112 protein-coding genes, 2 tRNA genes and 1 riboswitch (2 of these 115 only partly in view) are annotated in these 111,735 nt (G+C 56.5%); of the genes, 58 read left to right on the plus strand and 56 right to left on the minus strand.

What is annotated here, in order from left to right:
• The 6 genes from ACR0LN_RS00725 to ribD all read left to right on the plus strand — a co-directional run.
• Window positions 1–24, plus strand: partial view of a thiol-disulfide oxidoreductase DCC family protein gene (locus ACR0LN_RS00725; protein WP_480426993.1) — the 3' portion only. It extends 438 nt beyond the left edge of the window; only the last 24 of its 462 coding nucleotides appear in the window; the start codon falls outside the window, past its left edge; the stop codon is at window positions 22–24.
• Complete coding sequence (locus ACR0LN_RS00730; protein ID WP_480426995.1) at window positions 25–567, plus strand: DUF4166 domain-containing protein; 543 nt, start codon at window positions 25–27, stop codon at window positions 565–567.
• An 86-nt stretch (window positions 568–653) separates the two neighbouring features.
• Window positions 654–1,043, plus strand: a complete 390-nt coding sequence (locus tag ACR0LN_RS00735; RefSeq protein WP_480426997.1) for a hypothetical protein — start codon at window positions 654–656, stop codon at window positions 1,041–1,043.
• 15 nt (window positions 1,044–1,058) lie between these two features.
• Window positions 1,059–1,472: a secondary thiamine-phosphate synthase enzyme YjbQ gene (locus tag ACR0LN_RS00740; protein WP_480426998.1), complete on the plus strand. Its 414-nt coding sequence runs from the start codon at window positions 1,059–1,061 to the stop codon at window positions 1,470–1,472.
• 121 nt (window positions 1,473–1,593) lie between these two features.
• Window positions 1,594–2,064 (plus strand): transcriptional regulator NrdR, encoded by a 471-nt coding sequence (nrdR, locus tag ACR0LN_RS00745; protein WP_170792101.1) that lies wholly within the window; start codon window positions 1,594–1,596, stop codon window positions 2,062–2,064.
• Window positions 2,061–3,161 carry a bifunctional diaminohydroxyphosphoribosylaminopyrimidine deaminase/5-amino-6-(5-phosphoribosylamino)uracil reductase RibD gene (gene ribD, locus ACR0LN_RS00750; RefSeq protein ID WP_480426999.1) on the plus strand — a complete coding sequence of 367 codons (1,101 nt, stop codon included), beginning with the start codon at window positions 2,061–2,063 and terminating at the stop codon, window positions 3,159–3,161. The genes nrdR and ribD overlap by 4 nt, the downstream gene beginning before the upstream one ends.
• Here the strand turns inward: ribD and ACR0LN_RS00755 are convergent.
• The 3 genes from ACR0LN_RS00755 to ACR0LN_RS00765 all read right to left on the minus strand — a co-directional run bounded on the left by ACR0LN_RS00755 (window position 3,158) and on the right by ACR0LN_RS00765 (window position 7,676).
• The gene (locus ACR0LN_RS00755) at window positions 3,158–5,155 is read right to left on the minus strand and encodes a capsular polysaccharide biosynthesis protein (protein ID WP_480427001.1); all 1,998 of its coding nucleotides are present in this window, start codon (window positions 5,153–5,155) and stop codon (window positions 3,158–3,160) included. The genes ribD and ACR0LN_RS00755 overlap by 4 nt on opposite strands.
• Complete coding sequence (locus ACR0LN_RS00760) at window positions 5,155–6,285, minus strand: polysaccharide biosynthesis/export family protein (RefSeq protein ID WP_480427004.1); 1,131 nt, start codon at window positions 6,283–6,285, stop codon at window positions 5,155–5,157. The genes ACR0LN_RS00755 and ACR0LN_RS00760 overlap by 1 nt, the downstream gene beginning before the upstream one ends.
• A 92-nt stretch (window positions 6,286–6,377) precedes the next feature.
• Window positions 6,378–7,676 (minus strand): capsule biosynthesis protein, encoded by a 1,299-nt coding sequence (locus tag ACR0LN_RS00765; protein WP_480427006.1) that lies wholly within the window; start codon window positions 7,674–7,676, stop codon window positions 6,378–6,380.
• Between the two features lie 138 nt (window positions 7,677–7,814).
• On the opposite strand from ACR0LN_RS00765, the gene ACR0LN_RS00770 reads away from it, so the two are divergent.
• Window positions 7,815–8,417, plus strand: coding sequence for a riboflavin synthase (locus ACR0LN_RS00770; protein ID WP_480427007.1), 603 nt, complete (start codon window positions 7,815–7,817; stop codon window positions 8,415–8,417).
• Here the strand turns inward: ACR0LN_RS00770 and ACR0LN_RS00775 are convergent.
• Complete coding sequence (locus ACR0LN_RS00775; protein ID WP_480427009.1) at window positions 8,372–9,484, minus strand: phosphatase PAP2 family protein; 1,113 nt, start codon at window positions 9,482–9,484, stop codon at window positions 8,372–8,374. The genes ACR0LN_RS00770 and ACR0LN_RS00775 overlap by 46 nt on opposite strands.
• Window positions 9,485–9,750: 266 nt before the next feature.
• Between ACR0LN_RS00775 and ribB the strand changes: the two genes are divergently transcribed.
• The 5 genes from ribB (at window position 9,751) to ACR0LN_RS00800 (ending at window position 13,791) form a co-directional block, all read left to right on the plus strand.
• Complete coding sequence (gene ribB / locus ACR0LN_RS00780) at window positions 9,751–10,872, plus strand: 3,4-dihydroxy-2-butanone-4-phosphate synthase (RefSeq protein ID WP_480427010.1); 1,122 nt, start codon at window positions 9,751–9,753, stop codon at window positions 10,870–10,872.
• A 2-nt stretch (window positions 10,873–10,874) separates the two neighbouring features.
• On the plus strand, window positions 10,875–11,426 hold the full coding sequence (locus ACR0LN_RS00785) for a 6,7-dimethyl-8-ribityllumazine synthase (RefSeq protein ID WP_480427011.1): 552 nt from the start codon (window positions 10,875–10,877) through the stop codon (window positions 11,424–11,426).
• Window positions 11,423–11,905, plus strand: coding sequence for a transcription antitermination factor NusB (nusB, locus tag ACR0LN_RS00790; protein WP_480427014.1), 483 nt, complete (start codon window positions 11,423–11,425; stop codon window positions 11,903–11,905). Before ACR0LN_RS00785 ends, nusB begins: the two co-directional genes overlap by 4 nt.
• 59 nt (window positions 11,906–11,964) lie before the next feature.
• Window positions 11,965–12,261, plus strand: coding sequence for a hypothetical protein (locus tag ACR0LN_RS00795; protein ID WP_480427017.1), 297 nt, complete (start codon window positions 11,965–11,967; stop codon window positions 12,259–12,261).
• 144 nt (window positions 12,262–12,405) lie between these two features.
• Window positions 12,406–13,791 (plus strand): PIG-L family deacetylase, encoded by a 1,386-nt coding sequence (locus ACR0LN_RS00800; protein WP_480427018.1) that lies wholly within the window; start codon window positions 12,406–12,408, stop codon window positions 13,789–13,791.
• Between the two features lie 207 nt (window positions 13,792–13,998).
• Here the strand turns inward: ACR0LN_RS00800 and ACR0LN_RS00805 are convergent, their stop codons facing one another.
• On the minus strand, window positions 13,999–14,424 hold the full coding sequence (locus tag ACR0LN_RS00805; protein WP_480427020.1) for an SRPBCC family protein: 426 nt from the start codon (window positions 14,422–14,424) through the stop codon (window positions 13,999–14,001).
• Complete coding sequence (locus tag ACR0LN_RS00810; protein ID WP_480427023.1) at window positions 14,421–14,741, minus strand: ArsR/SmtB family transcription factor; 321 nt, start codon at window positions 14,739–14,741, stop codon at window positions 14,421–14,423. Before ACR0LN_RS00810 ends, ACR0LN_RS00805 begins: the two co-directional genes overlap by 4 nt.
• Before the next feature lie 114 nt (window positions 14,742–14,855).
• Between ACR0LN_RS00810 and ACR0LN_RS00815 the strand changes: the two genes are divergently transcribed.
• Window positions 14,856–15,287 carry an MmcB family DNA repair protein gene (locus ACR0LN_RS00815; protein WP_480427678.1) on the plus strand — a complete coding sequence of 144 codons (432 nt, stop codon included), beginning with the start codon at window positions 14,856–14,858 and terminating at the stop codon, window positions 15,285–15,287.
• Window positions 15,288–15,291: 4 nt separating this feature from the next.
• On the opposite strand, the gene ACR0LN_RS00820 is transcribed toward ACR0LN_RS00815, so the two are convergent.
• Window positions 15,292–15,480, minus strand: a complete 189-nt coding sequence (locus ACR0LN_RS00820; RefSeq protein ID WP_170381572.1) for a DUF6324 family protein — start codon at window positions 15,478–15,480, stop codon at window positions 15,292–15,294.
• A 77-nt stretch (window positions 15,481–15,557) separates the two neighbouring features.
• On the opposite strand from ACR0LN_RS00820, the gene ACR0LN_RS00825 reads away from it, so the two are divergent.
• The gene (locus ACR0LN_RS00825; RefSeq protein WP_480427026.1) at window positions 15,558–16,040 is read left to right on the plus strand and encodes a GNAT family N-acetyltransferase; all 483 of its coding nucleotides are present in this window, start codon (window positions 15,558–15,560) and stop codon (window positions 16,038–16,040) included.
• Window positions 16,041–16,087: 47 nt separating this feature from the next.
• Window positions 16,088–16,164, plus strand: a tRNA-His gene (locus ACR0LN_RS00830).
• 106 nt (window positions 16,165–16,270) lie between these two features.
• On the opposite strand, the gene ACR0LN_RS00835 is transcribed toward ACR0LN_RS00830, so the two are convergent.
• The 10 genes from ACR0LN_RS00835 to secG all read right to left on the minus strand — a co-directional run bounded on the left by ACR0LN_RS00835 (window position 16,271) and on the right by secG (window position 24,520).
• Window positions 16,271–17,077, minus strand: a complete 807-nt coding sequence (locus ACR0LN_RS00835; RefSeq protein WP_480427029.1) for an ABC transporter permease — start codon at window positions 17,075–17,077, stop codon at window positions 16,271–16,273.
• The gene (locus ACR0LN_RS00840) at window positions 17,074–17,961 is read right to left on the minus strand and encodes an ABC transporter permease (RefSeq protein WP_480427031.1); all 888 of its coding nucleotides are present in this window, start codon (window positions 17,959–17,961) and stop codon (window positions 17,074–17,076) included. The genes ACR0LN_RS00835 and ACR0LN_RS00840 overlap by 4 nt, the downstream gene beginning before the upstream one ends.
• Window positions 17,962–18,039: 78 nt before the next feature.
• Window positions 18,040–18,789: a transporter substrate-binding domain-containing protein gene (locus ACR0LN_RS00845; protein WP_480427033.1), complete on the minus strand. Its 750-nt coding sequence runs from the start codon at window positions 18,787–18,789 to the stop codon at window positions 18,040–18,042.
• 38 nt (window positions 18,790–18,827) lie between these two features.
• Entirely contained in the window at window positions 18,828–19,604 is a 777-nt protein-coding gene (locus ACR0LN_RS00850; protein WP_480427036.1) for an ABC transporter ATP-binding protein, read from the minus strand.
• Window positions 19,605–19,749: 145 nt separating this feature from the next.
• Entirely contained in the window at window positions 19,750–20,481 is a 732-nt protein-coding gene (locus ACR0LN_RS00855; protein ID WP_480427038.1) for a phosphate/phosphite/phosphonate ABC transporter substrate-binding protein, read from the minus strand.
• Entirely contained in the window at window positions 20,478–20,915 is a 438-nt protein-coding gene (locus tag ACR0LN_RS00860) for a tellurite resistance TerB family protein (protein ID WP_480427040.1), read from the minus strand. The genes ACR0LN_RS00855 and ACR0LN_RS00860 overlap by 4 nt, the downstream gene beginning before the upstream one ends.
• A gap of 20 nt (window positions 20,916–20,935) precedes the next feature.
• A complete protein-coding gene (locus ACR0LN_RS00865) occupies window positions 20,936–21,385 on the minus strand; it encodes a tellurite resistance TerB family protein (protein ID WP_480427042.1) in 450 nt (149 codons plus the stop codon).
• Window positions 21,386–21,475: 90 nt separating this feature from the next.
• Window positions 21,476–22,249 carry an isocitrate lyase/PEP mutase family protein gene (locus tag ACR0LN_RS00870; RefSeq protein ID WP_480427043.1) on the minus strand — a complete coding sequence of 258 codons (774 nt, stop codon included), beginning with the start codon at window positions 22,247–22,249 and terminating at the stop codon, window positions 21,476–21,478.
• A 101-nt stretch (window positions 22,250–22,350) separates the two neighbouring features.
• Window positions 22,351–23,994, minus strand: a complete 1,644-nt coding sequence (locus ACR0LN_RS00875; protein WP_480427046.1) for a CTP synthase — start codon at window positions 23,992–23,994, stop codon at window positions 22,351–22,353.
• Between the two features lie 160 nt (window positions 23,995–24,154).
• On the minus strand, window positions 24,155–24,520 hold the full coding sequence (secG, locus tag ACR0LN_RS00880) for a preprotein translocase subunit SecG (RefSeq protein ID WP_480427048.1): 366 nt from the start codon (window positions 24,518–24,520) through the stop codon (window positions 24,155–24,157).
• A 151-nt stretch (window positions 24,521–24,671) separates the two neighbouring features.
• Between secG and nthA the strand changes: the two genes are divergently transcribed.
• The 5 genes from nthA (at window position 24,672) to ACR0LN_RS00905 (ending at window position 28,045) form a co-directional block, all read left to right on the plus strand.
• Window positions 24,672–25,286 carry a nitrile hydratase subunit alpha gene (gene nthA / locus ACR0LN_RS00885; protein WP_480427049.1) on the plus strand — a complete coding sequence of 205 codons (615 nt, stop codon included), beginning with the start codon at window positions 24,672–24,674 and terminating at the stop codon, window positions 25,284–25,286.
• Window positions 25,283–25,960: a nitrile hydratase subunit beta gene (gene nthB / locus ACR0LN_RS00890; protein ID WP_480427051.1), complete on the plus strand. Its 678-nt coding sequence runs from the start codon at window positions 25,283–25,285 to the stop codon at window positions 25,958–25,960. The genes nthA and nthB overlap by 4 nt, the downstream gene beginning before the upstream one ends.
• The gene (locus ACR0LN_RS00895) at window positions 25,957–26,295 is read left to right on the plus strand and encodes a nitrile hydratase accessory protein (protein ID WP_480427053.1); all 339 of its coding nucleotides are present in this window, start codon (window positions 25,957–25,959) and stop codon (window positions 26,293–26,295) included. The genes nthB and ACR0LN_RS00895 overlap by 4 nt, the downstream gene beginning before the upstream one ends.
• Before the next feature lie 212 nt (window positions 26,296–26,507).
• On the plus strand, window positions 26,508–27,803 hold the full coding sequence (locus ACR0LN_RS00900) for an adenylosuccinate synthase (protein ID WP_480427055.1): 1,296 nt from the start codon (window positions 26,508–26,510) through the stop codon (window positions 27,801–27,803).
• Window positions 27,803–28,045 (plus strand): DUF2842 domain-containing protein, encoded by a 243-nt coding sequence (locus ACR0LN_RS00905; protein WP_480427056.1) that lies wholly within the window; start codon window positions 27,803–27,805, stop codon window positions 28,043–28,045. Before ACR0LN_RS00900 ends, ACR0LN_RS00905 begins: the two co-directional genes overlap by 1 nt.
• A gap of 15 nt (window positions 28,046–28,060) precedes the next feature.
• Here the strand turns inward: ACR0LN_RS00905 and ACR0LN_RS00910 are convergent, their stop codons facing one another.
• The gene (locus ACR0LN_RS00910) at window positions 28,061–28,621 is read right to left on the minus strand and encodes an N-acetyltransferase family protein (protein ID WP_480427058.1); all 561 of its coding nucleotides are present in this window, start codon (window positions 28,619–28,621) and stop codon (window positions 28,061–28,063) included.
• A 185-nt stretch (window positions 28,622–28,806) separates the two neighbouring features.
• Window positions 28,807–30,399, minus strand: a complete 1,593-nt coding sequence (locus tag ACR0LN_RS00915; protein ID WP_480427060.1) for a hypothetical protein — start codon at window positions 30,397–30,399, stop codon at window positions 28,807–28,809.
• 123 nt (window positions 30,400–30,522) lie between these two features.
• On the opposite strand from ACR0LN_RS00915, the gene ACR0LN_RS00920 reads away from it, so the two are divergent.
• Window positions 30,523–31,230, plus strand: coding sequence for a thiamine diphosphokinase (locus tag ACR0LN_RS00920; RefSeq protein ID WP_480427062.1), 708 nt, complete (start codon window positions 30,523–30,525; stop codon window positions 31,228–31,230).
• 41 nt (window positions 31,231–31,271) lie between these two features.
• On the opposite strand, the gene ACR0LN_RS00925 is transcribed toward ACR0LN_RS00920, so the two are convergent.
• Genes ACR0LN_RS00925 through ACR0LN_RS00935 form a run of 3 tightly spaced genes read right to left on the minus strand, consistent with a single transcriptional unit; the run spans window position 31,272 to window position 33,786 of the window.
• A complete protein-coding gene (locus tag ACR0LN_RS00925) occupies window positions 31,272–31,688 on the minus strand; it encodes a GFA family protein (RefSeq protein WP_480427064.1) in 417 nt (138 codons plus the stop codon).
• A 21-nt stretch (window positions 31,689–31,709) separates the two neighbouring features.
• Window positions 31,710–33,083 (minus strand): L-serine ammonia-lyase, encoded by a 1,374-nt coding sequence (locus ACR0LN_RS00930; protein WP_480427066.1) that lies wholly within the window; start codon window positions 33,081–33,083, stop codon window positions 31,710–31,712.
• A 1-nt stretch (window position 33,084) separates the two neighbouring features.
• Window positions 33,085–33,786, minus strand: a complete 702-nt coding sequence (locus ACR0LN_RS00935; protein ID WP_480427067.1) for a glutathione S-transferase family protein — start codon at window positions 33,784–33,786, stop codon at window positions 33,085–33,087.
• A gap of 167 nt (window positions 33,787–33,953) precedes the next feature.
• On the opposite strand from ACR0LN_RS00935, the gene rpiA reads away from it, so the two are divergent.
• The 6 genes from rpiA (at window position 33,954) to ACR0LN_RS00965 (ending at window position 40,186) form a co-directional block, all read left to right on the plus strand.
• A complete protein-coding gene (gene rpiA / locus ACR0LN_RS00940) occupies window positions 33,954–34,739 on the plus strand; it encodes a ribose-5-phosphate isomerase RpiA (protein WP_480427069.1) in 786 nt (261 codons plus the stop codon).
• A 179-nt stretch (window positions 34,740–34,918) separates the two neighbouring features.
• Complete coding sequence (gor, locus tag ACR0LN_RS00945) at window positions 34,919–36,277, plus strand: glutathione-disulfide reductase (protein ID WP_480427072.1); 1,359 nt, start codon at window positions 34,919–34,921, stop codon at window positions 36,275–36,277.
• 72 nt (window positions 36,278–36,349) lie between these two features.
• Complete coding sequence (hflK, locus tag ACR0LN_RS00950; RefSeq protein ID WP_480427074.1) at window positions 36,350–37,492, plus strand: FtsH protease activity modulator HflK; 1,143 nt, start codon at window positions 36,350–36,352, stop codon at window positions 37,490–37,492.
• Window positions 37,492–38,370, plus strand: a complete 879-nt coding sequence (gene hflC / locus ACR0LN_RS00955) for a protease modulator HflC (RefSeq protein ID WP_480427075.1) — start codon at window positions 37,492–37,494, stop codon at window positions 38,368–38,370. The genes hflK and hflC overlap by 1 nt, the downstream gene beginning before the upstream one ends.
• A complete protein-coding gene (locus ACR0LN_RS00960; RefSeq protein WP_480427077.1) occupies window positions 38,370–38,564 on the plus strand; it encodes a DUF2065 domain-containing protein in 195 nt (64 codons plus the stop codon). Before hflC ends, ACR0LN_RS00960 begins: the two co-directional genes overlap by 1 nt.
• A gap of 185 nt (window positions 38,565–38,749) precedes the next feature.
• Entirely contained in the window at window positions 38,750–40,186 is a 1,437-nt protein-coding gene (locus ACR0LN_RS00965; protein WP_480427679.1) for a DegQ family serine endoprotease, read from the plus strand.
• A gap of 211 nt (window positions 40,187–40,397) precedes the next feature.
• On the opposite strand, the gene ACR0LN_RS00970 is transcribed toward ACR0LN_RS00965, so the two are convergent.
• The 5 genes from ACR0LN_RS00970 to ACR0LN_RS00990 all read right to left on the minus strand — a co-directional run bounded on the left by ACR0LN_RS00970 (window position 40,398) and on the right by ACR0LN_RS00990 (window position 44,692).
• Window positions 40,398–41,066 (minus strand): Crp/Fnr family transcriptional regulator, encoded by a 669-nt coding sequence (locus tag ACR0LN_RS00970; RefSeq protein WP_480427078.1) that lies wholly within the window; start codon window positions 41,064–41,066, stop codon window positions 40,398–40,400.
• Window positions 41,067–41,218: 152 nt separating this feature from the next.
• Window positions 41,219–41,824 (minus strand): inner membrane-spanning protein YciB, encoded by a 606-nt coding sequence (locus ACR0LN_RS00975; protein WP_480427080.1) that lies wholly within the window; start codon window positions 41,822–41,824, stop codon window positions 41,219–41,221.
• Window positions 41,825–41,840: 16 nt separating this feature from the next.
• Entirely contained in the window at window positions 41,841–42,743 is a 903-nt protein-coding gene (locus ACR0LN_RS00980) for an EamA family transporter (RefSeq protein WP_480427082.1), read from the minus strand.
• Between the two features lie 88 nt (window positions 42,744–42,831).
• Complete coding sequence (ftsY, locus tag ACR0LN_RS00985) at window positions 42,832–43,995, minus strand: signal recognition particle-docking protein FtsY (protein ID WP_480427084.1); 1,164 nt, start codon at window positions 43,993–43,995, stop codon at window positions 42,832–42,834.
• Between the two features lie 58 nt (window positions 43,996–44,053).
• Entirely contained in the window at window positions 44,054–44,692 is a 639-nt protein-coding gene (locus ACR0LN_RS00990; RefSeq protein ID WP_480427085.1) for a lysoplasmalogenase family protein, read from the minus strand.
• A 126-nt stretch (window positions 44,693–44,818) separates the two neighbouring features.
• On the opposite strand from ACR0LN_RS00990, the gene ACR0LN_RS00995 reads away from it, so the two are divergent.
• Window positions 44,819–45,214: a hypothetical protein gene (locus ACR0LN_RS00995; RefSeq protein WP_480427086.1), complete on the plus strand. Its 396-nt coding sequence runs from the start codon at window positions 44,819–44,821 to the stop codon at window positions 45,212–45,214.
• 7 nt (window positions 45,215–45,221) lie between these two features.
• Here the strand turns inward: ACR0LN_RS00995 and xseA are convergent, their stop codons facing one another.
• Window positions 45,222–46,715, minus strand: coding sequence for an exodeoxyribonuclease VII large subunit (xseA, locus tag ACR0LN_RS01000; protein WP_480427088.1), 1,494 nt, complete (start codon window positions 46,713–46,715; stop codon window positions 45,222–45,224).
• A 75-nt stretch (window positions 46,716–46,790) separates the two neighbouring features.
• On the opposite strand from xseA, the gene purD reads away from it, so the two are divergent.
• Complete coding sequence (purD, locus tag ACR0LN_RS01005) at window positions 46,791–48,053, plus strand: phosphoribosylamine--glycine ligase (RefSeq protein ID WP_480427090.1); 1,263 nt, start codon at window positions 46,791–46,793, stop codon at window positions 48,051–48,053.
• 91 nt (window positions 48,054–48,144) lie between these two features.
• On the opposite strand, the gene ACR0LN_RS01010 is transcribed toward purD, so the two are convergent.
• Together ACR0LN_RS01010 and ACR0LN_RS01015 are read right to left on the minus strand one after the other, a co-directional pair.
• A complete protein-coding gene (locus tag ACR0LN_RS01010) occupies window positions 48,145–48,939 on the minus strand; it encodes an FG-GAP repeat domain-containing protein (RefSeq protein ID WP_480427092.1) in 795 nt (264 codons plus the stop codon).
• On the minus strand, window positions 48,939–49,262 hold the full coding sequence (locus tag ACR0LN_RS01015; protein ID WP_480427094.1) for a 2Fe-2S iron-sulfur cluster-binding protein: 324 nt from the start codon (window positions 49,260–49,262) through the stop codon (window positions 48,939–48,941). Before ACR0LN_RS01015 ends, ACR0LN_RS01010 begins: the two co-directional genes overlap by 1 nt.
• Before the next feature lie 127 nt (window positions 49,263–49,389).
• Between ACR0LN_RS01015 and ACR0LN_RS01020 the strand changes: the two genes are divergently transcribed.
• On the plus strand, window positions 49,390–49,761 hold the full coding sequence (locus tag ACR0LN_RS01020; RefSeq protein WP_480427095.1) for an OB-fold nucleic acid binding domain-containing protein: 372 nt from the start codon (window positions 49,390–49,392) through the stop codon (window positions 49,759–49,761).
• 327 nt (window positions 49,762–50,088) lie between these two features.
• Here ACR0LN_RS01020 and ACR0LN_RS01025 read toward each other — a convergent pair whose 3' ends face one another.
• Complete coding sequence (locus tag ACR0LN_RS01025; RefSeq protein ID WP_480427097.1) at window positions 50,089–50,598, minus strand: TetR/AcrR family transcriptional regulator; 510 nt, start codon at window positions 50,596–50,598, stop codon at window positions 50,089–50,091.
• A gap of 187 nt (window positions 50,599–50,785) precedes the next feature.
• Here ACR0LN_RS01025 and gntH point away from each other — a divergent pair, with 187 nt between their 5' ends.
• The 3 genes from gntH to ACR0LN_RS01040 are packed head-to-tail and all read left to right on the plus strand — an operon-like array spanning window position 50,786 to window position 55,076.
• The gene (gene gntH / locus ACR0LN_RS01030; RefSeq protein ID WP_480427099.1) at window positions 50,786–51,979 is read left to right on the plus strand and encodes a guanitoxin biosynthesis MBL fold metallo-hydrolase GntH; all 1,194 of its coding nucleotides are present in this window, start codon (window positions 50,786–50,788) and stop codon (window positions 51,977–51,979) included.
• Between the two features lie 9 nt (window positions 51,980–51,988).
• Window positions 51,989–53,800, plus strand: a complete 1,812-nt coding sequence (locus ACR0LN_RS01035; RefSeq protein ID WP_480427101.1) for a hypothetical protein — start codon at window positions 51,989–51,991, stop codon at window positions 53,798–53,800.
• Window positions 53,793–55,076 carry a HupE/UreJ family protein gene (locus ACR0LN_RS01040; protein ID WP_480427102.1) on the plus strand — a complete coding sequence of 428 codons (1,284 nt, stop codon included), beginning with the start codon at window positions 53,793–53,795 and terminating at the stop codon, window positions 55,074–55,076. Before ACR0LN_RS01035 ends, ACR0LN_RS01040 begins: the two co-directional genes overlap by 8 nt.
• Before the next feature lie 321 nt (window positions 55,077–55,397).
• Here the strand turns inward: ACR0LN_RS01040 and ACR0LN_RS01045 are convergent, their stop codons facing one another.
• From ACR0LN_RS01045 to ACR0LN_RS01055, 3 genes are all read right to left on the minus strand, one after another.
• A complete protein-coding gene (locus ACR0LN_RS01045) occupies window positions 55,398–56,501 on the minus strand; it encodes a mandelate racemase/muconate lactonizing enzyme family protein (RefSeq protein WP_480427104.1) in 1,104 nt (367 codons plus the stop codon).
• 307 nt (window positions 56,502–56,808) lie between these two features.
• On the minus strand, window positions 56,809–57,498 hold the full coding sequence (locus tag ACR0LN_RS01050) for a glutathione S-transferase N-terminal domain-containing protein (RefSeq protein ID WP_480427106.1): 690 nt from the start codon (window positions 57,496–57,498) through the stop codon (window positions 56,809–56,811).
• 23 nt (window positions 57,499–57,521) lie between these two features.
• On the minus strand, window positions 57,522–58,457 hold the full coding sequence (locus ACR0LN_RS01055; RefSeq protein WP_480427108.1) for an alpha/beta fold hydrolase: 936 nt from the start codon (window positions 58,455–58,457) through the stop codon (window positions 57,522–57,524).
• Window positions 58,458–58,590: 133 nt separating this feature from the next.
• Window positions 58,591–58,668, plus strand: a riboswitch (SAM riboswitch).
• Between the two features lie 65 nt (window positions 58,669–58,733).
• Here ACR0LN_RS01055 and metZ point away from each other — a divergent pair.
• The 5 genes from metZ to ACR0LN_RS01080 all read left to right on the plus strand — a co-directional run bounded on the left by metZ (window position 58,734) and on the right by ACR0LN_RS01080 (window position 65,337).
• Complete coding sequence (gene metZ / locus ACR0LN_RS01060) at window positions 58,734–59,924, plus strand: O-succinylhomoserine sulfhydrylase (RefSeq protein WP_480427109.1); 1,191 nt, start codon at window positions 58,734–58,736, stop codon at window positions 59,922–59,924.
• A 168-nt stretch (window positions 59,925–60,092) separates the two neighbouring features.
• Complete coding sequence (gene folE2 / locus ACR0LN_RS01065; protein ID WP_480427112.1) at window positions 60,093–61,196, plus strand: GTP cyclohydrolase FolE2; 1,104 nt, start codon at window positions 60,093–60,095, stop codon at window positions 61,194–61,196.
• A 276-nt stretch (window positions 61,197–61,472) separates the two neighbouring features.
• Entirely contained in the window at window positions 61,473–62,264 is a 792-nt protein-coding gene (locus tag ACR0LN_RS01070; protein WP_480427114.1) for a hypothetical protein, read from the plus strand.
• 50 nt (window positions 62,265–62,314) lie between these two features.
• Window positions 62,315–63,763, plus strand: a complete 1,449-nt coding sequence (locus tag ACR0LN_RS01075; protein ID WP_480427116.1) for a TrkH family potassium uptake protein — start codon at window positions 62,315–62,317, stop codon at window positions 63,761–63,763.
• Window positions 63,763–65,337 (plus strand): thiamine pyrophosphate-binding protein, encoded by a 1,575-nt coding sequence (locus ACR0LN_RS01080; protein ID WP_480427118.1) that lies wholly within the window; start codon window positions 63,763–63,765, stop codon window positions 65,335–65,337. The genes ACR0LN_RS01075 and ACR0LN_RS01080 overlap by 1 nt, the downstream gene beginning before the upstream one ends.
• A gap of 52 nt (window positions 65,338–65,389) precedes the next feature.
• Here ACR0LN_RS01080 and ACR0LN_RS01085 read toward each other — a convergent pair whose 3' ends face one another.
• The gene (locus ACR0LN_RS01085; protein ID WP_480427119.1) at window positions 65,390–67,129 is read right to left on the minus strand and encodes a serine protease; all 1,740 of its coding nucleotides are present in this window, start codon (window positions 67,127–67,129) and stop codon (window positions 65,390–65,392) included.
• A 205-nt stretch (window positions 67,130–67,334) separates the two neighbouring features.
• On the opposite strand from ACR0LN_RS01085, the gene ACR0LN_RS01090 reads away from it, so the two are divergent.
• Window positions 67,335–68,264 carry a glycine--tRNA ligase subunit alpha gene (locus tag ACR0LN_RS01090; RefSeq protein ID WP_480427121.1) on the plus strand — a complete coding sequence of 310 codons (930 nt, stop codon included), beginning with the start codon at window positions 67,335–67,337 and terminating at the stop codon, window positions 68,262–68,264.
• Window positions 68,265–68,272: 8 nt separating this feature from the next.
• Here ACR0LN_RS01090 and ACR0LN_RS01095 read toward each other — a convergent pair whose 3' ends face one another.
• Entirely contained in the window at window positions 68,273–68,905 is a 633-nt protein-coding gene (locus tag ACR0LN_RS01095; protein WP_480427123.1) for a MarC family protein, read from the minus strand.
• Window positions 68,906–68,996: 91 nt separating this feature from the next.
• Between ACR0LN_RS01095 and ACR0LN_RS01100 the strand changes: the two genes are divergently transcribed.
• From ACR0LN_RS01100 to glmM, 9 genes are all read left to right on the plus strand, one after another.
• Window positions 68,997–69,518 carry a DUF6446 family protein gene (locus ACR0LN_RS01100; RefSeq protein ID WP_480427125.1) on the plus strand — a complete coding sequence of 174 codons (522 nt, stop codon included), beginning with the start codon at window positions 68,997–68,999 and terminating at the stop codon, window positions 69,516–69,518.
• A 7-nt stretch (window positions 69,519–69,525) separates the two neighbouring features.
• Window positions 69,526–70,740, plus strand: coding sequence for a sodium/glutamate symporter (gene gltS / locus ACR0LN_RS01105; RefSeq protein ID WP_480427127.1), 1,215 nt, complete (start codon window positions 69,526–69,528; stop codon window positions 70,738–70,740).
• Window positions 70,741–70,749: 9 nt separating this feature from the next.
• Complete coding sequence (gene glyS, locus ACR0LN_RS01110) at window positions 70,750–72,978, plus strand: glycine--tRNA ligase subunit beta (protein ID WP_480427128.1); 2,229 nt, start codon at window positions 70,750–70,752, stop codon at window positions 72,976–72,978.
• Between the two features lie 43 nt (window positions 72,979–73,021).
• Complete coding sequence (locus tag ACR0LN_RS01115) at window positions 73,022–75,583, plus strand: putative PEP-binding protein (protein WP_480427129.1); 2,562 nt, start codon at window positions 73,022–73,024, stop codon at window positions 75,581–75,583.
• Between the two features lie 186 nt (window positions 75,584–75,769).
• Window positions 75,770–76,411: a cell wall hydrolase gene (locus ACR0LN_RS01120; RefSeq protein WP_480427130.1), complete on the plus strand. Its 642-nt coding sequence runs from the start codon at window positions 75,770–75,772 to the stop codon at window positions 76,409–76,411.
• 73 nt (window positions 76,412–76,484) lie between these two features.
• On the plus strand, window positions 76,485–77,858 hold the full coding sequence (locus ACR0LN_RS01125) for a multicopper oxidase family protein (RefSeq protein WP_480427132.1): 1,374 nt from the start codon (window positions 76,485–76,487) through the stop codon (window positions 77,856–77,858).
• 101 nt (window positions 77,859–77,959) lie between these two features.
• Window positions 77,960–78,880 (plus strand): dihydroneopterin aldolase, encoded by a 921-nt coding sequence (locus tag ACR0LN_RS01130; protein ID WP_480427133.1) that lies wholly within the window; start codon window positions 77,960–77,962, stop codon window positions 78,878–78,880.
• Window positions 78,877–79,875, plus strand: a complete 999-nt coding sequence (gene folP / locus ACR0LN_RS01135) for a dihydropteroate synthase (RefSeq protein ID WP_480427136.1) — start codon at window positions 78,877–78,879, stop codon at window positions 79,873–79,875. Before ACR0LN_RS01130 ends, folP begins: the two co-directional genes overlap by 4 nt.
• A 35-nt stretch (window positions 79,876–79,910) precedes the next feature.
• The gene (gene glmM / locus ACR0LN_RS01140; RefSeq protein WP_480427138.1) at window positions 79,911–81,254 is read left to right on the plus strand and encodes a phosphoglucosamine mutase; all 1,344 of its coding nucleotides are present in this window, start codon (window positions 79,911–79,913) and stop codon (window positions 81,252–81,254) included.
• Here the strand turns inward: glmM and ACR0LN_RS01145 are convergent.
• Together ACR0LN_RS01145 and ilvC are read right to left on the minus strand one after the other, a co-directional pair.
• The gene (locus ACR0LN_RS01145; protein ID WP_480427140.1) at window positions 81,251–82,153 is read right to left on the minus strand and encodes a DMT family transporter; all 903 of its coding nucleotides are present in this window, start codon (window positions 82,151–82,153) and stop codon (window positions 81,251–81,253) included. The genes glmM and ACR0LN_RS01145 overlap by 4 nt on opposite strands.
• 129 nt (window positions 82,154–82,282) lie before the next feature.
• Window positions 82,283–83,305 (minus strand): ketol-acid reductoisomerase, encoded by a 1,023-nt coding sequence (gene ilvC / locus ACR0LN_RS01150; protein ID WP_480427142.1) that lies wholly within the window; start codon window positions 83,303–83,305, stop codon window positions 82,283–82,285.
• Window positions 83,306–83,436: 131 nt separating this feature from the next.
• On the opposite strand from ilvC, the gene ACR0LN_RS01155 reads away from it, so the two are divergent.
• Both ACR0LN_RS01155 and ACR0LN_RS01160 read left to right on the plus strand, forming a co-directional pair.
• Window positions 83,437–83,892, plus strand: coding sequence for an Lrp/AsnC family transcriptional regulator (locus ACR0LN_RS01155; RefSeq protein ID WP_480427143.1), 456 nt, complete (start codon window positions 83,437–83,439; stop codon window positions 83,890–83,892).
• Window positions 83,889–84,347 carry an Lrp/AsnC family transcriptional regulator gene (locus tag ACR0LN_RS01160; RefSeq protein ID WP_480427144.1) on the plus strand — a complete coding sequence of 153 codons (459 nt, stop codon included), beginning with the start codon at window positions 83,889–83,891 and terminating at the stop codon, window positions 84,345–84,347. Before ACR0LN_RS01155 ends, ACR0LN_RS01160 begins: the two co-directional genes overlap by 4 nt.
• Window positions 84,348–84,353: 6 nt before the next feature.
• Here ACR0LN_RS01160 and ACR0LN_RS01165 read toward each other — a convergent pair whose 3' ends face one another.
• Window positions 84,354–85,055: a GntR family transcriptional regulator gene (locus ACR0LN_RS01165; RefSeq protein ID WP_480427146.1), complete on the minus strand. Its 702-nt coding sequence runs from the start codon at window positions 85,053–85,055 to the stop codon at window positions 84,354–84,356.
• A 232-nt stretch (window positions 85,056–85,287) separates the two neighbouring features.
• On the opposite strand from ACR0LN_RS01165, the gene ACR0LN_RS01170 reads away from it, so the two are divergent.
• Window positions 85,288–86,415 (plus strand): aminotransferase class V-fold PLP-dependent enzyme, encoded by a 1,128-nt coding sequence (locus ACR0LN_RS01170; protein WP_480427148.1) that lies wholly within the window; start codon window positions 85,288–85,290, stop codon window positions 86,413–86,415.
• Window positions 86,416–86,425: 10 nt separating this feature from the next.
• Here the strand turns inward: ACR0LN_RS01170 and ACR0LN_RS01175 are convergent, their stop codons facing one another.
• From ACR0LN_RS01175 to ACR0LN_RS01185, 3 genes are all read right to left on the minus strand, one after another.
• On the minus strand, window positions 86,426–87,622 hold the full coding sequence (locus ACR0LN_RS01175) for a UbiH/UbiF family hydroxylase (protein WP_480427150.1): 1,197 nt from the start codon (window positions 87,620–87,622) through the stop codon (window positions 86,426–86,428).
• A gap of 76 nt (window positions 87,623–87,698) precedes the next feature.
• Complete coding sequence (locus tag ACR0LN_RS01180; RefSeq protein ID WP_480427151.1) at window positions 87,699–87,947, minus strand: hypothetical protein; 249 nt, start codon at window positions 87,945–87,947, stop codon at window positions 87,699–87,701.
• Between the two features lie 86 nt (window positions 87,948–88,033).
• Entirely contained in the window at window positions 88,034–88,678 is a 645-nt protein-coding gene (locus tag ACR0LN_RS01185; RefSeq protein ID WP_480427154.1) for a pyrimidine 5'-nucleotidase, read from the minus strand.
• Window positions 88,679–88,778: 100 nt separating this feature from the next.
• On the opposite strand from ACR0LN_RS01185, the gene ACR0LN_RS01190 reads away from it, so the two are divergent.
• Window positions 88,779–89,426 (plus strand): GntR family transcriptional regulator, encoded by a 648-nt coding sequence (locus ACR0LN_RS01190; protein WP_480427156.1) that lies wholly within the window; start codon window positions 88,779–88,781, stop codon window positions 89,424–89,426.
• On the opposite strand, the gene ACR0LN_RS01195 is transcribed toward ACR0LN_RS01190, so the two are convergent.
• Together ACR0LN_RS01195 and carA are read right to left on the minus strand one after the other, a co-directional pair.
• The gene (locus ACR0LN_RS01195; protein ID WP_480427159.1) at window positions 89,427–91,304 is read right to left on the minus strand and encodes a glycosyltransferase; all 1,878 of its coding nucleotides are present in this window, start codon (window positions 91,302–91,304) and stop codon (window positions 89,427–89,429) included.
• A gap of 83 nt (window positions 91,305–91,387) precedes the next feature.
• Entirely contained in the window at window positions 91,388–92,554 is a 1,167-nt protein-coding gene (carA, locus tag ACR0LN_RS01200) for a glutamine-hydrolyzing carbamoyl-phosphate synthase small subunit (protein ID WP_480427161.1), read from the minus strand.
• Between the two features lie 184 nt (window positions 92,555–92,738).
• Here carA and ACR0LN_RS01205 point away from each other — a divergent pair, with 184 nt between their 5' ends.
• Window positions 92,739–93,218 (plus strand): GatB/YqeY domain-containing protein, encoded by a 480-nt coding sequence (locus ACR0LN_RS01205; protein WP_480427163.1) that lies wholly within the window; start codon window positions 92,739–92,741, stop codon window positions 93,216–93,218.
• Between the two features lie 25 nt (window positions 93,219–93,243).
• Here ACR0LN_RS01205 and ACR0LN_RS01210 read toward each other — a convergent pair whose 3' ends face one another.
• The 3 genes from ACR0LN_RS01210 to ctaD all read right to left on the minus strand — a co-directional run bounded on the left by ACR0LN_RS01210 (window position 93,244) and on the right by ctaD (window position 96,178).
• Window positions 93,244–93,735, minus strand: a complete 492-nt coding sequence (locus ACR0LN_RS01210; RefSeq protein ID WP_480427164.1) for a DUF2244 domain-containing protein — start codon at window positions 93,733–93,735, stop codon at window positions 93,244–93,246.
• Window positions 93,736–93,779: 44 nt separating this feature from the next.
• Window positions 93,780–94,379, minus strand: a complete 600-nt coding sequence (locus tag ACR0LN_RS01215; protein ID WP_480427167.1) for a DsbA family protein — start codon at window positions 94,377–94,379, stop codon at window positions 93,780–93,782.
• Between the two features lie 140 nt (window positions 94,380–94,519).
• Entirely contained in the window at window positions 94,520–96,178 is a 1,659-nt protein-coding gene (gene ctaD / locus ACR0LN_RS01220; protein WP_480427169.1) for a cytochrome c oxidase subunit I, read from the minus strand.
• A 305-nt stretch (window positions 96,179–96,483) separates the two neighbouring features.
• Between ctaD and ACR0LN_RS01225 the strand changes: the two genes are divergently transcribed.
• Entirely contained in the window at window positions 96,484–96,903 is a 420-nt protein-coding gene (locus ACR0LN_RS01225; protein ID WP_480427171.1) for an HIT family protein, read from the plus strand.
• A gap of 520 nt (window positions 96,904–97,423) precedes the next feature.
• Here ACR0LN_RS01225 and lipB read toward each other — a convergent pair.
• Both lipB and ACR0LN_RS01235 read right to left on the minus strand, forming a co-directional pair.
• Window positions 97,424–98,080: a lipoyl(octanoyl) transferase LipB gene (gene lipB, locus ACR0LN_RS01230; protein ID WP_480427173.1), complete on the minus strand. Its 657-nt coding sequence runs from the start codon at window positions 98,078–98,080 to the stop codon at window positions 97,424–97,426.
• A 39-nt stretch (window positions 98,081–98,119) separates the two neighbouring features.
• The gene (locus tag ACR0LN_RS01235) at window positions 98,120–98,779 is read right to left on the minus strand and encodes a DsbA family oxidoreductase (RefSeq protein WP_480427174.1); all 660 of its coding nucleotides are present in this window, start codon (window positions 98,777–98,779) and stop codon (window positions 98,120–98,122) included.
• Window positions 98,780–98,919: 140 nt separating this feature from the next.
• On the opposite strand from ACR0LN_RS01235, the gene ACR0LN_RS01240 reads away from it, so the two are divergent.
• From ACR0LN_RS01240 to ACR0LN_RS01250, 3 genes are all read left to right on the plus strand, one after another.
• Window positions 98,920–99,006: transfer RNA gene (locus tag ACR0LN_RS01240), tRNA-Leu, on the plus strand.
• A 324-nt stretch (window positions 99,007–99,330) separates the two neighbouring features.
• On the plus strand, window positions 99,331–100,989 hold the full coding sequence (locus ACR0LN_RS01245; RefSeq protein ID WP_480427176.1) for an RNA-directed DNA polymerase: 1,659 nt from the start codon (window positions 99,331–99,333) through the stop codon (window positions 100,987–100,989).
• Window positions 100,982–102,529 carry a DNA polymerase gene (locus tag ACR0LN_RS01250; protein WP_480427178.1) on the plus strand — a complete coding sequence of 516 codons (1,548 nt, stop codon included), beginning with the start codon at window positions 100,982–100,984 and terminating at the stop codon, window positions 102,527–102,529. Before ACR0LN_RS01245 ends, ACR0LN_RS01250 begins: the two co-directional genes overlap by 8 nt.
• Before the next feature lie 282 nt (window positions 102,530–102,811).
• Here ACR0LN_RS01250 and ACR0LN_RS01255 read toward each other — a convergent pair whose 3' ends face one another.
• The 6 genes from ACR0LN_RS01255 to ACR0LN_RS01280 form a co-directional block, all read right to left on the minus strand.
• Window positions 102,812–103,045 (minus strand): hypothetical protein, encoded by a 234-nt coding sequence (locus ACR0LN_RS01255; protein WP_480427180.1) that lies wholly within the window; start codon window positions 103,043–103,045, stop codon window positions 102,812–102,814.
• Window positions 103,038–103,424 (minus strand): hypothetical protein, encoded by a 387-nt coding sequence (locus ACR0LN_RS01260; protein ID WP_480427181.1) that lies wholly within the window; start codon window positions 103,422–103,424, stop codon window positions 103,038–103,040. Before ACR0LN_RS01260 ends, ACR0LN_RS01255 begins: the two co-directional genes overlap by 8 nt.
• A 297-nt stretch (window positions 103,425–103,721) precedes the next feature.
• Window positions 103,722–104,249, minus strand: a complete 528-nt coding sequence (locus ACR0LN_RS01265) for a hypothetical protein (protein WP_480427183.1) — start codon at window positions 104,247–104,249, stop codon at window positions 103,722–103,724.
• A gap of 446 nt (window positions 104,250–104,695) precedes the next feature.
• Window positions 104,696–105,013, minus strand: coding sequence for a hypothetical protein (locus ACR0LN_RS01270; RefSeq protein ID WP_480427185.1), 318 nt, complete (start codon window positions 105,011–105,013; stop codon window positions 104,696–104,698).
• A gap of 100 nt (window positions 105,014–105,113) precedes the next feature.
• Window positions 105,114–105,317: a helix-turn-helix transcriptional regulator gene (locus tag ACR0LN_RS01275; protein ID WP_480427186.1), complete on the minus strand. Its 204-nt coding sequence runs from the start codon at window positions 105,315–105,317 to the stop codon at window positions 105,114–105,116.
• A gap of 286 nt (window positions 105,318–105,603) precedes the next feature.
• Window positions 105,604–106,293, minus strand: a complete 690-nt coding sequence (locus ACR0LN_RS01280) for a winged helix-turn-helix transcriptional regulator (RefSeq protein ID WP_480427188.1) — start codon at window positions 106,291–106,293, stop codon at window positions 105,604–105,606.
• Between the two features lie 176 nt (window positions 106,294–106,469).
• Between ACR0LN_RS01280 and ACR0LN_RS01285 the strand changes: the two genes are divergently transcribed.
• Window positions 106,470–107,552, plus strand: coding sequence for a Zn-dependent alcohol dehydrogenase (locus tag ACR0LN_RS01285; protein ID WP_480427189.1), 1,083 nt, complete (start codon window positions 106,470–106,472; stop codon window positions 107,550–107,552).
• Window positions 107,553–107,791: 239 nt separating this feature from the next.
• On the opposite strand, the gene ACR0LN_RS01290 is transcribed toward ACR0LN_RS01285, so the two are convergent.
• A protein-coding gene (locus ACR0LN_RS01290) for a RecQ family ATP-dependent DNA helicase (RefSeq protein ID WP_480427191.1) crosses the window boundary here: on the minus strand, window positions 107,792–111,735 show its 3' portion. It continues 1,201 nt past the right edge of the window; only the last 3,944 of its 5,145 coding nucleotides appear in the window; the start codon falls outside the window, past its right edge; the stop codon is at window positions 107,792–107,794.

Raw genomic sequence — 111,735 nt, forward strand, 5'->3', positions numbered from 1 at the left:
AGATTTTTACCCGAGGGGTATTGAGTGCACCGCGACCCCTTTCTTCGCGCTTTGCCAGCAGATGCAGACGTGCCGCCTGCCGTGCGTCAGTTACACAGCCTACCCGGGCATTTCGCCGGGCAATGTAACATAGTCAGGGGGCAGGGGTGGCTGACCGCGCTTGCATTGCGGCTCGGAGGATTTCCACCAGCAGCCGACGACATCCCTGTGCAGATCAGGATAAACCGGTCCGGCGACGTGTGGTATTGGGTGCGAGACTTCCAAGGCCATTCCACCCGATCTCAGTTGACGTTTGATCACAGCACTGACTGTGTTCGTGAGAAAATGGGCGTATTGACCCTTTGGTTAGCGCCGGAAATCAACGCGGGGCGTCTCTTGATCCACATTCGGCGGCTGAGCATATTGGGAATTCATTGCCCTGCTGTTTTGCTGCCACGCTCGTCAACGGTAGAATGGCAGGGAGAAACAGGACATTTTTGCTTTGACGTGTCGGCTGAAATGCCGGGGCTTGGAACATTGATCCGGTATCGCGGTTGGCTTGCACCTGTTCACATCCTGGCTGAATAGATCGTGAACTGTCATTGCGGGATTTCAATTTAAACTAGTTCCATGCTTACCTCGAAACAGGAAAGAGTAAGATTATGAAAAAGGTTATGACTTACGCATTTTTTGCAGCCCTGATGCTGACCACTTCAGCTTCAGCAACATTCGCTCGGTTGGGCTACCAGACGGTCGCGCTGAGCAATACGGTCTTTGAGGTTATCCCTCGCGGGCGCACCGATGTTGATGGGTATTGGTGTGCCGCATCTGACTTTGCCCGCAGAACACTTGGTGCCAGTTGGCAACAGCGAATCTACGTAAAGCGCGGCTATGGCCCTAGCGAGGCAACAGGTCGCAGAACGGCGGTTCAGTTCTCTCTGACGCCGCCGGACGGCGTTCCGCAGCAAAGCAGCGGTATCATCACGACCGGATTTCAACCCGGTTTCAGCATGTCTGTATCCGCCGCCAATGGCCGCTGCAGTATTCGACCTTTCATCAACTAAGGTACCAACTTACGGATGCAGACCGACTTCATAATTTCGACGCAGGGTCCGGGGCTTTACGAATTTACCTCGGACCTGCGGCACTGGCTGAATTCGGTCGGCGATGACGGGTTGCTGACTCTGTTTGTGCGGCATACGTCGTGTTCGCTGTTGATTCAGGAAAACGCTGATCCAGAAGTGCAAACGGATTTGCGCGCCTTTTTTGACCGGATGGTGCCCCCTTCGGATCATCCGTCTATGACCTACATACGGCATACCTATGAAGGCCCGGACGATATGCCCGCACATATCAAAGCCGCTCTTTTGCCTGTCTCGCTTTCGATTCCGGTGTCCTCGGGGCGCCCGGTTCTGGGGACGTGGCAGGGCGTTTATTTGTTTGAGCACCGCACCGCACCGCATCGACGAAAGGTGGCGGCTCATTTTATGTGACCCCTTTATATTGGGGTGAAAAATTCCGACTACCCAAATCCTAGCGGCTGCCCTATAGTTGTGGATAAGTAAGCCGAAGCGCTTACAAATAGAGGCCGAACAAGGGACGAGGAGACGGCGGATGCGCTGCCCGTTTTGCGGAAATATCGACACTCAGGTGAAAGATTCACGCCCGGCAGAGGATCACGTCGCGATCCGCAGGCGCCGGTTTTGTCCCGCTTGCGGGGGGCGGTTTACCACATATGAACGCGTGCAGCTTCGTGATCTGGTGGTGATCAAAACCAATGGAAAACGCGAAGATTTTGATCGGGACAAGCTGGAACGGTCGATCCGTATTTCGATGCAGAAACGCCCGATTGAACCGGACCGTATTGACCAAATGATTTCGGGCATCGTGCGTCGTCTGGAAAGCATGGGCGAAACCGATATCCCGTCCAACAAGATCGGTGAGATTGTCATGGAAGCTCTGGCGCGGATCGACACCGTGGCCTATGTTCGTTTTGCGAGCGTGTATAAGAATTTCCAGGCGGCCGATGATTTCGAGGAGTTTGTCCACGAACTGCGCCCGCCGCAGCCATCGACAGACGAGTGAGCGAAACAGATAAGCGATATATGGCGTTGGCTTTGTCTTTAGGTCAGCGCGGGCAGGGGACGTGTTGGCCCAACCCAGCAGTAGGTTGTGTGGTCGTACGTGATGGTCGAATCGTGGGTCGCGGCTGGACACAGCCCGGCGGTCGTCCGCATGGTGAAACGCAGGCGCTCGCGCAGGCCGGCGAGGCCGCGCGAGGGGCAACGGCATATGTCTCTCTGGAACCCTGCTCGCATCACGGTCGGACACCGCCCTGCGCCGAAGCGCTGATTAATGCGGGTGTGGCGCGGGTTGTCTCGGCGATTGAAGACAGCGATCCACGTGTGGCCGGGCAGGGCTTTGCCATGCTGCGAGAGGCCGGGGTGGAGGTCACCACAGGCGTCTTGGCCCAACAAGCTGCGCGCGATCACGCTGGATTCTTTCTGAAAACGGAACAGGGGCGGCCGTTTGTAACGCTCAAGCTGGCCAGCAGTTTCGATGGACGAATTGCCACGTCCAGTGGCCACAGCCAGTGGATCACCGGGCCAAAGGCGAGGCGCGCAGTGCATGCGATGCGTGCTCGCCATGATGCTGTGATGGTTGGGGCCGGGACGGCGCGAGCCGATGATCCGTCGCTGACGGTCCGCGATTTGGGAATTGAAGCGCAGCCGGTCCGAGTCGTCGTCTCGCGCCATTTGGACATCCCTCTAATGGGGCAACTGGCGCGTACAGCGTCCGAAGTCCCGGTTTGGATGTGCCACGGTCCGTCCCCGGATGCCGAGCGCGCCCGCGCCTGGGAGGGGTTGGGCGCGCGTCTGATCCCCTGTGCATTGCGCGATCATAACATAGACGCCAGCGATCTGTTGCAACAGCTGGGGCAGGCGGGGTTGACACGTGTTTTCTGTGAAGGCGGTTCAGCGCTTGCGGCATCGCTGTTGGCAGAAGACCTAGTGGATGAACTGGTCGGTTTCAGCGCGGGTCTGACAATAGGCGCCGAGGGTTTACCCGCGATTGGGGCGCTCGGATTGGAAAGTTTGGACGCGGCCCCTCGGTTCGAGTTGATGGAAGCACGGAACATAGGACCGGACGTATTGCACCGTTGGGCTCGGGCCTTGCGCTAGCGTCGCCACAGATGGGCATGGGTGGCAAACGCGCCTTGCAGTTTGGACAATATCCGCAATGACAGGTCGCCTGCGTGATCATCCCCGTCAGCTAGGCGTTGCAACGCAACCTCGACAGGGCAGGGCTGGCCGGTGACCGGATCAAGGTAACGAGGGTAGTCGATCAGTGCCGCATGTACCAACCCCAACAATGACGGCCGTGCTCCGCGACGTGCGGGTACTGTTCCCAGGTCCGTCGTCAAACCCCATCCGGCGTAGAAAGGTGCTCCGAAGGTTGTCACACTGACCCCACGCAACAGCGCCTCGAACCCCAGCAGAGATGTCATTGTCCAGACTTCCTGTACCTGTGACAGCAATGCGGCCGGATTGGTGTCGTAAGCGATCACGTCGGCAAGCCCTTCGTCGTCAATGGCCCCTTCACGCAGCCCGGCCTCGACATCCGGGTGGGGCTTGTAGATCAGGATCGCATCTGGGTTAGCCTCACGCGTGGCGCGCAGCAGATCGTTGTTTGTGCGCACTTTGGATGTGCCCAGCAGGATCGACGCGTCGTCTTCGACCTGACCGGGGATCAAAATGCGGTGCCCCTCAGGCAGAGGCGGCGCGTCTCCTCCAGTGTTGTATTTGCTGAGCTGGCCCGTGATGATCTGCGTTACCAGTCGCTCAGCCCGCAGTTCCTGATCCGGGCGCAGGGTCTCACGTTTGGTGATCAGCTCTTCCAGCCGACTTGGATGCGTCGGGTCGTAGTAGATGCCCAGATCGTCCGTCGCCAGAGAAAGCGGTGGCACAAGGCGAGCGCCAAGCCCTCGGGACCGTAGAAAACCGTCCTCGATCCTGACTACTTCCTCCGCTCCGCGGGATTGACTGGCCCAAACCATGTGAGGTCTGTCGGAGGGCTCCAAGGGACCATCGGTGAACCGGACCTTCTTTTCGCGCCCGAATATCTGTTGAATGTGTTTGCGTTTCCACAAACGCATGCCTGACGCGGTCCAGCCCTTGCGGTCCTGCCGCCAAGCGCGTGCGTGGGCTTCAAGTGTGTCGAGGACGGTTTCCAGTTCGCACAATTGATCCTGATAGGGATCATACCATGTGGGATAGAGGATCATTGCCGCCGCGAACAACTGGGCGCGGGTCAGGTTTCGCTGGCGGCGTGGAATGTACTCTTCATCTTGTGTCAGCCCCCAACCCGCATAAAAGGGCTGACCGAAGACTCGGGGCTTATGTCCAGCCATGATAGCCTCAAACCCCATATGCGAGGACAAGGTATAAACGCCGACCGCGCCTTCCAACAAGGTCCATGGGCTGATTGGTGCGGTTAACAATGAGACCCGGTCGGTCTCGTCCTGTTCCGAGAAATACCCGCCGCGAAGCCCCTTAGCGGTTTCCGGGTGTACCTTGATCAGAACACGGGCACCGGGGTTTTCCTCTTGCGCCATGACCAGCATCTCGCGGAACCGGCCGTCATCCCCCCCGTTCGCGCGGACCGAGGCGTCATCCCGCGCCTGATCGACCACCAGTACATAACCGGGATCCGGCGGCTGCAATGTCGGGTCGATGGCAGAATACTTGCTGAGGTGCAGTTCGCGCATCCTTTCCGCCGCGTGGCGGGCCCGGTCAAGCAATGCGGTATCGTCCAGCGGATGCGTCGCCAACAGGGTTTCAAGGTCTGATGGCTGCGTTGGATCGAAATGAACCCCGGATCGGTCAAGCAATAGGCCCATTGGAGGTTCCCCCAAGCGCCCCGGGTGCAAAGAACGTAGAAATGCGTCTTCGACTTTAATCACCGGAGCGTTGTGTCGGGCGGCGATTGTCAGGCCGCGAAGTGCGGTTGGGCTGTTACCCCAAACACCAACGTGGTCGCCGTCCCCCGGCAGGCCAAGACGGATGTCATAACCGGACAGGTAAAGAATACGCCTGATACGCCTCTGCGTCAGGAAGCCGCCGTTATAGACAAGCAGCCGGGTGCGCTGTGTCCCGGCTGTCGGCTCACCCTGCATCAGCCGCCCGTCAGCGTGGCAACGTTAGCTACCGGCGTCAAACCACCCGCGATCAGCGAAATCGACTTACTCCACTGTGCATATGGCGCTTCGGTCACGTAGATTGTGTCATCGTCACGGATCACGAAATCGCGGGCAATAAAAAGACCATTGGGGGCAGTAAGGTTGAGCAGGTAGATCATGCGCTGATCCCCTTGCAGGTCAGAACGCCTCATCACGCTACGGGCAACGTCCTGTCTTTCCTTGCGCAGGACGAAGATTCCGGTCGGGTCTGACGACAGTGACTGCAAACCGCCCACCTGTGCCAGCGCCTCAAGCGCAGACAGGTCTTGCGTATCAAAGGCCACACGCGATTGACCTGTCGCCCCAAGTGCGATGTAGGACCGGCTATCCGCTTCGACGAGGATACGATCCCCGCCGCGCAATGCGACATCCAGTTTTGGGTTTTGAAACAGATCATCGTACCAGACCGTCCCCCGTTGATCGCCGCGGATCAGTGTCACCATTGCAATGTCAGAACCGACAGCAACGCCACCGGCCTGCGACAGCATTCCCAGCAAGGTTCTGCTGGGTCTCTCGATGGGGTAGACGCCCGGCGCACCGATCTCTCCGGACAATGAAACGGTCGAGCCATCCCCAGAAGTTCGACGCACTTCGACCTGAGGGTCAGGTGTTTGTTCTTGCAGTTTATCGGTAATCAGTTGGCGCAATTGCTCGGGCGTGTTGCCAGCGGCCCGAATGCGACCTGCATAGGGAACAAAAATAAAGCCTTCACTGTCGACCTGCATCTGCTCAAGCGGGGTGGAGCCGCTCAGTTCGCCGGACAGCAGGCCGTCATCCACGTTTTCCCAGATTGTCAGGCCAAGAACGTCGCCGGGGCGAACTGTATCTGCGGCCAGATTTGGGGCTGTCAGGAAGGACGAAGAAAAACCGTATTGCGGAATAACCGACGTTGCTTTCGTAACGCGATCGTCAACTTCGACAACGAATGCGTTGCCGCCTTGTGCGGTCGATCCCGACAGAATTTCACTCTTGTTCGGGCCAGCCTTGGGCAATTGACATGCGGCCAGCAGGCCCATTGCTGTCACAAGACAAATCCCCCGGATCCATCGGATTGGAAAGCGCTTCACTGCCGGTTATCCTCAGTCGTGTTTGTTTAGTTTTTTTGTTTGGCGCAGGGTACCCAATTCGCGGGATAACATCTAGCGCCAACCTATCCGTTTTATTCAACTATCCTTAACTGTGGCGTTCGCGCCTCTTTGTAGCACAGAACGGCTTGATAGGGATCTCCAGCGCTCAACATCTTATCTGTCACGCCGCGCAGTAACTGTCGGCGGCTTCGGCGAGAGTAGAACCCTCCGGGTATCTGGCTCGTTTTCAACAGAAACTCGCGGTAGCTTTGATAGGCATCCTGATCCGGCGGCATCGGCATCGAAAAGAACGAAGGCAATGGCTGTCGCGAGACAAACTCTGGCTTGTCATAGACAGATCTGCCGAAGATTCTCAGTGGAATGCCGCGCCACAATACCTGTTGCCCGGCGGTGGAATTGATTGTGACGGCCGAACTCGCTTCGTCCAGCAATCTGGCCAGCTTGCCCCCCGGGACGTAGTGAACCCTGGCAGCAATACCATGGTCCCGCGCAATCTGGCGCACGCGACGTCGTAGGGGTTCGCGGTGGTTTTCCAACGGATGCTCTTTTACCACCAGTCGGTGATGCGATGGCGCACCCTTGGCGAATCCTTCAATCACGTCCTTCAGAAAGTCACACATACTGGAGTAGTTAGAATGGGACTGCACCGAGCTGTCGTGTCCAAGTTGCAGCAAAGCCAAATGATAAGGATGGCCCCCCCACCGCACGCGTGCCGTGGCCCAATGGCGTTGGAGTCTGTGAAACGGCATGAATGCTAGCCGTTTGAAATAAAGCCGAAATTCCTTTGATACTGGCAATTCGCGGTGGGGTCGAAAGTTTCGATAGCGCTGGTTCAGAAACATTACGAACCAATGGTAGAGCGCCCCGTAGAAGATGTGCTGTCGCATATCACCCCAATGCGACGGCGGGAGTGGGGTTTGTGTCACAGAATGATCCAGCGCATGCTGCATCTGATCTACGCCCAAAGACATCAGACGCGAGTTTCCGTTCGAACCAAGCCTTTCGTATGTAACCCACCAAGGGCGCAGATAGCCTTCCTCGAATACATGGACGGTGATGTCGATGGCTTTTGCCAATTCAACGGCGCTGGCGTGGATCGGGCGCGTGTCGCCGTACAGCACGATATCGGTGATGCCCCGGCTGTTGATCAGGTCCGACAATGTTTCTGGCCACTGATCAAGAGTGCCTTGGAACGGGATGTAGGAGGATTTGTCGAACCAAAACGCCTGATCGCCTGCGTTGAAGCCAACGCGCCAGACTTCAGCCCCCGAAGCCCGCAGCATACGTCCAAGCCCGTTGAAGAACGGGCCATGAGGTCCCTGCAGAAACAGGAATACACGACGATTCAGGTCTTTTGCGCCCGGTGACATCATTTCTGCTCTTGCCCCTAGTTCCGGATTTTATGCCCGTTTGGTCCTATATCGGCAAGGTGGGGCTTGCCCGACAGGCCTCTTGGGCTTACCTCGGCTTGGAAATCTGGATCAAGATATGGACTAAGGGTTAGCGAAATGTTTACAGGGATCGTTACCGATATCGGCACAGTCATCGAGCTGGATCAGCAGGGCGATCTGCGGGCCCGGATCAAAACAAATTACGACACGGCGGGCATCGATATCGGTGCCTCGATCGCAAGTGACGGCGTCTGCTTGACCGTGATCGCGCTGGGAGATGACTGGTACGATGTGCAGATTAGCGCCGAGACGGTATCAAAAACCAATCTGGATAGTTGGCAGGTGGGCAAGCGCGTCAATCTTGAACGTGCGTTGAAGGTGGGGGATGAGTTGGGCGGGCACATCGTCTCGGGTCACGTCGACGGCGTGGCCGAGGTGGTCGCCCTTCAGGACGAAGGAGACAGCACCCGTGTTACTCTGCGCGCCACCAAGGATTTGGCTCGCTTTATCGCGCCGAAAGGTTCAGTTGCGCTGAACGGAACCTCACTGACCGTCAATGATGTGGACGGGTGCGAATTTGGAATCAATTTCATCCCACACACCAAAGAGGTGACAACTTGGGGCGATGTTTCCATGGGCGATCAGGTGAACCTTGAGATCGACACACTTGCCCGTTACGTGGCCAGACTTGCAGATTGGAACCGCACGGAACCCAAATAGAAAGCTCTGGTCAGCACACGAGCGAGATACCAGCAGACCAACGCGACGATAGCGCCAAAGTAGCCATCAACCGCATAGTGCCATGCAAGATGAACGGAACCGATTTGGATTACCACGGCGAAAGCGGTGAATGCCCACCCGACCCAGCGCGAGAACCGGAACGCGTAGAGCGCCATAAGAACACTGCTTGCGACATGCATGCTGGGCATCGCGGAAATGCCACGGACAACTCCCTCGCTATGAAAATTGTTCAGGAGTAATTCGTGTACATTGAGGGCCCAGACGGGGCTGACCTCGTCAAGCATTTCTAGGTTGCGCAATTGCGCTACATATTGGTCGCCAAATCCGAACGCCTCGAAATATACTGGGCCAACTGAGGAAAACAGCGTTGCCAGAATATTGCCGCCTATGATGAATGTCAGAGCGAACGACACCAGATAGATCATGCCTCTTTCCGGGTCGCGTTTGTCATACGCTGCGACAAACGCCAGCACGTAGAGCAGTATAAACCATAAATGATATGCTAAGTTAATTGCGGTCGTCACAAAGGGGTACCCGAATACGGGCCACAGAAGGGTCCAAACGTCGAACCCGCCGTGTAGCGTTCTGTCCAGTTCGGCGAATAATGGATCCCACGAAAATGGTACAAAAACAGAGATCAAGTTCTTGAGGCAGGTAAATGTATTAGCAAGTATAGCAACAGCGAGAAAACACACTGTACCGTCAACAATCCTTATGTTTTTTGACAGAAAACTTTGGGTGTCGGCGATCATCCAGGAGATCGGCTTTTTGGGTTTTGCGCGAAACATGGCATAAAGTAATCGCCATCCAAGAAAAAAGGCGGCGAACACTACGGTGTATTTGAAGATCATCAGCAGAATTGCGGCCAGACTTCCCAACAACATCGACCAATATGGAATGCCGTTGAGCGCACTGAAAGCCGCACCAGCGAACATGTGCAGCAGAACGATAGAAAGAAACAGGCGATTACGCCAAAGCGCCGACCCAAGCGTGTGGCCGGCGGCGTTGAGACCAGCAAAAAAAGTCCCGTAGATTGAGTTTGCCATTCCCTGAAATCCGATTGACTAAATTCCCAGTAAAACTCCTGCCATATTTTGGCGTGCGGTTGACGGTATCTGGGCTTTTTTGTGGCCGATTGGCATCCAATGGTTGCGGATTGGCGTCATTGGCTTCGATTCGAGGCTAATTACAACGGGTCTCAGATGTCTGTGGGCGGTGTGTTTGGCAACGCGTTACAGTCGTTTGCGGTCTGGCATTTGCGATCCGGTTGGTCTATCCACCCCCTCAAACTTGCTCTGCGAAAGGCTGTTTCATGAGCTTTGAAACCCCCGGACCCGTCGAGGCCCAATTGCGCGACGCGATCAGCCCGATCGAGGATATTATCGAAGAGGCCCGCAAGGGCAGGATGTATATTCTTGTCGACCATGAAGATCGCGAGAACGAAGGTGATCTTGTGATTGCGGCCGAGTTCGCCGACGCAGAGGCGATCAACTTCATGGCGACCCATGGGCGCGGGCTGATCTGCCTGCCGATGACTGCAGAACGTGTGGATGCGTTGGGGCTGCCGATGATGGCTGTAAATAATTCTTCGCGCCACGAGACTGCGTTTACTGTTTCGATAGAGGCACGCGAAGGTGTCAGCACGGGCATTTCCGCCGCTGACCGGGCGCTGACGGTGGCGACGGCCATCAACGAACAGAACACGATGGCGCATATCGCAACCCCCGGCCATATCTTCCCCCTGCGCGCCAAGCGAGGCGGGGTGCTGGTGCGTGCGGGCCATACCGAGGCTGCCGTGGATATATCGCGTCTGGCGGGGCTGAACCCTTCGGGTGTGATCTGTGAGATCATGAAGCCCGATGGTTCAATGGCACGCCTGCCGGATCTGGTGGAATTCGCCAAAGAACATGGCCTGAAAATCGGCACGATCAGCGACCTGATCACCTATCGTTCGCGCAATGACAACTTGGTGGTCGAGACATCGCGCGAAACGGTCACCTCGGAATATGGTGGCGAGTGGGAAATGCGGCTGTTTACCGACCAGACCCACGGCATTGAGCATGTGGTTATGGTCAAGGGCGATGTTACAACGCCCGAGCCGGTATTGACGCGCACTCACGCGTTGCACAGCGCGTCGGATGTACTTGGTCTAGGGCCCAAATCGGCGCTGGAACTGCCTCGCGCTATGGAAAAGATCGCGACCGAGGGGCGCGGGGTCGTCTGTCTGTTCCGCGAACCCCGCAACGCGCTTTACGCGGCCGAGGACGAAGGTCCGCGCACCATCAAGCAAACCGGCCTGGGAGCGCAGATTCTGTCCAAGATGGGGATACATGAACTGATCCTGCTGACGGATTCACCGGAAACAAAGTATCTGGGGCTCGACGCTTTTGGCCTGTCCATCGTCGGCACCCGCTCGATTTTCAAGGAAGACTGATCGTGGCTGAGCAAGATAAACATGGCGCGCTGACTACGCCGACCTTCGACAAGCCTGTGAAACTGCTGCTTGTGGTGGCGCCCTTCTACCGTGCCATCGCCGACAATCTCGTTGCGGGTGCCAAGGCCGAGATCGAAGCCGTAGGTGGTACATGCGAGGTGGTCGAAGTCCCCGGCGCGTTGGAGATTCCCACTGCTATCGCCATGGCTGACCGCCAGTGCAATTTCGACGGTTACGTCGCGCTGGGCTGCGTCATTCGTGGCGAGACGACGCATTACGAAACGGTCTGCAACGACTCAAGCCGTGCCATCCAGTTGATGGGCCTTCAGGGTCTTCTCATCGGCAATGGCATCCTGACAGTTGAGAATGACGATCAGGCCGAGGTGCGCGCGAACCCTGAAAAGATGAATAAAGGCGGCGGCGCAGCCGCAGCGGCCTTGCATCTGATCGCACTCAGCCGTAAGTGGGGCGCTTCGAAAAAGGGCGTCGGTTTCAAGCCACCGTCCGAGTCCATCCTTGTGGCGGGCGACAGCAACGGATCCACGACAACATGACCCAGACAGACGCGCCAAAACCGGCCAACCAGAAACGCCTGATGAAATCCGCCGCGCGGCTCTATGCCGTGCAGGCGCTGTTCCAGATGGAGCAGTCGGGCCAGACGACCGAGCAGGTTGTGAACGAGTTTCTGGATCACCGTTTTGGCGCCGTCTATGAGGGCGAGGAAATGCTGGACGGCGATATCCGCCTGTTCCGCAAACTGGTCGAGGATGCCGTGAATTACCAGGCCCCCATCGATCAGATGACCGATCGAGCGCTGGTGGCCAAATGGCCTATCGCACGTATCGATCCGACACTACGCGCCACGTTCCGTGCCGCTGGGGCGGAACTGACCCAAAGCGACACGCCTCCCAAGGTGGTTATCACCGAATTCGTAGACGTGGCCCGCGCCTTTTTCCCGGAAGGGAAAGAGCCAAAATTCGTCAACGCCGTGTTGGATCACATGGCGCGCGAGGCCCAACCCGAGGCGTTCTGACGCCTTTACCGCCGCGGGTCATGTGCTAGACTTCCCACCATAGCGCAAGGAGGCCCACGATGCCGAAACTGATCCGTCTGTACATTACACAGGTTGTTTGGGGATTTGTTATCTCGGCGATTTTTGTCGGGGTTTTGCTGGCGTTGAATGTTGCCAATCTACGTAACTTGATAACCGGATCTGATATTGGCCTGATCGCGCTATTCATGATCTGGTTCATGAATGGCATCGTCTTCGCCGGCGTTCAATTCGCCTATGCGATCATGAGCATGGCTGAAAGACCCAAGGGTCCACGCCGTGGAACTCCTGTAGCCGTCAGTTTCAAGCCTGCGACGGTAGAAGTCAAAGAAACTTGAAAACACACAGAAAACGTGACGTGAAAATGGCTAAGTCGCCATGAAACCCTGATCTTTTTTGGACTATCTACCCCTTGAATATCCGAGTACCTTGCCATCTGATGCCGGTCAAACAGAACGACTGGCACGAAAAGAGCAGGACCCGTGAACACTCCAACCTATGAAGAGGTCATCGCGTCTCAGGACTTCCGGAAAGATCTTGAAGACCTGAACCGGGCCATTGCCGATAGCCTGACCCAGGCTGATGAACCTGTCGCCATCAACGGAAATGTTTGCTACGGCCATATGCAGCAGGATTTCCATTTAGGTGATCTGGTGCCTGGGATGGAGCCTAAGCGGCGCGCTTTGGTTCAGATGGCGCAAGCGAGTAAGTGTTTCGTTGAAGTGGGCGTCGCCGGCGGGCATGCCGTGTTGCTGGCCCTGCATTCCAACCCTTCCCTGACTTTTATCGGGATTGATCTTGGGCAGCGGTTGCGTCCCTCTTGGCCGCCTGTGGATATTTATGTGCCGACCGTTTTTACGTGGTTTCAAAACAGGTTTCCCGAACGCGTTAAACTATACATGTCAGATGCCATCGACGGGTTGCGGCAAGCAGCGACAGAGCGCCCCTTCGGTCCTATTGATCTGTTGCATCTGGATGCAATGAAGAACAGCAGAATTGCTGAGTTAGAGGCCGTCTGGCCGGGTCTGGCCGACCGATGCTATCTCCTGCAGGGCGACAACAAGAATGGTCACGTGAAGGCCAGCTCAGAGAAACTAATCGCAGAAGGCCGCGCGCGTCGGGTTACCTCTTCGCGGCTTAATGCCATTCAAAGCGGCAACTATGATGTGTTGGAGACGGGGCCGGGTGTTGCAGCGGGCAGGGTCAGCCTTGCAAGTCTCAAGGATGACCGCATTCTGCTCTGCGTGTGTCATCAAGACGATGAAACTCTGTTTTGTGGGTCCACCCTGTCTCACCTGAAAGATCGTGCGGACATAACGATAGCCTGTTTCTTCCGTCCAGCCTCAAACCGTCGAGATACCGATACGCGTGAGGCGGCGATGCAGCGCGTTTGTGATGCGCTTGGCGCGCGCAGGGTTCAATTCCCTTTTGCGGTCGAGCGGGATCACCGGAGGTTGCGGCGTTTCATCCAATTGCCGTCTGCGCCTGAGGATCATCCACCAGAAATACTGCGTCCGCTGAACCGTCACCCATTGTTCGGACTGCTCAGCGGTTCGGCTTTTGCGCTTATGGAGCAGATAAAGCCGGCGACTGTCATTACGCATAATCATGTGGGGGAGTATGGGCATGTCGAACATGTTCTGTTGCATCATGCGGTGGCACAAGCGGCTCAGCGTTATGGGGAGGCGCGGGTATTAAATTTCGGCGTCGGAATGCAGGATTCTGACCTGATAGTGCGGTCTTTACCCGAACAGAAGAATCCGCTGTTCGACGAATACATGCCGCAGTGGAACGGCCGCAGGATGTATGACTTCGCGCTGTCCGACGAGACTTTTGCCCTACAGGATCTCTCCGAGATCGAAGGGTAGGGAAAAATGTGGCGGGACCACCAGTCAACCGTGCGGTGTGATTCCCGAGGACCTGTATGTACAGGTGGGCGCCAGGTAATCAGGCCAGGACCTGAACAGAGCCAGCCCCCTCGGAATTGCTTAAGGCCACCAGAATGCTACCAGTCACAAGAAGGGCAGAACCCGCCACGCGCCTAAGTAGGGGTTGCGGCGGGTTTGCACAAGGGGTCAGGCGTCGACAGTTTCGTGCAGGGCGGTGCGCATTTTGCCGAAATGCTCGTCCCAGCCCTTGTCCAGCGCCAGAATAAGGCCGAAGGCTTCGGCATCCTGCGGTAGGCCCTCATGTTGAAGCTCCAGCCTGGTGCCGCCGGGAACTGGGCTGAGCGTCCATTTGACCACGCTGACGGCGTCACCCATGGGTTTGACTGTGAACGTATACTCCAGGTACTCCGGCGGCCGGGCAACGCGTACCTCGCCCCAGATCAGCAGATCGCCACTGGTGGTGCCGAACATCTCAAGCTTTTGTCCGGCGGCCAAAGGGCGCTCAGGTTTGTGGAACCATTCGGCCAGTCGGTCGGGCTCGGTCAAGTACGCCCATACGGTTTCTGGCTCGGCCCGTAGAAAGATTGTTTTTTGCAAAACGGCATTCGTCATCTGTCTTTCCTTTCAATGGCTTCTTTGAGATTGTTCAGGCGGTCATCCCAGAATTGGTCGAAGTGGCTGAGCCAGTCGAGAACAGGGGCCATCCCTTTGGGTTCCAATCTGTTGACGCGCTCCCTCCCGCGGGCCTCGACGGTGATCAAGCCGCCATCCGACAGCACGGTCAGGTGTTTTTTGACAGCCGCGCGGGTCATGTCGAACCGCTCGGTCAGTTGGGCAATGGTCATGTCCTGTGTTGAAAGCATTTGCACAATGTCGCGCCGGGTTGGATCGGCCAGCGCGCGAAATGCGTTTTGTGTTCGGTGCTGCATTTGGTTCACCATAAAAGATACCATTCGGTATTACATAAATGCAGTACCAAATGGTATCATGTCAAGTTAAAGGCTGCACTTGATTTTTGTTCGCTAATTGTTCACATTTTTCAAATGACACTTGATTTGCAACCTGGACAAAAATTAGCGCGTGGCGTTGCCCGGCATTTGTCGGCACATGGCTTTGTTTCGGTTGAGGAATTTGTTCCAGCTCGCGGTTTGCGCGTTGACGTCATGGGGCTGGGTCCCAAGGGTGAACTTTGGGTCATTGAATGCAAATCCAGTCGGGCCGATTATCAATCGGATTCCAAATGGCAGGGCTATCTGGAATGGTGCGACCGATTCTTCTGGGCCGTGGATATCGACTTTCCCACCGAATTGTTGCCGCAAGAATCCGGGCTGATTATAGCAGACGCCTATGACGCCGAGATCGTACGCATGGCACCGGAAGATAAGCTTGCCCCGGCACGCCGCAAGAAGATGATCCAGAAGTTCGCAACTGACGCGGCGCGCAGATTGCAGGCGCTGCGCGACCCAAGAATTTGAGTGCTCAGCGTTTGACGGCGCGGGCGGCCTGAGCGGCGGCGCGGATTTCGTCCGCGATTTCCTCGGCTTCTTCCGGGTCGAAGTCCATAGGGATTTCGATGCCGTCGGCCTCGATGAACAGCCGTATCATGCCTTGATCGGTGGGACCGATCTGCAGGTTCGCCTGAATGTCGCGTTCGGTGTTGATACCCATGTTCGCCTCCGGGACTGAGCGTTTGTGCTAGCGCGCAAAGGGTTGAGAATCAAGCCGCCTTTGCGGTTTGGTGTGGTATGGAAAGTATTCAGATCAGACCCTTTCAAGCTTCAGATACTGCCTGGTTAGTTGAGCAGCATGGCAAATTCTATGCGCGTGACGAAGGGTTTGATGGCTCTTTTGGCGACCTGGTTCAGCAGATTCTCGAGAATTTTGTCGCCGAGCACGATCCGGCGCGCGAAAGGGGCTGGATCGCCGAACGCGAAGGCGAGAGGCTGGGCAGCATCTTCTGTGTCGAACTGGATAACCGAACCGCAAAGCTGAGGCTCTTTCTGCTTGTGCCAGAGGTACGAGGGCAGGGATTGGGTCAGCGCATGCTTGACACCTGCATGGGCTTCGCACGCAGCGTAGGTTTTACGGAAATGCGGCTCTGGACACATGAAAGCCATCGTGCGGCTTGCGCGCTTTATCGGCGCAATGGATGGGAATTGTTGGACAGCAAACCAGTGCATTCCTTTGGGGTCGATCTTGTCGAACAAAGCTGGAAAATTCGGCTTTAATCCTCTTGCATTCCCCCGGCGCGTTCGGTACATCGCCCCTCACGAGTGCCGCCTTAGCTCAGTTGGTTAGAGCGCTGGATTGTGGATCCAGAGGTCCCCTGTTCAAGCCAGGGAGGCGGTACCACTTCTTCCGAAAACAGAAGTTAAAAAAAAGCGCCCCGTGGCGCTCTTTGTGTGTTTTTGGGATTGAAAGGTTTGCAGGGGCAAAACGGTCGCTGGCGCGCCTATAGTTAGCGCGCCAGGTTCAGTTTCAGTTTCATTTTGCTCCGCTTGGCTGCGGGCAAGTGCCGGTTCAGCCGCTTGTTCACCAGACCAAACACCCAAATGACGACCAGCGTCAGCAGAATGAAGTAGAAGGCCAAAATCGGGTAGGGGATGAACGGGTTGAACGTTTTGTCCGCAAAATAGCTGGCGTAATACAGCGCGTCTCCGCGTTGCTGCCAGGCCGGGAAGGCCGAGAAAAATACTAAAGTTGTGGATTGGAACACAAAGATTGCTTCGTTCGTGTAGGCGGGCCAAGCCAGTCGCAACATGGTTGGCCAGATGATGCGACGGAACCGGGACCTACCGGTCATGCCATAGGCATCTGCAGCCTCAATATCCCCCTTGGGGATTGAACGAAGCGCGCCGTAGAAAATCTCGCCCGAATAGGCGGACGTGTTCAGGAAAAGCACGATTAGGGCACCCAACCAGGCCGAGGTAAAGGCGTCAAACATCGGGTAGGGCTTCTTCAGCGACAGGAAGAAGAAATAGGCAAAGAAGAACTGGATGAACAGTGGCGAGCCGCGGAACAAGAAGATGAACCACTCGGATGGTTTACGCAGCCATTTGTTCGATGAGGCTTTGCCAACCGCCAGAGCCGTGGCGAGAAAGAAGCCAGTTACCATCGCCATGATCCCGAAATAGATATTCCAGATCATTCCCGAGCCGATCAGGGTGAAATGTTCACACAGGGTGAAATCAGTTTTGGGTAGCAGACGTTCCCCGAAGCCGATTGAACGGAGGGCATAATCCTGAATGGTCTGGAGGCAGCTCATGCCGTGGTCTCCTTGCGCAGAAGCTCTCCGCCGGATGTGGCCTGACCGTGGGACAGTCGGCGCATCAATTTTTCAAGCCCAATTTCCGAGACTCGGGTCATACCGAGATAGAAAATCAACAGGCCGAGGAAGTACCACATACGCCAGTCTCCATGGGGATACTGCGTAAATTTCGACGTTTTTGTGCCGCCCAATTCACGGGCCCAATAGACGATGTCCTCGACCCCAAGCAGGAACAGTAGGGGTGTGGCCTTGATCAGCACCATCCACAGGTTGGACAATCCGGGCAGCGCGTAGACCCACATTTGAGGCACGAGGATGCGCCAGAAGGTTTGGCGGCGAGTCATACCGTAGGCTTCGGCGGTTTCCAGTTGCGCATGCGGCACTGCGCGCATGCCGCCGAACAGGACGTTGGCGGCGAAGGCGCCGAACACAATGGAAAATGTGATGACCGCAAGAAAGAAACCGTAGGTTTCATGCACCCATTCAGGGGCAGTACCCAGAGGCAGTTTGGCGGCTTGGCAGACGAGGAAGTCGTTGCCCTGACGGATTGGATCGGTCCAGTCCGGGCAGAGGATCTTGTGGCGGATCCACTCGAACCCCTGATCCAGTGCAATGACGAAGAAGAGAAAGAAGGCGATGTCGGGCACGCCGCGCACAATCGCTATGTAAGCCTTGCCCAGCAAACTGAGCGGTGGAAAATGTGACCGCGCAGCCATGGCACCTGCAAAACCAAAGCTAAGCGCGACCGGGGCGGTCACAGCCAGCAAGGCCAGAACTTTAATAAAGGACAGATAGAACGACCAATGGACGCCATTGGTCAGGTAGCACGAGAACCAGCGGAACGTGCCCAGCGTGTCAGGATCAGTGCAATAGGAGAACATATGGCGTCTTTCGAACGTCTGTTCCGGCAAGGCCGGAATGGGTCCGGCGCTGAGGCGCCGGACCGGGGTAGATCAAAATTAGTTGGTAACGACGGAACCGTCAGCACCGTACGTGGCGGTGTCTTCACCAAACCACTTGATCAGCATTTCGTTCAGTGTGCCGTCGGCTTTCATCGACGTTATTGCTTCGTCGAACTTGCCGCGAAGTTCTCCGTCGCTTTCACGCAGGCCCATGCCGACACCGCCACCCAGCGGAACCGGGTCGCCGATAAATACCAGCTCACCACTCGATTCCTCGACTAACGGGACCAGATAGTCCCGGTCTGCCAGAACAGCATCGGCTTCGCCGTTGCGCACGGCCGCGATGGTTTCTTCAGGGGTTGCAAATTCGACCAGGGTTGCGCCGGATTCGGCGACGTGGCCCGCCTGAATGGTTGCAGTTTGAGCCGCAACAACACCACCCGTAACATCTGCCGCGTCAGAGGTCGCGACATAGGCCGAAGCCGTTGGTGGGTAGTAGTCCTGAGTAAAGTCGATGACCTCATCACGCTCATCGGTAATCGACATGCCTGCAATGATGGTGTCGTAGTTGCCCGAGACCAGATTCGGAATAATCGAATCCCAATCGTTCTTGACCCATTCGCATTCCAGGCCAGCGCGCTTGCACAGTTCGTCGCCGACGTCACGTTCGAAGCCGTCGATTTCACCCGCGTCATTGATGAAGTTGTACGGAGGGTAGGCACCCTCGGTGCCCATTCGGACGGTGTCCGCGATGGACATGCCAGCGCCAAGCGCCAGAGCTGCAGTGGTCAGAATCAGTTTTTTCATTGGATACTCCCCAGTTTGTTTTCTGTCCTGAAGTCAATTTAAGCCGCCTTGGTGGCGGAGAGAAAGCCCCGAAGTCGTTCGGACTCGGGGGACGTGAAGATATCTTCCGGCAGACCCTCTTCTTCGATAAGACCCTGGTGCAGGAATACGACATGGCTTGAGATATCGGCGGCCATTTTCATGTCGTGCGTCACAATGATCATGGTGCGACCTTCGGCGGCCAGATCCTTGATCACCTTGATAACCTCTTGTTCCAGTTCCGGGTCCAGCGCCGAGGTGGGTTCATCGAACAGCAGCGCCTCGGGCTCCATGCACAGGCCACGGGCGATGGCGGCACGCTGTTGCTGCCCACCCGAAAGCTGCGCAGGGTAGACGTCGCACTTGTCGCCGATGCCGACCTTTTCCAAATACCTGCGCGCGCTGTCCTCGACCTCTTTCGGGTCGCGGCCCAGCACGGTCACCGGGGCCTCCATCACATTTTGCAAGATGGTCATATGCGCCCACAGGTTGAATTGCTGAAAAACCATGGACAGGTTGGTGCGGATGCGCATGACCTGTTTCGGATCGGCAGGGCGACGGTGATGCATGTCACCTGACCAACGCACGGGTTCGCCCTTGAACAGAATCTCGCCCTGCCGGCTGTCTTCCAGCAGGTTGCAGCAACGCAGAAGGGTGGATTTGCCTGACCCGGACGACCCGATCAGCGAAACGACATCTCCGCGTCTGGCCGTGATGTCGACCCCTTTCAGCACTTCAAGATGGCCGAAACTTTTGTGGAGGTTCTTGATTTCGATGACGGGAGAGGAATCTGTCACGGGGGGCCCATGTGTTGTGTTGTTGGTGCGGTAATAGGGCTTAAATTTCGGGGCAATGCAATGCGCAATTGACTCTATAGGAGCCCGAAATCGTCAAACTGACTAAATGTTTTTGCCAAATTGGTTATCGAATGAGCCAATCAGCCTAATTTGAAGTCGGGTTGGGAACCGCAAGGTAGTCCTCTGCCGTTATGTCTATCAGGTCGCGCAAGTGCAGCGCGTTTCGATCAGCTGGCGAAAGGTCCTGAATCGCTGACCGAACTGCCAGGGTGACGGCGCGTGCATCTTTGTCCTTGGCAGTGATATACGGCAATGCAGGTGTAGGGGGGGTATACGCAATCTCACGCAACAATTCGCCCAGATCTGAATGCGTTTTGAGCAATTCCCAGGTTAATGCGTCCAATGCGGCATAGTCGGCCCGGCCCTTCGCCACTGCGTGGGCGGACAGCGCATGTCCACCGGTCCCAAGGGTCGTGCCGGGGCTTAGTTCAAGGGCTTGCAGATGAACCATTGGGGCGGCCCAGCCTGACTGTGATAACGCTTCGTTAAAGGCAAATGTACCCGTCGAAAGTTGCTCCAAATCGCGGGAATCGTCCTGCCGGGCAATGAAAACAGAACGGTAGTAGCCGGGTGGGCACCGCTCCAACCCATAATCCGGTGTGCCGATCAATTGGACTTTGCCATGCAGACGCGTGCGGTATGGCATGCCGCATGTCTGTGCAAAAATAAGGTCGGGACTTAACCAGATTTCCCAAAAGTCGGCGTCACGTGTCAGGCGATCAGGGCCATACCCCAAATGCTCGCGAATCAACCTCCAAAAGTGGTCGTTCGCAGGTTGCAGCGCGGGCATGTCGTACATGCCCAGCATCGCAATCACGACTTGGCAGCCTTTTGACGGGCCAGAGCCGAGTCCACATCACTGACACCAAGCAGGCTGACCACCAGGCGCAACAAGGAATCTTCCTCACCAGTCCGGTGCCCATCGGCCAGTGCGACGGACCACATAGCCTGCACCACCGCAAGCCGGTCGTCGTAGGCGATAGCTTCTTTGATTGCGCGAGTAAATCGAACTGTGTCTGGGGCCTCGGCCTCCAGATCCTCAGCACGGGCGCGCAGGGCTGCGGCCTCAAAAGGGGACAGGCCATAGCGTTCAGCCGAAATCTTGTCGATTCGCGCCATTTCGGTATCGGCATAGTCATTGTCGGACCGGGCAATGCGCACCAGCAGGGCCGTCAGGGCCAAGCGAGCATCATCATCGGCAAGCGGATCGGGCGCGGGCTGCGTGAGCCGGGACAGGAAATCACTAAACATTGCTTAGATATAGATGGCGTCTAAAGTTCTTCCAAGCGCCTTTGCACCCGATCGCGGGCGGTTTGACTGTCATTGTAGCTGAGGCCCATGGCAATACGCGCCTCTTCCACGATCTTGATCTCGCCCTCATCCGAATTGCCATCAGCCAGCACAACCTCCCACAAGGCGTCCATCGCGGCGAGGCGTTCTTGCAGGTCGGTGGTTTCACGGATCAGCTTGCCGAACGTATCAGTATCGGGTGCTGCGGCGTGCAGTTTTTCGCAAGTGGCGCGGACTTTGGCGGCCTCAATCGCATTGTGCTGATAAAGCCGCGCAAGGATGCGGTCGATCAGTCTGATTTCTTCGAGCTTGTAGTCCCGATCTGCCTGCGCCACGCGTACCATCAGCGCACCCAAAGCCAGCTCGGCATCCGGGTCGGGCAAGGTGTCGTGCTGCGGCGGGCGAAAGGCCTGAAAGAGCTTTTTCAACATGTCGTGAGGTTATTCCATATTTTGTAGCCCGCCAAGCGCAGACTACCCGTCATAGGCATGATGGTCACAAGATTGCCGGTGCAGGTTGAATCAGCCTTTTGAAAGCGCTTGTTGTGCCTGTTCTGTGAGCCAACCCAGCATCTTCCGGTAAGGTACAGGGCCGTAACTGATCCGGGCCACACCCAACCCGGCCAGCGTGGCGGTATCGGGCGTGCCGGGCAGCGCGATGATGTTGACCGGTAAGTTTGTCGATTCGCACAACCGTGCAATCAACGCTTCATCCTTCAGCCCCGGCGCAAAAAAGCCGCTGGCCCCGGCATCGGCATAGGCTTTGGCTCGGGCGATGGCTTCGTCCAGCATCGCGTCGCTGTGGGTTTCAGGCTTGGCTTTCAGGAAGATATCAGTGCGCGCATTGATGAAGGCAGGGATGCCGGCCGAGTCGCAGCCTTCGCGCATGGCGCGAACTCGCGCCTCTTGGGTTTCAATGTCATAAAGGTCACTGCTACCCACAATCTGATCTTCAAAGTTGAAGCCGATCACACCAGTTTCCAGAGCGCGTTGAACGTTCGCAGCGACACCCAAAACATCCTGCGCATAAGCCCCTTCAAAATCCAAGGTCACCGGCAGGTCAACTGCGGCGACGATCCGGCGGGCATTGTCCAGTGCAGCATCCATCGGGATGTTTTGCCCGTCCCCGTACCCCTGCGCCATCGCGACCGGAGCACTGCCGGTCGCAATCGCCTTGGCCCCGGCGTCACGTACGGCACCAGCGCTGCCAGCGTCCCAGATATTATACAGGATGACCGGATCGCCCTTTTGGTGCAGGGCGGCAAAGGTTTCTGCTTTGGTGATCTGGTTGGTCATGGCCGGCCTCCTGTCGCTGCTATGGCGGCAGTTAACCGTGTAAACCGTCGGCGCGTAAAGGGTTTTGCGCCGACCGGTACAATACTGTTATCGGTCCGTGATCAGACCAGACGCGAGCTGTCCTTCGCGGCGCGTACAAAGTCGCGGAACAGGGGGTGCGGATCAAACGGCTTGGACTTGAGTTCCGGGTGATATTGCACACCTATGAACCAAGGGTGATCCGACCATTCGACGATTTCCGGCAGACGCCCATCCGGAGACATGCCCGAGAAGTTCAGGCCTGCTTTTTCCAGCTTTTCGCGATACTTGATGTCGACCTCGTAACGGTGACGGTGGCGCTCTTCGATCTGAGTACCGCCATATACTTCGGCCACTTTCGAACCATCGGCCAGTACCGCATTATACGCACCAAGACGCATGGTGCCGCCCTTGTCGTCGCCGACTTTGCGTTCGACCTTATGGTTGCCCTGCACCCATTCTTTCAGGTGGTAAACCACGGGTTCAAAACGCCTTTTACCCGCTTCATGGTCGAATTCTTCGGAGCCTGCCTCGGTGATGCCGGCCGCGTTTCGTGCGGCTTCGATCACGGCCATCTGCATGCCCAGACAGATGCCCAGATAGGGCACCTTATGCTCGCGCGCGTATTGCGCCGCTTTGATCTTGCCTTCGGTGCCACGCTCGCCGAACCCGCCGGGCACGAGGATCGCGTGGAAGCCTTCCAAATACGGCGCGGCGTCTTCGGTGTCGAAGACCTCGGCATCGACCCACTCGACCTTGACCTTCACCCGGTTGGCCATGCCGCCATGCGTCAGCGCTTCGGCAATCGACTTATAGGCGTCTTCCAGTTGCGTATATTTGCCGACGATTGCGACTTTTACCTCGCCCTCAGCGTTATGGATGCGGTCGCTGACGTCTTCCCATTTTGCCAGATCCGGCTTGGGGGCAGGGCTAATCTGGAACGCGTCCAAAACCGCTTGGTCCAGACCTTCTTTGTGATAGGCCAGCGGAGCATCATAGATGGTGCTCAGGTCCTGCGCCGCGATCACGCTGTCAGGACGCACGTTACAGAACAGCGCCAGCTTCTCGCGCTCTTTCTTCGGAATCGGCCCTTCCGAACGGCAGACCAGAATGTCGGGGGCCAGACCGATCGAACGCAGTTCTTTCACCGAGTGCTGGGTTGGCTTGGTTTTCAGCTCGCCCGACGCCTTGATGTAGGGCAGCAGCGTCAGGTGCATGAAAATACACTGACCACGCGGTTTGTCCTGGCTGAACTGGCGGATGGCTTCAAAGAAGGGCAGTCCTTCGATATCGCCCACGGTGCCGCCGATCTCACACAGCATGAAATCGACCTCATCTTCGCCAATGGCGATGAAATCCTTGATCTCGTTGGTGACGTGCGGAATGACCTGAATGGTCTTGCCGAGGTAATCGCCACGGCGTTCTTTCTCGAGCACGTTGGAATAAATCCGCCCCGAGCTGACCGAGTCGGTTTTGCGCGCGGCCACACCGGTAAAGCGCTCATAGTGACCAAGGTCCAGATCGGTTTCCGCGCCATCATCGGTGACGAACACTTCGCCATGTTCAAACGGCGACATCGTGCCCGGATCGACGTTCAGATAGGGGTCCAGCTTGCGCAGACGTACCGAGTATCCCCGGGCCTGCAACAGCGATCCTAAAGCCGCCGAAGCCAGTCCTTTACCCAAGGACGAAACCACACCACCAGTGATGAAAATAAAACGCGCCATGTTTTTCGGCTGCTCCCGTGAGACGTCATTATCAGCTGCCCGGCGGTTGTTGAAAAACCGCTGCATCACGGGACTTCACATATAAAGGATTCGCGTCAATAGCGCAAGAGAACCGCAAGATGCTGTTGCAGTTCTCCTCCAGGTTTCTAGGTTTTGTGGATCAGTCGGCTTGCGGAATCAGCGGCGCGTTGTCGCCCTGTGCCGGAGGCAGAAGATCATTCGCCGACGGAACTGCCGGTGTGCTTTCCTCGGTCGGTGCCGGGGCTGGAACGCCCAAACGGTCGATCACCGAGCTGCCCGAGGATTTTTGGGCTGCCAGAATCGTCAGCGTGATCGAGGTCACGATAAAACACGCTGCCAGAATCCAGGTCACCTTGCCCAAAGCCGTCGCTGCTGCGCGACCGGTCATGGCACCACCGCCACCGCCGCCCATACCCAAGCCACCGCCTTCGGACCGCTGCATCAGGACAACGGCGATCAGGCCCAGAGCCAAGAGAAGATGGATGATGAGAACGACGTTTTCCATGGTGGTCCTGTACAGCGTGGCGTGTATCGCGTGGTACTTATGCAAGTTTGCCATCGGGGGCAAGGGAGGAGTTCGCATCACCGCACGTGATAAGTGGTATCACATCAAAGAGACTGGACAGGTGGGCAATGGCTGACGCAGGCTGCGGTTCATGCCACATGATGATCCCGATCACCCGCACGCCTTGCTGCCGCCTGAACCCGCGCTTCGGGTAAAAGCATTGGAAACGATTCTCACGCGCAAGGGTCTGATCGACCCTGCCGCGCTGGATGAAATCATCGATACCTATCAAAACAGGATCGGCCCGCAGAATGGCGCGCGCGTCGTGGCCAAGGCTTGGGCTGACCCTGCGTTCAAAGCCGCCCTGCTTGAAGACGCTACGTCGGTTGTTGCGGATTTGGGCTACTATGGGCGTCAGGGCGAACACATGGTGGTTGTCGAGAACACGCCCGAGCAGCACAACATGGTCGTGTGTACTCTTTGCAGCTGCTATCCTTGGCCTCTACTGGGCATCCCTCCGGGGTGGTACAAATCCGACGCATACCGCGCGCGTGCCGTGCGAGAGCCGCGCAAGGTGCTTGCCGAATTTGGGGTCGAACTGCCACCTGACGCAGCCGTTCGGGTTTGGGATTCGACCGCCGAGATTCGCTATCTCGTTTTGCCAATGCGACCAGATGGTGCCGACGGGCTGAGCGAGGATGAACTGACAGCACTTGTCACGCGCGACAGTATGATCGGGACAGGCCTGCCCAAGGTGCCGTCATGACCCGCGTGCATGATATGGGCGGTCGGTTCGGAGATGGCCCCATTACGCCCGAGGCGGAGGACGCTCTGGTTTTTGCCGAGGATTGGCATGGGCGGGCGCTGGCGGTGACTCTGGCCGCAGGCTTTTTGGGACAATGGAACATCGATGTTTCACGTCATGCACGTGAGAGGTTGTCCCAAAAGGACTACGCGCGGTTTTCATACTACGAAAAGTGGATTTCGGGTCTTGCCGATCTGCTGGTGGAAAAAGGGGTGCTCACCATCGAGGATTTGTCGGGCAAAGGTACATACGGCCCACATCCCTTATCCGCACACATTTTGAAGGCTGGGACGGTTTCTGCGGCTCTTGCCAAAGGTGGGCCAGCGGACCGCCCCTCGGACGTGCCGGTTCGCTTCTCAATTGGACAAGTTGTTTGCACCGCGCGTTTTGCGGCCAATCGCCTGGTAGAGGGTGGGCATACCCGCCTGCCTAGTTACGCCACAGGGGCAAAGGGCCGGATCGTACGGCTGCACGGTACTCATGTGCTGCCGGATGCAAACGCCCACGGTTTAGGCGAGGCGCCTGAGCCGCTCTACGCAGTTGCTTTTGCCGCATCCGAGTTGTGGGCGAAGCCCGAGCACCCACAGGACGAGGTGGTTCTGGACCTGTGGCAAAGCTATCTGGAGCCTGCATGAAAACTTGTGTCACTCATTCCGCGCCTGAACCTGTTTTTGCTCAACCTTGGCACGCGCAACTCTTTGCTGTGACGGTGGCATTGAATGAGGCCGGACGATTCGAATGGTCGGATTGGGCTGCTCGATTTTCCGACACCTTGAAGCGTCACGGGTTGAAGCGCGACTTGGATGGTGGGGATGATTATTTCCAAGCATGGTTGGAAACACTCGAAGAGCTGTTGACCGATCAGGGCGCGGCTGAGGAGGGTGAAATCGCAAATCTCAGAAATGCGTGGGAAGAGGCCTATCTGAAGACGCCTCACGGTCAGCCGGTGCATTTGACCGCAAGCGAGTAGGGGGCGCTGCCCCCGCCGCCCGTTCCGGGCGTCTCCCCCGAGGTATTTATAGCCAGATGAACAAGGGATCCGCTCTTCATCTGGCCATAAATACCTCCGCCGGAGGCACCGCGCGCAGTGCGGTTCTTATCTGCGGCGAATTACCGGTTTCCCTGCTGCATTCTCCCCGCTATATGAGCCGAGTTTGATAAATCAGCGCAAAAGGACCGGATATGGCCAATGTGGTTGTTGTCGGCGCCCAATGGGGTGACGAAGGAAAAGGCAAGATCGTCGACTGGCTCAGCGAGCGGGCAGATGTGATCGCGCGTTTTCAAGGCGGGCATAACGCCGGTCATACACTGGTCATCGATGGCGAAGTCTACAAGCTGCACGCGCTGCCTTCGGGTGTTGTGCGCGGCGGCAAACTGAGCGTCATCGGTAATGGTGTCGTGCTGGACCCGTGGCATTTGCTCAAAGAAATTGGGACAATCCGCGCGCAGGGTGTCGATATCTCGCCAGAGACGTTGATGATCGCCGAAAACACGCCGCTGATCCTGCCGATCCATGGTGAGCTTGACCGCGCACGCGAAGAGGCCGCCAGCAAAGGCACAAAGATCGGAACCACCGGCCGAGGTATCGGTCCGGCTTACGAAGACAAAGTCGGACGCCGCTCTGTTCGCGTAGCCGATCTGGCGGATGAAGCCACACTTGAGGCCCGCGTGGACCGTGCACTGCAGCACCACGATCCACTGCGCAAAGGTTTGGGGATTGAGCCGGTCGATCGAGACGCACTGATCGCCCAGTTGAAAGAGATTGCCGCTGAAATCCTTCCTTTCGCGGCGCCTGTTTGGAAAGTGCTCAATGAGAAGCGCAAGGCGGGTAAGCGTATTCTGTTTGAGGGTGCGCAAGGCGCGTTGCTGGATATTGACTTCGGAACTTACCCGTTTGTGACTTCGTCCAATGTTATCGCGGGTCAAGCGGCGACAGGTGTGGGTATCGGGCCGGGCTCGATTGATTTCGTTCTGGGTATCGTCAAAGCCTATACAACCCGTGTGGGTGAAGGCCCGTTCCCGACTGAGCTGGAGGATGCGGACGGTCAGCGCCTTGGTGAACGGGGGCACGAATTCGGCACCACTACTGGCCGCAAACGTCGCTGTGGTTGGTTCGATGCCTGCTTGGTTCGCCAGACCTGTGCGACCAGCGGTGTAAATGGTATCTCGTTAACCAAGCTGGACGTTCTGGACGGGTTCGAAACGCTGAAAATCTGCACAGGCTATGAGCTGGATGGTGAACGGCTGGACTATCTGCCCACCGCGGCCGATCAGCAAGCGCGCTGCACGCCGATCTACGAAGAAATGCCGGGGTGGAGCGAATCCACCGAAGGCGCGCGCAGCTGGGCAGACCTGCCCGCCAACGCGATCAAATATGTGCGCCGTGTGGAGGAACTGATCGAGTGCCCCGTCGCCCTTCTGTCCACCAGCCCGGAGCGGGACGACACCATTCTGGTGACCGACCCGTTTGCTGACTGATGAGCGGTGAGGAGAAGCCCGGCCTCAGCTATAAAGCCCGGCGGCGTTGGTCGCTGGTGCTGCTGTTGATCGGGTTGCCGGTTTACATTGTGGCGGTTGTGACGGTTGTGAATTGGCTTGACCGCCCACCGATCTGGCTGGAGCTGCTGGTTTATGTCGGGCTGGGAATTGTGTGGGCTCTGCCGTTCAAATTCGTCTTCAAGGGCGTTGGCAAAGAGGACCCGGACCAACCCTCGGACTAAAGGCACGCGCTGCGATCAGCCCGTGTACCGGTCAGACACAGGCCAGCTGAGGATGGCGCGAGCCATTGCATGATACTCGCCTGAAATCTCTTCTGCCATACTGAGAGGGGTTGGCCAGGGTGCAGTCAGCGTCGCTTCGGCCTGACCTGAGACCAGTTTCAAGTCTGCGTCATGCTTTGCTGCAAGGCGCCGCATTTTCTGGTTGGTCGCAAGACAGAGCATGTGAACTTCTCGAATGCCTCGATTTCGCGCGACAGCAATGATCCGAGACAACAGGGCGTCGCCGATACCGCGGTCCTGCCATGCGGTTTCAACCGTAAAGGCGGCCTCGGCCATATTGGAGTAATTGTCCTGTAGCATGCGCAGTTCACCCACGCCGCGCAGGCACGAATCCGGAAAGGCACCGAATACCAACGCTGAATTGTCCAGTATACCGGAAAGGTAATTCTGAACACATGCAGGGCTGATCGACGCTCCGAACCGAGACGCTAGAGCTTCGCCGTCTAAGTTTTTAAAGTGGCTTATTATTTTGGGTTTATCGTAGATTCTGAGACGTCGGATTGGAAGTTCATACATGGCAGGACCCTTGTTTGAACAGCGCCAAAAAGGTGTTTTCTTGCGTCTTGGTTTAACACATTTCTGCAGTGCAGCATAGTTTTCTGCTGCGCCATAGCGTCCCGATCGTGAAATGCAGTTAGCCGTTGCAAGAAAAATGGGCCAGAGAAACCACTGACCCATTATTTCAGTGAATGGCGTGGCTATTAGCCTGCGGCTCGTTCGTCATCGGGGCGGAACCCTATCTGGGTCGAAGCCGAAAAACGACCTCCGCCTGCCTTTTCAATTTTGCCGTCCCGCAAAAGCTGACCAAAGGAACGCAGGCTTTCTTCTCGGTTGAAGTCGTCCTGCTTGAGCGAACGAATCTTATTCATAAGCTGTGGACGCGAGAACTGTTCTTGCCCTTCGATAAAGGAAAGATACGCTGCGGCGGCCTCTAACAAGTCCGGCAGGGATTGAGCGCCTTGTTCCTGAGCGAACTGGGCAAAGCCGCCTTCTTCTGGCGCTTCCTCCTCAGAAGCGCTTGTAACACGGCGGGGAGAGACTGGACCTGCGTCTTCGGCCCTATTGTCGATACGCTGTTCCGCAACAAGCTTGAGCGGCGCGGTATCATCGCTGCTGGGGCGAACGGTCGTTACTTCGACTTCGGGGCGCCGCGGGCTTACCACCGAAGACAGGTCTCCGCGATAGCCATCCTTATCCGCGTCGGACTTCTCGGTCCCCTTTTCACCGCGTTCTGCTTCGGTTGCAGCAACGGCAGCGCGCAAATGAGTGTAAGCTTCGCGTTGGTTGCTGGTGCTGGGGTCATTCAAACGCTCATCAGCTTTGTCCATGAGGCGAGAAACATCCTGATCCAGCCCCCGATTCTCCTCGTCCGCTTTGCTTGAACGGTTTGCCAGAATGGTCTCTACGTTGGATATCTCTTCCAGCAGATCGTTCTCATCATCTTCGGTAAAAATGCCTTCCTCGGATTCGGCTTCCACATCACTGTCGGCCGCTATGTTGCTGAGGATGTTGGCTTCTTCTTCATCTTCATCGAGGTCCACAAACCATGTGCCCGACAGGGCTGCGTCTTCCTCGGGTTGATCTTCGGGGGCCATGTCTGGCGCTTCGGTTTCCTGCTCCTCAGGTTCGCTATCCAGTTCCGAAAGCTCGACCTCCTCGACTTCGGCAGTCAGTTCGGCATCGGACACTGCCAGAGGTGGTGTTTCATCTTGTTGGGTGGGCTCTGCGGTCTCATTCAAATCCGCGGGGTCCAATGAGCCGGCAGCAAAGGCCGCAGCAACTGCATCAGAAGGACCGGCACTTTTCATCAAAGCCGTTTCTTCATCTTCTGTGTAGATGACCGAATTTTCTTCGGAATGAGAGACAACAGCCCGGATGCGTTGCAGTTTGGCGGCAATACTGTCAGCGGCGGGGGGCGGGGCATCTTCTACGGTTTCCGCCTCAGCAAAAAACGATTGAGCGGTGGGCGACGTGGGTGGGGTGTCAATGAGGCCCATGTCGGATGTGCTGGCGACGGGTTCCGACGCGGTCGGAGCATCTTCAGTGGCGCGGATCAGCAAACCGGCATCATTCTGGCTGGCTTCTACCCGGCGCGACGCGTCCCGCTGAGCGATCCGAGTCAACATTTCTGTATCTGGTTGCGGAGGTTCAGAACCAAAGTAGCGATCCTCAGCAGCAAGATCCCGAAAGTATTCGGCAATCGCCTTCATCGTCTCAAAGGAATCGTCAAACCCTTCCAAAGTGCATGAGAAGGTCCCGTAAGAAACGGTCAATACCTTGTTATTCTGTACCATCAGACGCACGTCCTCTACAAACTACGAAAGCCACCCAACACTGCGACAGGCACACCTGTGGCTTGAAACCTTGTATATGAACTTATCATTTTGTGGTCTCAATGTGACCAAAACCGGGAAAAAATGATCAATCGTCAAAAAAGTAAACCAATTGTGCGTTCTGAGGGACCAATTGCGTTGGTCGGTGGCGGTCAAATAGGTCCTGAAGACTTAATTATGACGCTAAATCGCGTCAATAAGGTTGTGGCCGCAGATGGTGGCGCGGTTCCGGTGATGGATTCGGGTCGTATGCCTGACGCTGTGATCGGCGATTTTGATTCGTTGGACAGTGGCTATCGCGACCGAATTCCAGAAGATTGTCTGTTCCCGATCCTTGAACAAGACAGCACCGATTTTGACAAAGCTCTTCGCAGCATCGAAGCTTCATTGGTGCTAGGTGTCGGGTTTCTTGGTGGGCGGCTGGATCACCAGTTGGCGGTACTAAATGCGTTAGTGCGGTTGCGGGATCATCCCTGCCTGTTAGTGGGAGAACACGAGATAGCATTCCATGCGCCGCCTAAAATTTCCCTTAGTCTGACCCCCGGCGATGTGGTCTCATTGTTTCCAATGCAACGAGTAACAGGCAAAAGCCGTGGGTTGGAATGGCCAATCGATGACTTGGTGCTAGAGCCGAGCGGTCGTGTTGGAACCTCCAATCGCGCTTTGGCGGATATGGAGTTGTTGGTCGACGGGCCCGGCTTGTTGGTATTGGTGCCACGCGAGGCATTGGATCAGGTCATACAAGCATTTCTGTCAGGTGAGACAGGGCGCTGGCCCGCTCATGAAGATTGAAAAACGACTGATCGCTTGGCCTTCGTGCTAGCGTTACTCAACTACGTCTGAGGCAGCGGTTGGACCTTTGTGTAGTCTGGTCCGATGCAAGTCGGCAGATCGTCACCCAACTTCAACCAGCTTAGCTTTTCCTCATGCGCCACGTGCAATGTGGGCTGCAACATGTTCGGGTCGTCCAGCGTTGCAACATAGAGGTGCAGAACACCCGACATGGATTGCGAGCGAAATGAGATTGGCGTGCCGCAGATCGGGCAAAAGCTGCGTTCTACGCCAGGCGAGGAGTTAAAAGTTTTCGGTGCCTCTCCGGTCCAGCGCCATTGTCCGTCGCGCACGGCGAAATAGGTGGTCAGCGGGGCGGCGCATTGCCGCCTGCAGCTGTCGCAATGGCATGTAACGCAAGACAGGGCAGGAGGGTCAACCTCGTAACGGACCGCGCCGCACAGACAATGTCCCTGCATGGTTTCCCTCCTGTAGATGCGTCAGCAATTGGGGATGTTTACCGCCAATCCGCCCAAAGATGTTTCTTTGTATTTCTCATGCATATCGTGACCGGTTTGGCGCATGGTCTCAATCACGGAATCCAGCGGGACGAAATGCTGGCCGTCTCCGCGCAATGCAAGTGAGGCCGCCGAGACCGCCTTGATTGCACCGAGCCCGTTGCGTTCGATACAGGGCACCTGTACCAACCCGGCGACCGGGTCACATGTCATGCCCAGATGATGCTCCAGAGCGATTTCAGCGGCATTTTCAACCTGCTCTGGCGTACCGCCCATCACGGCGCACAATCCTGCCGCGGCCATGGCTGACGCGCTGCCGACCTCGGCCTGACAACCTGCTTCGGCACCTGAGATTGAGGCGTTGTATTTGACCAGCCCGCCGATTGCGGCGGCGGTCAGCAGGAAATCCTCGATATGGTTTTCCGATGCGCCCGGCACGTGGTCGAGGTAGTATCGCAGTACTGCCGGCAATACACCCGCCGCGCCATTTGTGGGCGCCGTTACAACCTGACCGCCTGCCGCGTTTTCCTCGTTCACGGCCATGGCATAAACGCTCATCCAGTCATTGATCGTGTGCGGGGCGTTCAGGTTCATACCACGCTCGGCCTGCAATGCGTCGTGAATACCTTTGGCGCGACGGCGCACTTTCAGACCGCCGGGCAAGATGCCGTCGGTAGTTAGGCCACGTTCGATGCAATCATTCATGACTTGCCACAGCCGAGCCGAACCCTTGGCGAAACTATCCGCACAGCCACGCGAGATTTCATTGGCGCGTTTCATCTCAGCGATGTTTTTGCCGCTGGACTTAGCCATCTCAAGCATCTCAACCGCCGACTTGAAGGGGAAGGGGACCGGGTCACCTTCATCTGTCGCCTTGCCTTCGGCCAGTTCCTCTTCGGTCAGAACGAAGCCGCCGCCAATCGAGTAATAGACCTGCCGCAGGATTACGTCGCCCTGCGCGTCGGTGGCCATAAGGATCATGCCGTTCGCATGGCCGGGCAGGTTGTGTTCGTAGTCAAAGACAAGGTCGGCCTTGGGGTCGAACTGTAGCGTCGGCAGGCCCTCGGGCGTCACGGTATGCGTCGCTGCGATCTCGGCCAGCGCGGCCTCGGCCTTATCGTTGTCATAGGTATCGGGCACGAACCCGGCCAGCCCCAGTATGGTGGCACGGTCGGTCGCGTGACCAACGCCGGTAAAGGCCAGAGACCCGTGCAACGATCCGCGCAGCCCGGCAAATTCGAACGGAGATGCGCGCATCATGTCCAGGAACCGCGCGGCCGCAACCATTGGACCCATTGTATGAGATGAGGACGGGCCGATGCCCACTTTGAACATATCGAAAACAGATAGGAACATATCAGGTAGCTGAGCCTTCTTTAGGTGTAGCGTATCTCGGAGCGATGAATGGTGTAACCCCCAAGCCCTCGGACGCGATGGCCGTTTGAGTCGCTGGCCGCGATTCCAGCCGGGTCAGGATCGACTGCAGGTTGGGGGTGTCCGCCAATTGAAACCAACTGCGGTCAGATTGGGCAGGGTACAGCGCCATCCAGCGCATTTGGCAAGCCAAGTAGTAGGTTAAAACCGACGGTTGATCCGCGTTCAGCCAGGTCGGCGCGCGCAGCGCTTCGGCCTCTAACACGCGCAGATGCTGACGCAGGCGCACGCGGATGCCGGAACGCAAGGATTCAGCTTGCGCTGCGTCGATGTATTTCTCGGCGTAAAACAGGATGCGCAGATCGGCGTGCAAGGTGTTCGAAGCAAAGAACAGCCATTTCAGAAACGCTGCCCGATCAGGGCTGTTTTGGGCGGGCGCCAATTGTCCGTGCGTGTCAGCCAACCACAGCAGAATGGCTGCCGTTTCAAAAATCGGCCCCTGCGGGGTGTCCAGTACCGGTATCAACCCATTTGGGTTCAACACCCTGTAGGCCGCGCTGTCTTGCTCGTTCTGGCGGCGATCGACCAGAACGGTTTCATAGGGCAGGCCCATTTCTTCCAACACCAATCTGATAACCAGAGAGGCGTTATCGGGGGCATAGTGCAAACGGTAGGGCGCGGTCATGTCTGATACTTATATCGCGTCCGCAGGGGTGGAAGTATTGATTGCGACGTTTCCAATCGGAAACGCGTATTTTCGTCACATGTTTGCGAGGAAACAGACTGAATTGGCACTCGCAGTTGGCGGGCGCATTTCGTATAAGTCCCGCAGTTATACAGGGAAACGCTGCCATGACCCGAGATCTGCCGCCCATCGAAAAGGCCAAATATGCTGCCGCACGCCGCGCGGCCGACATGGTTGAGGATGGGATGCGCGTTGGGCTGGGTACAGGTTCGACCGCGTCTTGGATGGTGCGACGCCTTGGTGAGCGTGCGCAGGACGAAGGTCTGCGGATCAAAGCTGTACCGACCTCGACCCGCACTGCGCAATTGGCCCGGGAGGTCGGGATCGAGGTAATCTCGCTTGATCAAGCCGGTTGGCTGGACCTGACAATAGACGGCGCAGACGAGTTTGACAGTGAGTTGAACCTTATTAAAGGCGGTGGCGGTGCACATCTGCAGGAGAAGATCGTCGCTACGGCCAGTGACCAGATGATCGTTATTGCCGACGCCGGGAAAGAAGTGGAGACGCTGGGTGCGTTCCCTTTGCCGGTCGAAGTCATCCCTTTCGGCTGGCAGACCACCCGCACCCTTATCGAAGAGGCGCTGGACACGATGGATGTGCTGGGCACCTCGGCTATGCTTCGGATGAATGGCGAAGCGCCTTTTGTGACGGATGAAGGGAACCACATTCTTGATCTGCATCTGCAGCGTATCGGCAATGCGCGGCAACTTGCTCTGGTACTCAATCAGGTGCCTGGTGTGGTCGAGAACGGTTTGTTTATTGATATCTGTGACAAAGTTTTGATCGGCTATGGCGATGGTCGGGTCGAACTGCGCGACATCAACGCAGGCACTTCTGAATTGGACCAACTGATCGAAGGCGGCGACAACCTGTTTTCGGATTTGGCGGATTAACGAGCGTTCCGGGTGCCAAATGCCGCATGTCAGGAAAATGAGAGCAAGAGGTAGCGCTTCACATGTCCGTTTGCCATGGCGGGTCAATCTTCAACGCGGAGTGAATTGCAACTCGGGAAGTAAACCTTATCTGAGGGTTGCTGAATTTCACCCCAATCAGAACAATGACGGGAAATACTATGAGCTTTGACTATGATCTGTTCGTCATCGGAGGCGGCTCGGGCGGGGTCCGCGCGGCGCGTGTGGCGGCGGGCGAAAACGGTGCCAAGGTGGCGCTGGCCGAAGAGGACCGCTATGGCGGGACCTGCGTCATTCGGGGCTGTGTGCCGAAGAAGTTGATGGTTTTCGCCAGCGAGTTTTCCGGCATGGTTGATGATGCGCAGGCATACGGGTGGGACATTCAGCCCGGTGCTTTGAACTGGAATACGTTCCACGGCAAGCTGGTGGCGGAACTGGACAGGCTAGAGGGTATTTACCGCAATATCCTGAAAAATAACGGCGTCGAGAGCTTTGATCAGCGCGCGCATATTGTGGATGCCCACACGGTCGAATTGGCCGATGGCACTCGCAAGACAGCCAAGCACATTCTGATTGCCACCGGTGGCCGCCCGGTTGTGCCCGAGTTTCCGGGCTCGGAACTGGCGATTACATCGAACGAGATTTTCCATCTGGAACAGCTGCCGGAAAGCATCCTGATCGTCGGTGGCGGTTACATTGCCAGCGAGTTCGCGGGGATCATGAACGGAATGGGTGTGAAGACCACTCAGTTCTATCGTGGCGCGCAAATCCTGCGCGGGTTCGACGAAGAGGCGCGCGGTCTGATCAGCGAAGAAATGTGCCAGAACGGCGTTGATCTGCATCTGGGCACCAATGTGCTTGAGATGAAAAAGCAGGGCGACAAGATCTGGGTCAAGGCCACCAATGGCTCCGAACAGCTGTTCGACGTGGTCATGTACGCCACCGGCCGCGTCCCCAACGCCGATAATCTGGGGCTTGAGGCTGTTGGCGTCGAACGTGGCCGCAAGGGTGAGATCATCGTGGACGAATACAGCCAGACCGGCGTGCCTTCGATCTATGCCATCGGTGATGTGACCGACCGCGTGAACCTGACGCCTGTGGCGATCCGCGAGGGCATGGCCTTTGTCGAGACCGTCTTCAAAGGCAACCCGACACCAGTGGATCATGAACTGATCCCAACCGCGATCTTCACTCAGCCGGAATTCGGTACCGTGGGCCTCAGCGAAGAGGACGCGGCGGCGCAGGAACCGATCGAGGTTTATGCAACCTCATTCAAACCTATGCAAAAGGCCTTTGCAGGCGGAACTCAGCGAGTTCTGATGAAACTGATCGTCAGTCAGGCGACCCGCAAGGTGCTGGGATGTCATATCGTTGCGCCCGGCGCGGGCGAGATGATCCAGCTTGCAGGCATTGCCGTAAAGATGGGCGCAACCAAGGAAGATTTTGACCGTACCGTCGCCGTTCACCCGGTCATGGCCGAAGAACTGGTGACAATGCGGCAACCTGTTCGCACTGCTTGATTTGCAACTGCGAACACACAAGTTACAAGGGAACCCGTGATCACACGGTCCAACACAAGGGAATAGATACATATGGCGGGCAACAGCGGTGGCCCCTGGGGGGGCGGAGGCTCTTCCGGCGGCGGAGGAAATCGGGGTAACAACGGGGATGGGCGCAAGCCCCCCGAAGGCGACGGCCCGCAGATCCCCGAGATCGATGAGCTGATGAAGAAAGGCCAGGAACAGCTGCGCGTTCTGATGGGCGGTCGCGGCGGTTCAGGCCGTGGTGGCGGTCAGGGTTCAGGTGGGGGTGGTCCCATCTTTACCAAGGGCACGATTCTGATCGGTGTGGTCGTTGCAGCCGTGCTTTGGGGTGCGGCCAGCTTCTATACTGTGAAACCCGAAGAGCAGTCGGTTGAGCTGTTTCTGGGTGAGTTCTCGGCCGTCGGTAATCCAGGTCTGAACTTTGCCCCGTGGCCCTTCGTGACCGCAGAGGTCATCCCGGTCACTCGCGAACAGACCGAGGATATGGGCGGCGCACGCGGTAGTGATGATGGCCTGATGCTGACCGGCGACGAAAACGTTGTCGACATCGACTATCAGGTCGTTTGGAACATCAATGATCCGGCCAAGTTCTTGTTCAACCTGCGAGATCCGCGCCAGACGATCCGCGCCGTGTCGGAATCGGCGATGCGTGAGATCATCGCGCAAAGCGAACTGGCCCCGATCCTGAACCGGGATCGTGGTATCATCGCAGAACGCCTGCAAGAGCTGATCCAGTCGACAATGGATAGCTACGACTCGGGCATCAACATCGTTCGCGTGAACTTCGACAAAGCCGACCCGCCGCAGGACGTGATTGCCGCGTTCCGCGACGTTCAGGCCGCCGCGCAGGAACGTGACCGTCTGCAGAACGTGGCTGATGCCTACGCCAACCGTGTGCTTGCGGAAGCGCGTGGTGAAGCCGCGCAGGTTCTGGAAGAAGCAGAAGCCTATCGCGCCCAACAGATCAACAGCGCTCAGGGTGAAGCCAGCCGCTTTAGTGCGGTTCTGGAAGAATACTCCAAAGCGCCGGATGTGACCCGTAAACGCCTCTATCTGGAACGGATGGAGCAGGTTCTGGGTGACGTGGATAAGATCATTCTGGACGAAAACTCGACCGGTTCGGGGCAGGGCGTCGTGCCTTATCTGCCGCTGAACGAGCTGCGCCGCAATCAGGCCGAGGAGAGCAACTGATGCGTAAATCACCCATTCTTCTCATTATCGTTGTGATACTGGGCGTTGTCGGTCTGTCTTCGATCTTTATTGTGGACGAGCGTGAACGCGCGTTGGTTCTGCAGTTTGGCCGCGTTGTTGCCGTGAAAGAAGATCCCGGTCTGGCTTTCAAGATTCCGCTGATTCAGGAAGTGGTTCGCTATGATGACCGCATCCTGTCGATCGATGTTCAGCCGCTGGAGGTGACACCTCTGGATGACCGTCGTCTGGTGGTTGACGCCTTCGCTCGTTACCGGATTTCCGATCTGAACAGGTTCCGCCAAGCCGTGGGTGTAGGCGGTATTCCGGTGGCCGAAGATCGTCTGGACCGTATCCTGCGCGCTGAAACCCGCGAAGTTCTGGGTTCGGTTTCGTCCCGCGATATTCTCAGCTCGGACCGTGCCGCGCTGATGCTGCGTATCCGAAACAGCGCAATTGCCGAAGCGCAGGCGCTAGGCGTCAACGTGATCGACGTGCGTCTAAAGGCAACCGATCTGCCTCAAGCCAACCTCGAAGCGACCTTCGACCGGATGAAAGCTGAACGTGAACGTGAGGCGACCGACGAACGCGCCCGTGGTAACGAGGCCGCGCAGCGTGTCCGCGCGCAAGCCGACCGGACCGTGGTTGAACTGGTCTCGGATGCCAACCGCGAGGCTGAGATCATTCGCGGTGAGGCTGATGCCGAACGCAACGCGATCTTCGCCGAAGCCTTCGGCAAAGACCCGGAGTTCTTCGAGTTCTATCGCTCGCTTTCTGCGTATGAACGCGCGCTGGGCGGCAGCAACAGTTCGATGGTGTTGAGCCCGGATTCGGAGTTCTTCAACTACCTGAAATCGCCCACCGGGCAGGCATCCCAGTAATGGGGATGATCCTTCTGGCCCTTGGGCTGGTACTGATTGTCGAGGGGCTGGCCTACGCGCTGGCCCCTTCGCTTATTGAGCGCATGCTTGAAGCCCTGCGGTCATTGCCGGAACAGGCGCTGCGGCTGATGGGTCTTCTGTGCGTGGTCAGTGGTCTGGTGCTGCTGTGGGGTGCCTATCAGCTTGGGTTTTAGTGTGATGATTTCAATTGCCGGTGAATTCCTCGCGATCCCGAGTTGCTCGTTTGATCAAACTGACTACATTGGTCTTTAAGAAAGGTTGCTGAGGGGCAACCGCACAAGAATTGTCGACAAGGAGTTCCCAAGTGCAGGCACAAGCACGCAGTATTTCCGTCCCGAGGGACGATGGTGTTGGTTTCATGCGGCTGATGTGGCTGGCCTTTGCGGGGATGCTACTTGTATTGGCCCAAACCGTTGCCGCACAGGCGCGGGGTGAAAGTCTGGCCCCTCTGGCCGAAAAGATCAGCCCGGCAGTGGTGAATATCACCACTTCGACCTTGATCGAAGGGCAGACGGGTCCACAGGGGATCGTGCCCGAGGGCTCTCCGTTCGAAGATTTCTTTCGCGAGTTTCAGGATCGCAACGGTGAAGACGGCAACCGCCCGCGCCGTAGTAACGCGCTGGGCTCTGGATTTGTGATTTCCGAGGACGGCTATATCGTCACCAACAATCACGTCATCGCAGAAGCGGATGAAATTCTGGTGGAATTCTTCCCCGGCGACGGTCAGCCCAAAAAGGAACTGCCCGCCAAGGTGATCGGCACGGATGAAAAAACAGATATTGCATTGCTCAAGGTCGAGGCCACGGGGCCGCTGCAATATGTAAAATTCGGTGACAGCGACATCGCGCGCGTGGGCGATTGGGTGATCGCCATGGGCAACCCGCTGGGTCAAGGATTTTCGGTATCGGCCGGCATCGTTTCGGCCCGCAACCGGGCTTTGAGCGGATCGTATGACGACTACATCCAGACCGACGCTGCGATCAACCGGGGCAACTCGGGCGGTCCGCTGTTCAACATGGATGGTGAAGTGATCGGCGTGAACACTGCGATCCTGTCACCCAATGGCGGTTCGATCGGGATCGGTTTCTCGATGGCCTCAAACGTTGTCATCAAAGTTGTCGACCAGTTGCGCGAGTTTGGTGAGACCCGCCGTGGCTGGCTGGGTGTACGGATTCAGGACGTGACCGAGGACATGGCCGAGGCGATGGGGCTTGAAAAGCCGGGCGGTGCGCTGATCAGCGACGTCCCGGACGGGCCGGCAAAGGACGCCGGTTTGCTGGCCGGGGACGTGATCCTCAGCTTTGATGGTGTCGAAGTCGAAGACACACGTGGTCTGGTACGTCAGGTGGGTGAGACCACGGTCGGCAAATCGGTCCGCGTTGTGGTGCACCGCGATGGCGGCACCCAGACAGTACTAGTGACGCTGGGGCGCCGCGAGGATGCCGAGCGTGCCGAAGAAGGTGATGAGGATGCACCCGAAGCACCAGCTGATGAGAATGCTGATATTCTGGGTCTGACGATATCGCCGCTGACTGACACGTTGCGGTCGGATCTTGGTTTGGACGCGGACGCCGAAGGCTTGGTGGTGACCGAGGTTGATGAATCGTCGGAAGCCTTTTCAAAAGGTCTGCGCGCCGGTGATCTGATCACCGAAGCCGGCCAGCAAAAGGTAAGCTCGATCGAAGATCTCGAGGCGCGTATGGAAGAAGCGCGTGAAGCTGGGCGAAAGTCATTGTTGCTATTGGTGCGTCGGGGCGGCGAACCGCGATTTGTGGCGCTGAGCCTGGGCGAGTAGCCTATACGTAGAAAAAATCAAAAGGCCGGGTCGTTCGCCCCGGCCTTTTTTGTGCTGCGAGGAAATGAGCCACACACCGGGGAGGCGCGTGGCTCTGATACAGGGAGAGGTCAGTGGACAGATATCGGGGATGATTCTCTGACCTCCTACGGTAACATGTACGAGGTTAGGCCTGATGCTGCCCACGGTCTGTGAAGCAGGTCACAGCGGGTCAGATAAGATCGGATTCAGCCAGTGCTTTAAGGGCCTCAAAGTCCTGAATCAGGATCCCGCCCCGAGAGGCCTCGACAACATTGTCGCGCTTCCAGGTGGAAATCGTTTTGGACACCGCTTCGCGTGTGGCGCCGACGAATTCGGCCAGTTCGCTTTGGGATAGGGTGATCCTTGTCGAGGGGTCGTCCTGCAGTTTGGACAAATGCAATAGTTTGCGCGCCAGTCGGATCGGCATCGGTAGGAAAACCTGCTCGTTCAGTTGCGAACCCATCCATCGCATGCGCAATCCTGCCAGCCGGATCAGATCAACGGCCAGTTCGGGGTGCTGCTGAATCTGTTCCATCACGTCGCCTTGCCGCACGCGTAACACGCGGGAGGGTTCGGCCGCAGCGATGGTGGCGGTCCGGGGGCCGCTGTCAAACAAGGCGATTTCACCAAAGACTTCTCCGGGCCGCATCAGGGTTAAAGAAAGCTTGCGGCCACTCATGGCAAGAAAGGATACCTCAAGCGTGCCTTCCAAAATAGCAAACAGAGCGTCGCCTTCGTCACCTTGTTCAAACAGAACCTCGCCGCGCTCCAAGGAAATCTCGGTCGCCTGAGCGGAAAGCATGGCCTTCAATCCGTCGGATGCCTCGGACAGAAAGCCGCTGTCTGGGAAAGCCTTCATAGGTATCGGGTTCTCCGACTGTGAGTGGTGACACAACTTTCCACAGCTTCGGCGTTTAGCCAAGGTTTTTGTCTAATTTATTGAGCAATCTGGCCGGGAACTGGCGCAAAACCTTCTAAACCCATAGGGTGAGCATCCCGATTGGGGTATTCTTACTGGCGGTCGGGATCGTCCATGTAATTTTGCAGCAGATTGAATTGCAACATCAGAAACGCCATCAGTGCAATTGGGAACGCGAAGGTTTCGATCTTGACCCAATGATCAGTCGACATCGTCCGCCAGACAAATTCATTGGCAATGGCGAGGACTGCAAAACACCCGCATAGGCGGCGGGTCAAGATCATCCAACCCTCGTGGCGCATCGGTAGCATCTCATCCAGAATATAGGCGAGGTAGGATTTGCCTTGCAGCAGGCCGATGCCCAGCATGATCGAGAAAAATCCGTAAACCAATGTGGTTTTCATCTTGAAAAACCGCTCATCGTTGAACCAGGCGGTCAGGCCACCGAAGAAGATGACCATGATCGCGGTAAAAATCTGTATCCGGCTGAGTTTGCCGGTCAGGTACCAGAGGATGCCCATTGCGGCCAGCATCAGCGGGACGAACAAAATGGTGGCGACGATAAAGCCGGAATACTCGGTGCCACCGATCAGAAAACTGTCATCACGTAACCGCAGGTAGATGAAGAAGAAGGCCAGCGGGGGGCCAAGCTCCAGCACCTGTTTCAGAAACGGGTTGATCTCTTTTTTACCTGTCATCGGTTCTTCCTGCTGCTTACCCGCCCATTTCAACTATTACAGCGCCGAGTGCAATCAATGCCATCAGCGCGATCCGTCTGGGGCCGACGGTTTCCTTTAACACAAGCCATCCGATCAATGCCGCAAAGACCGTCGAAGTTTCGCGCAGAACGGCGGCTTCGCCAACTTTGTCCAGCCTTGTAGCCAGCATGATCGCTCCGAAAGACATGGGGGCGATGATGCCGCCTGCCAACCCGCGCAGCATCAAAGGTCCGATAGCCGGGCGGTTGATCATGGCCCGCCATCTGAGGAAGGCGTAGAATGGCATGGCGGCGCCGTCGATCATGAAGAACCAGGCCAGAAAGGTGAACGGGTCAGCAGTGGCGCGGATGCCATAGGCGTCATAGGTCGTGTAGAGCGCCACGAAAAGACCGGTGGCCACGGCCAGAAAAAGTGCAATGCCCAGCGTTTCACGGTTGGTCTCGAGAAAGCGGAAATTGTAGGCGGCCAGCCCGAAGATACCTGTAAGCAGAACGGCCACGCCAAACCATTGAGTGCCAGAAAATGTCTCGCCAAATAGCAGGTAGGCGCCGATGACAGTGAACAGAGGGCCTGTGCCCCGAACAACCGGATATACGACGGTGTAGGAGCCCTTTGTGTAGGCCATCGCCTGCAGGATTTTATAAGCGATGTGGATCAGCCAGACGACGGCGAAGATCGGCCACATGTAGGGTTCCGGCCACGGCACGACAAACAAAGCAAACGGGGCGGCCATTAGGCAATAGCTGGCGTCGATAGCCCCGCGCGAAAGCCACGGGTCGTGGCGGCCTTTCTGCAAAGCCCCGAAAACCGCGTGCAGGAAGGCAGCCATAAGGGCAAGCCCGAGGGCGAGCTGGTGGCCTGCGTTCGTGCCTTCGAGTGAGATCAGCCAGTCGCTCAAGTGTCAGATCTTTTCGCTGAATGGAGAGGCTGGGGGTTTTCCACCCCCAGACCCCCGGAAGGTATTTTTAGCCAGATGAAGAGGCGGATCAGCTTTGGCCCAGACCAGTGAGGGCGGCGGCGAATTCTTCGGGGTCGAAGGGGGCGAGGTCGTCGATTTGCTCTCCGACGCCGATGGCGTGGATCGGCAGGCCGAACTTGTCGGCCAGTGCCACCAGGACGCCGCCCTTGGCCGTGCCGTCGAGTTTGGTCATCACGAGGCCCGAAACATCGGCCAGATTGCGGAAGGTTTCCACTTGGCTGAGTGCGTTTTGACCTGTGGTGGCGTCCAGCACCAGCAGGGTGTTATGCGGCGCGGTTTCGTCCACCTTGCGGATGACGCGGACGATTTTGGCAAGTTCCTCCATCAGGTCGGTGCGGTTCTGCAAGCGACCAGCGGTGTCGAACATCAGAAGGTCTGCACCGTCTTCTTGCGCTTTGGTCAACGCATCGAAGGCGAGGCTGGCGGGGTCTGAGCCTTCGGGAGCCGTCAGAACGGGTACACCCGCGCGTTCACCCCAGACTTGCAGTTGTTCAACGGCGGCAGCGCGGAAGGTATCTCCGGCGGCGATAACGACTTTTTTGCCAGCAGCTTTGAACTGGCTGGCGAGTTTGCCGATTGTGGTGGTCTTGCCCGAGCCGTTGACGCCGACAACCAGCACCACTTGCGGGCGTTTGGGGTAGATGGGCAGCGGCTTGGCCACCGGCTCCATCACGCGCGCAACTTCCTGTGCCAGAAGCTGTTTGATTTCCTGGGTCGAGAGTTTGCGCCCATAGCGACCCTCGGCCATGTTGGCGGTGACGCGCAGGGCGGTATCAACACCCATGTCCGATGCGATCAGCAGTTCTTCGAGCTGCTCCAGCATGTCGTCATCCAGCGTGCGGCGGATAGCGGTTTTGCTTTCGCTGCGGCCGAACAGGCGGCCCAGGACCCCTTTGGACGGGGTTGCTTCGGGCGGCGGTGGCGCTGGTGTCGGGTCAGCAGGTGCAGGTTCAGGTACTTCAACCGGTTGCGGCGCTGGCGCGGGTTCCGGCACTTCCGGCACCGGTTGGGGGACTTCTGGCACAGGTTCAGGCTGCGGCTCTGGCTCGGGGATGATCGGGTCAGGTGTGGTCGTTTCCTCACCGCCATCTTCGACAATGGCCTCAAGCCCCTGTTCGAGGCGGGACGAGGATTTGAACAGCTTGTCCTTGAGCTTTGAGAAAAACGCCATTTTTGGTCTCCGCAGGTGTTCCCCTCACCTAATGCGGATTTGCGGCAGTTGCAAAGGGTCAGAGAAACGCGATCAGCAAACCGGCCTGTGCGCCCCAATAAAGCACCCAGACCAGATAGGGTGTGATCTTTTGGGTGGGATGATCCGGGGGCAGCAGAAACTTCTCGGTCGCAAGTATTAGATCAGAGGCGATGAAGGCCAGAGCAGCAGGCAAAGCCCATCGCAGGGCTCCGGTATCGGGAACGGCCAGAACGGTCACGCCCATGCCCAGGATGATCGGAATATAGCCCAGCACAGGCACTTTGAGGTCTCGGGCGCGTGGGGCCAGAACGGTGGCAGCGACGATGCCGAGAATGATGAGTGACCAGAAATAATCAGGCTTTTCAAAGATCAGTGCAAGGTCGCTGCTGGGGTAGGACAGGAACAGGGCGATGTACGCCAGATGCCCTGCAGCGAATGCGCCGACGCCTGCAATGAAGGTGCGATCCGTCTCGCGCGAGAGCAGCGCATCGCCAATGGCGCAAAGGCCGAGGGCGAGGATCAGGAAGAACGGAGCAGAGTTAAGAGCGGCGATCACGGCCAGAATGGCGACGGACGCGGTCTTGAGAGCAGACCGTAAAGCATTGGCTGGGCGTGGCGACAGGGGTAAATAGGCCAAAGCGCATGCTGCCGCGAGCCAGAAGAATGCTGTTTCCATGATTTCCTCCCGGTTTTCATTAGCTTGTGCCGCTTTGTTGTTGCACCTCAACCGGTGATGTTGAGGCAGGTGATGTTCAGGAAATGGTGGTTGGCGTCGGGCAGAAGCATCTGACACAATGAGGTTATGCTTAGATATCTTGCGATTCTTCTATTGCTGCCGATTTCTTCAGCATCGGCTCAGACAGCGCTGACCGGCTCGGAATTCGACGAATACACGCGTGGAAAAACTCTGTTCTATGGATTTCAGGGGCAAGTGTACGGAGTTGAACGGTATCTGCCAAATCGCCGGGTGATCTGGTCATTTCTGGACGGCAATTGCAAAGAAGGTTTGTGGTACGAACAGGGGGATCTGATCTGTTTCATCTACGAAGACCGGCTGGACCCCCAGTGCTGGGTTTTCACTCGGTCAGGCGATGGTTTGATTGCGCAATTTGAGGGTGACCCGGCCCAGACCGAACTCTACGAAGCCGAAGATATCGACGAAGAGATGGTGTGTTACGGACCGGACATTGGGGTTTAGGCCACTATTAGAATAGTGAACCCTGATCCGGTGCGTCCTTTTTGGTGGCTTGCTTGGGGGTCGCTCGAGCGGCGACGGATTGACCGGTCATCAGAACGCCGTCGGTAAATTCGATCTCGAGCGCGCTGTGTTTTGCGGCCTGTTCCTTTGTTGTCACCACCTGATCGTCTGCGCGCACAACGGCATATCCCCGTTGCAACGTTGCCTTATAGCTAAGAGTTTCGCGCAACCGGTCGGTGGCGTCCAACCCTTGCCGCATCCGATCAAGTCGCGTTGCCTGGGCCACGTTCATACGTTCAGCCAGACGGGAGACGGTTTGGCCCTGCACTTCGATTTCGCGCTGAATTGGGCGTAACGAGAGGCGAGAGGACAGGTTTCGTACGGCTTCCTGACCACTTGAGACGAGGTTGCGTAGGGTCGAAGGGCGCAAATGGGCGGACAGTTTTACAACCTGCAAGTGGCGATTTTGAACGCCGCGCTCCAGGGCGGGCGTCAGGCGGTCAGCAATCAAATCAAGCCGTTGGCGCGGCGTGTTCAACAGGCTGTCAGGGCGTGGCAACGCGCGGGACAGGTCGCGCAGTCGCTGCGATCTTCGTTGAACTGCGTCGGTCGCCGCGCGGGACAATCGCGCGCCTTGCTCTCCGGTCCAGGCTAACAGTTCCATCCGTACAGGCACGGCCAGCTCGGCGGCGGCGGTTGGTGTTGGTGCGCGGCGGTCTGAAACGAAGTCGATCAGCGTAGTATCGGTTTCATGTCCCACGGCTGAAATCAGAGGGATGTCCGACGCTGCGGTAGCCCGCGCCACGACTTCTTCGTTAAACCCCCATAGGTCTTCTATCGACCCACCTCCTCGGGCGACAATTATCAGGTCAGGGCGAGGCAGAGCCCCTCCGGGTGTCAGCTTGTTGAAACCTTCGATTGCACTGGCAACTTCGGGTGCGCAGTTCGAGCCCTGAACGGCCACCGGCCAAATCAGCACTTTGCGCGGAAACCGGTCGCGTAAGCGATGCAGAATATCGCGGATCACTGCGCCCGAGGGTGACGTCACTACGCCAATGATCTGAGGGAGGTAAGGCAGAGGTTTCTTGCGTTCAGGAGCGAACAGTCCTTCAGCCTCAAGCTGTTTTTTGCGCTTTTCCAGCAGGGCCATCAGCGCGCCTTGCCCGGCGACGGCGACCTCGTCGACATTCAGGTTGTATTTGGACTGTGCGCCGAATGCGGTCAGGCGACCGGTCACGACCACTTCCAACCCTTCTTCCGGGACCACCGACAGACCCGAAATCTGGCCCTTCCATGTGGTGCATGCCAGTACGTTCCGGTCATCCTTGATGTCATAGTAAAGATGACCCGACCGTGCCTTGAACACGCGCCCGACCTCGCCGCGCACGCGGATTCGCCCAAACGTACCTTCAAGCGTTCGCTTCACCTCTCCCGAGATGTCCGAAACTGTATATTCAGGGGTGTTTTGGCCGGGAATGGGGTCGTCTAGCAGGTCGGACATTTCAGCGCCTTGTGTCAAATGCCCGGCCAGCTTAGAACGCCCGGCAAGCGAGGCCAAGCAGATCGGAGTGCATTCATGAATATCCTCATTCTCGGCAGTGGTGGGCGGGAACACAGCCTGGCCTGGGCAGTGATGCAGAACCCCAAGTGTGACCGGCTGATTGTTGCGCCGGGTAATGCCGGGATCGCACAGATCGCTGATTGTGCCGCACTGGATATCGAGAACGGTGGGGCCGTGGTGAGCTTTGCCGAAGAGAATGCGATTGATTTCGTGATCGTTGGCCCCGAAGCCCCATTGGCGGCCGGAGTTGCGGATCGTTTGCGTGAAGCGGGTGTGCTGGTGTTCGGGCCGTCTGCGGCTGCAGCGCAGTTGGAAGCATCAAAAAGCTTTACTAAGGAAATCTGTGATGCGTCGGGTGCACCCACCGCAGATTACGCACGGTTCACCGAGGCCGAACCGGCGAGGGCCTATATCCGCGAGCAAGGCGCGCCGATTGTGGTCAAGGCTGATGGTCTGGCAGCGGGCAAAGGCGTGATCGTGGCGATGGACGAGCAAACCGCGCTTGAGGCTATCGACGATATGTTCGGCGGCGCTTTTGGCGGAGCCGGGGCCGAAGTGGTCGTCGAAGAGTTCATGGACGGCGAAGAAGCTTCGCTTTTTGTGCTATGTGACGGCGAGGACATCCTGTCCATCGGTACTGCGCAGGACCACAAGCGTGTTGGCGACGGCGATACCGGGCTGAACACTGGCGGTATGGGGGCGTATTCCCCCGCACCGGTTCTGAGCGCCAAGGTCGAACGGCGCGCGATGGAAGAGATCATCAAGCCAACGGTTGCCGAAATGAAACGCCGTGGCATGCCGTTTCAGGGTGTTCTTTATGCCGGGTTGATGATCAAGGAGGGTCAGCCCCGTCTGGTGGAATACAACGTGCGTTTTGGTGATCCGGAATGCCAGGTTCTTATGATGCGTCTTGGCGCTCAGGCGATGGACCTAATGCATGCCGCTGCCGAAGGACGATTGGGTCAAGCGCGCGTGAACTGGGCGGATGATCATGCTTTAACGGTTGTGATGGCAGCGAATGGCTATCCGGGTTCCTATGAAAAGGGTAGCGTGATTGGCGGCCTCGAAGGGCTGCCGGAGGACAGCGCGAATATGGTGTTCCATGCGGGCACCAAATCTTCGGGTGGTCACATAGTGGCATCGGGCGGGCGTGTTCTGAACGTCACCGCACGTGGTGACACGCTGCAGGAAGCGCGGGATCGGGCCTATGAAGCAGTTGATGGTATCGATTGGCCGGATGGGTTCTTCCGCCGCGACATCGGTTGGCGGGCGCTTTAATACAAAGGCTCCCGCGCCCTGACGCCGCATCAAAGATGCGACGCCAAAGGCCTTGGGCCGGGCAGCCCGCTGGTGCGGGCTGCGGTTGGGCCTAGTTTGAGCAGGTCAAAGCTTGTTTCATTGCTTTGCGGCTAAACGGGGACAAGTTTCGCGTTTTCCAATCTCCGTCGTGCCGGACGCTGACCACTTTCTGCCAATCGGCGCTGACGACGATCAGTTCAGGGCCGGTTCCACAGTCTCTGATTCCGCCGGTGATGAAGTCTTCACCGATGCGGTGATTGGTCAGGTCAGGTAAACTGGCGATCTCGGTCAGGTCACCATCCTCGAAGCGCCAAATGCGCAGGGTCTTGGCCAGATGCGGGCGGTCGACATAAGCGATTTCTACATAGCCGTCGCCATCCAGATCGGCAGCGCCAACAGGGGCGAGCCAGCGGAAACGCGTGCCGATGTGAGGTGTTGCGGCGATTTTTTCACCGCGCGCATTGTAGATGGCGAGTTGGGCGCCTTCATGTGCGCTGGATTCGACCACAATGACTTCGTTTGTGCCATCTAGGTTCACATCGACGAGGCGCGGCTCTAGGTCTTCAAAGACACGATCCGGGGGTAGCCGAACGGACTGCGTTGTCCATTCGTATACCGGTTGCAAGCGGAGTAAATCTTGTGAAGAGGTGTTTTCGATCCTCATTTCCAGCCCACCATATTCAACAAAATCCCCCAAGACACCATGGGCGTAGCGTGTGGTCGTATTTGTGAAATGGGCGCGTATGACGGTGTCTTTGGCTACGACAGGGACTGCGTCGACTAACCACACGCTCAACGCCAGCAGCGCGCCGCGTGCCCGACATTGCCACATGCGGGCGGGCAGGTGCGGCGCTTTGGGGATCATCAGATCTGTTTTTCGGGCATCTGTACGACCAGACCGTCCAGCTCATCCGTGACCTTGATTTGGCAGGTCAGGCGCGAGCGTGCGGGGTCTGGCTCATAGGCAAAGTCCAGCATGTCCTCTTCCATGTCGTCCTTGGCCGGGACTTTCTCGACCCAGTCGGGGTGAAGATAGACGTGGCAGGTCGAACAGGCGCAGGCGCCGCCGCAATCGGCTTCGATGCCGGGGATGTTGTTGTCGCGGGCCCCTTCCATGACAGTCAGCCCATTGGCGACTTCAACTGTGTGTTCGGTACCGCCATGCTCGACATAGGTGATCTTTGCCATTGCGTGCGTCTTCCTTTTTCGATTGTCGGTTTCTTCCTTAGTGGAGGCATTTAGGTCTTTCCAGCCTCATTTGCGACTCCTCACGCCGCGTCTGGACTTTCCTGCCGCATGTTCTATTTTTGTTCTCATGCTTGTTGCCCCTGTTCACCCCACTTCGCATAACGATAGCTGGCCGCGCCCGCCAGCCTGCCTGCCGGCCAATCGGCTGGACGATCCGCCCGAAGGTGCGCGAGTGACCGTGGCCGGGCTGGTCATCCTGCGGCAGAGGCCGGGGACGGCCAAGGGGGTGATCTTTGTCACGCTCGAGGATGAGACCGGTATCGTAAACGTGGTGGTCTGGCGTAAAATCTACGAACGTTTCCGCCGCGCGGTGATATCGGGACGGCTACTACGGGTCACGGGGCGGATGCAGCGGGCGCATTCGGTGACCCATGTAATCGCGGACGAGATCGAGGATATTTCGGGAATGCTAGATGTGCTGGTACGAGGGGAGGGATGAAGATCAGGTTTACGGGACAATCTCGACCTTGGATTTTAACCTTCGCTGGTGCAGCATGACCTCGCAGTCGCAGCACGATGTATTTGCTGTTGCAGAAGATGTCGCCAAAGCGGTCACTGAAAGCCGCGACGAAGCGCAAGTCTCAAACCGCTCTTTCGCCGCAGAAAGGCCCGACAATTCAGATGCGGGACGAAGCGGACCTTGATGGTCACAGACTTAACGTCGGCTTCTGGCATTGTTGCGTGAGCTGTTTCTACAGGGCAATTAAAAACTGGCTGTCCATTTCGAGCAAACTTACAATGCAGGGCAACTTTCTTGTTCTTTCTTCTACTTTCCGACAAGAATTGCATGTTCCCGCTCTATAACCTTTTCCCAATCACCTTGCGCTTTCAGACCTGTAGAAGAGTCTCCCATTAGCGAAGTAACCATCAATCTTCCACGCGCTTTCGCTTCTTCTTTCGAAAACCCGGCCTGTTCAAACATCCAGGCGGCGAACTGGAATCGTTTGCCGATGGTTCTTTGATACGCTTCTCTTACCTTCTCATCGGTATTCGCCCACACTGAGACAGCGTGATCTGGCAACGCGGCGTCCTCTTCAATGACCTTTTTCATGAGAAGAAGAATGCGGTCTTCCGGGGGACCGCCAAATGTCTTTGCCTGTGTGATCACTTTGTCAGTCAGTTCCTGCTCCCAATATCTGAGAACCTCATCCAAAAGCTCACGGACGTTCTTGAAATGCCAATAAAAGCTGCCGCTTGTCAGGTTCATTCGCTTTGCCATTGGCACGACCTTTATCGCGGAAACGCCGCCCTCGTTGAGAACTTTGTAGGCCAGCAATATCCAGTCTTCCTTGGTCGCGGCGTTTTTGGGTGAGGCTCGGGTGACAGTTTCTGACATTCAGATTACAGCATTCTTTATTTGACATAGAGTAGTCTATGGACTTACCGTAGAGATGTCTATGGTGAACGAGAAGTTCACGAAGTCGTGTTCTCTTTAGAGGCTTCGCTTTGAAAGGGGGGGATCAATGAATAGTTTAATGAAATCCGCAACCGCTACACTGTTGGCGCTAGGCATGACACTGGCTGGCACAGCCACGGCGCAAAACGCCTTGCCGACGGGTCGGAGTGCCACTGAAATCGAAAACGGTATATATCCCGCGTCTTACTTTCCCAACACTGAAATCCTCGGCGAGGATGAGATGCGTATCACGGCATTGGGGACGGGGATGCCAAACCAAACCAAGGCAGCCGTTTCGATTTCGTTTTATGTGGAACTTGGGAATGGGGACGTCTTTCTGTTTGACGTAGGAACTGGCGCAACGGGAAATCTGTTCTCGCTGCGACCGGACTTCGCAAAGATCGACAAGGTCTTCTTCAGCCATTTGCATGTTGATCACGTTGGAGACTTCATGGGCCTCCACGTTGGAGGTTGGCTTTCGGGGAGATATACACCGCTCCGCATCTTCGGCCCGTCCGGATCAGAAGATGAACTGGGCACCAAAGCCTATGTTGAGGGCATGTCTAAAGCCTATGCTTGGGATTTGGCCACACGTACGGGGGCGCTGCCGGATGATGGCGCCAAGCTCGAAGTCACTGAATTCGATTACATGCAGGAAAACGAGATCGTTTATCAGGAGAACGACGTAACTATCCGTTCCTGGCCTGCGATCCACAGTCTAGATGGCTCGGTAAGCTACTCTCTAGAATGGAATGGGCTGAAATACGTCTTTGGTGGCGATACATACCCGAACAAATGGTATGTAGAATATGCCAAAGGGGCGGACATCGCGTCTCACGAGGCCTTCCTGCCACCGGATGCGCTAGCCCCTTATTTTGGCTGGGACATGAAACAGGCGACTTATGTAGCTACGCGCGTTCATACGGAACCTGCGGCTTTCGGCAAAGTTATGTCCGCTGTCGAGCCACGCATGGCCCTAGGATATCACTCTGTTCTTTCGCCCGAAAACTATCAGGCAATCCTGGAAGGTGTCCGTTCGACATACGATGGACCGCTCACGCTGGCGCGAGATCTACAGGTGATAAACGTAACCAAGGATCAGATCGTTGTTCGGGAAGCGAGTGTTGACGAATATGCTCTGCCACCAGCTGTGAGCGACGAGTACATCAATGCACCGCGTTCAAAAGAAAAAGAGCCTTCTGAAAAGGTTCAAGCCGGCAAATGGGATGGTTACACGCCACCGCCAATGCCGGAAAATTAAAGTTCAGGGGTGAACAAAATTCTAATTTGGCGGTATCTGTGCCGACTATTCGTGATGCTGAGCGTGATGGTCTCGGGTGCACTGGACGTTTCAGCAGATGTCGTTTTGACAAACGGTTCGGAAGTCGCACCCAATATTGCTGTCCTTCATGTCAAAGATGATGGGGTTTACATCGACCTTGAGATCTATGTCGAAGATATTCCGTTGTTTGCGGATATGTTGCCAATCGGTTGGTCATCGGATTTCGTCGAGGGTGAGCCGGAGGCTGAACAGGAGTCCAATCAAGGCTCTGCCCAAGCCGAAAGCCGGGCGCTGTCTCTTGTTGGAAGGGACGAACGGGCTCTAAACACTGAAATCAGAAAGGTGGAATACCGAACGCGCATCGACCGGGCCTCGCCGCTTGCAGGTCAGCGCGATCCTTTCTCGGGTCAAATTGTTCCCAGCCCGCCAAAAGATCCGCGTGTTCTGTTCGTCGAAGTGTTCTTTCCGTTTCAGAACTCAGTTCCCAACGAGCTGACCATAATGCCTCCTTCGCAGGATGGCGAACCACTGGTGACAATCGGGATGCAGGTTTTTGACCGAGAGGTTCCGGTCACGGATTTCAGTTTCTTGGCAAAGCCGGCAGAGTTAAAGATTCACTGGCCTGATCCGTGGGACAGCCGCTTTTCTGCTGAAAGCCTGAATCGAAAAGCTCAGGATGGGACATCCACCTTTCTCTACATCGAACCTCGTGAAGTTCGGCATGAAACACTGATCCGCTTGCGTGAACTGGCGCCTTGGATTGGTGAAACTTTCGAAGTGGGGCAAACGCTTTCGCCACAACATAGCGCCTTGATCGTAAACCAGGCGGCGTCCTTTTTGGCTTCTCGAAACCCGGTGACCATTGATGGCAAGTCAGTGCGACCATCAAACGCTACTGCAACACTCCTGGAGCTGACATCTCAGGGTTTTCAGGTTGTCCAGCCGGGAAAGGAAGTGTCTGTGAACAATACGTTTATTGGAGCTATCCTGTCTTTCTCATCGGCAGACCTTCCCGATCAGGTGGCGGTCACTTGGGATATGTTTGACGAGGAAATTTCCCGCGTTACGACCATTTCAAACGATATCGCCGGGCCGTTCTTTGGAGCTGTTACACCTGCGGACCCTCAGTTTCACTGGCAGAACCACCTACTCCAATACCAAAGAGCATCTGTTACTCAGATTCCAGTTGAGCAGCAGAAACGGCAGAACCCTGCCGCGGCTTTGATCGCCGGGATTATCAGCGCCGTCTCACTCGGTTTTCTCCTGCTAACCAGGGGCAAAGTCGCAAAGCGTGCCAGTTGCGTGACTATGATTGCCGTTGCTTCGGCAACGTTTGTGTTTGCGGGATATTTGCTGGAATTACCCTGGAAAAAACCCGAGCCCCCTAAGCAGCAGGTTGCGGAAGATATACTGCGCTCGATGGTCGAAAACTTGACCACGGTGACGCTGGAAACTTCGCCGGCAGCAAGAAAGGCAGAGCTGGCCCACATTGTAACGGCAGCATCTCTGGGCGACATCGCAGCCGAGGTAGAACGTGGTCTCGCAATACGAACGCCAGGAGGCAGTCTTGCTACGGTTACTGAAATAAGAGACCTGAGTTTAGAGCGCGTTGACCCGACCCTCAAACCGTGTGGATTTAGCACTCTGGCCAAATGGACAGTGAAAGCCCAAGGTGGTCATTGGGGGCACGCCCATATACGCGCGGTTACGTTCCGGGTGCTAGCCGAGGTCGTACCTGAGTCAGGGCAATGGAAGCTGGATGGATTAACTGTAATCGAGGCCCGAGATCCAAATGCATGAGCGTTTAAGACCAAAGGTTTTTGCTTTCGGCGCTCTGTTTGTCGGAGTGCTTTTGTCACTGACGCTGTCAGCCTCGGCGCATTTTTTGCTAAACCTCAACGTTCGAATTTCGCATGTCGAGCATTCCGAAGGCGGTCTGGGTGTCTACATCCGTACGCCCATGCCTTATCTGGTTGCAGACAAGGTCGGTGATCAGGATGGTGATGCCTTGCCGAAAGCTGCACCATTCACGACTAATGCATTGAGCGACGGTCAGTTGGTGCACTTTGTCGACTTGCAGGCTGTCATGAGCGATCCTAATGGGCTGGGACAATTCGCCGAAGGTGGGTTGCATCTGTTGGTCGACAATCAGCGCTTAAGAGGAACAGTTAAGTCGGTTCGCTTGCATCAAGTTGGAAATGAGCCCGGATTTGCAACTTTGGCCGAAGCTCAACAGGCCGTGGACACCGCAACGGCCTTAACGCCACCGCTTTTTGTTGGTGACACAATTGTCGATCTCGTCCTGCATTATGACACTGACGGCCCGGTCCAATCTTACAGCATTACCAACGTGCTGGACCCCGGCTTGCCCGATCAGGACCAAACGGCCAACCTCATTCTCGACTACGCGTCAGACACACCGCAGATATTCCGATCTCGGGGCCTGATGACTGAACCATTGGTGGTTCAGCAAGAGGGGTATGGAGGATTCCTGAGTTTTGTCTGGGAAGGTATACGACATATCCTCGAAGGATCGGATCATGTTCTTTTTGTTGTGTGTTTGGTCATTGGAGCGCAGACCCTCAGGGCGCTATTGCTGCGTGCAACCGGTTTTACCGTTGGGCATAGCGTAACGCTGTCGCTGGGGTTTTTCGGGTTTGTACCATCGGGCGCGTGGTTTGTTCCTGCCGTTGAAACCGGAATCGCGCTTTCTATCATATTTGCAGCTGTCGCAGCGTTTATGAGTTTTAAGGACAATGCGCGCTCTGAAGTCACGATGGTGCTTCTGACAACGCTGATTGGCCTCTTGCACGGGCTTGGGTTTAGCTTTGTGTTGCACAAGATCTTGCAGGTCACATCTCCAAACATCTGGCAAAGCCTGCTTGCTTTCAATCTTGGCGTCGAGCTTGGCCAAGTTGCCATTATTCTTGCACTCTGGCCTGCCTTGATAATGTGTCGGCGCGTGAACTCCAGTTTGTGGGTGTCCCTACGAGTGGGGTTAGCCGGTGGATGTGCGGCTATCGCCTTCTATTGGACCTTTCAGCGAGTTGCCGAGGTTTATTCCACGTTGGCTTAAGGTCATTGCGATGGCACGTGCCGTGACGGCCGCCTGAGAGAAAAGCGGACATTCGGCTGTTCCGCAGCATAAGACAGATTGGGCTCAGACCTCGGTTTCGTCGCGGCTGGCACACATCTCGGCTTCTATGACGCGAACGACGGCGATTTAACAAAGACACTGCCAGATCAAGGATTTGCACAGATTTTCCGATGGCGCGTTACAGTTCGACTGCGGCGAGGGCATTGCTGCCTGAGCATTGGGCAGCTCAGAGCCCAGAACAGACTGGTTCGCTGCGGTGTAGCGAATGGCAGCTATGTAAAACGGAATTCGAAGACCAACCTAGTAGATATGGATTGGTTCTCCGAACAAATCCTCAGCCGGTGAAACACCGAGGCCGTGACCTGCGGGCAGTTTGATGTGCCCATCCTTCACTTCCAGACCACCGTTTTCGCAGTAGTGACCGTCAATGTAAGGTGCCGCCAGCCAAGTGCCTTCAAATAGCCGCGGGGTTACGGTGCTACCAATATGCGTGCAGGCTGCTGCAAGTATGTCTCCACCCCATGCGTCATCGCACGTATGAGGCAGATGTCTCGCGGCACATATGTCGCGGGCTGTCGTCATCGGGTGTAGGCCACCGAGACGTGTGAGTTTGAACCCAAAGCCGTCGGCGAGGCCGGAGCCTGCAGCGCCAATGACGGTGTTGAGATCATATGAGCTTTCGTCAAGATAGAGAGGATGCCGCAACAGCAGACGCAATCGGTGCAGTTCCTCGTTGGTCTCGCACGGTTGTTCTACAACAAATGGGATATGAGTGCATGCCTGACTGACATGGATGGCATCCCGGGTTGTCCATCCTCTATTGGCATCAATGGCAAGACGCATGCCACTGCCAGAGATGGCTTCCCAAACCTTGTGAATGACTTCGATGTCCAAGTCGGTTGGGTGTGCTCCGACTTTCAATTGCAAGCGACGATATCCCTCCATGCGCTTTTCTTTTGCGATCTTGGCGGCGTCTTCGGGCGTCTCGACGCCAATCGCATAGTAAGCGGGAACTAATTCTTGCACCGCTCCGCCCAATAGATCGCAAACGCGCAACCCAAGAGATTTGCCAATCGCGTCATGGACAGCAATATCAACAGCAGCCTTCGCGTAGGCATGGCCGCTGAGCAGTGCGTCCATCTTTCGATGGATGGCAAGCGGGAGCACTTCTGCGCCAATCAGATTTGGTGCCATCAGTGCAAGCGCGGCACGCGCCCCGTCTGCATGTGCGGCGGCGTAGAGCGGGCCGAGTGGACAGGTTTCGCCCCAACCGACCGTTCCATCATCGGTCACCAATTTTACCAGAGTTGTGTCAAGGGCGGAAATTTCGCCATACGACATTGTGTACGGACCATCCTTCACTGGCAGGTCATGCTGAAAAATGGTCAGTGAAGCGATTTTCATGAGCGAAACTCGGAGTGGTTAACTTATGGAAACCGTAGAGCCCACGTTCGCTGAAAGTTAGTCAGTTTGCGGCAAAATCGGTCGGAATATCTCAATAGTGGACATTGGCGCGACCGCAGCGAACGACAACGTTGTCCGCGACCTGTTAATTAGGTTTCCATCTTCGCTGCACCAACCATCAATGGCCGCTATTCTCGCTGTCGTGCGGCGGTGTATCCAACGCGAGTGCGGTATTTTCCGTGCTGCACGCGCGTGCAGCGAAGAATCCGATTTTACAGGTTGGGCTCATAGCCGCCATCAACCAATACTAGCGCTTGAACAAGTTGCTCTGGGCCTGTTTACCTCGGTTGTCCGTGCGCAATTCTGCATGAAGCGCCCGTCCGGTCTGGACCGCCGGACGGGCGCTCATCACCTCTAGCCAGCGGGCAAAGTGGGGTTTGTCGTCCAACACTTGCTGCTGGCCTTCCCACAAGCTGGCCCAACCCCAAATCGAAATGTCTGCAATGGAATAGAAATCACCCGCGACGTATTCGTTCTCGGCCAGCCGCCGGTCCAGCACACCGTATAGACGGGCGACCTCGGTGCGATAGCGGTCTTTGGGATAGGGAAGGTCTTGCGGTGGCTCCAGATTAGGCGCGTATTTTAGGAAGTGGTGCGCCTGACCAGCCATGGGGCCGACGCCGCCCATCTGCCACATCAGCCATTCTTCGACGGCGATCCTATCGCGTTCCGTTCTGCCATAGAACCGCCCGGTTTTGCGGGCCAGATACATCAGGATCGCGCCGCTTTCGAACACGGAGACCGGCTCGCCGCCGGGGCCATCTGGGTCGATGATGGCGGGCATACGGTTGTTGGGTGAGATTTTTAGAAACTCGGGGTCGAACTGATCGCCTGTGCCGATATTGATAAGATGGGTGGTGTAGGGCAGTTCCATCTCTTCCAGCGCGATGGATACTTTCCAGCCATTTGGCGTGGGCCAGAAATACAGGTCGATCATGATGCCTCCTCAGGTTGAGGGAATCATGAAGTTTTCTGTGCAAACGGCAAGAGCCCTTTTGGGTGGGGCAACGCAAAAAGCCGCGACCAGCGGCGGGTGGATCTTGTCGGCAGGCCGTTCCTGATAAGGGACAAGGTCAAACGATCCTCGTTACGCAGCAGGGCATTGTAGACGCGCAGTACGCCGGGGCGCGTATAACTGGACCAGTGGCAAATTCGTCTCTGAGGGTCCGCGACTGGGAAGATCAGGCGCGAAAGGTGGTCTAAGGTATGCGGGCAGTCGATTTGCAGCGTGACGGCGTTTGACGCATAAAAGCCAGCGCCGATGCAGCGGTCTCCACGTTGGGGAGGTTGGATCATCCATTCATACAAATAGTCGAACAGGTCGTTTTCGCGGCTTGTCACGTTGATGAACTCGGCCATCAGACCTGCAGGCGTGTCCAGCGCATCCAGTGCGCGGCTTTTGTAAACGGCCCCTGACATTGAGATGATGCGGCTCAGCGATCCGGGGGCAATGTGGTGCAATGCTTCCAGCGCCAGCTCAGCACCCATGGAGTGCCCGATAAAATGGATAGATCGCTTCGGGTTCAGTCTGCGCAATTCCTTGATTAATTCGGCCAACGCGCGCCCGGCGTCGACCGCACGGCGGCGCGCAACCCAAAGCGGGCCTTGTGCGTTCCAACCAAACGCTATCCCCAGGCCCTCGTCATCAAAACCGGCCTCAAACCCAAGTTGTTGCGGCCAACTTGGGCAGTGCCAGGGCACAGGTGTTGGGTAAAGCGACAGGATATGACGGTGAGGGCAGGCTTTGGCATCATCAGGGCGATACTTGTACCCGTGCGTCATGATGATAACTGGACCCTGTGTGTCGCATGTTTGTCGCAATACACCGTGCGGGGATTGCGGGCTTTTGTGTAGAGCGAGCGTGTCGCCCACGGCGTTGATCCTGATTACTGGCATCTGCTCTGCCTCACACAAGATGTTGTGGTGCCGATGTGTCATGACGCTATGACGGTTTGGTGAAAGGACGGTTACAGAACCGTGACGTTGCCCTTGTCAGGGTTGACGAGTCAGCAAGTGCGGCGTAAGGGCAACAACACTACGTGGCGATTTGTTACCGGATTGCGGGCCACGCTAAACAAAACCGCTAAAAGGTCAGGATGAAAGGCCCCTTTCGCTTGACCGCGTCTGGGGTTTTTTTGATGCCCTTGCCAGACAAGGGCCGAGAGGAATGACATGAGCGAGAGCTGGAACAAACGCACCCAAGCCGTCCATGGCGGCATCCGTCGCAGCCAATATAATGAAGTGTCCGAGGCGATCTTTCTGACTCAGGGATTTGTCTATGAAACGGCCGAGCAGGCCGAGGCCCGGTTCATCGAAACCGGCCCGGACGAGTTCATCTATGCCCGCTATGGCAACCCGACGGTGTCGATGTTCGAACAGCGCATTGCGGCGTTGGAAGGCGGTGAAGACGCTTTTGCCACCGCGTCGGGCATGGCGGCTGTGAATGCGGCTTTGACGTCGATGTTGCAGGCTGGTGATCACGTCGTGTCCGCCAAGGCCCTGTTCGGGTCGTGTCTGTATATTCTTGAGAACATCCTGACACGCTATGGGGTCGACGTTACCTTTGTGGACGGCACCGACCTTGACGCCTGGAAGGCTGCAATTCGCCCTGACACCAAGGCTGTGTTCTTCGAATCCATGTCGAACCCGACGCTTGAGGTGATTGACATCGCAGCAGTTGCAAAGCTGGCCCATGCGGTTGGCGCGGTGGTGATAGTGGACAATGTTTTTTCCACTCCGGTCTTTTCGCGCGCGATCGAGCAGGGCGCCGATGTCGTGGTCTATTCGGCGACCAAACACATTGACGGACAGGGCCGTGCGCTGGGTGGTGTCATCATCGGCACGAAGGACTTTATCCGCGGCACCGTCGAGCCGTACTTGAAGCATACCGGCGGTGCGCTCAGCCCGTTCAACGCGTGGATCATGCTGAAAGGTCTTGAGACCATGGCGCTGCGGGTCAATGCGCAAGCTGAAACCGCACAGATGGTGGCGGAGGCACTGGAAGGTCATGCCGCGCTGGAGCGTACGCTGTATCCGGGGCTGAAAACCCACGCGCAGAACGATCTGGTGCAGTCGCAGCTGGGCGGTAAGGGTGGCACGGTTCTATCGCTGGACATCAAAGGCGGGAAGGAGGCTGCGTTTGCATTCCTCAACGCGCTGACGATTCCGGTGATCTCGAACAACCTCGGCGACGCCAAGTCGATTGCCACCCATCCGGCGACCACGACTCACCAACGACTCAGCGATGAGCAGAAAGACGAGCTAGGTATCACGCCCGGACTGATCCGTCTGTCCATTGGTCTGGAAGACGCTGGTGACTTGCTTGCCGATATTAAACAAGCATTGGACGTTTCTCAGCGTTAAAACCGTTCTATATTCTGATAAGCCCGGATTGAAGCTGCTCGAATTAGGCCCAAGTGCCGATTTCCGTGCAGATTTTCATCCGGGCTGTGTGTTGATGCGTATACGGTTAAACTGGAAAAAGCGTCGAAGCTGTATATAGTCCGGCGACCAACCGAGGAACCCTGATCAATGAACCTGCATTCCCGTGACATTGATAACGCACCTGACAGTGATGAGGCCGCCGTCGCGCTGAAAACACTACGCAAATGGGCCGAGAACGCAACCGAAGCCGAAATCAGCCAGCTTGACCCGGCTATTGCACGCTTGGTGCCGGGGTTGGTTCCGGTGAATTATCCATCGCTATCACGTGACTACCCCGAGGGGTTCAACGTGGATGCGACCTACCGTGCGACGTTGCCTGATCTGCAGAATGGACCGTCCAGTCTGATCCGCGGGGCCAAGCAGCAGATACAGCATGTGGGTATCTCTAATTTCCGCCTGCCGATCAGATTCCACCGCAAGCACGGCGATGACCTGACTCTGCAAACATCTGTCACCGGAACTGTCAGCCTGGATGCTGAAAAAAAGGGCATCAACATGTCCCGCATCATGCGGTCGTTCTATAAACATGCCGAGCGCACGTTCAGCTTTGAGGTCATGGAGGCCGCGCTGGATGATTACATGACCGATCTGGACAGCTTTGATGCACGCATCCAGATGCGGTTCTCCTATCCGGATCGTGTAAAAAGTCTGCGGTCGGGGCTGGAAGGGTATCAGTATTACGACATAGCGCTGGAGTTGGTGGAGCAGAACGGCGTTCGCCAGAAAATCATGCATCTGGACTATGTCTATTCCTCGACCTGCCCATGTTCTCTGGAACTCAGCGAACACGCACGATCGCAGCGCGGCCAGCTCGCAACGCCGCACTCGCAGCGTTCAGTCGCGCGCATTTCCGTCGTCGTGGATTGCGACGCTGATTGCCTGTGGTTTGAGGATCTGATCGCGCTCTGCCGCCGTGCCGTTCCGACAGAAACGCAGGTGATGGTCAAGCGTGAGGACGAACAGGCCTTTGCCGAACTGAATGCCGCCAACCCGATCTTTGTCGAAGATGCCGCCCGCCTTTTCTGTGCTGAGCTTTTGGCCGATCATCATGTGGGTGATTTCCGCGTCGTGGCCAGCCATCAGGAAAGCCTCCACAGCCATGATGCGGTGTCGGTTCTGACCGAAGGGCCGACGTTTGTCGCAGCCAGCTTGGATCCACGCTTGTTCTCGACCCTGTTCCATGTCGGGTGACTACGCGGGGCCTGGGGAAGTCTCAAAGTAAGTCTATTGGCGATTTTTTGCCGCACCGCAGCAAGTAATGCTGCGCTCGCACTGGTTTCCGGGCTAAAATAGCCTGGAATGCAGCCGTGGTGTGCCAGCGTATCAACGCTCGCACCACTCTGAAAGGAAGCCGAGACGTGGTACGCCCCGGAACTTCAGGCCTTTGTAATCCGTCCGAGGGATCGGGACGGGGTAGGGTCGTTCTTTCCTTCGCAGGCTGCATCGCTTTCACAGGAGAAACGACTAATGAATCCGATTACCCAACCGCTGGAATTCCAGGCGGCGGCCATTCGTGTGGCTGGATACGCGGTTAGCAACCAACTGAAGATCATGAAAATTCTGGCCGACTCGGCCATGGAGCTGCCCTTCGTGCCGGTACACGCCCTGCACGCATCATCCTCGGTCCCCGCACCGGTAAAGGCTAAGCCTGAATTCAAGTCAAAAGCGGCCGCCACTAAGCCCGCCGCCAAAGCCAAAGTGGCGCCAACGTCGAAAACCAAACCGGTGGCAAGGACCAAAGTTGCACCGAAACCCAAAGCCGAATCAGCCAAGGCAGCGGCTGCCCCAGTAAAGGAACCGGTCGCAAAAACGGCGGCTAAGCCGGTTGCTGCCGCGAAACCACAGGAAGCGAAGCCGAGCGCCGCGCCCGCAAAGCCTGCACCCCGGACCCGTCGGTCAGCTGCGGTAGCCAAACCCGCGGCTAAAACGCAGACGGCTAAACCAACGACCGCAAAGGCTCCCGTTAAAGCGGCGGCTCAGAAACCAGCGGCTGCAAAGGCTGCAACGAAGCCCGCTCCAAGAACTGCAGCCCGGACCGCGGTGGCAAACGCAACCGCGAAACCCGTGGCACCGAAAATGGCGACCGCGACTGCTGCTTCTAAAACCGAGCAGACAAAACCTGCAGCGCCGAAACCGACGGCGGCAAAGCCTGCTGTAGCTAAAGCGGAACCGGCACAGGTTGCTGCGCCGCAGCGCCGGACACGCGCCCCTTCAAAGCCGCCTGCGATGCCCACACCTGGCAGCAAAACGGACGAGTAATCGGGACATCCGCTTGACACAGTCGTGCAGGCGCGCCAACGCTGCGCCTCATGACGGACATGCGCCCGGTTGGATATGTGATTGGCCTGTTGGTCGCCATTCTTGGGGCGACCATGATGCTGCCTATGCTTGCGGATCTTATCGAAGGCCGGGGCCAATGGCATGTATTCCTGGAAAGCGGCGTCATCACCATGCTGACGGGCGTCGTTTTGTCCATCAGTTGCTCAAACGGGGTGGGCGAAGGGCTGACCATCCGCCAGACCTTTTTGCTGACAACCGGTGTCTGGGTGGCGCTGCCTTTCTTCGGAGCCATTCCGTTTCTGTTTGGCGAGACCGATCTGCGCTTTGTTGATGCGTATTTCGAGGCGATGTCAGGACTCACGACCACGGGCTCGACGGTAATATCCGGCCTTGATGATCTGCCCCAGGGGCTGTTGTTGTGGCGCGGGTTGCTGCAATGGCTGGGCGGCATCGGTATCATTGTTGTTGCCATGGTATTCCTGCCCGAGCTTCGGGTCGGTGGGATGCAAATCTTCCGCTCGGAAGGGTTTGAAACCATGGGAAAAATCTTGCCACGCGCGCAAGAGATTGCGGGCCAGATTTCGCTGATCTACGTTTTTCTCACCTTTGTTTGCGCGCTGGTTTACGCCGGTTTGGGGATGAGCTTTTTCGACGCCGTCGTGCATTCTATGACGACGATTGCGACAGGTGGATTCGCAAACTACGATTCCTCATTCGCGCAGTTTTCAGGACCGACCGAATATGCGGCTGCGGTGTTCATGATCCTCGCGGCGCTGCCCTTTGTGCGCTACGTGCAGTTCGCCAATGGCAACACGAATTCTTTGTGGCAGGACAGTCAAATACAGACCTTTCTTGCCACGATCCTCGTGCTGGTTATCGTGATGGCGGTTTTTCTGACGTCGGTCTTTCCGCACCATTGGGAACAGGCATTCCGGGAATCCCTGTTCAACATCACTTCGATCATTTCCGGTACGGGTTATGCCAGTGTTGACTACATGACTTGGGGCAGTTTCCCGGTCATGCTGTTCTTTTTGATCGGCCTGATCGGAGGATGCGCCGGATCAACCGCCTGCTCGATTAAAATCTTCCGTTATCAACTGCTTTTCGCCTCGATCAAAACCCAGATTCGCCGCATCCGGTCTCCGCATGGCGTTTTCACCCCGCAATATGGCGGTCGCACGATTGGGACGGATGTTCTGACCTCGGTGATGAGCTTTTTCATGTTCTTCGTGCTGTCATTGGGGGTGCTTGCTTGGGCACTGGCGCTGACGGGGCTGGACTTTATTACTTCGGTCTCGGGGGCTGCCACCGCGCTTGCGAACGTGGGGCCGGGTCTGGGTTCCCAGATCGGGCCGTCAGGCAATTTTGCGGGGCTTAACGACACGGCCAAATGGCTATTGTCTATCGGAATGCTGGTCGGGCGGCTTGAACTGCTGGCCGTCTATGCGTTGTTCACCGTCCAATTCTGGAGAAACTAATGAGAAGACCTCTGGGTGCCCAGATCTCGCACATGTTGAAGGATCGTGGGGTCGATGTGATTTTCGGGATCCCCGGCGTGCATAATCAAGAAATGTATCGCGGTATCGAAGAGGCGGGGATCACCCATGTTCTGGCGCGCCACGAACAAGGGGCGGGGTTCATGGCCGACGGTTATGCCCGCGCGACCGGCAAGCCGGGGGTGGCCTATGTGATCACCGGGCCGGGGCTGTGCAATATCATGACGCCGATGGGGCAGGCCTACTCGGATTCGGTGCCGATGTTGGTGATGTCCTCTTGCCTGGACGAAACGCAGGCAATTCATGGCCAATTGCACCAGATGAAGGATCAGCGCGGGGCGGCGGAGACAGTGACGGACTGGTCCTGTCAGGCCAATACTGCGCAGGCTGCCTATGGGTTGGTTGAGCGGGCTTTCGAAGAATTCGAACTGTCCCGACCGCGCCCAAAGCATATTCAGGTACCGATTGCCCAGCTTGAGGCCGAGGCAGACCCAGCACCGTTTCCTAATCAACCCGGCTTGCGATCCAAGATAGTGCCGCCAGATGTTGCTCCGGTGTTGTCGCTGCTCAATATCTCGCGTCGGCCACTGTTCATTCTGGGCGGCGGCGCGCGATCCAATCTGTGGCGGCAAATTCTTACCCAGCTTGGGGCGGCTTGTTTCACCACCTATGCCGGTCGCGGTATGGCCGGGCTGAATTATGCGTTGGATTTCGGCGCAACGCTGCCCCGTCCCGGCAGTGCCGAGGTGATTGGGTCGGCAGATCTTGTTGTCGCTGTCGGCGCGGAACTGGGTGAAGTTGATCTATGGCGCGATACGCTTGGGCATAGTTCGCATCTAGTGCGGGTCGATCTTGACCCCGCAGTGCTGTCTGATCACCACCGCGCAAGTATCAAGCTACAGGCGGATGGTGAGGGGTTCGCGCAGGCCCTTTTGGCTGCGATCGATAATGTAAATCCCGCGAGTGGATGGGCGCCCCAAGAGGTCGCAGCAGCCCGCCAGCGTTGGCGCGCTGAATCGGATGCCGAGCGACCGGGGATCATGCCTGTTTTGGATGCGCTGCGTGGCGCGATGCCAGCAGATACGATGATCTATTCAGACATGACTCAAATTGCCTATGTCGCGAAAGAAGCCTGGGACATGCCTTATCCCTATCACTGGCATCACCCGACCGGGTTCGGCACGCTGGGCTATGGCTTGCCTGCCGGGATAGGTGGCGCTGTGGCGCGTCGGGGCAAACCTACGGCCGTCATCGCAGGGGATTATGGATTCCACTACACGATGATGGAACTTGGCGTGGCGGTCGAACTGGGCCTGTCGCTGCCCATCATCCTGTGGGACAACGGCAAGCTGAAAGAGATTGAAGACAGCATGGTTCGTGGCCAGATCGCACCTAATGCTGTCGTTGCCCGGAACCCTGACTTCTGCAAGCTGGCCGTGGCGTTTGGAGCGTTGTCCGCGGCTCCGTCCAATCTCGAAGAAATGCAAGCCGCTGTGCGGGGCGCCTTTGATGCGCCGGTTCCAACTTTGATCCGCGTGACGCCGGGCATCGTTTAGTCACAAAAAAACGCCGCCTGAAGAGGCGGCGTTTTTTCTTTCCCTGTTCAGCTTAATCCCAGCAATGCACCAGTACGGTCATGCCATTGGCCCTGCGGCTCAACTCATTAGGTGAGATTTCGGCGGCCGATTGACCGGACGTCCCAGTCGCACCTGCTTTATCCAGAACTGTATTCAGCCGGTCCACCGTGGCTGCCAGGCTGACCGAGGCAGGCAGGGTGCGCCCCTCAGAATGGGTGGGGAGCAACATGCCCACAACCTGCCCGGCGTCATTGAAGACAGGACCGCCTGCATCGCCCGGCTGCGCTGCCAAAGCCAGCCGTTTGACACCGTCTTCTCCGTTCAGGCCGCGCACGTCGGTAATCTCGCCAAAGGTCAGGGTCGGGGCACCCAATGCGCCCTCGTAGGAAAAGCCGGAAACGGCGACCTCGGACTGAATGCGCGGTTTGTCAGCATTAAATTCTGCGATGTTGATTGGAACAAGGTTGCGACGGGGGCGTAGGACTGCGACACCCAAATCGGCATCGGACCAGGCGATCTGAACTTCTTGATCGTCATTCAGAGTGATCCGGGTGCAACTGTCAGTGGCCTCAGTGACTGTCAGGACCGTACCATCGGCGTCTGTGAAGAAGCCCGAGCGGGACAGGCGGGGTTTGCGAACTTGTAGGCCCGAGACAAGGTCGACCCGTTGTTCAGCATCCGCACCTGCGCCAGCGTCCAGAACGGCGTCGTTTGTGCGGAAGCTTGCCTTGATCGCAGCCAGAACCCGCGCCCGGCGCGCCTCATCGCCTTCGGGCCATACGAGCGTAAACCCTTTGATCCGCCCGTCATTCAAAGCAGCTTCGGTATAGGACACGATCCCGTTTCCACGACCTTCCAGCGTAAAGCGGTCGCCACGCAGTTCTCGAGGGCCGTCCAATGGGACAATCTCAAGCGATTGCATCACCTCGTACAACGCACCCAGCGTGGCCTTGTTGCCATCCTGGCTGATCAACAGCGCCTGTGCGTTCAGATCGGTTGTGCTTGTGAAATGAGCAAACGGAGCCTCGTAAAGATCAAAGCTCAAGACACCCAGAGGCAGGTCCACATCAATGCCAGCCTGTGAGTCAGAGTAGCGATCCATGCCGACACTGATCAGCGGCGCATTGTAGTCATCCATCAAAGCTTTGCGCTGCGCAGTTGTCAGAACACCGGTGGCCTCAAACCCATTGAACCGCTGCCAGTCGCCCATCGAGCGGCGAGTGCCAGCACCAAAAGCACCGTCGATGGTTGCGTTGTAAAAGCCAGCCGCTTGCAGGGCGGTCTGCAAGTCCCGGCGCTCTTGCGCGGTGAGCAGCCGTTCAGATTGCAGGGCCTGCGACCGGGTTTCGTCTGAAGGCTCTGGTGTCAGTCCCGATAAACTTGGTTCGGGCTGCGGAGTGTTTTCGACGGGCGGTGTCACCACGCCACGGTTCAGGATATTCGCGCCAATCGGCCAGAACTGCTGCCCAAAGGAGCTTGAAAATGCAATGTAACTGTCCGCCGGAATCTGTCCTTCAGCCCGATAGACCCGCAGGACCTGTTCGGCGTCGCTGCGCAAATAGGGCCCGATAACAATGGCATACCAGCCTGAGTTCAGGCGAAACCCATTCACGTCGGGTAGGACGCTCGCGTAGGCTTGGGCGCGCTCTTGCGCGGCACTAAGTGTCGGACGCGCTTCGACTTGTACCCAGACACCGGTGTCTTGTTGAGCAAAAACGGCGCGCACGCCGAAGAGAAATAAAAACAATATTGCAGTGAATATGCGTGTCATTGTCTGCCCGTGTTTGCAGTGTTTTAGCTGTACGACAGGTTACGCGATTTAAGGGGCGGAACGCCATGCTTGCAATACGGGGAATTTCCAGTGTGGCGGCGCAGTGACAGCCAAGACCCATTGGCCCGTTGACGCCCCTTGGCCCCTTGCATAGGAAGGGCAAAACCGACCGGAACCGGGCGCGGATGTGCCCAAAGGGAATGTTATGACCGAACCGTCCAGCGCACCACGTTCTTTTCAGGAAATTATCCTGCGTCTTCAGACCTATTGGGCGTCGAAGGGCTGCGCCATTCTGCAGCCCTATGACATGGAGGTGGGTGCTGGCACGTTTCACCCGGCGACTACTCTGCGCGCGTTGGGGTCCAAAGCATGGGCTGCGGCCTATGTGCAGCCGTCGCGCCGCCCGACCGATGGGCGCTATGGTGAAAACCCGAACCGGTTGCAGCACTATTATCAGTACCAGGTACTGATCAAACCCAGCCCGCCGGACCTGCAAGAGCTGTATCTGGGCAGCCTTGAGGCCATCGGCATCGACATGAACTTGCACGACATACGGTTCGTCGAGGATGACTGGGAAAGTCCAACGCTCGGTGCCTGGGGCCTGGGTTGGGAAGTCTGGTGCGACGGCATGGAAGTGAGCCAGTTCACTTACTTCCAGCAGGTTGGCGGCCACGATTGCGCACCGGTCTCGGGTGAGCTGACATATGGTCTGGAACGACTGGCGATGTACGTCCTCGGCATCGACCACGTGATGGACATGCCGTTTAACGATCCTCAGTCCCCAAGCCCGCTGTCCTATGGTGATATCTTCAAACAGACCGAGGAAGAATACGCCCGCTGGAACTTTGACGTGGCCAATACCGAGGTTCTGCTGCGCCATTTCGAAGAAGCTGAGGCTGAATGCGCCGCCATTCTGGCCCAAGAACATGACGACCCTAAAACCGGCAAACGCATTGTCATGGCGCATCCGGCCTATGATCAGTGCATCAAGGCCAGCCACGTGTTCAACCTGCTGGACGCACGGGGTGTGATCTCGGTAACCGAACGGCAGGCCTATATCGGACGTGTACGGGCGCTTGCTAAGCAATGTGCCGATGCGTTCCTGTTGACCGAGGCTGCCGGGTTCGAGGCCTGATGGGGCGCTCAGGCCAATCCGGGCAGCAATACTTTCAGGCCATCAGCGATCATTCCAATCGCGATGGCCGACAGGATCATGCCCATGAAACGGCTCATGATGACGCGGGCATTTTCGGACAGACGCTTGGACAGGGCCGAGGCGTTCCAGAAGGTAACGAACAGCAAAAACAAAACGGCCAAGAATACGCCTGCATAGATAAGAGTGTCTGCTGGTTTGGAAATATGGTGCGCGTAAAGGATCAGCGTCGTGATGGTGCCGGGCCCCACCAGAATGGGAAAGGCCAGTGGGTAGAACGCCACCGTCGCGGGTTCGGGATAGGCTTGCTTTTCTCCTTCGGTACCGTGATGCGAGGTGCTTTCGTTCCCATTCAGCATGTTCAGACCGATCATCAGAACGACAAGGCCGCCGGCAACGCGCAAGTCGTCCACGCTGATCCCGAACAGGCCCAGCGTCTGGTTGCCAATAGCTGCAAACGCGCCACCGAGGATCAGGCAGTACGTTGCCGTTTTCGCGGCCACCTTTCGCTGGTCGGCGGGTGTCAAACCGTCAGTGACGCTCAGGAAAACGGGCAGGTTGGTGATCGGGTTCATGATCGCAAACAGCGCGCCGAAGAACCCAACGGCAAGGGTCATGTCCATTCCAAAAGCCTCGTTCCTTCCTGTACCGGTTTGAAAACTGGCCTATTTCCTTTGAAGTTGAAAGAGGCCGCGTGATCAGGATGATGAAAAAATGACCGGAAAACTTCTTGCAATCATTCTCCTTGTATCTGCGGCTCTGGCCGGGGTGGGCATGTATTACCTGCAGGTCTATGGGTTCTACTATGATGTAGATACCAAGCCAGGGCAGGACGTGGCGTTGCTTGCTGCAGGGGCGGATGAGCCGCAGCCAATCCGGTACACAGCGTTTCAGGCGATTGACGCCGACAGCTCTCCGATCCGCTACCGGGCATGCTTCGAAACCGATCTGACGGCCGAAGAATTGGCCGCGTTTCGACCCGTCGAAAACGCCGAACCGCTGACAGCACCAGGCTGGTTTGACTGCTACGACGCTGTTGCCATTGCCGAAGCGCTGAAGTCCGGGACCGCAAAGGCGTTTGTTGGGGCCAAAAACATCCACTATGGCGTTGATCGCATTGTTGCCGTGACTACGAACGGCAAGGGCTATGTCTGGCACGCGCTGAACAATTGCGGTGAAAAAGCCTATGACGGGACGGTCGTAGGCGAGGAATGCCCGCCGCGGCCTGAAAGTTGAGGGCAAGATGATCGACGTTCCACTTGAAATACCCAATCTGCTGACTGCGACCCTTGGGATAGCGGTCTACCTGATCGGAGCCGAGATCAACGCCCGCGTCGCGCTGCTGCGTCAGTTCAACATCCCCGAGCCGGTGACAGGTGGATTGCTGGCATCGTTCGCTCTGCTGTTTTTGTATCTAGCTACGGGGCTTGAGCTGAACTTTGACCTTTCTGGCCGCGATTTCCTTTTGGTCGTGTTCTTCGCCGGGATTGGTCTAAATGCCCGGCTGTCCGATTTGATTTCCGGCGGTAAGCCCCTGCTTTTGCTTCTTATTCTGACGCTTATTACGATTGTTGCACAGAACGTTGTTGGTGCGGCGGGGGCTGTGGCATTCGGGTATCCAGCGCAGGCAGGGGTTCTGTTTGGATCAGCCTCTCTAATCGGTGGTCACGGCACAGCCATCGCTTGGGCACCCGAGGTCGGCGCGGTGACCGGCATGGCAGGCGCGACCGAGTTGGGCGTTGCGGTGGCCACCCTTGGCCTTGTGCTGGCCGCTTTGGTCGGTGGCCCAATTGCACGGTATCTGGTCGAAGGCAAAAATCTGACCCCGGACCGCCCGGAAGAAGAACACACCGTCGGCTTGCCCGATGATGCGACCGAGGCCGAGGCCAAGATCGATCATCTGACTATCATGCGGGTTCTGCTACATCTGAACCTCGCGATCATTTTCGGCTATGCCCTGAACGAGGTGATCACTGCCACCGGGCTGAAGCTGCCTTTGTTCGTGCCCTGCCTGATCATGGGGATCGTCATCGCCAACCTACGCAGCGCGTTGGCGCCCAAAGCACCGCCAGTGTCACGCACGCCGTCATTGGCGCTGATCTCGGAGTTCTCGCTGGGTGCCTTTCTGGCCATGTCACTGATGAGCCTTCAACTTTGGACCATCGCCGAACTGGGTCTGGCTATCGTCGTGATCATGGCCGCGCAGACCCTGTTTGCCGTGGCCTTCGTGATCTGGGTGCTGTTCCCGGTGATGGGCGGCAACTACCGCGCCGCCGTGCTTTCCGCCGGGTTCGGTGGCTTTGCCTTGGGTGCAACCCCCACAGCTATTGCCAATATGACCGCAGTTACCAAGCGATATGGCCCATCGCCTATTGCCTTTATCGTGCTGCCCCTTGTATCCGCCTTCTTTGTGGATATTGCCAATGCCATCGTCATCCAGACGATTGTAAATTTCTAAGGACCGAAAATGCCCGACCTGCTGATCGAACTGTTTTCCGAGGAAATCCCCGCCCGCATGCAGACCCGTGCTGGCGAGGACCTGAAAAAGCGGATCACCGATGGTTTGGTCGAGGCCGGTCTGACCTACTCTGGCGCTGCCGCCCTGACCACGCCCCGCCGCCTGACGCTGGCGGTCGAGGGGTTGCTGGCCGAAAGCCCAACGATCCGTGAGGAGCGCAAAGGCCCCAAGGTCGGCGCACCCGACAAAGCCATCGAAGGATTCTTGCGCGGTGCGGGCCTGACACGCGACCAACTAGAGGAACGCGACACACCAAAGGGCGCGGTCTATTTCGCCACCATCGAAAAAGCCGGTCGACCGGCGGCTGAAATCGTGGCCGAGGTGCTTGAGGCCACCATTCGCAACTTCCCCTGGCCCAAGTCGATGCGCTGGGGCAGTGGGGCCATGCGTTGGGTGCGCCCGCTGCATTCGATCCTGTGCATCTTGTCTGATGAGGCGGGCGCGCAAGTGGTCCCGTTAGAGATCGAAGGCATCACATCCGGCGACACCACTGCAGGGCACCGGTTCATGGCTCCGGCTCGGTTTTCCGTAACTTCTTTCGAGGATTACGCCGCGCAACTGAAACGTGCCTTTGTTGTGCTGAACCCCGAAGAACGCGCCGAGCATATCTGGAACGACGCCCAGAACATGGCCTTCGCCGCCGGTCTGGAAGTGGTTGAAGACAAGGGCCTGCTGGCCGAAGTCGCCGGTCTGGTCGAATGGCCCGTGGTGCTGATGGGGCAGATCGACGAGGAATTCCTCGAATTGCCGCCCGAGGTGCTGCAAACCTCGATGAAAGAGCATCAGAAGTTCTTTTCCGTGAAGAACCCCAAAACTGGCCGGATCGAACGCTTCATCACCGTCGCTAACCGCGAAACCGCCGACAATGGCGCGACCATTCTGGCGGGGAACCAGAAAGTTTTGTCAGCGCGTCTGGCCGATGCGAAGTTCTTCTGGGAGAATGATCTGCGCGTTGCCAAATCGGACATCGCTCAATGGACCCGAGCGCTGGAGAATGTGACCTTCCACAACAAGCTGGGCACGCAGGCCGAGCGCATCGACCGCATCGCCGCTCTGGCTCGTGAGCTGGCTCCGGTGACCGGCGCAGATGCTGATCAGGCAGAAAAAGCCGCGCGTCTGGCGAAGGCTGACCTGAGTTCCGAGATGGTCTATGAATTCCCCGAACTTCAGGGGCTTATGGGCCGCTACTACGTTGAGGCCGCAGGCGAAGACGCCGCTGTGGCCGCCGTAGCGCAGGAACATTATTCGCCGCTTGGGCCGTCTGACGACGTGCCGACCGCGCCGCTCTCGGTGACCGTGGCGCTGGCTGACAAGCTGGACACGCTGACCGGGTTCTGGGCGATCGATGAGAAGCCGACCGGGTCGAAAGACCCGTTTGCGCTGCGTCGTGCGGCGTTGGGGGTAATACGCCTTGTTCTCGAAGCTGGTGCGAGGCTTCCTTTGCTGGGAGGGTTGTTTATTCATGGACAGAAGCACCAGATAGAATTGGCACACCGAAATTACTTTCAACCAATTCGTGAAATCGCTCTCAGTGCCAAGGATGCTGGAATTTACACAAGTGTTGTTGAAAGCCTCTTAGAAAGAGTTGAAGCATACCCAGAGGTAATGGCCGAACGTAAGAAAGAGTTTTTTGAGGTAAACGCGGGAAATGCTGTTGACCTCCTCTCTTTCTTCCATGACCGCCTCAAAGTGTTCCTCCGTGACGAGGGCATCCGTCATGACATCATCGATGCTTGTATCGCGATGGAGGGAAATGACGACCTCAACCTGCTGGTCAAACGCGCCCGCGCTTTGAACGAAGTCATTGCGACCGAGGATGGGGAAAACCTCGTGCAGGGCTTCAAACGCGCCAACAACATTCTGACGCAGGCCGAGGAAAAGGACGGCGTCGAATACTCCTATGGCGCGGATGTGAAATTCGCCGAGACCGACAGCGAACGGGCGCTGTTTGCCGCCCTCGAACAAGCGCAGGCCGAGATCGAACCCGCGCTCAAGGCCGAGGATTTCCCCAAGGCGATGGCCACGATGGCGGCGCTGCGCGGCCCGGTTGATGCGTTCTTTGACGAGGTTCAGGTGAACACCAACAACGACATTCTGCGCCGCAACCGTCTGAACCTGCTCAGCCAAATCCGACAGGTCTGCTCCAGCGTCGCGGACCTCAGCAAGATCGAAGGCTAAGCCAGAACGCCCTTGCGCCATTGGTGCAAGGGCTTATGCTGCAGTGAAACCAAAAGGTGCTGCAGTGCAGAATAATCCGCATACCACGCTTATCACAACCGAAGCGCCCGTTGCCGCCAACACCCATGGCGGGCGGGCGAAATGTCTGCAACGTCTGGTCCGGCTGGACCTGCCGGTGCCGCGCACCGTGGCGTTGTCCTTTGACGCGGTTCATCAGATTGCAGAGGGTCAGGTTCTGGACATAGCGGCAATCCTCGATCAGTTCGATCAGAACGCGCTGTTGTGCGTAAGGCCCAGTTCCGAGGACCCCGATTGGGGCGGACCCGGCGCGATCCTGAACATCGGTATGAATGACGGGCGTTATTTGGACCTGTCAGGCTCGATGGGCGATGAGGCCGCTGCTGCGCTGTATCTGCGTTTTGTCCAAAGCTTTGCCATCCACGTGGCGCGTCTGGATGCGGATGTGTTCGACGACATTGACGCGGATGGAAGTGAAGGGCTCCGCATGTCTTTGCGGGCCTACGAAGACGAAACGGATGAAGCATTCCCGCAGGATCGCGGAGAGCAACTGATCGCCGTTTTGCGCTCGATGGCAAGGGCCTGGGATGGTACGTCAGCCCGGCTGTTGCGACAGGCCAAAGGCGCGCCTGCGGATGCCGGGCTGGGGTTGGTTATTCAAGAGATGATCCCGGGGGTCGGGCAGGGCGAATGCGGCTCGGGCGTGCTGCAACTGATTGATCCGACAACAGGAATGCCGCAAATCACTGGCCGTTACCTGAGCCAAAGCCAAGGACGGGACGCGTTGGGCGAGGATGTCGCCGCGCTCTATCTGGAAAAGGATCCTCGCGGCAAGTCCTTGGAAGAGGTCGCGCCAGAGGTGTTTAGTGAACTCAAATCCCATGCGGCCTTGATGCGCGCCAAATTGCGCGAAGAAATGCAGGTCGAATTTGTGATTCAGAATGGTGACGTACACATTCTGGACGGAGTGCGGGTGCAACGCAGTGCGCGGGCCGCGCTGCGGATTGCCGTTCGGTTGGCTGAGGATGGGATTATTCCGCCGCAAGAGGCCGTGATGCGGGTCGATCCTCATTCCTTGAATGAAATGTTGCACCGACAGGTTCACCCAGACGCGCGCCGTGATGTTCTGACCACCGGTATTGCCGCCAGCCCGGGTGCCGCGACTGGCAAGATCGTATTCACCGCTGCCGAGGCGCAAGCCAGCGCCGCACGTGGCGAACCTTGTATTCTGGTACGCCGCGAAACTTCGCCCGAAGACGTGCGCGGGATGCATGCGGCCGTTGCAGTTCTTACAGAAAAGGGCGGTATGACCAGCCACGCCGCTGTGATCGGTCGCGGTTTGGGGCTGCCTTGCATCGTCGGCGCGTCCGAGATGCGGTTTCAGACCAAGAAAAAGCTGTTGAGCGCGCCAGACGGGCGCGTGTTCAAAACGGGCGATACGTTGACGATTGACGGCACCTCAGGGCAGGTTCTGGCCGGACAACCGGCCATGCTGGAGGCCGCGCTGGACGACTGTTTCCAGACGCTCATGGGGTGGGCCGATGATGAGCGTGACATCGCCATTCGCGCCAACGCCGACACGCCGGCCGACGCGCAAACTGCTCGGAATTTTCTGGCGCAGGGGATCGGGCTGTGCCGGACCGAGCACATGTTCTTTGACCCTGGCCGACTGATCGTGATGCGCGAGATGATTTTTGCGCAAACCTCATCCGGGCGTGCGGCGGTTCTGGAGCGGCTTTTGCCAATGCAACGCGAGGATTTCGTGCAGCTGTTCCGGATCATGGAAGGGCAGCCCGTCTGTATCCGCCTGTTTGACCCGCCGCTGCATGAGTTCCTGCCAACGACGCGAAGCGGACAGCGAGAGTTGGCTGAGGCACTGGACCTGCCGGTTTCCGATGTCGAACGACGCGTGGCGGCGATGACCGAGTACAATCCGATGCTGGGAATGCGCGGAGTTCGCCTTGGCGTGACCGTGCCGGAAATATACGACATGCAGGCGCGTGCTATCTTTGAAGCAACCATCGAAGCCAGCAAGGACGGTGCCGCGGTTGTACCCGAGGTGATGATCCCGCTGGTTTCTGCCAAGCGCGAGGTTGAGCTTGTCAAATCCCGTATCGATTCCGTCGCTGCGGCGGTGGCAAGTGAACGGGGGCAGGAGTTTGAGTATCGTCTGGGTGTGATGGTCGAAACGCCGCGCGCCTGTTTGCGTGCGGATGAGATTGCGCCGCAGACGTCGTTCCTGAGTTTCGGCACCAACGACCTGACCCAGATGACCTATGGTCTGTCGCGCGACGATGCGGGCCGGTTCATGTCGGCCTATGTGCGCCAAGGTGTTTTTGCTGAAGACCCGTTTCATGTGCTCGATCCGGACGGAGTCGGCGAATTGCTGAAACTTGGGTCCGAACGTGGACGGCAGGCTCAGCCGGATGTTACCCTGTCAGTATGCGGTGAACATGGCGGAAACCCCGAATCAATCGCCATTTGCCGCGATCTGGGGTTTGACTATGTGTCATGCTCACCATTCCGAGTGCCTGTCGCTCGGCTGGCTTCCGCCCAACTGGCGATTTCGTCCAGACTTGGGGGTTGACACAGGGCCTTCACCCTAGGATTAGTGGCTTTATCGCAACCTTGTGGCGGAATTAATTTTCTGCACGGGCGATTTTCCACTTGCGTTTTCTTCTGATCTGGACGTCGTGCGCAGACTGCGCTAAATGCCTCGTCGCGCCCGCCGGGGGAGGGTACGGCGCGATATGTGCCTGTGCGAGGTTATCTGATGCTACGATACATACTGGCTGCTGCCACGCTGGCGGCAACCATGCTGCCGAGTGTGTCTTTCGCTGAAAGGGAAGCCACCGATACTGCCAAACGCGAACTTGTGACCCGCACCGAAGTGCCCGGTCAAAACTTTCGCGACTATCTGACTCTGTTCAAGCCCCGTAAAGAGCTTGAGCCAAAGAAAATATCATACTCGAAGGATTGGTTGGACCAACAGCCCACTGCCACCGGGGACGAGCATTTTAAATGCCTGGCCGAAGCTTTGTACTTTGAAGCGCGCGGTGAAAGCGTACGTGGACAGTTCGCTGTGGCCGAGGTGATCCTGAACCGGGTCAAAAGCTCCCGCTTTCCGAACACGCTTTGTGGTGTCATCAAGCAAGGAACCGGCAAAAAATATCAATGCCAGTTCACCTATACATGCGATGGTCACAAGGAAGTGATCCACGAGAAGAGGGCCTATGAGCGGGTGTCCAAAGTTGCGCGCGCCTCGATTGATGGCGTTGCGAAGGATTTGACCGAAGGAGCCACGCATTACCACACCACTGCGGTGCGCCCGTCGTGGTCGCGTGTCTACAAGGAAACTGCACGGATTGGCGTGCACATTTTCTATCGCCACAACTACCGGACAGCGAGCAACTGATTGACGCACCCGCGCTGGAACCCTGATGGCGCGGGGCGTTTTCTGACCTATGTTGCGGGCCAGGAGGCCCGCAATGACTTTTTCACGCAGACTATTTCTGCAATCGGCAGCCGCGCTTGCGGTGTTGCCCAAGGCTGCTCAGGCATCTGGGCCTGATCTTGTCGCGCAAGAGGCGATGCAGCAGATCGCGCCAGACGGCTACCCTTTAACTCCAGTATGGACTTATGGTGGCCGTGTGCCGGGCACCGAATTACGGCTGCGACAAGGAGCGAGGCTTCAGCGCAGGCTGGTGAATGAGTTGCCCCAGCCAACTACGGTGCATTGGCACGGGATTCGGATCGACAACGCGATGGACGGCGTGCCGGGTCTGACTCAGGACGTGGTCGCACCGGGAGAAGACTTTCTCTACGACTTTATCGTCCCTGACGCGGGAACCTATTGGTATCACGCGCACAACCGCTCAGTCGAACAGGTAGCGCGTGGCCTTTACGGTCCCCTTATTGTCGAAGAGATCGATGCGCCGGATGTCGACCACGACCTGACGCTGATGCTGGACGATTGGCGTCTTGATCCCGAGACCGCTCATATCGTTGATGATTTCGACAACGGTCACGATCAAAGCCATGCAGGGAGGTTGGGTAACCTCGTTTCGGTCAATGGTCGGTTTGATCCTTCCTATACTGTGACCAGCGGGGACCGCTTGCGCCTGCGGCTGATCAATGCCTCCAACGCCCGAATCTATGATCTGACGCTGGATGGGCTACTAGGTTGGATTGTGGCTTTGGACGGTATGCCCCTTGAAAGCCCTTTGCCAATTCAGGAGAGCTTTCCATTGGCCCCGGCCCAACGGGCCGATCTGATCGTGGACGTTCAGGTAGAACCTGACGAGGTTGCCAGTCTGGTCAGCCGCGAACGGGACGGCGGTTTTGGGCTGGTTCGGTTTGTGCCGTCTGATCGGTCAGAAAGGGCGGGTCGACAAGGCGTTTCACCTCTGCCTGCGAATCCCATGCCTGACGTTTTGTTAGACGGCGCACCGCGACATCGGATGGTTCTGCAGGGCGGTGCGATGCGGTGGCTCGACTCCGCGCATCTGGGCGGAACTCGGCTTTCAGGCCGCGAACTGGCGCAGTTGGGCCGGTATTGGGCCTTGAACGGCCACGCCGAGCGCCCGCAGGACCCGTTTCTCGACGCCCAGCTGGGAAGCGTCCATCAGATCGAATTTGTCAATGAAACGGCTTTTCCGCACGCTATGCATCTGCACGGACACCATTTTCGAATTATTCTGCCGGATGGCAGCCTTGGTCCGTGGCGCGATACAGTGCTGGTTGAGCGCGGACAAAACCGTCAAATCGCACTTGTGGCAGACAATCCTGGGGATTGGCTGTTACACTGCCACATGCTTGGCCATGCCGCATCTGGGATGATGAGCTGGTTTCGCGTCACCTGACGCCGCAATCGACGACTAGAATGGCGCTTGTTGCGGTGTTATACGCCCGCGCAACGTATAGTTTGGGCAGATCAGCCCAAAAGTCCAAAAAGGTCCGTCGCATGAGCTCTGAAATTCGTCTTGCCTTTGCGCACCCGTCCGAGCGGTCCGAAGCGACCGCCGCGCTCGGTCCGCTGGATCGCATCTCGCTGAGGGATCATATCGTTGAGGTCGAGATCGGCGCATTTCAGGCCGAGCGCGGAACAACCCAGCGCATCTGCTTTAACATCGTGGTCGAGGTGCGCCCTCTGACCGACCCGATTGATGATGACGTGGACCGTATCCTGTCATACGACCGCGTGACCGAGGCAATCGCCCATGAACTGGCTGCGGAGCGATTGAACCTGCTTGAGACCTTGGCGGATCGCGTGGCCGAGCGTATTTTGCTTGAGCCCCAAGCCGTAAGAGCTTTTGTTCGCATAGAAAAACTGGATCGTGGCCCCGGTGCTTTGGGCGTGGAAATTGTGCGCGGCAAGGACAAAGTTCATCACGATGTGGTCGAGGAAGAACGCCCGCATCCACGCTTGGCTTTCCTGTCGAACGAAGCCATCGCCTCATGCAATCTGACCGGTTGGATTGACCAATTGGAAAACCGTCAGCGACCGCTGATCTTGTGCGTGGGGGCGGCGAATATGGCGGTGCCTCAGACCGGTCATGCGATGACGCAACGGCGCATCGACCTGCTTGCGATTGAACAAAACGCCTGGGTTCTGGCGGCGCGCGATCACCGTTGCGTGGTCGTGTCCACACGGACTGAGCTGGATTGGGCAATGAAGAACGGCCAGATTTGTGTCTGGGCACCGTCCAAAATCGTACTGGACGCAGTTGATGGCCCATCGGCTGCACCTTCGGATGCCGTTGCCTTGGCTGCTTGGTTTGCGGCCACTTTCGAGGCCAGCGAGATGTTGGTCATTGGCGGTGCCTTGCCGAATGCCCCCAAAACGCCACTGCGCGCCATTCCCGTGGATCAGGCGCAATTGTGACCGAATATTTTCGACCGCTCGTCCAAAATGGCCCGGTCCGCCCGGAGGATGCTGAAACCTTGGCGGGGCAACCCTTGTGGTTCACCCATGCTGAACGGTTGTCTCGCACCGCAGCGCCAGTGCTTGTGGCTGCGCAGGACATCCCGGCAGAGGTTTTGAAACGGCTGACCGCCCCACGAGCCGATATCGCCGGGCTGGCGATGGATCGTCCTCAGATCATGGGCGTGCTCAATGCCACCCCGGACAGCTTCTCGGACGGCGGGAAGCACAATACGGTCGAGGCTGCGTTAGCTGCCGCGAAACAGATGGTTGCACATGACGCTGCGATTCTGGACATCGGCGGTGAGTCGACGCGTCCGGGATCAACTTTCGTGCCTGAGAATGAGGAAATCGCCCGAACCAAGCCTCTGATCGAGACCATTCGGGCAGAAACGCAGGCTCTGATTTCGATCGACACGCGTAAGGCCAGCGTTGCAAAGGCGGCATGGAATGCCGGGGCTGGTCTAATCAATGACGTATCCGGGTTCACTTTTGATCCGCAGTTGGCGCCGTTTTGTGCTGAAGTCGGCGCGCCCGTCTGCGTGATGCATATGCAGGGCGATCCGGCCACGATGCAGGATGACCCGCAATACGGTCACGTTCTTCTGGACGTGTATGATTTTCTGGAAGGGCAGATCAAAAAGCTTGAACGCTTGGGGCTTAACCGCGATCTGGTCGTTATTGATCCAGGGATTGGGTTCGGCAAAACTCTTGCACATAACCTGACCCTTCTAAAGAATCTCAGCCTGTTTCATGGGTTGGGTTGCCCGATCCTGTTGGGTGTCTCGCGCAAGGGGTTTATCGGAGAGATTGGGCAAGAGCCTCGCAAAGATGCCCGCGCGCCGGGATCAATCGCTGTCGCTTTGGCCGGATTGTCTCAGGGTGTGCAAATTGTGCGGGTTCATGACGTGGCTGAAACCGCTCAGGCCTTGCGCCTATGGGCCGCCGTCCGGTAATCCGGTCGCAGGCAAGAAATTAACGGAGTACCACCATGCGCAAGCTGTTCGGGACCGACGGGGTGCGGGGCACCGCCAATACCCATCCGATTACGGCCGAAATGGCCTTGCGCATTGGCGCGGCCGTGGGGCGGTATTTCCGACGCGACCAATCCGGCGCGCACCGCGTAGTGATCGGCAAGGATACGCGCCTGTCGGGTTATATGCTGGAAAACGCGCTGACGGCGGGGCTGACCTCGACCGGTATGAACGTTTTGCTATTGGGGCCGGTGCCTACACCTGCGGTCGGGTTGATGACCCGTTCGATGCGTGCGGATCTGGGTGTGATGATCTCGGCAAGCCACAACCCGGCCGAGGACAACGGCATCAAATTCTTTGGGCCGGATGGGTACAAGCTGTCCGATCAAGCGGAACTGGAAATTGAGCGCCTGATTGAAGAGGGCGTCAAACCGGCGCAAGCGCAGAATATTGGGCGTGCGCGCCGGGTGGATGATGCCCGGTTCCGCTATGGGGAACGGGTGAAATCCTCATTGTCCCGCGATTTGCGACTGGACGGCCTCAAGGTGGTGGTCGATTGCGCCAACGGGGCCGCTCACCGAACTGCACCAGAGGTTCTATGGGAGCTGGGGGCCGAGGTCATACCGGTCGGCGTCGCGCCGAATGGTAAGAATATCAACTTGAACTGCGGCTCGACCAAACCCCAGTTGGCCGCCGAAACAGTTGTAGCCCATGGGGCTGACGTGGGCATTTGTCTGGATGGTGACGCCGACCGTGTCGTCATGGTCGATGAGCATGGGCAGGTGGCCGATGGCGATCAGTTGATGGCGCTGTTGGCGACTAGCTGGGCCAAGGCTGATCGGCTTCAAGGGGGTGCGCTGGTGGCGACGGTCATGTCGAACCTGGGGCTGGAACGGCATCTGGCGACGCAAGGGCTTCGCCTTGAACGCACGGCCGTTGGCGACCGTTATGTCGTCGAACGGATGCGGGAAGGCAGGTTCAACCTGGGTGGCGAACAATCCGGCCACATTGTCATGAGCGATTACGCCACCACAGGTGATGGCCTGATGGCTGGCCTGCATTTCCTGGCTGAAATGGTGCATTCGGGCCGAAAGGCATCCGAGCTGTCGGTGCAGTTCGAAACGGTCCCGCAATTGCTGAAGAATGTTAGGTATGGCGAGGGGCAAGCCCCGTTGGAAACTGCCAGCGTAAGAGCCGCAATTGCGGATGCTGAGGCCCGTTTGAACGGGCAGGGGCGTCTGCTGATCCGTAAGTCTGGGACCGAACCTTTGATCCGCGTAATGGCCGAATGCGAAGACGATGGCCTATTGATGCAGGTTGTCGAGGGTATCGTTGCCGAGGTCGAGGCGGTATCCGGTTAACGTCCGATCAGCATCCGGCGCAGGCTGAACCATTGGCTGATTGCAAGCCCGGTCAGGATCATTGCTAACGCAATAAAAAACCTCAGGGGCAGGGCTTCGGACAGAATCCATGCTCCAAAAACCATCGACCAGATCGGCACCTGATAATTGACTAGGGTCAGGAAAACAGACCCGGCGCTGCGAATGATGGAAACGCGCAGCAAAGTGGCGAAAGCGGTCGGCAATAAGCCCAAAGCGATGATCGCCAGACCCGGGCGCGTGCCCTCCCAGCGGGGGATGCCCTCGGTTATCAGCATGATCGGCAGTAACAGCGCTGCGCCAACAACCAGTGACAGGGCTGCAAGGGTCACCGGTTCGATCGGCGGGCACCGGCGGGTAAAGATGGACGCGAAAGAATAACACAGTGCTGCGCTGATACACGCCAGTTGCGCCAGCGGCTCAGCTCCTTGCCCGATCTGGGCCAATCCCGGCCCGATCAACACCAGAGCACCGCAAAAGCCTAGCGAGACGCCAAGGAATCTCCGCGCATTCAACGGCTCATCCGAAAAGAAATGTGCAAGTGGCAGAACCATCAGGGGAATTGCCGCCATCGACAGCCCCGCAAAAGCCGAGGCCACATATTGCTGACCCCAGCTAAGCAGCATGAAGGGGAGGGCTGTGGACAGCACTCCGATTATGGCGATGTATCCCCACAGCCTCGGGTCGCCTGATGGTAGCTTGCGCCCGGTCAGCGCCATCATTCCCAGCAACGTCACAGCGCCCAGAGTGGTACGCGCAGTGGCGACGGTGATTGGGCCATAGCCTTCCAGCGCAATTGCCACGACCATGAACGTGCCGCCCCAAATAAGGCCAAGGGCGACAACGCCGCTCCAGTCGCGCGATGTGGGTTGATCGACCATGTCCTGTATGACCTCGGATAACGCTGCGGCGATTGATTGCGTGAAACGCGAACAACTTCAACAGGTTGTTTGCGGGGAAATGAAAAAGGGCGACCACTGGGGCCGCCCTGTTGCTGACTGAAGTCAGGCTTAGTTCTTTTCCTGATCAACCAGTTTGCCAGCGGCAATCCAAGGCATCATGTCGCGCAGTTTCTTGCCGACTTCTTCGATTTGATGTTCGTCGTTGATGCGACGTGTGCCTTTGAAGAAGGGCTGACCCACTTGGTTTTCCAGCATGAAGTCGCGCACGAACTTGCCTTTCTGGATATCGGTCAGAACGGCCTTCATCGCGGCCTTGGTCTCATCGTACGGCAGAATGCGCGGACCCGAGACATACTCGCCGTATTCGGCAGTGTTCGAGATCGAGTAGTTCATGTTTGCGATACCGCCTTCGTAGATCAGGTCTACGATCAGCTTCATCTCGTGCAGACACTCGAAATAGGCCATTTCCGGCGCGTAGCCGGCCTCGACCAGAGTTTCGAAGCCCATGCGGATCAGTTCGACAACGCCGCCGCACAGAACCGCCTGCTCACCGAACAGGTCGGTTTCACACTCTTCGCGGAAGTTGGTTTCGATGATGCCCGAACGACCGCCACCGATGGCCGAGCAGTAGGACAGACCGATTTCCAGCGCTTTGCCGGTTGCGTCGTTGTTGACAGCTACCAGACAGGGTACGCCGCCGCCTTTGACATACTCGCCGCGCACGGTGTGGCCGGGGCCTTTGGGGGCCATCATGATGACGTCGACGCCTTCTTTCGGCTCGATCAGGCCAAAGTGGACATTCAGGCCGTGGGCGAACGCGATAGCGGAGCCCGGCTTGATGTTGTCGTGCACGTATTTCTTGTAGGTTTCGGCCTGCAATTCGTCGGGCATGGTGAACATGATGACATCGCACCAGGCCGCCGCTTCGGCGATGCCCATGACCTGCAAACCTTCGGCTTCGGCTTTCTTGGCAGATGCCGAGCCTTCGCGCAGAGCGACGACGAGGTTCTTAGCGCCCGAGTCACGCAGGTTCAGCGCGTGGGCGTGACCTTGCGAGCCATAGCCCAGGATAGCCACTTTTTTGTCTTTGATCAGGTTGATGTCGCAATCGCGATCGTAATAGACGCGCATTTTGCCGGTCCTTTCTGGTTAGATTGCGGCGGTTTTACCTGCCTGTTCTTGCAATGGCGATAGCGTTGGGCTTGAGTATTTGTAAGAAAGATGAAAAATAATTCGCACCAAATGGAAAATATAAAAAAATCATGCTTGATGATATCGACAGGCGTATTCTGCGCCACTTTCAGGCAGATCCAAGCCTGACCACAGCGGAACTGGCCGATCTGTGCCGGATCAGCGCGGGCGTTTGTTGGCGGCGTATTGAAAAGATGGAGGCCGCAGGGATCATCGAAGGGCACGAGGCTGTCATTGACTGGGTCGCGATGGGGTATGCGGTCGAAGTCTCACTTCGGATCACACTTGACAAGACGCAGGCCCGTGCCTTTGACGAGTTTACGCAAGCTGCGCGAGAGGTGGCGGAAGTAATCGAAATTCAGACTTTCTTGGGCCGTGTCGATGTGCGTCTTTCCGTCATCGCACAGGATATGAAGCACTATCAGCAAATCTATCGGGACCGCATTCTGACCCTGCCGCATATCGCAGATATCGAAGCCCTGATGCATATTGCGCGGCTCAAGCGGAACGAGGTCCTGCCGGTATGATCGAGCTTGATGAAACCGACCGCCAAATCCTGAGGGCTCTGGTTCAGGATGCAACGCAAAGCGCGGGAGCGTTGGGGCGTAGACTTGGTTTGTCCCAACCCGCAACATGGCGGCGCATCAAGCGGCTTGAAACAGCAGGTGTCATCCGGGGACGCCGCCTGCGCCTGAATGCCGAGGCGCTTGGGTTCGGTGTGACGGTTTTTCTGGGGGTCAAGCTGGCGCGCAAAGGGCAGGTCAGCCTTGAAGACTTTGAACGCGCGGTGAGCGCAATCCCAGAGGTGCAAACCGTTGAACACGTGTTGGGTCTGTACGATTACCGTCTTAGGGTCGTGGCCCGAGACCTGTCCGACTTTGAACGCGTTCTGCGACGCCGGATTATGACCCTGCCAGGCGCGGGCGATGTTGAAGCCAACGTTCTGCTCAGCGAAGAGCGCCTGCCGGGGCCAATTGGTTGAACGGGATCAGTACTTGGTGCGAATGCAATAGCCTGGGTGATGCGTCATCCGGGCAAAGGTCATCGGCATCCCGTCTTTCCAGGTCGTGCGTTCGAGCTGAATCATTGAGGTGCCAGCAGTCGTGCCCATAAATTCGGCCAGCCGTCCGTCGGCGGAAACCGCGCAGAATGCTATCTCGGCCTCTGTAAAGGGGGCGATGTTCAGCAACCACTCGTGCGGGCCTTGCGCATTGAGGTCGGCGTGTTCCACTTCAGGCACGGTGTCTATGTTGATCCAGCGCTCTTCCAACTGAAATGGGCGGTTGTCCGCATAGTGCATGCAGATCACATGCAGAACACGTGAGTCCGGTGACACGCTAAGTTGCGACGCCAGCCAGCCGGGACTGGAAACAACGTTTCGTTCGACCAAGGCATAGCGATAAGTTGAGTTTTGGTTTTCAACAGCTTGGCGAACAAGCGAAAATTCAAGTTTCGCGTGTTTGCTGGGTTCCTTTTTGACGCGCGTACCGCTTTTGCGTTTGCGTTCCACAAACCCTTGCTCGGCGAGCTCCCGCAAGGCGCGGTTGACGGTTGCGCGGGCACAATTGAATTCTTCGGCAAGTTGCGTTTCGGTCGGCAGCAGAGATCCCTGTGGCCAGATCCGGCTTTCAATACGGCGCTTAACTTCGTCACGTACAACTTGAAAACTGATCCGCTTTTGAGCAGTCACGAGAAGTAATACCTTTCTTCTACAAAGTGAATGTATCTGTTCAGAAACACCTCAGGGTGTAAAGGGGTGGTGACACTATTTGGCGTCAAGTAATTGTTCTATTGGAGCTATTAGTAGTTAATTTTTTGTTAGGAAAATGCATTCCGTTGGGTCAATTGTCGGCGTGAGACAAGCGAATTAACATCGCGCAAACAGACTCAACCTGCCCGAATACTCTTTGAAAGGACAAATCATGCCGGCGCTTTTGGAAACCATCGACCCGAACGGGCTCGAAGAATTCTCGGTTGTGTTCACGGATCGGTCGTTGAACCACATGTCGGCCCGTTTTCAGGCAGTCATGCGTGATGTTTCGTCAATGCTAAAGGACGTTTACAAGGCGGAAGGCGTTGCGGTGATCCCGGGCGGCGGAACATACGCAATGGAGGCCGTGGCCCGGCAGTTTGCACGCAATTCCAATGTTTTGGTCGTCCGCAACGGGTGGTTTTCCTACCGGTGGAGCCAGATCATCGAATCCGCCACCTTGACCTCGTCAGCGACGGTTCTCAAGGCACGGCAGACCGGCAACACAAGCCCTTCGCCCTTTACGCCTGCTCCGATCGAAGAGGTCGTGTCAACAATTCGTGAGCTGCGCCCCGATGTGGTGTTCGCGCCGCATGTTGAAACCTCTGCGGGGCTTATTTTGCCGGATGACTACGTGGCTGCAATGGCAGACGCAGCGCATGAAGTTGGCGCGTTGATGGTGCTGGATTGTATCGCCTCGGGTTGCGCCTGGATCGACATGGAGGCGACGGGGGTAGATGTATTGATCTCGGCCCCGCAAAAAGGCTGGAGCGCTTCACCTTGCGCCGGGTTGGTCATGCTGTCCGAACGGGCTGAGGCACGGTTGGAGGAAACAACGTCAGACAGTTTTGCGGTTGATCTGAAGAAGTGGCGTCAGATCATGCAAGCCTATGAAAATGGCGGGCACGCCTATCACGCCACCATGCCGACCGACGCCCTGCAAGCGTTCCGGGACACGATGGTTGAAACCCGCGATTATGGCTTTGAAAAGCTGCGTGACGCGCAATGGGCGCTGGGGAATGGCGTTCGGACGATGTTGAAAGAAAAGGGCGTGACCTCGGTCGCGGCCAAAGGGTTTGGTGCTCCGGGTGTTGTGGTCAGCTATACGTCGGACCCCGAGATTCAAAACGGCAAGAAGTTTGCTGCGCTGGGTATGCAAATCGCCGCCGGTGTGCCTCTGCAATGCGATGAGCCCGAGGGTTTCAGCACCTTCCGCCTGGGCTTGTTCGGGCTGGACAAGCTTTACGATGTAGATGGCACGATCGCGCGGCTCAAGCGCGTGTTGGATCAGGTACTGTGATCTTGGGGTCTCAGCGAACGCCGAGACCCATCTGCATCAACGTCTTGCGTACGGGCGGCAGGGAATAGAGGGCATTCAATCCCATCGCCCGTGCGTCGCGCAGCGGACGTGCCTCGATCATCGAGGCGCGGTTCAGCAGGTCGATGCCTTTGACACGCATCTCGATTTCGGTATGGCGGGCCTTGTGGTAAGCCTCCAGCATCTGCGCATCGCCCAGACCTTCGGGTCGGGTTCGCGCCAAATCCAGCAGGCTACGCAAATCGCCAAGAGACATATTCAACCCTTGCGCGCCAATTGGTGGCACCACATGCGCGGCCTCGGCCATTAGGGCGATCCGCTCGCCCGACAGGCGTTCCGCTGACTGGCTGATAATCGGCCAGATCGTCCGGCGCGAGGCCAGTTTTAGCGGCCCGAATAACCCGCAGGACCGTTCGGTCATTTGGGTCTCAAACTCTTCGGGTTCCGTGTTCAGCAGCTCAACTGCCCGGGGTCCACGCTCCATCCAGACAATTGCCGACGACGGCTGACCCTGCCAATCGGGGAGGGGGACCAAAGTGAATGGCCCACCCGAGCGGTGAATCTCGGTTGAGACATTGTCATGTGGAATCGGGTGGGTGACCGCAAAGGCCAGCGCCTTTTGGCCATAACGCGTGGTGTGGACGTTGATCCCCGCTGCCTCACGCATGGGGGAATTCCGACCATCCGCGGCCACCACCAGTTTGCATCGTATACGGCTACCATCGCTTAGGCCGACGCGAGCTTCGGCGGTGCGGGTGAATAGACTGACAGTGCCCGTGCCGGGTCGAAATTCGACATTGGTCAGTTCGGCCAAACGGGCCACTATTTCACGCCGCAGCAGCCAGTTGGGCAGGTTCCATCCAAAGGGCTGGTCCGAGATATCAGCGGCGTTAAAGTCCCGCACAACCCGCGGTTCCGGCACGTCTCCGCCCGCATCCACAATACGCATGATCTGCAAAGGGGCTGCGTGTTCATCCAGCCGTTGCCATAGGCCACACTGTTCCAGCAAACAGTGAGCCGGTTGCAGAAACGCGGTGGTCCGCAGGTCGGACCCGTTCACGTCGCGCTCGGTGATGGGTGGAGTGGGGTCGACGCAAATGACGTCGAGCCCTGCCGTTCCAAAGGCCGCCGCAGCAGTCAGGCCGGCGATTCCGCCGCCGGAAATAAGGATGTCACAGCTGTCTTTCATGACCTTGGCCTCCGCGTGTTGGGCAGAACCTAGTGCGGTTCCACCGTGGGTGCCAAGTGACATCCTGTCCCGTGCGTTAGCCGCGCGAAATCAGGATGAGGATCAGGAACATCACCGGCACCATCATCACGGCAGGGATGTACAGACCCGGCAAGCCAAACAGAAGGGCTGAGCAGCCCCACATACTAAAAATCGCTCCGGCGGTATAGCCCCAATCTTCGGCTTTCCCATGCGCAGCATCTTTGGCCATCCAGCCAAACAGGGGAATTGCAAACAACAGGCGCTGCCAAATGGGCAGGCGTCCGGGCATCTCGATCGCGCTCATGGGGGTCTCCGTTTCTGTTCGTCGCAAGGGGCATATAGGGACGATGCTGCACCTGCAGAATGTGCAGATCGTCGCAGTGTGACAGCCTATCGCAGGAGGCTCAGAAACGCGGTCAGATCATCGGTGTGATGGTGGATATGGTCCGCCTCGTGCGGTTCGGGTGCGACGTGGACGGTGCGCATTCCCAGCGCGTGCGGAGCGGCCAGATTGCGAGGGTCATCCTCGAACATGGCCGCCTTCGCCGCGTCGATTCCATCCTGCGCAAAAACCGCCTCGAACGCCGCTTTTTCTGGTTTGGGGCGGTATCCTGCGTGTTCCACGCCGTAGATCGCATCAAACAATCCACTTAGTCCGCGCGCCTCAAGTACGCGCTCGGCGTAGGGCGCGCTGCCGTTGGTGTATACGATGCGACGGCCGGGCAAGGATCGGATGTGATCAGCCAGCTCTGCATCAGGGTCCATGTGGCTCATGTCCACCTGATGCACCGCGTGCAGGTAGGGATCGGGGTCCAGATCATGCTCGGCCATCAGACCCGCCAGCGTGGTGCCGTATTGCCGCCAATAGTGCGAGCGCAGTCGATCCGCTTCGGGTCGATCAACGCCGATGGCCTGCACCACGTAATCCGTCATCAGCACCTCGATCTGATCGAACAGGCGCATATGCGGTGGGTACAGCGTATTGTCTAGGTCGAACACCCATTGGGTGACGTGAGCAAAGGCAGGTTTGACCATGAATTTGGTTTATTGCTAGGCGGCGTGGATTTCAATGCCGCTCTTGATCCACAGGCCATGTGACGGATAGACATGTCCGAACGAGGAGACGAACCACCCTATGCCCCAATCCAGACAGCCGACCAAAGACGCCTATAGCCTTATTCTAGAAGCGATTGATGTGGGTGTTTACAAGCCCGGAGACCGTTTGGTCGAAAGCGAACTTGCCGAGCGGTTCGGGGTGTCGCGAACGCCAATCCGCGAAGCGTTGCAGAGGTTGGAAACACAGTCCCTGCTTGAACGGGACGGGCGGTCGCTGATCGTTGCTTCCTTGGACCACAACCAAATGGCCGAACTTTACGTAGTGCGGCGCGAGCTGGAGGGGCTGGCTGCGAAGCTGGCCGCAAAACACGCGACCGAGGAAGAGATTAAAGTGTTGCAGGAAATGGTGGCGGAAGATGACGCGCTGGTCGATGACCCCTCGGCCTTGTCGCGTGCGAACCGGCGGTTTCATGAGCAGATTCACTTGGCGTCGCACAACCGCTATCTGGTCCAGCAATTGGATCTTGTGCACCGCACTATGGCACTTATGGCCACTACGTCTCTGGCAGTGCAAGGGCGCGGTGAGATCGCGCAGAGCGAGCACAAGGGCATAGTCGAGGCCATCGCGGCGCGGGATGAAGAAGCCGCCGAGCGTGCGCTTAAAGAACATATCTCGGTCGCGTTCATGACCCGTTTGAAACAGGATGCGGTCCTGCGCGAGAATTGACTAAGCAGGTGGCGATCCCTCCTCACCAGCCTGTCCATGTTGCGTTTTGTCCCAAAAGAAAGGGTTCGAAACCAATTCCCAAAGGGCCTTGTACGCCGCTAGAACGCCAAGCGGGAAATAAAGGGGCATTGTAAAGACCCACGGCAACAAAAATCGCCTTTCCCGGGCGAAAACGGCGACGATTCCAACAGCGGCATTGGTGATTTCGGCAGTTAGTGACAACCCGATCAGCGCAACCAGGACAGGTGTGGAAAGAATAGGGTCCAGCGGGCTGGGCATTTTAAAACTCGTCAACCAGAGTATCCAAAGAACAGGGGCAAGCAGGAATTGCCCGACGGTTCCTAGAAAGAATGCCTGAACGCCGACAAATCGCAAAAGGCCAAGATCCTGCAAAAGGCGCAGGGGGGCTCGCATGTGTACCAGATAGGTCACCATGAACCCCTTGAGCCAACGAGAGCGCTGACGCACCCAAGGCCAGGCGCGAAAATTGGCCTCTTCAAAGGTTGCTGTGTCGACCATTTCAGTGCGGTAGCCCGCAAGGGCAAGGCGCACACCCAGATCGGCGTCTTCGGTGACGTTGTGGGCGTCCCATCCGCCCAATTCCAGCAGCTTGTCGCGGCGGAAGAAAAATGTAGTCCCGCCTAGGGGAACAACAAGTCCAAGCCGGGCGATACCCTGAAGGACGACCCGAAACCAGCTACTGTATTCAATTGTGAAGCAGCGTGAACGCCAATTGGTTCGCGGGTTGTAGTAGTCGAGAACCCCTTGCAGGCATACGACGGTTTCCTCGGCCTGTGCAAAATGACGGACAACGCGTTCGATCTGGTCCGGTTGCGGCGCGTCTTCGGCATCCCAGACACCCAGAATATCGCCACGGCAAAAGTCCAATGCGTAGTTCATGGCGCGGGGTTTGGTGGTTAGACCATTGAGCTCGGGTACCTCGATTGTTCTGATCCAGTTAGGCAAATCAACCTCGGCAAGGGTGGATCGCGTGACGTCGTCAGTTTCTTCAAGCACCAGAATGATGTCCAACAACGCTTTGGGGTAAGTCAGGCGCAGCAGCCGTTGAATCAAGGCATCGGCAATCTCTCGTTCCTTGTACAAGGGAACCATGATTGATACGCAGGGCAATGGCCCTGGCGGATTGGGCTCTGAAGGTGCGGCTCGCGCGGAAGAGCGAGGCCAAAGAAAGGCAAGCAAGCCGGCGACGCGTAGGGACATGAACAGGAACAAGCTGACCGCTGCTGCCCCGATGAGAAAGGAAAGCCCGATCATGGGATAGGCCAAAAGTAGGGCCAACAAGCCAACAAGAATAGCCGCTGGCCAAACTGGCCATCGCTTAGACCAGGATCGGCAACTTTGTTGCAAATCCACCCGAGCTTCGGCTGCCTTGGCAAGTGGCGTAGAAAACACGCTGGCGATCGTGTCATCAATCTGATCGCTTCCGGCAATTACGGGGATAACAGTGTCGCCAGATGCCGTTAATTCTTTGTGTAACTTCGGAAAACGGTCAGGGCGTGCCGTGGCGACAAAAAGAATATTGCCAATCCGCTTCCATGGAATGACATTGTGTGCCAGCCAAAAATCGACAGGTTTCATCTGGCACAAATCGGGGGGCGGGGGCTGATGCTCCAAATCAGCGATTTGAAGACCACTTTGCTCGGAGAGCGCAGCTTGTACATCCCGACGGGTGACCCAGCCCTCAGACACCAGAATTTCACCCAGCGGAGCCTGCTGCCAAGATTGCAGGTACAGAGCCTCGTCCAACTGGGACCGAGTGATTGACCCTTGATCGACAAGACAAGCCCCCAAAGGCTTATGCGCTTGCACAGGTATCGGCGCAGCCAGCGCGAAATGCTGCCGGTTCAGTTCGACCATAAAAAACAACCCTGACACGGTTTCTGAGCGTCAGGGTTGTCAAATTTAGGTTAACAGCCGGTTAACTATGTTCGTGGCGAGCTTTATGCCTGCGCCTTCTGGTTTGCCATTGCGTCTGCAAAACGTTCGAACAGATAAAAGCTGTCTTGCGGGCCGGGTGAGGCTTCGGGGTGATACTGCACCGAATAAACTGGGCGATTGGTCATGCGGATGCCACAGTTCGACCCGTCGAACAACGAGCGGTGGGTTTCCACAACACCGTCGGGCAGGGACTGCGCGTCCACGGCAAAGCCGTGATTCATCGACGTGATCTCGACCTTGCCAGTCTCCATGTCTTTGACCGGGTGGTTCGCGCCGTGGTGGCCGTGGTTCATCTTGACGGTCTGACCACCCAAGGCCAGCGCCAACATCTGGTGGCCGAGGCAGATGCCAAAAACGGGCAGGTCGGTGGTGTCCAGAACTTCTTTGATCATCGGAACGGCATATTCACCGGTGGCCGCCGGATCTCCGGGGCCGTTGGACAGAAAGACGCCATCGGGATTGTGGGCCAGCACTTCGGCAGCGGTCGCGGTTGCAGGTAGGACGGTCACATCGCACCCAGCCGACGCCAAGCAGCGCAGGATATTGCGCTTGGCGCCGAAATCTACGGCAACAACCTTGTGTGAAGGCGCTTCCTGACGGGTGTAACCATCGGGCCAGGCCCACCGCATCTCGTCCCAGCGATAGCTTTGAGCGCAAGTGACTTCTTTGGCCAGGTCCATACCTTCCAGACCGGCAAAGCCTCGCGCCGCAGCGACCAGAGCTTCAATGTCGAAATTGCCCTCGGGGTCGTGGGCCAGCGCCACATGCGGCGCGCCTTGTTGACGGATAGCGCGGGTCAGGCGGCGTGTGTCGATGCCTCCGATTGCGATGCGACCGCGGCGCTCAAGCCATGTCTTCAGTTCTTCGGCCGAACGCCAGTTCGACGGTTCGGTCGGGTCCCATTTGACAACCATACCGGCAGCGACGGGATCACCGGTTTCGTCATCCTCGGGGTTTACGCCGACATTGCCGATGTGGGGAAAGGTGAAGGTGACGATCTGCCCCGCATAAGAGGGGTCAGTCATAATCTCCTGATAGCCGGTCATGGCGGTGTTAAAGCACAGCTCGGCCACGGTCTGACCGGTGGCGCCGAAACCTACCCCGTAGAACAGTGTTCCGTCGGCCAAAGCCAGACATGCGGTGGGCTTGGACGGGGCGTTCTGGGCCATCGGGCGACTCTCCTGTTAGGTAAATCGGCGCATACCTAAGGGTGTTAGAGCGCTGGGTCAAGTCTGTTCAAATTTTGGGCTATTGAGGAAAAACAATGACTTAGCGTTATTCGACCCCTGTTGTGTCGCGCTTTTTGTTTCGATATGTTGAGGGTTCCTTTTTCCATGGGGATGGACAGATCATATGGATATGCGATCAAGGGTGAACTCTGCCCTGAAGCAAGCAATGAAAGACAAGGATGCAGAGCGTCTGTCGACGCTGCGGTTGATCAATGCCGCTATCAAGGATCGCGACATTGCCTCGCGCGCCTCGGACAATGAAGAGGCCAAAGGCTGTGGTGACGCTGAGGTTCTTGAAATCCTTGGAAAAATGACCAAGCAGCGCAAAGAAAGCGCGCGCGCCTATGAAGAGGGCGGACGCCTTGATCTGGCCGAGCGGGAACTGCGCGAAGTCGAAGTTATCGAGGAATTCCTGCCCAAGCAGTTGGACGATGAGGAAGTCTCGGAGGCCATTCAGACGGCAATTACTGCGACCGGCGCGGGTTCGATCCGTGACATGGGCAAGGTCATGGGCGAGCTGAAAACCCGCTATACCGGTCAAATGGATTTCGGCAAAGTCGGTCCGATGGTGAAAGACCACCTTTGCGCCGCATCGAACGGCTAAAACCACATACGTCTTGAACGGTGATTTACTGCGCGGCTGGCTCGCGCAGTTTTTGCATCAAGTCGTCGTATAACGCGATACGCTCGTCTTCGGACAGAAAGGCCCCGATCTCCACTTCACGCCCGTCTCCGATCAGAGTGACATAGTGAGGTACTGGTCCGTCTTTTTCATGCATTTCGGGGCGCGCCCAATAGCGATTACAAGACCATTCCTGCTGTTCCTTGCCAGGTGTGTGGTGGATCAACCGGGCCTGCGTCCCGCTGAGTGTCAAAATCTCAAAGACACTGCGTGCGCGATAGTTGGACTGGATGGCCATCCATAACCCCAAAACAGTAATCAGCAAGAAGGGCAGCAACCCCCAAAGGATAACCGACCCCAATACTGCCAGCAGCGGGATCAGGCCAAACATGAAGACAGCCAAAATCACCATCATTGCTCCGCGCCGTGGCAATGAGTTATGCGGCCAAAGGCGCAATTCCTGTTCGGTCTCAGACGTTTGATTCCATCGGTAGGGCATGACTGAAATCTAGCGCAATGCTGGTGCCTGTCGAAAGGAATTGATCAGGCAACGTGGCCGACACGCGCCCATGACAGCGCGTCGTCCAGCCTGTCATCTCCCCAAAAAACTTCACCCCGAACCACAAGGCTGGGGGCACCAAACACTCCGAGCTTTGTGGCCTGTTCGGTTTCGGCTTCAAGCGCGGCAACCGTATCTGGGCTGCGTGCGCGGGCCAGTACCATGCGTGGATCCTGCTGGCATCGGTGCAGCGCTTCGGTGATTGCGGTTTCGCTGCCCGCTTCGATATTATCCTCGAACCAGATGCGGTACAGAGTCTGGGTGAAGTCCTTGCCCCAGCCATCTCTTGTGCCCAGCAAAGCGACTTGATTGGCCAGTGCAAGGTCCGAAATCGGGTAGGGAGCGGGTAGCGTGGCGTGGATATGGTACTTCGCAGCCCGACGCTCAATATCTCGCCACATGTATGCGGATTTTACCGGCTTTCCGGCAAATGGAATGTTCTTCTGCTCTGACATCACCGAGCGTACGTTAAATGGGCGCCAGTTGACCGAGGCGTTATTTTCCGCGCACCATTCGTCCAGCCGCATGACTGTTAGGAAGGTGTAGGTGCTGCCAATAGAATACCAAAAATCAATTTCAGGCATGTGAAACTCCGCGGTTGCGGGATGTTAATCCATGACAGGATAGCCGATTTCGGCCGGTCTGGCGACTTTTGGGCTTTGGTATGTTCTCTAAACGAAAAAACCCCGCCGGATTGGCGGGGTTTTCTTTGGGTTGAACCGGGTCAGTGCGCGTGGCCTTTGTCCCAGTCTTCCTGCTTCGGCAGCTGCTCGAACGTATGCTCGGGCGGCGGCGAGGGCAGGGTCCATTCCAGCGTATCCGCGTATTCGTTCCACGGGTTCGGACGTGTCTCTTTCGCGCCGCGGAACAGGGCGTAGAACACGATGCCGAAGAACAGCAGGAACGAGGCGAACGAGATGAACGCACCAATCGACGAGACGAAGTTCCACTGCGCGAAAGCCTCGGGGTAGTCGATGTAACGGCGCGGCATGCCCTGACGACCCAGGAAGTGCTGCGGGAAGAAGGTCAGGTTGGCGCCGATGAAGAACATCCAGAAGTGAACCTTGCCCCAGAACTCTGAGTACTGACGGCCTGTCATTTTCGAGAAGTAGAAATACACGCCGGCAAAGATCGCAAAGACTGCACCCAACGACATCACGTAGTGGAAGTGGGCAACCACGTAGTAGGTGTCGTGATAAGCGCGGTCGATACCCGCCTGCGACAGAACCACACCGGTCACACCGCCAACGGTGAACAGGAACAGGAAGCCGAATGCGAACAGCATCGGGGTCTTGAACTCGATAGATCCGCCCCACATGGTCGCGATCCACGAGAAGACTTTAACGCCGGTCGGAACCGCGATGACCATCGTGGCCAGCATGAAATAGGCCTGCTGACGCAGCGACATACCAACGGTGTACATGTGGTGTGCCCACACGACAAAGCCCAGCACACCAATCGCGATGATCGCCCAAACCATCGGCAGGTAACCGAAGATCGGCTTGCGCGCGAAGGTCGCGATCACGTGGCTGATGATGCCAAATCCGGGCAGGATCACGATGTACACTTCCGGGTGGCCGAAGAACCACAGGATGTGCTGATACAGGATCGGGTCACCGCCACCGGCCGGGTCAAAGAAGGTGAAACCAAAGTTGCGGTCCATCAGCAACATGGTGATCGCGCCCGCCAGAACCGGCAGCGACAGCAGAATCAGCCACGAGGTGACGAAGATCGACCAGCTGAACAGCGGCACCTTGAACAGGGTCATGCCCGGGGCACGCATGTTCAGGAAGGTGGTGATCATGTTGATCGCGCCGAGGATCGAGGAGGCGCCCGATACGTGCACGGCGAAGATCGCAAGGTCCATGGACATGCCGCCCTCGGTTGTGGACAGCGGCGGGTACAGAACCCAACCCACGCCCGAACCCAGCTGGTCGTTACCACCCGGACTCAGCAGCGAGGCTACACCCAGCGAGGTACCGGCCACGTACAGCCACAGCGACAGGTTGTTCATCCGCGGGAACGCCATATCCGGCGCACCGATCTGCAACGGCATGAAATAGTTGCCAAATCCGCCGAACAGGGCGGGGATGACAACAAAGAACATCATCAGAACACCGTGGTAGGTGATCATGACGTTCCAAAGGTGTCCATTGGGGGTACATGGGTCGGCCATGAAGCCTTCCAGGCACATGTACTGAACACCGGGGTGCATCAGTTCAAGCCGCATGTAAACGGTCATCGCGACCGAGATCAGACCGGCCAGCGCCGAAAAGATCAGGTAGAGAATCCCGATGTCCTTGTGGTTGGTCGACATGAACCAGCGGGTGAAAAAGCCGCGCTGGTCTTCATGATCGTGACCATGAATGGCTGCGTCTGCCATTATAGGTGCCTCCTGTTGCAACTACACCGCGCAGCCAGACCTCTCCAGCGCGCGGGATTCCTGCTGGTTTTAGATTGCGAAGGAGGCGCCTTCAATGGCCGAGTTTGATCTGGATCAAGAATAATTGTCGCGGGCAGGAGGGAACCCCGCGAATTCTTGGCCTTGAATGCCGTCTATTTGGCAATCGCAGGCCGGATTTCAAGGCTGCGCACGCGTCTTGGTACGTGACTTGGCAGAGTTCCGCCTTGACCCCCAACGATGTGGACCGCAGAACTGGCCTCAAGACACGAAACCGGAGACCCGCCATGGCCGATTACGATCCTGACAACATATTCGCCAAGATCCTGAAAGGCGAAATTCCCTCGACCCGCGTATATGAAGACGACGACACGCTGGCTTTCATGGATATCATGCCGCGGTCTGACGGGCATTTGCTGGTCATTCCCAAAACACCCTGCCGGAACATTCTGGATGCCTCGCCCGAGCAACTGGCTAGCGTCATGTCGACAGTGCAAATGTTGGCAAAGGCGGTGGTCAAGGCGTTTGACGCAGACGGTGTGACCGTTCAGCAATTCAACGAAGCCGCAGGCGGGCAGGAGGTATTCCACCTGCATTTCCATGTCTTGCCGCGTCACGAGGGTGTTGCGATGCGTCCGCCGGGAAATTTTGGTGACTTCGAAGTGATCGCGCAGCATGCCGAAAAGATCAAAGCTGCGCTGAACTGATCGTGTCTGTGCTGCGCATTGGACAAGACATGCTTTGCGGTCGCTGCTCAACTCTACTGCTCCGCGCTTTAGACTCGTGGTTGCAGCCGACGTGCAAACCTGTGGGGTGTTTTTATTACTCGAGCCGATAGTACGCGGTTCGGAATAGGCCATGTGACCTTGGATCGGAATGCGTAAACCACATGCATGCTTTGACGCTAATATTTGGACATGACTGTCTTAAAGTCGTCCAAAATGAAATTGCCGTTCCGATTTTGGGGTCGGAACGGCAGACTCGTAACCAAACACTTGTCCGAGACCTGAGAAATCCAGGATCACCGGTTAACACACCACTCACTCTAGAACGGTAAGATTAGATTACCCTTTGATGGACGTTTTGTATTCATCGGATTGGGTTTTGATGGAAATAAACCCAAAATTAATGAGCGACTTAGCAGATTATACTCAGCTTTGGAAACAAAGGGTTTTTCGGGGTTGGATTGTCAACTTGATTTCGACCGAAAATCGATTCGCTATGGTTTCACACCTCGACTGCATCGAAACAATCCGCAAAGGTTTTTCGCAATGCTGCGTCGATGTCCGCCATTGTGACAGGTAAGCCCAAATCGACTAAAGAGGTTACACCGTGCTCGGTGATACCGCAGGGCACAATGCCTGAAAAATGATCGAGGTCCGGCTCAACATTGATCGAGATGCCGTGGAAACTGACCCACTTGCGCAGACGCAATCCTATAGCGGCAATCTTGTCTTCTGCAGGTTGGCCGGTGGCTGTCAGTGGTTTGTCATCCCGTTGCACCCAGACACCAACACGCCCCTCGCGGATTTCACCTTTTACGTTGAATTCCTCCAGAGCGGCGATCACCCAGTTCTCAAGCTTTTTGACGAAGCTCCGCACGTCCTTGCCACGCTTGTTGAGATCGAGCATGACATAAGCTACGCGCTGACCTGGCCCATGATAGGTGTATTCCCCACCGCGCTTGGCCTCGTAGACTGGAAACCGGTCAGGGTCGGTCAGGTCTTCGATCCGGGCCGACGTTCCTGCCGTATACAGCGGAGGATGTTCCAGCAACCACACACATTCATCGGCTTCGCCAGCAGCAATTGCAGCGACCCGTGCTTCCATGAAGGCAACGGCCTCGGTGTAATCGGTCAACCCGTCGGTGATCTTCCATTCCATGGCGGTTCCATATCGCGCGAGGGTAGTAAGGGGAAGGGGTCAGGCGGCCTCGGTCAGGCAGCGCTGTAGAACTTGAGCATAGGTATCGGTTCCTTGCGCCCCGGTGAGCAAGTATTTCCCGCCGAACACCATGGATGGCACACCGGATATTCCACGGCTTGTCCAGAATTTCTGCTTCTCGCGCACAGGGGCAACATGCGCGCCAGATTCAAGTGCTGCCCGCGCGGCGTCCGGGTTTAGCCCTGCGGTTTGAACTGCGTTCAGTAGCACCGCGATATCGGACACGTCCTGCTGATCTGTAAAATAGGCGTCGAACAGGGCCATTTTCAAAGGATGGTGGCGACCTTCAGCTTCGGCCCAGTCCAGCAACTGATGAGCGGCAAAAGTATTCACGATTTTACTGTCTTCGCTAAAGTTGAACGTAAAACCCAGTTCTGCTCCGATCCGGGTCAGTTGGTTCCGCGCCTGTTGGCTCTGCTCGGCGGACGAGCCGTATTTCTGCATGATATGCTCGCGCAGGTTCTGGCCTTCAGGCGGCATGTTGGGGTTCAACTCAAACGGATGCCACCTAAGACGCCCCAGCACGTTACTTTGCTGCAGGGCCACATCAAGTTGCCTAAATCCGACGATGCACCACGGGCAAACCACGTCTGATACAATGTCGATCTGGACGATGGGGCGGGGATCGGACGTAGGCATGCGCGGTCTCCTGACGCGTTGGGGATTGTCTTGACGGTATAGATATGGGCGTGCGCAGGGAATTCAAACCGGTGTCATTTTTGCCTCTTCACATCCTGATCTTCTGCGTCTATACGCCCCTCTACCAAGTCATTGGCAGTGCGGTCGTGGCGGAATTGGTAGACGCGCAGCGTTGAGGTCGCTGTGGGGTAACACCCGTGGAAGTTCGAGTCTTCTCGACCGCACCAAATTATCTAATAAAGTGTATAATTTACAACTACTTGTGTGGTGTCGACAAATTTCAAACCACCCTGTGGACCACCTTGTGGTGGGGCTTAGTAACTTCGGGGCAATCCTTTGTTCAAGCGCCGCTGTACATTCTTTCAAACTGATACTAGAGGTTTCATCTCGTGACGTAAGTTGATTTCCAGACACTATTTTTCTTAGATGTTGAGATCGCTAAGGTTGCGAAGGTCGCAAGTGAACTCGCGCAGAACCCGTCAATTGCCGCTGCAATGTACAGGACAGGCTTTGTTCGCTGGGAAGTAGGTCATTTTGAATGGAATTTTATAGTGTCTGAAACCAATTCTACCGATCTCACAGCCATCATGGGGTTCGAGGTCAAGACCGGGCAAGTATTGAAGAACCTTAACTCTGATCTCTATGATGAATGGTACTATGATTGTCTCAACTACAAAGACCTTCTCTCATCGAAGCAGCACATACATGACAAAATAGCCACTTTGACTGGTGAAGGAATGGGTCGTTACCCACCTGAACTTAGAGTGGTGCGGAATGTTCCTAAAAAGGGGCTTCCAGTAAGATACTCACTAGAAACAGATTTTTACGACAGATTTATCTACCAAGCGATTTGCTCGTTTTTGATCAAGTTTTTTGATCCGCTACTGAGCCATAGGGTCCTTAGCCATCGGAAGGCAAAGACGCCTTCAAGATACCTTTTCCAGAATAAAATTGAGCGTTGGCTAACATATGAAGGGGTTACCTATACTTTCAAAGGTGACAAGAAGTACTTGTTGGCTACCGATTTGGCTAACTACTTTGAAAATATAAGGAAAAAAGACATAATCGGTGCCTTTGAAAAGCTTCTGCCAAAAGTCACCGCAACATCCGAGCAGAAGCAGCAAATCAGAAATGCGCTTCAGTTGTTAGACAATTGCCTCGACCATTGGAGTTTCAACGATGGCTTTGGCCTCGCACAAAACAGAGATGCGTCATCGTTTCTAGCGAACGTCGTGCTCAATGATATCGACAGATCAATGGAGCAGATGGGGTATGACTACTATCGCTACGTAGATGACATAAGGGTGATCTGTAGAAGCGAAACGCATGCAAAGTCAGCACTCATGGACTTGATCAGTTGCCTTAGGGTTCGCGGCCTGAACATCAATTCCGCAAAGACAGAGATACTGGCCCACGATAGCCCTCAAGAAGATATCGAAGAACACTTCCCCAATCGTGACCCAAGAGTGGTTGCAATAGAGCAAATGTGGAAGTCCCGAGACAAAGCGATAATTTTAAAGTCGATAAAGTACCTTATTGCTTTGTTAAAAGAGTGTATCAAACAGGACACCACTCAGTCGCGCACCTTCAGGTATGCCGCCAACCGCTTGGCCCAACTCTCTGACGCGGGGGTTTTGACACCAGAACAACTCGGTGACGGAAACCTTAGAAAAGTGCTGCTAGAAAACGTTTTTGATCAGCCCGCTACGACGGATTATTACTGTAAAATTCTAAACTTAATGGGTTTGGATCAAAGTTGCGTTGATGAGATTTCCGGTTTCTTGAGTGATAGGGCACGCGCAATCCATGATTGGCAAAACTATCACCTATGGATGCTTTTGGCCAAAAATGCAGTTAAGACTGCAGAACTCCGGTCGGTTGCGATGTCCATTCTTAAAAGTACTATGAACACGGCTGAGGCTGGTGCGGTCATAATTTGGGCAGATCAAGTAGGTTACAAATCTGTTGTTAACTTGTCCATCAAACGGTTCGAGCCGGAGCTGCCATTTCAGCTTCAACGTTACATTGCAATTGCTACTCGAAATTATCCACGCAAGAAACTGGCAGGTGTTTATCCCAAAATCTCAGGCAAAATAAAAGGAACGGGGGATAGAGCATCCAAGTTCGAAAACGAAACCGGAAGAATTGTCCTTCCAGTTAGAGAAGTTACTTTGCCGAACCTTTTTGATGAGATGAGCGAATATGATTGAAAATGCCATCGTATTGATCACTCTTCCGGACTACAGCGGAAATAATCAGAGCAAGTTCTTTACTTGGGACGGCGTTACACCAAAGACGGTCAGCCTGAAGGATTTATCCAGACACGACGCTCCTATTGTAACAAGCAATTTTCAGTTCGTTGCTTCTGAGATGGTTAGGGCGCGCGTCCCACTTCCAAGGTTGGTAGTGGATATTGAAGAGCTTGTCATTGCAGTCAGCAAGAACCCTAAAATCCCAGATATAAGGGAGAAATTTAGCCTGACTGAAATGCTGTCTAGGTTCGGTCTGGATGAACAAAGTAGAAGTGCATTTCAGAAGCTGAGTTGTTCGTCGGAGGAAGTTGACCTCTCTCTCATCGAACGTGTTGGACAGGCGCATGTCTTAGCGTTCAAAGCGCTTGAAAGGCTCGCAAGAATTAGAGGTGAGTGGAACAGATTTGTTGAGGTAGAAGTTCCGTCCATGCTCTTGCTGTACGAACATCTGCTGCGTGGTATCACGTTTCGAAAAGAGAGCTTGACGGCTTATCGGGAAAGCATTGAGTTCGACTACTACAAAGCACTGAAGGAATTTTCCGCAAAACACAATCTTCCCTTGGATGTGCCATCCAAAGATGAATTAGCTGATATTCTTGCAGATTTTGGATTCGATCTGCACAATACATCCGTTGATTTTCTTTTGAAGTTTATCTCCCTCCCAAAAAACCTGGGTGAAGATGTTCTTAGCCTTAGGAAGTTGAAAACAACCAAAGATGCTTTGAATGGAATTTCTCATAAGAAGAGAAAGAGCTATCCGCAGGTCCTTTCGCAGGGCGCACGAACTTCGCGTATACTATTGCGAGCGCCTAATCTTCAAAACATTGCAAAAAAGTACCGTGGCATGCTTGTACCTGCTGACGGAAAAAAGCTCTCATACATCGACTACGATCAGTATGAAGTGGGGATCATGGGTGCGCTTTCGAACGATCCCTTTCTTCTTGAATTGTATGAAAAAGATGACCTTTATGAACACTTTGCACAAGCGCTGTTTGGCTCAAAAAAGAAGCGCAAGTATGCAAAACGATTGTTCCTTTCATATGCTTACGGCATGAGGAAGCAGAATTTAGTAAATGCGGCGATTGACATGGGGGGCAGCGCCGCCGCAGCAAAAAAGGCTTTTGGCCAGTTCAAGGCTTTTGAGAAATGGAAGAAGGAACTTGAAAAGGAACTCATGTCAGCTCGAAAAATGGGAACGGAAATGGGGAACTTTTTCCACCTGCAACACAACAAGAAACCTACGGCAAAAGAGGTTCGCTCTGCTGTTAGCCAAAAAGTTCAAGGGACTGGTTCGCTGATTTTTAAGAAAGCACTCTTGGCGTTACCCAGTGACAGGTCTTACAGGGTCGTTCTTCCGATGCATGACGCCGTATTGGTTGAACATAACGCGTCTTCTGATCCCGAAGTCGTGGTCAAATTATTCGAGGATACTTTGACCAACTTTTTTGAAGGCAAAATACAGGGTAAGGCATCGATTTCCAGTTTCGCCAGCGAGTGACTTTACCAGACTTTTTTGGAGACTGGCGCGACAACCTCTACAGGGGGAGGAAAACCCATATTTTGTTGGTTTACTTCTAGAAACGATTTCCGCTTGGTTAAGATTAGTTAAACCGTGGGCGCTGCAGCCAGTTGCAACGCCCAGCGCGAAGCTTGTCTACTGTGGTGGCGCAAGTTGAAGAAAAACAGTGGTTTCAGGTCGGAAAAATACCAAAGTTTCACCAAGTTCTTATTTACTAATTCTTCGTCATAGCTGCGCTTGGAATATTGCAACAGTTGCAACTCACTCCTGCAACTTCGCGGCCACGAACCCGAAAAACATGAAGGCTGGCCAAAACAGAACAACGGTCGCCTTAGCGACTAGCAGTACAGGGTCACCGGAGCGTTCTTGCTCCGATGCCTCAATATGCCATTCAAGTGCCGCCTGATCATCTGGAATGCGGTTGGGTAGTACGACCACCCGCCAAGTTTTAGCACCAAAAAATAGGTACGCTAGCGCGACGATCACCTCAGTCATGCCCTTGGCCTTTCTGTTCGCGCTGGGCGATGAACTCGACCCGCTGGCGTTGGCGCACTCGTTTCTCGCGCTGAGACCACTCATCCAATTCAGTCCTTGATGCCTGAATTCGGCCTTTGACTTCGATACGCTTGGCCGAGTGCCGGATTTTTTCATCAACGTTCTGGCAGTCCGCTATCAGGGCGTTAAGACCCATTTGACGGAGTTCCAATTCCCCGATGCCGTCGCTCAACTCAACTTTTTTTCGCCTGATTTCCATGCCCTCAGCGGACTGTTCGAAAAGTATATCCGCCAGTAGCGCATATTGGCCTTCCGGGGTGTCAGCGGGCGACTGTGACAGCGTTTGCATTTGATCGTGATTGGAAGTTTCTTCGTTCATGATGTTTCCCTTTTTGTTAGAGGTGGAACCGTCAGCCAAAGGCTGCCGGGGCAGTTCGCATTCGCTCCTTCCGGTGGTCTTTTGAGGACTTAATATAGATGCCCGTGCCTATGGCGGAGTACGGCTTCTGACCGGTGGGTATGGCTACCTACAAGTGCGTCACACTTTGCAACAGGAACTGACCGAAAAGGCCCGTTTTCTGTGTCAGAGTTTGCAGCGGTAAATCGAAATTTTCTCCGCGCCTGCATCAGAGTTTGCACCAGGTCTGCGTCAAAGTTTGCATCGGGTTTCTTCATTTCAACGCGCCCGTAGTGCAATGACGTTTACCGGAGTAGGAGCCTGCTGAAATCTGCTTGCATCGCCCCGCGCATGGCCCGGCCTCTTGCTAGTCGCGTATTCGGTAACCTCGTAATCATGACCTTCCTGCCACCGCTCAGGCTCGCGTGTTGGGGGGCGATGTGTTTTCCCGAGCCCAGTGGGTCGCATTGTGAGCCGCCATTCCGGGGCAAGGGCGCGGCCTTCAACCCCTTTTTGATGACGCTTAGTGCAGATAATCCAGCCCTTTGCTTGGAGATCGGCCATTGCCGACATTGCAGTTTTGGGCGCGATCCCCATGACATCGGCCAGCTTCCGCGCGGACAAGGCTACTTCACCATTGTTGTTATGGTGAAGTTTCTTGCCTTCCGACCAACATCGAAAAATTAAGTGCAAATATGCCACTTGTGCGGATGGGCTGAGCCTCTTCCATGCTTCCAACATGACTTCCATCTGTAGCAACATCGCGAACTTGCCTACTCGTTTTTCATTCTTTTTGTCGCGACCCATGGCTCAAACCGCTTTCGCTCTGCGCGTTGCAACTGTTGCAATGGGTGACACTAGGCTCTGGCCAGTTTTCTCGCGCCACAGGCGCTTTAGTGTCTCGGACTGGGTTATGTAGCCAATTGCTTGCCATGCCCGCCCAGCGCCCGGATTTCCGGCCCTGCGACGCTGCAAAATCCACTGGAGATCATCCCGGCAAACAATCACCCGATAAGAGCCGGATACCTTCAAAACTTTGGTATAGTGATCCGAGCACTCCTTTGTTGAAGTCGCGCTGGGCGCAGTGTTGTTTTCGATAGGGGGAATTGGGCAATAACGCTCCATTCCCCGGCAAGTTTTGCCGTAGGTCATTCGCTTCTCCTCTGGTGAAAAGGAGGCAGGGATGCTATATTCAAAGTACGCTAAACTTCTAGGAAACACCCTGCCTTGGTTCATTCCGGCGGGGTGTTTTCTTAGGTGGCGGGCGCTGCGTCATTGGCCGTTTTATCGGCGTTCAAAGGCGAAAATTCAAAACAGCAATGAGTTGATTGCTCCACCTCGCCATCTGGAAAGTGCGCGGTCTTCGAAAAAGTTGCATGTTTCTCCAGATGCTCTTTCGTGGCTTGATCCACTGGCACTGGAACACCTTTTATGAATTCAATCTTTCTCGGTTGTGATAGGTTCTCTGGGTTGGGACGCATCAATACGAACCGTTTCGTCTTACCATTGCAGAGCGTGGCCATGTATTCGGGTGTGAGAGTTCTGGTTTTCGACGTCTTCTTGGTGTTCATTTCGAGTTCCTTTTTTCCTATAGGGTGCGGCAATTCAGTCCTCCACGACCTGTGACTGGTGTGTGAGGCTGCTAGGGTTTCGTTTGTAGGGTGGGGTTGCTCAGCCTCGTGCGTTGGCAAACGCCTGCATCGCAGCTTCAACTTCATCTTCTATCCAATAGGATCGTCTGCCGATCTTGATGGGCGCGGGAAAATCCCCCTTCTTGATCAGTCTATAGATTGTTGGACCGCTGAAGGGGTAAACATCGGTCAATTCCTGAAGTGTATTGTACTTTTGTCTCATAGTTTTGCTGAACGCCTCCATAATGGTCTGTCCGTATTCAGAAGTACCAGTCCTGATCTGGAGGTCGGAGAGGTTCTCCAGAATTTGTTTATTGTTTTCTGCTTGTATTCAGCTTTTTTGTCGTAAAGGTCTTAATAGGGTTGCTGCGAAACTTGGCTAGAATTGCCTAGATTTAGTTGCAGTGAAGCGGACCTTTGTCGAATAGGACTTAAAGTCAGAAAGCGGACTTTGTCGCCATTGGATCAAAGTCGGCTATGCGGACAAAGTGAGCATTCGCTGCGTCTGCACCAATGTCCACTTTGAATGTTTAGATCGCAATCTCTCGAGCATAGGAACTGAGAATGAGCCACTGATTTATTGTTCTGGCGAGCGCGGCTTCTCCGATTAGGGTGATGCGTTCATTTGCGATCTCTTGCGATAGGTGCGCGTATCCGAAGAACACCGATGCCAAGGTGTCAAACTCTGATGTGATATACAGATCGACGTCAAAGCCTGGATCAAGGAAGCAGACGTCAACATCTTGGCCCGGACGGTTCATAATCCAAAAATCTCTTTCTCCTTCCGCCTGTTCGGGGAATGACAGCTTCATGACCACGCGGCGATTGGGCAGTGCGCTGGTCTCAATGCAAAGGCGGAGAGTCCAGACAAATGCGGAGGGCTTTGTTTTGCTGGTGTGGCCTTGTATCGACGTATTGCGATAGGCCCATCTCCCCAATTCGGTGATGATCGGATCAAGCTCGATTGCCGCATCCGTTCGGAAATAATCAATGCTTCCGGACACAGTGTCTTCAACGCGCTTCACCAACCCCTGCGATTGAAGCGTCTTCAATCGCTTTGTCAGCAAAGTTGGAGATATTCCCGGGATACCGCGCCGGATATCGTTGAACCGTGTCGACCCCCACCGCATCTCGGTCAGGATGTGAATGGTCCAACGCGGTTGGAGAACCTCGCAGGCCATGTTGATCGGGCAGAACAGCATATTGTTTCGATCGGGCAACGCTTAACCTCCACCTCTGAACCGTAAGCAGCTATCCAAATCCGATCCAGTCCATTTTCTGTACTGGCGATGATCCAGTTTCTACACTAGCGGGACATCTTAAGCCTGATAACATTGATGTGTGCCTCCGTGCGGCATCCCACTGCCGCCAGATCATGGACTTCGGGAGATTTCGAATGAAAGCCGCAGTACTCTACGAACCGAACACCGAACTTGTCATCGAAGACATTTCAATCCGAAAGCCTGTCGGGCGCGAAGTCCTTGTCAAAACAGTTTATGCAGGGCTGTGTCACTCAGATTTACATTTTATTGAAGGATTGTATCCGCATCCGATGCCGTTGGTGCCTGGCCATGAGGCCGCTGGTGTTGTCGAAGCCGTTGGGCCGGATGTCACCTATGTGAAGCCCGGCGACCATGTAATAACCTGTCTGGCGGTTTTTTGCGGCACCTGTGAGACATGCCTGTCCGGCAAACCGGCGATCTGCTCAAACCCCGAAGTGCGACCTGAAATGGGCAGTTCGACCGAGCTGAGTTGGGGAAAAGAGCCGCACCTGAACAAATTCCTAAACCTGTCGTCATTTGCCGAACAAATGCTGGTGCATGAAAACGCGCTGGCCAAAATTCGCAAGGACATGCCTTTGGATCGTGCTGCTCTAATTGGTTGCGGCGTTCTCACAGGGTTTGGCGCGGTGGTTAACACTGCGCGTCTCCAGCCCGGTGAAAGCGTCGCAGTAATCGGATGTGGTGGTGTTGGAATGGCTGCGGTCAACGGTGCGTGGATCAGTGGGGCGGGACGGATCATTGCAATCGACACCAACCCGGACAAGCTAAAATTAGCTTCCAAACTAGGAGTGACCGATGTCATAGACCCTTCTGAAGGCAATCTGGTTGAACAAGTTCTGGAACTGGTGCCGGGCGGGGTTCATCATGCGATCGAGTGCCTGGGCTTGAAAGCCACAGCAGAACAGGCATTCCGAATGACAGCCAGAGGCGGCGCCGCAACTATTGTGGGTATGGTCCCTTACGGCCTGAACATCGAAGTTGATGGCCTCAATCTGCTGTATGAACGGCGCTTGCAGGGGTCGTTCATGGGCGGCGGCAGCTTTCGGACGGATATGCCGCGCCTGATCGAGCTCTACCTTCAAAACCGCCTCCAATTGGACGAATGGATATCCGAGCGCATTTCCTTAGAGGAGATTAACCGAGGCTTTGCAGCCATGAAAGCCGGAACAGGCATGCGTTCGGTCATTGAATTCTGAGAGCACTTGCCACTAGGCGCAATAAAGGGCACCTAGCCAACTTTCCATACCGGAGACTGCGGACATCCGTGCGCGTTGCAGCATTCGTTAAATTGGGCTCGAAGGAGACCTTCGCCGTAATTTGGTACGATGACGGCTCAGCGGACGAAAGCTGCCGACAAGTCAGTTTGTTGGGATGTGTGATAATGGCCCCGAGCAGTTCTTTAATGCAAGCGCAACGATCGACAGCTTGACCGACTTTACTTGCCGTCCTGATGCTCTCCGAAGACCGACTCAGTCCCTTTGACCTCTTCGAATATCAGTTCAGGCACCACGACTTCCCAATTCGCGCGTTTCATCAGGTGATGAAAACGCTCATCAGCATCCTCCTTACGCCAATTTATGATGGCCGCGATCTCGCCTGTGACAAATTTCGTGCCCATCGGGGGAGCGAATGCTTTTGCCATCCTCCCGAGGGCCCGCCCTTGAAGATCCTCGATCTGCCAGCGATCTCCGACACAGGAGAGTCTGACTGGTGCGCCGACCTGCGCTTCAGCGATCGCCTGGTGAACGATGTGCCGATCACCTTGGCGGCCTGCAAATGACAAGTCGACCATCTTCATTTCGGGCGACTGAAAGAACCGTCTTGGGCCGGGGGCTGTCGCCAAGTTGGGCACCACGTGCCGCGCGACGACGGAAGGCGACTCGGTGGGAAGGTATTCATGGTTGTCGTTGCTCATGACGATCAAATTGCGCCGCGCACGTGTCAAGGCGACATAGAATAAGCGCCTCGGCGCGTCTTGATCTTCGTTTCGCGAGGGCCGTTCCCAACCGCCATCCAGGATCACGACATCGTCGAATTCGAGGCCTTTCGCGCGATGCGCCGTCAACAATTTGAGGCCACGCTGCTCGCCCCATGAGTCTTTCGACCATTCAGCAAACCATTCAATCACGTCAGGGCACGGGAGCGCTTTGCCATCAACTTCACGCGCAAGTTGGCCAAGTCCCTCGCCGATCCGGTCAGTCCAACGGCTTGATGGTATAGTGTTCAGGGTTTCGGTAAGATCGCTCAAGCTGACCAAAGGTGCGTGCCTCTCGCGTAGGCCGTCGATGAAACTCCGCATCTCACGGGTGCGCCAGACACTTGGCAAGTTTTCGTTCGCCATTTCGACAGGAATTCCATGCGCCTCGGCAAAATCACGGACCGGCAGAAGCTTGCGCCAATCACGAGAAATGATTGCCGCCCCCTTCCAACTCCAATCCGGGATCAGTTTTGAAAGGCGGATCAATTCGTCTACCGCCGCAAGGGCCTGAGCGTCATTTCCAGCCGGGCAGCCAAGGATTTGGACCCGCCCCTGCGCAACCGGGTCGAGGCTTTCCATGATCCCCCCGGCCGGGTCCTTTTGCCTCGATTTGTCGACTGTAATCCCATGGCCTGTTTTCATACGTTCCCGTGACCCTTCGATCACGGCGTTCGCCGCACTGATGACGTTCTTCGACGAGCGGTAATTGTCGGTCAGAAAGACCGGCTTGGCTGAATAATCCTGTTCAAACTGCCGAATGTGGCGCACCGATGCGCCAGCAAACGCATAGATATTCTGGTCGTCATCGCCGACCGCGAACAGGCTGATCCGTTGATCGGGGTCGTCGATACTGCGACCGGCCACCGCTGCGATCAAGGCGTATTCCTCGGGCCCAACGTCCTGATATTCGTCCACGAGAATCCATCGGAACCCTTGGATCAAGGTTTCTCGCAAGGCTTCGGCTTCGATTTTGTCTAGCCCGTCGCCACGCAAGAGACGTGCCGCATCGATCAGAAGCGTCTCGAAATCAGGTTCATCGGCCGTTTCCCGTCCGGCGAAGCTCGCGCCAATCAACCGCATGGCTAAGGCATGGATGGTCAAGACGGTCACAAAGCGAGCATCTTCGCCAATCAGCAGACGCAAGCGTTCCCGGATCTCGGCGGCCGCGTGACGATTGTAGGCGAGCACCAGTATACCGTTTGGATCTTCGCGCTTGATCCGGACCAGATAAGCGACGCGATGGACCAGCACGCGTGTCTTGCCCGACCCCGGCCCCGCGAGGACAAGGACATTGGTCTGTTCGCGGTCGTCACGCACGATCTGCTCTTGTGTCGAATTCCCCAGATTGTCGACGATCTCGGCGTAAGACTGAGGCGTTGCCTGCCGTCTGAACTCCGAAATTTTCCCTGGCATCCAAGTTTTCATGAAGTCGGACTGATCCATTGCGAAATAGTCATGCGCGAGCCGCTGGGCCTGATCGATATCGTCGATACCTTTGCCCGCATATGCCGCCATCACGTGGGTCTGGATGGTTTGTTCGGTGTAGTGGTCTTCGAGCGGCGCGAAATGCTGGGTGGTAAAAGCGCCACCCTTCTGATTGATGTGCAACGTCATGGCCGAGCGGAACACGGACAAACCCTTGCCCAGAGTTACCACCTGCTGTTCGTGCAACCACAGAAGCGCCCGGTCCATCAGCTTTGCAGGGTCATTGACAGATGTCCGCAAAAACGCATCGCTGTTGATTGCTGCAAGAAGGTCGCCAAGCGTGGTCTCGACGGGAACGTCTTTCCCACGCAGGCCAGCCTGAACCTTGTTGATCAAGAATGAAACCAATCGCTCTGCGGCTTGCCTGCGAAGCTGAGCGGTCTGTTCGATTGTCCCCCATGATCTTTGCATTCGCACCATTACACTGCCTTTAGACACCTTGCGCAGGCCAATATTGCCTTTGCCGCCATCCATGTCGCGGCCATCCTGCGCAATCCCACGGAGCAAACCCTCGACAATATCGGGCCGCACGGAGACGTGTCCCCGCTCCCGCAGGGCCTGCGCCACTGAGGCCAGATGGCAGGGCACAGCCTCATTGATGTCCGCGTCTGGTGTGTTCTCTCTAAGGATCGCAACCAGGTCAGCTTCCAACTGAGACGCCGCTTGGAATCGTTTCGACGAGGCATTCTCGACGCGCACATGCACGAAGATGGTGATGTTTGTATCATCCTTTGCAATCCCGAAGGCCTCGAGATCCGCCAAAGCTTTGCGAACGCCCGACAACGTCAGCCCACTAACCCCGCAGAGCTCGTCCGTGGTGATGCCTTCTTCCTGTGGCGCGTTGATGATATGCTGCACGATGGCGGCCAGATCCTCGCGCCGCCGCTCGGTGATTTCAGCGGATGCAAGGATTTCGCGGACCTCCTTCATGCTCCTTACTCGGAGCGAGGCGGGGAACACCTGAACCCGGTTTTCTTCGCGGTTCAGAAGGTGTGCTTCTTCCAGCCAGGAGACGGCCGTCTTCACCCGCGTATCGTCGGTATTGCTGTCCCGCTGGAAATCTCGCTCTTTCTCCTCATGAACGATCTCACCGGGTGTGGCGACTATTTCACTGCCTTTTCCGGTCCGAGCATCAAGACGTCGAAGCGCCTTCAGGATGGCGCCAATTTCGTGCCGCGCAAGTCGAGAGCGCGCGCTGAGACTGAACTGACGATCTACATCTTCGGTATTGAACAACAAGACGCAGTTTGCAGGTTCGCGATCCCGCCCAGCGCGACCCGCCTCTTGCAGGTAGTTTTCCAGCGAACCCGGCACGTCTCCGTGAACCACCAGACGGATGTCAGGCTTGTCGACCCCCATCCCAAAGGCGTTGGTGGCTGCAATCACGCGCAGATTGCCGACTCGGAAGTCCTCCTGAATTTTATGCTTGTCGTCGGCGCTTAGGCCCGCGTGATAACGTTCAGCGGCGATGCCCTGTTGTTTCAAGAGCTCCGCCACGCGTTCGGTAGCGTTTCGGGTAGCACAGTAGACGACTGCCCCAGACACGCCCTCGCGCGGAAGCTGGGCCTCGATAGTGTCGAGGATATCGGTCATTTTGGTTGCCCGCTGCGTTGGTAGCACCTGGAAGCTCAGATTCGACCGCGATGCGCCACCGTCGATTAACGCCAGTTCGGCCCCCAACCGCTCTTTGAAATGACTGCGGATGTCCTGCACGACGTCCGGCTTTGCAGTTGCGGTCAAGCAAAGAACCTGAGCCGGTTCGCCGCCTGAGCTTTCCTTGATAAACCGCGAAACGTAGCGATAGTCGGGTCGGAAATCGTGACCCCACTTAGACACGCAGTGCGCCTCGTCCAGCACCCACAGCCCCACCTCTCGCTGTGCCAGAACGGACCTAACTGTAGTGCTGCGCAGTTGTT

It is taken from the genome of Ruegeria sp. AA6, from assembly GCF_056542865.1.

What these genes read in the sequence shown, in the direction of transcription:
- ACR0LN_RS00735 (WP_480426997.1), top strand. Translation starts at nt 654, where the DNA reads ATGACTTACGCATTTTTTGCAGCCCTGATGCTGACCACTTCAGCTTCA.
- ACR0LN_RS00740 (WP_480426998.1), top strand. Translation starts at nt 1,059, where the DNA reads ATGCAGACCGACTTCATAATTTCGACGCAGGGTCCGGGGCTTTACGAA.
- nrdR (WP_170792101.1), top strand. Translation starts at nt 1,594, where the DNA reads ATGCGCTGCCCGTTTTGCGGAAATATCGACACTCAGGTGAAAGATTCA.
- ACR0LN_RS00755 (WP_480427001.1), bottom strand. Translation starts at nt 5,155, where the DNA reads ATGCAGGGTGAGCCGACAGCCGGGACACAGCGCACCCGGCTGCTTGTC.
- ACR0LN_RS00765 (WP_480427006.1), bottom strand. Translation starts at nt 7,676, where the DNA reads ATGTCACCGGGCGCAAAAGACCTGAATCGTCGTGTATTCCTGTTTCTG.
- ACR0LN_RS00770 (WP_480427007.1), top strand. Translation starts at nt 7,815, where the DNA reads ATGTTTACAGGGATCGTTACCGATATCGGCACAGTCATCGAGCTGGAT.
- ACR0LN_RS00775 (WP_480427009.1), bottom strand. Translation starts at nt 9,484, where the DNA reads ATGGCAAACTCAATCTACGGGACTTTTTTTGCTGGTCTCAACGCCGCC.
- ribB (WP_480427010.1), top strand. Translation starts at nt 9,751, where the DNA reads ATGAGCTTTGAAACCCCCGGACCCGTCGAGGCCCAATTGCGCGACGCG.
- nusB (WP_480427014.1), top strand. Translation starts at nt 11,423, where the DNA reads ATGACCCAGACAGACGCGCCAAAACCGGCCAACCAGAAACGCCTGATG.
- ACR0LN_RS00795 (WP_480427017.1), top strand. Translation starts at nt 11,965, where the DNA reads ATGCCGAAACTGATCCGTCTGTACATTACACAGGTTGTTTGGGGATTT.
- ACR0LN_RS00805 (WP_480427020.1), bottom strand. Translation starts at nt 14,424, where the DNA reads ATGACGAATGCCGTTTTGCAAAAAACAATCTTTCTACGGGCCGAGCCA.
- ACR0LN_RS00810 (WP_480427023.1), bottom strand. Translation starts at nt 14,741, where the DNA reads ATGCAGCACCGAACACAAAACGCATTTCGCGCGCTGGCCGATCCAACC.
- ACR0LN_RS00815 (WP_480427678.1), top strand. Translation starts at nt 14,856, where the DNA reads ATGACACTTGATTTGCAACCTGGACAAAAATTAGCGCGTGGCGTTGCC.
- ACR0LN_RS00820 (WP_170381572.1), bottom strand. Translation starts at nt 15,480, where the DNA reads ATGGGTATCAACACCGAACGCGACATTCAGGCGAACCTGCAGATCGGT.
- ACR0LN_RS00825 (WP_480427026.1), top strand. Translation starts at nt 15,558, where the DNA reads ATGGAAAGTATTCAGATCAGACCCTTTCAAGCTTCAGATACTGCCTGG.
- ACR0LN_RS00835 (WP_480427029.1), bottom strand. Translation starts at nt 17,077, where the DNA reads ATGAGCTGCCTCCAGACCATTCAGGATTATGCCCTCCGTTCAATCGGC.
- ACR0LN_RS00840 (WP_480427031.1), bottom strand. Translation starts at nt 17,961, where the DNA reads ATGTTCTCCTATTGCACTGATCCTGACACGCTGGGCACGTTCCGCTGG.
- ACR0LN_RS00845 (WP_480427033.1), bottom strand. Translation starts at nt 18,789, where the DNA reads ATGAAAAAACTGATTCTGACCACTGCAGCTCTGGCGCTTGGCGCTGGC.
- ACR0LN_RS00860 (WP_480427040.1), bottom strand. Translation starts at nt 20,915, where the DNA reads ATGTTTAGTGATTTCCTGTCCCGGCTCACGCAGCCCGCGCCCGATCCG.
- ACR0LN_RS00865 (WP_480427042.1), bottom strand. Translation starts at nt 21,385, where the DNA reads ATGTTGAAAAAGCTCTTTCAGGCCTTTCGCCCGCCGCAGCACGACACC.
- ACR0LN_RS00870 (WP_480427043.1), bottom strand. Translation starts at nt 22,249, where the DNA reads ATGACCAACCAGATCACCAAAGCAGAAACCTTTGCCGCCCTGCACCAA.
- ACR0LN_RS00875 (WP_480427046.1), bottom strand. Translation starts at nt 23,994, where the DNA reads ATGGCGCGTTTTATTTTCATCACTGGTGGTGTGGTTTCGTCCTTGGGT.
- secG (WP_480427048.1), bottom strand. Translation starts at nt 24,520, where the DNA reads ATGGAAAACGTCGTTCTCATCATCCATCTTCTCTTGGCTCTGGGCCTG.
- nthA (WP_480427049.1), top strand. Translation starts at nt 24,672, where the DNA reads ATGCCACATGATGATCCCGATCACCCGCACGCCTTGCTGCCGCCTGAA.
- nthB (WP_480427051.1), top strand. Translation starts at nt 25,283, where the DNA reads ATGACCCGCGTGCATGATATGGGCGGTCGGTTCGGAGATGGCCCCATT.
- ACR0LN_RS00895 (WP_480427053.1), top strand. Translation starts at nt 25,957, where the DNA reads ATGAAAACTTGTGTCACTCATTCCGCGCCTGAACCTGTTTTTGCTCAA.
- ACR0LN_RS00900 (WP_480427055.1), top strand. Translation starts at nt 26,508, where the DNA reads ATGGCCAATGTGGTTGTTGTCGGCGCCCAATGGGGTGACGAAGGAAAA.
- ACR0LN_RS00905 (WP_480427056.1), top strand. Translation starts at nt 27,803, where the DNA reads ATGAGCGGTGAGGAGAAGCCCGGCCTCAGCTATAAAGCCCGGCGGCGT.
- ACR0LN_RS00910 (WP_480427058.1), bottom strand. Translation starts at nt 28,621, where the DNA reads ATGTATGAACTTCCAATCCGACGTCTCAGAATCTACGATAAACCCAAA.
- ACR0LN_RS00915 (WP_480427060.1), bottom strand. Translation starts at nt 30,399, where the DNA reads ATGGTACAGAATAACAAGGTATTGACCGTTTCTTACGGGACCTTCTCA.
- ACR0LN_RS00920 (WP_480427062.1), top strand. Translation starts at nt 30,523, where the DNA reads ATGATCAATCGTCAAAAAAGTAAACCAATTGTGCGTTCTGAGGGACCA.
- ACR0LN_RS00925 (WP_480427064.1), bottom strand. Translation starts at nt 31,688, where the DNA reads ATGCAGGGACATTGTCTGTGCGGCGCGGTCCGTTACGAGGTTGACCCT.
- ACR0LN_RS00930 (WP_480427066.1), bottom strand. Translation starts at nt 33,083, where the DNA reads ATGTTCCTATCTGTTTTCGATATGTTCAAAGTGGGCATCGGCCCGTCC.
- ACR0LN_RS00935 (WP_480427067.1), bottom strand. Translation starts at nt 33,786, where the DNA reads ATGACCGCGCCCTACCGTTTGCACTATGCCCCCGATAACGCCTCTCTG.
- rpiA (WP_480427069.1), top strand. Translation starts at nt 33,954, where the DNA reads ATGACCCGAGATCTGCCGCCCATCGAAAAGGCCAAATATGCTGCCGCA.
- gor (WP_480427072.1), top strand. Translation starts at nt 34,919, where the DNA reads ATGAGCTTTGACTATGATCTGTTCGTCATCGGAGGCGGCTCGGGCGGG.
- hflK (WP_480427074.1), top strand. Translation starts at nt 36,350, where the DNA reads ATGGCGGGCAACAGCGGTGGCCCCTGGGGGGGCGGAGGCTCTTCCGGC.
- hflC (WP_480427075.1), top strand. Translation starts at nt 37,492, where the DNA reads ATGCGTAAATCACCCATTCTTCTCATTATCGTTGTGATACTGGGCGTT.
- ACR0LN_RS00960 (WP_480427077.1), top strand. Translation starts at nt 38,370, where the DNA reads ATGGGGATGATCCTTCTGGCCCTTGGGCTGGTACTGATTGTCGAGGGG.
- ACR0LN_RS00965 (WP_480427679.1), top strand. Translation starts at nt 38,750, where the DNA reads ATGCGGCTGATGTGGCTGGCCTTTGCGGGGATGCTACTTGTATTGGCC.
- ACR0LN_RS00970 (WP_480427078.1), bottom strand. Translation starts at nt 41,066, where the DNA reads ATGAAGGCTTTCCCAGACAGCGGCTTTCTGTCCGAGGCATCCGACGGA.
- ACR0LN_RS00975 (WP_480427080.1), bottom strand. Translation starts at nt 41,824, where the DNA reads ATGACAGGTAAAAAAGAGATCAACCCGTTTCTGAAACAGGTGCTGGAG.
- ftsY (WP_480427084.1), bottom strand. Translation starts at nt 43,995, where the DNA reads ATGGCGTTTTTCTCAAAGCTCAAGGACAAGCTGTTCAAATCCTCGTCC.
- ACR0LN_RS00990 (WP_480427085.1), bottom strand. Translation starts at nt 44,692, where the DNA reads ATGGAAACAGCATTCTTCTGGCTCGCGGCAGCATGCGCTTTGGCCTAT.
- ACR0LN_RS00995 (WP_480427086.1), top strand. Translation starts at nt 44,819, where the DNA reads ATGCTTAGATATCTTGCGATTCTTCTATTGCTGCCGATTTCTTCAGCA.
- xseA (WP_480427088.1), bottom strand. Translation starts at nt 46,715, where the DNA reads ATGTCCGACCTGCTAGACGACCCCATTCCCGGCCAAAACACCCCTGAA.
- purD (WP_480427090.1), top strand. Translation starts at nt 46,791, where the DNA reads ATGAATATCCTCATTCTCGGCAGTGGTGGGCGGGAACACAGCCTGGCC.
- ACR0LN_RS01010 (WP_480427092.1), bottom strand. Translation starts at nt 48,939, where the DNA reads ATGATCCCCAAAGCGCCGCACCTGCCCGCCCGCATGTGGCAATGTCGG.
- ACR0LN_RS01015 (WP_480427094.1), bottom strand. Translation starts at nt 49,262, where the DNA reads ATGGCAAAGATCACCTATGTCGAGCATGGCGGTACCGAACACACAGTT.
- ACR0LN_RS01020 (WP_480427095.1), top strand. Translation starts at nt 49,390, where the DNA reads ATGCTTGTTGCCCCTGTTCACCCCACTTCGCATAACGATAGCTGGCCG.
- gntH (WP_480427099.1), top strand. Translation starts at nt 50,786, where the DNA reads ATGAATAGTTTAATGAAATCCGCAACCGCTACACTGTTGGCGCTAGGC.
- ACR0LN_RS01040 (WP_480427102.1), top strand. Translation starts at nt 53,793, where the DNA reads ATGCATGAGCGTTTAAGACCAAAGGTTTTTGCTTTCGGCGCTCTGTTT.
- ACR0LN_RS01045 (WP_480427104.1), bottom strand. Translation starts at nt 56,501, where the DNA reads ATGAAAATCGCTTCACTGACCATTTTTCAGCATGACCTGCCAGTGAAG.
- ACR0LN_RS01050 (WP_480427106.1), bottom strand. Translation starts at nt 57,498, where the DNA reads ATGATCGACCTGTATTTCTGGCCCACGCCAAATGGCTGGAAAGTATCC.
- ACR0LN_RS01055 (WP_480427108.1), bottom strand. Translation starts at nt 58,457, where the DNA reads ATGCCAGTAATCAGGATCAACGCCGTGGGCGACACGCTCGCTCTACAC.
- metZ (WP_480427109.1), top strand. Translation starts at nt 58,734, where the DNA reads ATGAGCGAGAGCTGGAACAAACGCACCCAAGCCGTCCATGGCGGCATC.
- folE2 (WP_480427112.1), top strand. Translation starts at nt 60,093, where the DNA reads ATGAACCTGCATTCCCGTGACATTGATAACGCACCTGACAGTGATGAG.
- ACR0LN_RS01070 (WP_480427114.1), top strand. Translation starts at nt 61,473, where the DNA reads ATGAATCCGATTACCCAACCGCTGGAATTCCAGGCGGCGGCCATTCGT.
- ACR0LN_RS01075 (WP_480427116.1), top strand. Translation starts at nt 62,315, where the DNA reads ATGACGGACATGCGCCCGGTTGGATATGTGATTGGCCTGTTGGTCGCC.
- ACR0LN_RS01080 (WP_480427118.1), top strand. Translation starts at nt 63,763, where the DNA reads ATGAGAAGACCTCTGGGTGCCCAGATCTCGCACATGTTGAAGGATCGT.
- ACR0LN_RS01085 (WP_480427119.1), bottom strand. Translation starts at nt 67,129, where the DNA reads ATGACACGCATATTCACTGCAATATTGTTTTTATTTCTCTTCGGCGTG.
- ACR0LN_RS01090 (WP_480427121.1), top strand. Translation starts at nt 67,335, where the DNA reads ATGACCGAACCGTCCAGCGCACCACGTTCTTTTCAGGAAATTATCCTG.
- ACR0LN_RS01095 (WP_480427123.1), bottom strand. Translation starts at nt 68,905, where the DNA reads ATGGACATGACCCTTGCCGTTGGGTTCTTCGGCGCGCTGTTTGCGATC.
- ACR0LN_RS01100 (WP_480427125.1), top strand. Translation starts at nt 68,997, where the DNA reads ATGACCGGAAAACTTCTTGCAATCATTCTCCTTGTATCTGCGGCTCTG.
- gltS (WP_480427127.1), top strand. Translation starts at nt 69,526, where the DNA reads ATGATCGACGTTCCACTTGAAATACCCAATCTGCTGACTGCGACCCTT.
- glyS (WP_480427128.1), top strand. Translation starts at nt 70,750, where the DNA reads ATGCCCGACCTGCTGATCGAACTGTTTTCCGAGGAAATCCCCGCCCGC.
- ACR0LN_RS01120 (WP_480427130.1), top strand. Translation starts at nt 75,770, where the DNA reads ATGCTACGATACATACTGGCTGCTGCCACGCTGGCGGCAACCATGCTG.
- ACR0LN_RS01125 (WP_480427132.1), top strand. Translation starts at nt 76,485, where the DNA reads ATGACTTTTTCACGCAGACTATTTCTGCAATCGGCAGCCGCGCTTGCG.
- ACR0LN_RS01130 (WP_480427133.1), top strand. Translation starts at nt 77,960, where the DNA reads ATGAGCTCTGAAATTCGTCTTGCCTTTGCGCACCCGTCCGAGCGGTCC.
- glmM (WP_480427138.1), top strand. Translation starts at nt 79,911, where the DNA reads ATGCGCAAGCTGTTCGGGACCGACGGGGTGCGGGGCACCGCCAATACC.
- ACR0LN_RS01145 (WP_480427140.1), bottom strand. Translation starts at nt 82,153, where the DNA reads ATGGTCGATCAACCCACATCGCGCGACTGGAGCGGCGTTGTCGCCCTT.
- ilvC (WP_480427142.1), bottom strand. Translation starts at nt 83,305, where the DNA reads ATGCGCGTCTATTACGATCGCGATTGCGACATCAACCTGATCAAAGAC.
- ACR0LN_RS01155 (WP_480427143.1), top strand. Translation starts at nt 83,437, where the DNA reads ATGCTTGATGATATCGACAGGCGTATTCTGCGCCACTTTCAGGCAGAT.
- ACR0LN_RS01160 (WP_480427144.1), top strand. Translation starts at nt 83,889, where the DNA reads ATGATCGAGCTTGATGAAACCGACCGCCAAATCCTGAGGGCTCTGGTT.
- ACR0LN_RS01170 (WP_480427148.1), top strand. Translation starts at nt 85,288, where the DNA reads ATGCCGGCGCTTTTGGAAACCATCGACCCGAACGGGCTCGAAGAATTC.
- ACR0LN_RS01175 (WP_480427150.1), bottom strand. Translation starts at nt 87,622, where the DNA reads ATGAAAGACAGCTGTGACATCCTTATTTCCGGCGGCGGAATCGCCGGC.
- ACR0LN_RS01180 (WP_480427151.1), bottom strand. Translation starts at nt 87,947, where the DNA reads ATGAGCGCGATCGAGATGCCCGGACGCCTGCCCATTTGGCAGCGCCTG.
- ACR0LN_RS01185 (WP_480427154.1), bottom strand. Translation starts at nt 88,678, where the DNA reads ATGGTCAAACCTGCCTTTGCTCACGTCACCCAATGGGTGTTCGACCTA.
- ACR0LN_RS01190 (WP_480427156.1), top strand. Translation starts at nt 88,779, where the DNA reads ATGCCCCAATCCAGACAGCCGACCAAAGACGCCTATAGCCTTATTCTA.
- ACR0LN_RS01195 (WP_480427159.1), bottom strand. Translation starts at nt 91,304, where the DNA reads ATGGTCGAACTGAACCGGCAGCATTTCGCGCTGGCTGCGCCGATACCT.
- carA (WP_480427161.1), bottom strand. Translation starts at nt 92,554, where the DNA reads ATGGCCCAGAACGCCCCGTCCAAGCCCACCGCATGTCTGGCTTTGGCC.
- ACR0LN_RS01205 (WP_480427163.1), top strand. Translation starts at nt 92,739, where the DNA reads ATGGATATGCGATCAAGGGTGAACTCTGCCCTGAAGCAAGCAATGAAA.
- ACR0LN_RS01210 (WP_480427164.1), bottom strand. Translation starts at nt 93,735, where the DNA reads ATGCCCTACCGATGGAATCAAACGTCTGAGACCGAACAGGAATTGCGC.
- ACR0LN_RS01215 (WP_480427167.1), bottom strand. Translation starts at nt 94,379, where the DNA reads ATGCCTGAAATTGATTTTTGGTATTCTATTGGCAGCACCTACACCTTC.
- ctaD (WP_480427169.1), bottom strand. Translation starts at nt 96,178, where the DNA reads ATGGCAGACGCAGCCATTCATGGTCACGATCATGAAGACCAGCGCGGC.
- ACR0LN_RS01225 (WP_480427171.1), top strand. Translation starts at nt 96,484, where the DNA reads ATGGCCGATTACGATCCTGACAACATATTCGCCAAGATCCTGAAAGGC.
- lipB (WP_480427173.1), bottom strand. Translation starts at nt 98,080, where the DNA reads ATGGAATGGAAGATCACCGACGGGTTGACCGATTACACCGAGGCCGTT.
- ACR0LN_RS01235 (WP_480427174.1), bottom strand. Translation starts at nt 98,779, where the DNA reads ATGCCTACGTCCGATCCCCGCCCCATCGTCCAGATCGACATTGTATCA.
- ACR0LN_RS01250 (WP_480427178.1), top strand. Translation starts at nt 100,982, where the DNA reads ATGATTGAAAATGCCATCGTATTGATCACTCTTCCGGACTACAGCGGA.
- ACR0LN_RS01255 (WP_480427180.1), bottom strand. Translation starts at nt 103,045, where the DNA reads ATGACTGAGGTGATCGTCGCGCTAGCGTACCTATTTTTTGGTGCTAAA.
- ACR0LN_RS01260 (WP_480427181.1), bottom strand. Translation starts at nt 103,424, where the DNA reads ATGAACGAAGAAACTTCCAATCACGATCAAATGCAAACGCTGTCACAG.
- ACR0LN_RS01265 (WP_480427183.1), bottom strand. Translation starts at nt 104,249, where the DNA reads ATGGGTCGCGACAAAAAGAATGAAAAACGAGTAGGCAAGTTCGCGATG.
- ACR0LN_RS01270 (WP_480427185.1), bottom strand. Translation starts at nt 105,013, where the DNA reads ATGAACACCAAGAAGACGTCGAAAACCAGAACTCTCACACCCGAATAC.
- ACR0LN_RS01275 (WP_480427186.1), bottom strand. Translation starts at nt 105,317, where the DNA reads ATGGAGGCGTTCAGCAAAACTATGAGACAAAAGTACAATACACTTCAG.
- ACR0LN_RS01285 (WP_480427189.1), top strand. Translation starts at nt 106,470, where the DNA reads ATGAAAGCCGCAGTACTCTACGAACCGAACACCGAACTTGTCATCGAA.